Source organism: Pseudomonas sp. Ma2-10, from assembly GCF_054330215.1.
In genome coordinates, this window is sequence record NZ_JBTEYL010000006.1 from 1 (window position 1) to 115343 (window position 115343).

91 protein-coding genes, 4 tRNA genes, 2 pseudogenes and 1 riboswitch (1 of these 98 running past the window's edge) are annotated in these 115343 nt (G+C 59.0%); of the genes and pseudogenes, 70 read left to right on the plus strand and 27 right to left on the minus strand.

Annotated elements, in window-relative coordinates; translation table 11 throughout:
• Positions 1-74: 74 nt before the first annotated feature.
• Positions 75-386, plus strand: coding sequence for a hypothetical protein (locus ACXPVS_RS09925; RefSeq protein WP_458509947.1), 312 nt, complete (start codon positions 75-77; stop codon positions 384-386).
• Between the two features lie 67 nt (positions 387-453).
• Here ACXPVS_RS09925 and ACXPVS_RS09930 read toward each other — a convergent pair whose 3' ends face one another.
• The 3 genes from ACXPVS_RS09930 to ACXPVS_RS09940 are packed head-to-tail and all read right to left on the minus strand — an operon-like array spanning position 454 to position 2011.
• On the minus strand, positions 454-870 hold the full coding sequence (locus tag ACXPVS_RS09930; protein ID WP_458509767.1) for a T6SS amidase immunity protein Tai4 family protein: 417 nt from the start codon (positions 868-870) through the stop codon (positions 454-456).
• Positions 867-1439: a type VI secretion system amidase effector protein Tae4 gene (locus ACXPVS_RS09935; protein WP_458509768.1), complete on the minus strand. Its 573-nt coding sequence runs from the start codon at positions 1437-1439 to the stop codon at positions 867-869. Before ACXPVS_RS09935 ends, ACXPVS_RS09930 begins: the two co-directional genes overlap by 4 nt.
• The gene (locus tag ACXPVS_RS09940; RefSeq protein ID WP_458509769.1) at positions 1439-2011 is read right to left on the minus strand and encodes a PAAR domain-containing protein; all 573 of its coding nucleotides are present in this window, start codon (positions 2009-2011) and stop codon (positions 1439-1441) included. The genes ACXPVS_RS09935 and ACXPVS_RS09940 overlap by 1 nt, the downstream gene beginning before the upstream one ends.
• A gap of 261 nt (positions 2012-2272) precedes the next feature.
• Here ACXPVS_RS09940 and ACXPVS_RS09945 point away from each other — a divergent pair, with 261 nt between their 5' ends.
• On the plus strand, positions 2273-3112 hold the full coding sequence (locus tag ACXPVS_RS09945; RefSeq protein ID WP_458509770.1) for a 23S rRNA (adenine(2030)-N(6))-methyltransferase RlmJ: 840 nt from the start codon (positions 2273-2275) through the stop codon (positions 3110-3112).
• A 44-nt stretch (positions 3113-3156) separates the two neighbouring features.
• Here ACXPVS_RS09945 and msrA read toward each other — a convergent pair whose 3' ends face one another.
• The 5 genes from msrA to aceE form a co-directional block, all read right to left on the minus strand.
• A complete protein-coding gene (gene msrA, locus ACXPVS_RS09950; protein ID WP_458509771.1) occupies positions 3157-3804 on the minus strand; it encodes a peptide-methionine (S)-S-oxide reductase MsrA in 648 nt (215 codons plus the stop codon).
• A 69-nt stretch (positions 3805-3873) separates the two neighbouring features.
• Entirely contained in the window at positions 3874-6567 is a 2694-nt protein-coding gene (locus ACXPVS_RS09955; RefSeq protein ID WP_458509772.1) for a putative bifunctional diguanylate cyclase/phosphodiesterase, read from the minus strand.
• 193 nt (positions 6568-6760) lie between these two features.
• Positions 6761-8155, minus strand: a complete 1395-nt coding sequence (locus ACXPVS_RS09960) for an alkaline phosphatase D family protein (RefSeq protein ID WP_458509773.1) — start codon at positions 8153-8155, stop codon at positions 6761-6763.
• A gap of 281 nt (positions 8156-8436) precedes the next feature.
• Positions 8437-10407 (minus strand): dihydrolipoyllysine-residue acetyltransferase, encoded by a 1971-nt coding sequence (gene aceF, locus ACXPVS_RS09965; protein ID WP_458509774.1) that lies wholly within the window; start codon positions 10405-10407, stop codon positions 8437-8439.
• Between the two features lie 11 nt (positions 10408-10418).
• Positions 10419-13064 carry a pyruvate dehydrogenase (acetyl-transferring), homodimeric type gene (gene aceE / locus ACXPVS_RS09970; protein WP_458509775.1) on the minus strand — a complete coding sequence of 882 codons (2646 nt, stop codon included), beginning with the start codon at positions 13062-13064 and terminating at the stop codon, positions 10419-10421.
• Between the two features lie 383 nt (positions 13065-13447).
• Between aceE and glnE the strand changes: the two genes are divergently transcribed.
• The 17 genes and pseudogenes from glnE to ACXPVS_RS10055 all read left to right on the plus strand — a co-directional run bounded on the left by glnE (position 13448) and on the right by ACXPVS_RS10055 (position 32829).
• On the plus strand, positions 13448-16387 hold the full coding sequence (gene glnE / locus ACXPVS_RS09975; protein WP_458509776.1) for a bifunctional [glutamate--ammonia ligase]-adenylyl-L-tyrosine phosphorylase/[glutamate--ammonia-ligase] adenylyltransferase: 2940 nt from the start codon (positions 13448-13450) through the stop codon (positions 16385-16387).
• A 51-nt stretch (positions 16388-16438) separates the two neighbouring features.
• A complete protein-coding gene (waaF, locus tag ACXPVS_RS09980; RefSeq protein WP_458509777.1) occupies positions 16439-17473 on the plus strand; it encodes a lipopolysaccharide heptosyltransferase II in 1035 nt (344 codons plus the stop codon).
• 1 nt (position 17474) lies between these two features.
• Positions 17475-18536 (plus strand): lipopolysaccharide heptosyltransferase I, encoded by a 1062-nt coding sequence (gene waaC / locus ACXPVS_RS09985; RefSeq protein ID WP_458509778.1) that lies wholly within the window; start codon positions 17475-17477, stop codon positions 18534-18536.
• Positions 18536-19657 (plus strand): glycosyltransferase family 4 protein, encoded by a 1122-nt coding sequence (locus tag ACXPVS_RS09990; protein ID WP_458509779.1) that lies wholly within the window; start codon positions 18536-18538, stop codon positions 19655-19657. Before waaC ends, ACXPVS_RS09990 begins: the two co-directional genes overlap by 1 nt.
• Positions 19657-20463 carry a lipopolysaccharide core heptose(I) kinase RfaP gene (gene rfaP, locus ACXPVS_RS09995; RefSeq protein WP_458509780.1) on the plus strand — a complete coding sequence of 269 codons (807 nt, stop codon included), beginning with the start codon at positions 19657-19659 and terminating at the stop codon, positions 20461-20463. Before ACXPVS_RS09990 ends, rfaP begins: the two co-directional genes overlap by 1 nt.
• Positions 20463-21197 carry a lipopolysaccharide kinase InaA family protein gene (locus tag ACXPVS_RS10000; RefSeq protein WP_458509781.1) on the plus strand — a complete coding sequence of 245 codons (735 nt, stop codon included), beginning with the start codon at positions 20463-20465 and terminating at the stop codon, positions 21195-21197. Before rfaP ends, ACXPVS_RS10000 begins: the two co-directional genes overlap by 1 nt.
• Positions 21194-21946, plus strand: a complete 753-nt coding sequence (locus ACXPVS_RS10005; protein WP_458509782.1) for a lipopolysaccharide kinase InaA family protein — start codon at positions 21194-21196, stop codon at positions 21944-21946. The genes ACXPVS_RS10000 and ACXPVS_RS10005 overlap by 4 nt, the downstream gene beginning before the upstream one ends.
• Positions 21946-23397: a lipopolysaccharide kinase InaA family protein gene (locus ACXPVS_RS10010; protein ID WP_458509783.1), complete on the plus strand. Its 1452-nt coding sequence runs from the start codon at positions 21946-21948 to the stop codon at positions 23395-23397. Before ACXPVS_RS10005 ends, ACXPVS_RS10010 begins: the two co-directional genes overlap by 1 nt.
• Before the next feature lie 132 nt (positions 23398-23529).
• Complete coding sequence (locus tag ACXPVS_RS10015; protein WP_458509784.1) at positions 23530-23865, plus strand: YceK/YidQ family lipoprotein; 336 nt, start codon at positions 23530-23532, stop codon at positions 23863-23865.
• A gap of 173 nt (positions 23866-24038) precedes the next feature.
• Entirely contained in the window at positions 24039-25796 is a 1758-nt protein-coding gene (locus tag ACXPVS_RS10020) for a carbamoyltransferase family protein (protein WP_458509785.1), read from the plus strand.
• Positions 25780-26910, plus strand: a complete 1131-nt coding sequence (locus tag ACXPVS_RS10025) for a glycosyltransferase (RefSeq protein ID WP_458509786.1) — start codon at positions 25780-25782, stop codon at positions 26908-26910. Before ACXPVS_RS10020 ends, ACXPVS_RS10025 begins: the two co-directional genes overlap by 17 nt.
• A complete protein-coding gene (locus ACXPVS_RS10030) occupies positions 26910-27806 on the plus strand; it encodes an antimicrobial resistance protein Mig-14 (protein ID WP_458509787.1) in 897 nt (298 codons plus the stop codon). The genes ACXPVS_RS10025 and ACXPVS_RS10030 overlap by 1 nt, the downstream gene beginning before the upstream one ends.
• Positions 27807-27814: 8 nt before the next feature.
• A complete protein-coding gene (locus ACXPVS_RS10035; protein WP_458509948.1) occupies positions 27815-29248 on the plus strand; it encodes a PIG-L deacetylase family protein in 1434 nt (477 codons plus the stop codon).
• 54 nt (positions 29249-29302) lie between these two features.
• On the plus strand, positions 29303-30187 hold the full coding sequence (locus ACXPVS_RS10040; protein ID WP_458509788.1) for a DUF6625 family protein: 885 nt from the start codon (positions 29303-29305) through the stop codon (positions 30185-30187).
• Complete coding sequence (locus ACXPVS_RS10045) at positions 30184-31338, plus strand: glycosyltransferase (protein WP_458509789.1); 1155 nt, start codon at positions 30184-30186, stop codon at positions 31336-31338. The genes ACXPVS_RS10040 and ACXPVS_RS10045 overlap by 4 nt, the downstream gene beginning before the upstream one ends.
• Complete coding sequence (locus ACXPVS_RS10050) at positions 31335-32219, plus strand: glycosyltransferase (RefSeq protein ID WP_458509790.1); 885 nt, start codon at positions 31335-31337, stop codon at positions 32217-32219. The genes ACXPVS_RS10045 and ACXPVS_RS10050 overlap by 4 nt, the downstream gene beginning before the upstream one ends.
• A 3-nt stretch (positions 32220-32222) precedes the next feature.
• A pseudogene (locus ACXPVS_RS10055) lies at positions 32223-32829 on the plus strand (CatB-related O-acetyltransferase).
• A 38-nt stretch (positions 32830-32867) separates the two neighbouring features.
• On the opposite strand, the gene ACXPVS_RS10060 reads toward ACXPVS_RS10055, so the two are convergent.
• Entirely contained in the window at positions 32868-34733 is a 1866-nt protein-coding gene (locus ACXPVS_RS10060) for an O-antigen ligase family protein (RefSeq protein WP_458509791.1), read from the minus strand.
• Positions 34734-34888: 155 nt separating this feature from the next.
• Between ACXPVS_RS10060 and msbA the strand changes: the two genes are divergently transcribed.
• From msbA to ACXPVS_RS10085, 5 genes are all read left to right on the plus strand, one after another.
• Positions 34889-36691, plus strand: coding sequence for a lipid A export permease/ATP-binding protein MsbA (msbA, locus tag ACXPVS_RS10065; RefSeq protein WP_458509792.1), 1803 nt, complete (start codon positions 34889-34891; stop codon positions 36689-36691).
• Between the two features lie 172 nt (positions 36692-36863).
• Complete coding sequence (gene hldE, locus ACXPVS_RS10070; protein ID WP_458509793.1) at positions 36864-38285, plus strand: bifunctional D-glycero-beta-D-manno-heptose-7-phosphate kinase/D-glycero-beta-D-manno-heptose 1-phosphate adenylyltransferase HldE; 1422 nt, start codon at positions 36864-36866, stop codon at positions 38283-38285.
• 126 nt (positions 38286-38411) lie between these two features.
• Positions 38412-39386: a glycosyltransferase gene (locus ACXPVS_RS10075; protein ID WP_458509794.1), complete on the plus strand. Its 975-nt coding sequence runs from the start codon at positions 38412-38414 to the stop codon at positions 39384-39386.
• Between the two features lie 2 nt (positions 39387-39388).
• Complete coding sequence (locus ACXPVS_RS10080) at positions 39389-40093, plus strand: hypothetical protein (protein WP_458509795.1); 705 nt, start codon at positions 39389-39391, stop codon at positions 40091-40093.
• Between the two features lie 73 nt (positions 40094-40166).
• The gene (locus ACXPVS_RS10085; protein WP_458509796.1) at positions 40167-40973 is read left to right on the plus strand and encodes a hypothetical protein; all 807 of its coding nucleotides are present in this window, start codon (positions 40167-40169) and stop codon (positions 40971-40973) included.
• A 42-nt stretch (positions 40974-41015) separates the two neighbouring features.
• Here the strand turns inward: ACXPVS_RS10085 and ACXPVS_RS10090 are convergent, their stop codons facing one another.
• The 4 genes from ACXPVS_RS10090 to ACXPVS_RS10105 are packed head-to-tail and all read right to left on the minus strand — an operon-like array spanning position 41016 to position 44391.
• On the minus strand, positions 41016-41981 hold the full coding sequence (locus tag ACXPVS_RS10090; RefSeq protein ID WP_458509797.1) for a metal ABC transporter ATPase: 966 nt from the start codon (positions 41979-41981) through the stop codon (positions 41016-41018).
• A 32-nt stretch (positions 41982-42013) separates the two neighbouring features.
• Positions 42014-42826, minus strand: a complete 813-nt coding sequence (locus ACXPVS_RS10095) for an aldo/keto reductase (protein WP_458509798.1) — start codon at positions 42824-42826, stop codon at positions 42014-42016.
• Positions 42823-43998, minus strand: coding sequence for an NAD(P)/FAD-dependent oxidoreductase (locus ACXPVS_RS10100; RefSeq protein ID WP_458509799.1), 1176 nt, complete (start codon positions 43996-43998; stop codon positions 42823-42825). The genes ACXPVS_RS10095 and ACXPVS_RS10100 overlap by 4 nt, the downstream gene beginning before the upstream one ends.
• A 60-nt stretch (positions 43999-44058) precedes the next feature.
• Positions 44059-44391 carry a DMT family transporter gene (locus ACXPVS_RS10105; RefSeq protein ID WP_008027887.1) on the minus strand — a complete coding sequence of 111 codons (333 nt, stop codon included), beginning with the start codon at positions 44389-44391 and terminating at the stop codon, positions 44059-44061.
• Between the two features lie 103 nt (positions 44392-44494).
• Between ACXPVS_RS10105 and ACXPVS_RS10110 the strand changes: the two genes are divergently transcribed.
• Positions 44495-45397, plus strand: coding sequence for a LysR family transcriptional regulator (locus ACXPVS_RS10110; protein WP_458509800.1), 903 nt, complete (start codon positions 44495-44497; stop codon positions 45395-45397).
• Between the two features lie 11 nt (positions 45398-45408).
• Positions 45409-46686: a lipid IV(A) 3-deoxy-D-manno-octulosonic acid transferase gene (waaA, locus tag ACXPVS_RS10115; RefSeq protein ID WP_458509801.1), complete on the plus strand. Its 1278-nt coding sequence runs from the start codon at positions 45409-45411 to the stop codon at positions 46684-46686.
• A gap of 57 nt (positions 46687-46743) precedes the next feature.
• Here the strand turns inward: waaA and ACXPVS_RS10120 are convergent, their stop codons facing one another.
• A complete protein-coding gene (locus ACXPVS_RS10120; RefSeq protein ID WP_458509802.1) occupies positions 46744-48177 on the minus strand; it encodes a TolC family outer membrane protein in 1434 nt (477 codons plus the stop codon).
• 192 nt (positions 48178-48369) lie between these two features.
• Positions 48370-48475: riboswitch (TPP riboswitch) on the plus strand.
• A 162-nt stretch (positions 48476-48637) separates the two neighbouring features.
• Between ACXPVS_RS10120 and thiC the strand changes: the two genes are divergently transcribed.
• Both thiC and cytX read left to right on the plus strand, forming a co-directional pair.
• On the plus strand, positions 48638-50527 hold the full coding sequence (gene thiC / locus ACXPVS_RS10125) for a phosphomethylpyrimidine synthase ThiC (protein WP_458509803.1): 1890 nt from the start codon (positions 48638-48640) through the stop codon (positions 50525-50527).
• A 97-nt stretch (positions 50528-50624) separates the two neighbouring features.
• Positions 50625-51917 (plus strand): putative hydroxymethylpyrimidine transporter CytX, encoded by a 1293-nt coding sequence (gene cytX, locus ACXPVS_RS10130; protein WP_458509804.1) that lies wholly within the window; start codon positions 50625-50627, stop codon positions 51915-51917.
• Here cytX and ACXPVS_RS10135 read toward each other — a convergent pair.
• Positions 51886-52632, minus strand: a complete 747-nt coding sequence (locus ACXPVS_RS10135) for an RsiV family protein (RefSeq protein WP_458509805.1) — start codon at positions 52630-52632, stop codon at positions 51886-51888. The genes cytX and ACXPVS_RS10135 overlap by 32 nt on opposite strands.
• A 229-nt stretch (positions 52633-52861) precedes the next feature.
• Between ACXPVS_RS10135 and ACXPVS_RS10140 the strand changes: the two genes are divergently transcribed.
• The 9 genes from ACXPVS_RS10140 (at position 52862) to ACXPVS_RS10180 (ending at position 62171) form a co-directional block, all read left to right on the plus strand.
• Positions 52862-53479: an NUDIX domain-containing protein gene (locus tag ACXPVS_RS10140; RefSeq protein WP_458509806.1), complete on the plus strand. Its 618-nt coding sequence runs from the start codon at positions 52862-52864 to the stop codon at positions 53477-53479.
• Positions 53470-53922 (plus strand): DUF1249 domain-containing protein, encoded by a 453-nt coding sequence (locus ACXPVS_RS10145; protein ID WP_458509807.1) that lies wholly within the window; start codon positions 53470-53472, stop codon positions 53920-53922. Before ACXPVS_RS10140 ends, ACXPVS_RS10145 begins: the two co-directional genes overlap by 10 nt.
• A gap of 105 nt (positions 53923-54027) precedes the next feature.
• On the plus strand, positions 54028-54843 hold the full coding sequence (gene cpdA, locus ACXPVS_RS10150; RefSeq protein ID WP_458509808.1) for a 3',5'-cyclic-AMP phosphodiesterase: 816 nt from the start codon (positions 54028-54030) through the stop codon (positions 54841-54843).
• An 85-nt stretch (positions 54844-54928) separates the two neighbouring features.
• Positions 54929-55537 carry a YqiA/YcfP family alpha/beta fold hydrolase gene (locus ACXPVS_RS10155; RefSeq protein ID WP_458509809.1) on the plus strand — a complete coding sequence of 203 codons (609 nt, stop codon included), beginning with the start codon at positions 54929-54931 and terminating at the stop codon, positions 55535-55537.
• 54 nt (positions 55538-55591) lie between these two features.
• Complete coding sequence (gene parE / locus ACXPVS_RS10160; protein WP_458509810.1) at positions 55592-57496, plus strand: DNA topoisomerase IV subunit B; 1905 nt, start codon at positions 55592-55594, stop codon at positions 57494-57496.
• Entirely contained in the window at positions 57496-58485 is a 990-nt protein-coding gene (locus tag ACXPVS_RS10165; protein WP_458509811.1) for an esterase-like activity of phytase family protein, read from the plus strand. The genes parE and ACXPVS_RS10165 overlap by 1 nt, the downstream gene beginning before the upstream one ends.
• Positions 58482-59006 carry a retropepsin-like aspartic protease family protein gene (locus ACXPVS_RS10170; protein ID WP_458509812.1) on the plus strand — a complete coding sequence of 175 codons (525 nt, stop codon included), beginning with the start codon at positions 58482-58484 and terminating at the stop codon, positions 59004-59006. The genes ACXPVS_RS10165 and ACXPVS_RS10170 overlap by 4 nt, the downstream gene beginning before the upstream one ends.
• Positions 59007-59013: 7 nt before the next feature.
• Positions 59014-61281 carry a DNA topoisomerase IV subunit A gene (gene parC / locus ACXPVS_RS10175; protein WP_458509813.1) on the plus strand — a complete coding sequence of 756 codons (2268 nt, stop codon included), beginning with the start codon at positions 59014-59016 and terminating at the stop codon, positions 61279-61281.
• 176 nt (positions 61282-61457) lie between these two features.
• Positions 61458-62171: a PqiC family protein gene (locus ACXPVS_RS10180; RefSeq protein WP_458509814.1), complete on the plus strand. Its 714-nt coding sequence runs from the start codon at positions 61458-61460 to the stop codon at positions 62169-62171.
• Between the two features lie 59 nt (positions 62172-62230).
• On the opposite strand, the gene ACXPVS_RS10185 is transcribed toward ACXPVS_RS10180, so the two are convergent.
• Positions 62231-63763: an AhpA/YtjB family protein gene (locus tag ACXPVS_RS10185; RefSeq protein WP_458509815.1), complete on the minus strand. Its 1533-nt coding sequence runs from the start codon at positions 63761-63763 to the stop codon at positions 62231-62233.
• 135 nt (positions 63764-63898) lie between these two features.
• On the opposite strand from ACXPVS_RS10185, the gene serB reads away from it, so the two are divergent.
• Positions 63899-65113, plus strand: coding sequence for a phosphoserine phosphatase SerB (gene serB, locus ACXPVS_RS10190; protein ID WP_008153333.1), 1215 nt, complete (start codon positions 63899-63901; stop codon positions 65111-65113).
• A gap of 202 nt (positions 65114-65315) precedes the next feature.
• Here the strand turns inward: serB and asd are convergent, their stop codons facing one another.
• From asd to ACXPVS_RS10205, 3 genes are read right to left on the minus strand one after another with little or no spacing between them, the layout of a single operon-like run.
• Positions 65316-66176: an archaetidylserine decarboxylase gene (gene asd, locus ACXPVS_RS10195; protein ID WP_458509816.1), complete on the minus strand. Its 861-nt coding sequence runs from the start codon at positions 66174-66176 to the stop codon at positions 65316-65318.
• Positions 66177-66194: 18 nt separating this feature from the next.
• On the minus strand, positions 66195-67010 hold the full coding sequence (locus ACXPVS_RS10200; protein WP_458509817.1) for a rhodanese-like domain-containing protein: 816 nt from the start codon (positions 67008-67010) through the stop codon (positions 66195-66197).
• Positions 67011-67052: 42 nt separating this feature from the next.
• Entirely contained in the window at positions 67053-68591 is a 1539-nt protein-coding gene (locus ACXPVS_RS10205; protein WP_458509818.1) for an HDOD domain-containing protein, read from the minus strand.
• 166 nt (positions 68592-68757) lie between these two features.
• On the opposite strand from ACXPVS_RS10205, the gene motA reads away from it, so the two are divergent.
• From motA to ACXPVS_RS10245, 8 genes are all read left to right on the plus strand, one after another.
• Positions 68758-69609 carry a flagellar motor stator protein MotA gene (gene motA / locus ACXPVS_RS10210; RefSeq protein ID WP_458509819.1) on the plus strand — a complete coding sequence of 284 codons (852 nt, stop codon included), beginning with the start codon at positions 68758-68760 and terminating at the stop codon, positions 69607-69609.
• Positions 69610-69612: 3 nt separating this feature from the next.
• Entirely contained in the window at positions 69613-70647 is a 1035-nt protein-coding gene (gene motB / locus ACXPVS_RS10215) for a flagellar motor protein MotB (RefSeq protein ID WP_458509820.1), read from the plus strand.
• A 249-nt stretch (positions 70648-70896) separates the two neighbouring features.
• A complete protein-coding gene (tssI, locus tag ACXPVS_RS10220) occupies positions 70897-72990 on the plus strand; it encodes a type VI secretion system tip protein TssI/VgrG (RefSeq protein WP_458509821.1) in 2094 nt (697 codons plus the stop codon).
• Positions 72987-73553 (plus strand): DUF4123 domain-containing protein, encoded by a 567-nt coding sequence (locus ACXPVS_RS10225; RefSeq protein WP_458509822.1) that lies wholly within the window; start codon positions 72987-72989, stop codon positions 73551-73553. Before tssI ends, ACXPVS_RS10225 begins: the two co-directional genes overlap by 4 nt.
• Positions 73550-76243, plus strand: coding sequence for a toxin VasX (locus tag ACXPVS_RS10230; protein WP_458509823.1), 2694 nt, complete (start codon positions 73550-73552; stop codon positions 76241-76243). Before ACXPVS_RS10225 ends, ACXPVS_RS10230 begins: the two co-directional genes overlap by 4 nt.
• Positions 76240-77175, plus strand: a complete 936-nt coding sequence (locus ACXPVS_RS10235) for a hypothetical protein (RefSeq protein WP_458509824.1) — start codon at positions 76240-76242, stop codon at positions 77173-77175. The genes ACXPVS_RS10230 and ACXPVS_RS10235 overlap by 4 nt, the downstream gene beginning before the upstream one ends.
• An 87-nt stretch (positions 77176-77262) precedes the next feature.
• Positions 77263-77706, plus strand: a complete 444-nt coding sequence (locus tag ACXPVS_RS10240; RefSeq protein ID WP_458509825.1) for a hypothetical protein — start codon at positions 77263-77265, stop codon at positions 77704-77706.
• A 215-nt stretch (positions 77707-77921) separates the two neighbouring features.
• Complete coding sequence (locus tag ACXPVS_RS10245) at positions 77922-78191, plus strand: hypothetical protein (RefSeq protein WP_458509826.1); 270 nt, start codon at positions 77922-77924, stop codon at positions 78189-78191.
• Positions 78192-78284: 93 nt separating this feature from the next.
• On the opposite strand, the gene rsgA is transcribed toward ACXPVS_RS10245, so the two are convergent.
• Complete coding sequence (gene rsgA / locus ACXPVS_RS10250; protein WP_458509827.1) at positions 78285-79316, minus strand: small ribosomal subunit biogenesis GTPase RsgA; 1032 nt, start codon at positions 79314-79316, stop codon at positions 78285-78287.
• A 107-nt stretch (positions 79317-79423) separates the two neighbouring features.
• Between rsgA and orn the strand changes: the two genes are divergently transcribed.
• Positions 79424-79966 (plus strand): oligoribonuclease, encoded by a 543-nt coding sequence (gene orn, locus ACXPVS_RS10255; RefSeq protein ID WP_008035288.1) that lies wholly within the window; start codon positions 79424-79426, stop codon positions 79964-79966.
• Between the two features lie 92 nt (positions 79967-80058).
• Positions 80059-80670 (plus strand): trimeric intracellular cation channel family protein, encoded by a 612-nt coding sequence (locus ACXPVS_RS10260; RefSeq protein ID WP_008153267.1) that lies wholly within the window; start codon positions 80059-80061, stop codon positions 80668-80670.
• Here ACXPVS_RS10260 and queG read toward each other — a convergent pair.
• Positions 80652-81731, minus strand: a complete 1080-nt coding sequence (gene queG / locus ACXPVS_RS10265) for a tRNA epoxyqueuosine(34) reductase QueG (RefSeq protein ID WP_458509828.1) — start codon at positions 81729-81731, stop codon at positions 80652-80654. The two genes, ACXPVS_RS10260 and queG, sit on opposite strands and share 19 nt — an antisense overlap.
• Before the next feature lie 63 nt (positions 81732-81794).
• Here queG and ACXPVS_RS10270 point away from each other — a divergent pair, with 63 nt between their 5' ends.
• From ACXPVS_RS10270 to ACXPVS_RS10325, 12 genes are all read left to right on the plus strand, one after another.
• A complete protein-coding gene (locus ACXPVS_RS10270; RefSeq protein ID WP_458509829.1) occupies positions 81795-83294 on the plus strand; it encodes an NAD(P)H-hydrate dehydratase in 1500 nt (499 codons plus the stop codon).
• Positions 83282-83752, plus strand: a complete 471-nt coding sequence (tsaE, locus tag ACXPVS_RS10275) for a tRNA (adenosine(37)-N6)-threonylcarbamoyltransferase complex ATPase subunit type 1 TsaE (protein WP_458509830.1) — start codon at positions 83282-83284, stop codon at positions 83750-83752. The genes ACXPVS_RS10270 and tsaE overlap by 13 nt, the downstream gene beginning before the upstream one ends.
• Positions 83753-83800: 48 nt before the next feature.
• On the plus strand, positions 83801-85180 hold the full coding sequence (locus tag ACXPVS_RS10280; protein WP_458509949.1) for an N-acetylmuramoyl-L-alanine amidase: 1380 nt from the start codon (positions 83801-83803) through the stop codon (positions 85178-85180).
• Entirely contained in the window at positions 85177-87087 is a 1911-nt protein-coding gene (mutL, locus tag ACXPVS_RS10285) for a DNA mismatch repair endonuclease MutL (RefSeq protein WP_458509831.1), read from the plus strand. The genes ACXPVS_RS10280 and mutL overlap by 4 nt, the downstream gene beginning before the upstream one ends.
• Complete coding sequence (gene miaA / locus ACXPVS_RS10290) at positions 87087-88058, plus strand: tRNA (adenosine(37)-N6)-dimethylallyltransferase MiaA (protein ID WP_458509950.1); 972 nt, start codon at positions 87087-87089, stop codon at positions 88056-88058. Before mutL ends, miaA begins: the two co-directional genes overlap by 1 nt.
• Before the next feature lie 94 nt (positions 88059-88152).
• Complete coding sequence (gene hfq / locus ACXPVS_RS10295) at positions 88153-88413, plus strand: RNA chaperone Hfq (RefSeq protein WP_007902656.1); 261 nt, start codon at positions 88153-88155, stop codon at positions 88411-88413.
• Between the two features lie 12 nt (positions 88414-88425).
• Positions 88426-89727, plus strand: coding sequence for a ribosome rescue GTPase HflX (gene hflX, locus ACXPVS_RS10300; RefSeq protein WP_458509832.1), 1302 nt, complete (start codon positions 88426-88428; stop codon positions 89725-89727).
• A 96-nt stretch (positions 89728-89823) separates the two neighbouring features.
• On the plus strand, positions 89824-90993 hold the full coding sequence (hflK, locus tag ACXPVS_RS10305) for an FtsH protease activity modulator HflK (protein WP_458509833.1): 1170 nt from the start codon (positions 89824-89826) through the stop codon (positions 90991-90993).
• Positions 90993-91862: a protease modulator HflC gene (gene hflC / locus ACXPVS_RS10310; protein WP_458509834.1), complete on the plus strand. Its 870-nt coding sequence runs from the start codon at positions 90993-90995 to the stop codon at positions 91860-91862. Before hflK ends, hflC begins: the two co-directional genes overlap by 1 nt.
• A gap of 318 nt (positions 91863-92180) precedes the next feature.
• Positions 92181-93368 (plus strand): ATP phosphoribosyltransferase regulatory subunit, encoded by a 1188-nt coding sequence (locus tag ACXPVS_RS10315; protein ID WP_458509835.1) that lies wholly within the window; start codon positions 92181-92183, stop codon positions 93366-93368.
• A gap of 54 nt (positions 93369-93422) precedes the next feature.
• Positions 93423-94715, plus strand: a complete 1293-nt coding sequence (locus ACXPVS_RS10320; protein WP_458509836.1) for an adenylosuccinate synthase — start codon at positions 93423-93425, stop codon at positions 94713-94715.
• 139 nt (positions 94716-94854) lie between these two features.
• Positions 94855-96789: a methyl-accepting chemotaxis protein gene (locus ACXPVS_RS10325; RefSeq protein WP_458509837.1), complete on the plus strand. Its 1935-nt coding sequence runs from the start codon at positions 94855-94857 to the stop codon at positions 96787-96789.
• 52 nt (positions 96790-96841) lie between these two features.
• Here ACXPVS_RS10325 and ACXPVS_RS10330 read toward each other — a convergent pair whose 3' ends face one another.
• The 6 genes from ACXPVS_RS10330 to ACXPVS_RS10355 form a co-directional block, all read right to left on the minus strand.
• Positions 96842-98407: an ABC transporter permease gene (locus tag ACXPVS_RS10330; RefSeq protein ID WP_458509838.1), complete on the minus strand. Its 1566-nt coding sequence runs from the start codon at positions 98405-98407 to the stop codon at positions 96842-96844.
• Complete coding sequence (locus ACXPVS_RS10335; protein ID WP_458509839.1) at positions 98407-99417, minus strand: extracellular solute-binding protein; 1011 nt, start codon at positions 99415-99417, stop codon at positions 98407-98409. The genes ACXPVS_RS10330 and ACXPVS_RS10335 overlap by 1 nt, the downstream gene beginning before the upstream one ends.
• Before the next feature lie 247 nt (positions 99418-99664).
• A tRNA-Leu gene (locus tag ACXPVS_RS10340) sits at positions 99665-99751 on the minus strand.
• 166 nt (positions 99752-99917) lie between these two features.
• Positions 99918-100004: transfer RNA gene (locus tag ACXPVS_RS10345), tRNA-Leu, on the minus strand.
• A gap of 166 nt (positions 100005-100170) precedes the next feature.
• A tRNA-Leu gene (locus ACXPVS_RS10350) sits at positions 100171-100257 on the minus strand.
• A 166-nt stretch (positions 100258-100423) separates the two neighbouring features.
• Positions 100424-100510, minus strand: a tRNA-Leu gene (locus ACXPVS_RS10355).
• A gap of 226 nt (positions 100511-100736) precedes the next feature.
• On the opposite strand from ACXPVS_RS10355, the gene rnr reads away from it, so the two are divergent.
• From rnr to ACXPVS_RS10405, 10 genes and pseudogenes are all read left to right on the plus strand, one after another.
• On the plus strand, positions 100737-103367 hold the full coding sequence (gene rnr, locus ACXPVS_RS10360) for a ribonuclease R (protein ID WP_458509840.1): 2631 nt from the start codon (positions 100737-100739) through the stop codon (positions 103365-103367).
• The gene (rlmB, locus tag ACXPVS_RS10365; RefSeq protein WP_458509841.1) at positions 103364-104131 is read left to right on the plus strand and encodes a 23S rRNA (guanosine(2251)-2'-O)-methyltransferase RlmB; all 768 of its coding nucleotides are present in this window, start codon (positions 103364-103366) and stop codon (positions 104129-104131) included. Before rnr ends, rlmB begins: the two co-directional genes overlap by 4 nt.
• Before the next feature lie 250 nt (positions 104132-104381).
• Entirely contained in the window at positions 104382-104804 is a 423-nt protein-coding gene (gene rpsF, locus ACXPVS_RS10370; RefSeq protein ID WP_003217491.1) for a 30S ribosomal protein S6, read from the plus strand.
• Positions 104805-104832: 28 nt separating this feature from the next.
• Complete coding sequence (rpsR, locus tag ACXPVS_RS10375) at positions 104833-105063, plus strand: 30S ribosomal protein S18 (protein ID WP_002551829.1); 231 nt, start codon at positions 104833-104835, stop codon at positions 105061-105063.
• A 36-nt stretch (positions 105064-105099) separates the two neighbouring features.
• Positions 105100-105993 (plus strand): hypothetical protein, encoded by an 894-nt coding sequence (locus ACXPVS_RS10380; protein WP_458509842.1) that lies wholly within the window; start codon positions 105100-105102, stop codon positions 105991-105993.
• 19 nt (positions 105994-106012) lie between these two features.
• Positions 106013-106459 carry a 50S ribosomal protein L9 gene (gene rplI, locus ACXPVS_RS10385; protein ID WP_458509843.1) on the plus strand — a complete coding sequence of 149 codons (447 nt, stop codon included), beginning with the start codon at positions 106013-106015 and terminating at the stop codon, positions 106457-106459.
• A gap of 108 nt (positions 106460-106567) precedes the next feature.
• Entirely contained in the window at positions 106568-107962 is a 1395-nt protein-coding gene (gene dnaB, locus ACXPVS_RS10390) for a replicative DNA helicase (protein ID WP_458509844.1), read from the plus strand.
• Positions 107963-108063: 101 nt separating this feature from the next.
• On the plus strand, positions 108064-110367 hold the full coding sequence (locus ACXPVS_RS10395; RefSeq protein ID WP_458509845.1) for a YgiQ family radical SAM protein: 2304 nt from the start codon (positions 108064-108066) through the stop codon (positions 110365-110367).
• A gap of 219 nt (positions 110368-110586) precedes the next feature.
• Positions 110587-113862, plus strand: a pseudogene (locus ACXPVS_RS10400) (transglutaminase family protein).
• Between the two features lie 88 nt (positions 113863-113950).
• Positions 113951-115343: the 5' portion of a circularly permuted type 2 ATP-grasp protein gene (locus ACXPVS_RS10405; RefSeq protein ID WP_458509846.1), read on the plus strand. Its footprint extends 1094 nt past the window's final position; only the first 1393 of its 2487 coding nucleotides appear in the window; it begins with the start codon at positions 113951-113953; its stop codon lies beyond the right edge, outside the window.

The window sequence follows — 115343 nt, forward strand, 5'->3', positions numbered from 1 at the left end:
CGGGTCGCATCATGAGGTGCTGGCTCCAGAAAGAGTTCGGGAGCACAGCTTCGAGCATCAGATTTCGACTTGGAATGTGGGCTTCATGGAGCGCTTACGTAAAACCAACCCCCCACCTCCAAAGCCGTTTCATGGCGCTCACCAGCAATTGCGACGACATGCCAACCCTGTTCGTCGACACCCAAGCGCCGCTGGATGTTTTGTATGACGCTGCCAGCTACCGAATTCGCGCCGTCACCCAAGTGATGGAGAATTTGTCCATGCGCGGCTCGATCGAGTGCCAGTCCTTCATTCTTAGTGATTTTGCTTTGCTCTGCGCCATTCCGTTGCGGGATGGGTGTGATGTGCTGGATGTTCTTGGGCGGCGGTTGCGGGCTCGGCCGTAGCATCGGCATAAAGAGTGATCCTTCCTGCTTTGTTGTAGGAAGGATCGTCCTTATTAATTTTGCGGATCTACTTTGGCAAGTATTGATCCTGAGATTTAATGAATGCGGCGAATTCCTTGGAGTTGTAAACCTCCAAGCAACCATAAAAGACCATTTTTTTATCAGAATGCTTGCTGGCGGATGAAGTCTTTGTATAGGCATTGCTCATGTACTTCTCGGTTTCTGCATATGGGTCGTGTGTGACTTCGAGAGTGTCCTCGTTTTGAATGATGAGATGCTGACCTTTGCCCATAGACGAGTAGGCACCAATTGCAAGACCTATATCAGACTTTACTTCTGATTCGCCCTTGAATTGGCTGGAAATACAGTTGGCCAGCCCATAATTTTTAAGCATTTCTCGAGCCTTATCGATATCGATTTCAGCAGATATGGCTCGCCCAGAAATAAGTAGCAGGGCCAGAAAAATTAACCGCGAGCGTGTCATCCCTTCAACTCCCAAAAGTTTATTTTTTCAAGCTTTACCCGTGGATTGTCATAGGTATGGCTATCCTGCCTGTGGTAGTCACTGTCGTCGCCGGTCATGCTCCCGTTCCAAAGGGTTGCGTGGCCTGATGCGTCGCTCCATCCGGTGATCTCCATAACAATGACGCCCTTTTTGCCATTGATGAAGTCTGAATTATTTTGCGTCAGAGTATGATCGGGCTCGCCCCAGTTGTGTTTAAGGAAGGCAAGAAAATCTACTACTTTCATGATATAGGGAAGCTGGTCCGCTCCACTTAGCCGGTAAATGGGTTGGTTTTGTATGATTGTGCCTTTGGGGATTTTATACCCGCCGTAGTTGAATGCTCTGCTTATTCTCAAAGCGCAGGCATTCGCATAGGCATCAGGCTTTTCCACTCTTGCCGCTTCGACCCCGCCTCCGACAAGTCCATATACTTCAATTGAACCTTTATGGCCGACTTCTGCATAGGCGTTCCATAAGGTGCTGAAGCGAGGTCTTTTAACCGAGATGCTGGAGGATACACCGCCGGAATTGATGACAACTTGAGCCATTATGCTTCCCCTTCCATGTCAATGATTTCGCTTCCAAATGCGTTTGAAATGATGGCTACACCTTTGGTCCCTACAGTCCCAGTCAACGCTTTTTCGGTGGGGCCGCTGATGTTGACGGTAACCGTCTCGCCAGGCAAATAACCCGAGGTTTTCACATGAATATTCAAGTCGGTGTAAAACCGGGAAACTGACTCAACAGGCACCTGCGCATCACCATAAGATAAGGAAATGCCGGTGATGGTCTTCGGACGATCGAGGAGGGCGGTAATGCCTGAAAAATCTGCTTTGTTGTGTTCGGCTCCACCATATATAGATGACTGAGCGAACATTACGGTGTTGGATTGTGGAGGGCATCCGCAGGCGACGTAATCACCTTCCAGGGCAACCAATCCGGCAGGTAACGTAATGGTTCGGGGACCAACCGCGACAATGGGGCCTTGTCCTTTGCTGCAGGCAGGACAACTCGCCATGTGACCGATGGAAGATGTGCTCACCGCGCAATCGATGTTGATACCGACATTTCCCTCCAGTACGGAACCACCAGTCGACGTGGGTGCGCCGATACCAATCATTTTCCTTCCCATGTAAATCTCCATTTTACGGGCGTCAGGTCGGCTCGATCTTCGCACTCCTATGTACGCGCCACGATGGCTCGTCTTTGGCAAAATGTGACGTGATGTTGCTATCGCGAGAGCAAGATCAAAAGATCGCAGCCTTCGGCAGCTCCTATGGACGGTGGGGTTGCGATTGCAGCGCAAAATGTCCGCTCAGCCGTGAGGCCCTGACGTTCGCCGCCGTACAAGGTAAACTTCCCGCCCTTCGCAGGAGCAGCCATGAATTATCGTCACGCCTTCCATGCCGGCAATCACGCCGATGTGTTCAAACACCTGACTTTGACCCGCCTCATCGCTTTGATGTCGCGCAAAGAGCAGCCGTTTGCCTATCTCGACACTCACGCCGGCATTGGTCTGTACGACCTGCAGGGCGATCAGGCGAGCCGTACCGGTGAGTACCTGGAAGGTATTGCGCGTTTGTGGGATCAGCCGGATCTGCCGGCGTTGACCGCTGATTACATGAAGGTGCTGCACGACATGAACCCGGATGGCCAGTTGCGCTATTACCCGGGGTCGCCGGAGTTGGCGCGGCGTCTGACGCGGTCGCAGGATCGGGTGATGCTCAACGAGAAGCACCCGCAAGACGGTGTGTTGCTCAAGGACAATATGGCGGGCGACCGTCGGGTGAAGGTGCATCTGGGTGAAGGCTGGCATGTGCCGCGTGCGATGTTGCCGGTGCAGGAGAAGCGGGCGGTGATGTTGATTGATCCGCCGTTCGAGCAGCTGGATGAGATGCAGCGTTGTGCGGCGTCGCTGAAAGAGGCGATTGGCCGGATGCGGCAGACAGTGGTGGCGATCTGGTACCCGGTGAAGGACCCGCGCATGTTGCGTCGTTTTTATCAGGATTTGGCAGGCAGTGGCGCCCCGAAGTTGTTACGGGTCGAGTTGCTGGTGCATCCGCTGGATACGCCGAACAGTCTGAATGGCTCAGGGTTGGCGATTGCGAATCCGCCGTGGGGCCTGGAAGAGGAATTGCGTGAGTTGCTGCCGTGGCTGTCCACGAAGTTGGGGCAGACCCAAGCCGGCTGGCAGATGGATTGGTTGATTGCTGAAAGTTGACCGGTGATCGTTCCCACGCAGTGCTGGGAACGATCAGTTCGGTGTTAGATCGGGCAAGTCACGCCGGTACCGCCAATGCCGCAATACCCTTCAGGGTTCTTGGCCAGGTACTGCTGGTGATGAGCCTCGGCGAAGTAGACCGTCGGGGCTTCGTCGATTTCAGTGGTGATCGTGCCTTTGCCGGCCTTGGTCAACTCAGCCTGGAACACTTGCTCGCTGTGCTTGGCGGCCGCCAGTTGAGTTGGGTTGGTGGCGTAGATCACCGAGCGGTATTGGGTGCCGAGGTCGTTGCCCTGACGCATGCCTTGGGTCGGGTTGTGCAATTCCCAGAACATCTTCAGCAGTTCTTCGTAGCTGACTTTTGCCGGCTCATAGACTACCAGTACCACTTCGCTGTGGCCGGTCAGGCCCGAGCAGACTTCTTCATACGTCGGGTTCGGTGTAAAGCCGCCGGCGTAACCCACCGCCGTACTGACCACGCCTTCGCGCTGCCAGAACTTGCGTTCAGCGCCCCAGAAGCAGCCGAGGCCGAAGATCGCGAAATCCACGTCCATCGCGAACGGGCCCAGCAGCGGGGCGTCGTGGACGAAGTGTTTTTCCGGCAGGGTCATTGGGGTTTCACGGCCAGGCAGAGCTTGTTCTTTAGTTGGGAGCACGTTTTTGTTCACCAGGATTTCCGAGCGCAAGACCATGATCAGTCCCCTCAGTCAGGTTGAATGTAAATTGTCAGACACGCAGTTTGCCCGAGTGTTACACCGCTGTCAGGCGATCGGGCCACGCGGATAGCGCATGAGCTTCTCGATCAGCTCTACGCCGGGGATCGGACGGTCGAACAGGTAACCCTGGCCGACGTCGCAGCGATGACGGCGCAGGAAAGCCAACTGCTCGGCGGTTTCGATGCCTTCAGCCACGACCTTGAGTTTCAGGTTGTGGGCCATGGCGATCACCGCGGAGGTGATTTCCATGTCGTCCTGGTTGTCCGGGATTTCGTGGATGAAGCTTCGATCAATCTTAATGATGTCGATCGGGAATTTTTTCAAGTAACTGAGCGACGAGTAACCGGTGCCGAAGTCATCCATGGCCAGGGTCAGGCCCAGGCGCTTGAGCTGATCGAGCTGCAAGTGGGTGTCTTCGGTGGCTTCCAGCAGCAGGCCTTCGGTGAGTTCGAGTTCGAGCAGGTTTGCCGGCAGCGCTTCTTCTTTGAGAATGTTGGCGATGGACGACACCAGGTCCGGATCGGAGAACTGCTTGGGCGACAGGTTGATTGCCACCTGAAGATTGCCCAGGCCAGCGGCGGTCAGGTCTTTGCTCATGCGGCACGCCTGGCGGGCGATCCATTTGCCGATGGGGATGATCAAGCCGGTTTCTTCGGCGACGCTGATGAACTGGTCCGGGCGGATCATGCCTTTTTCCGGATGGTTCCAGCGCAGCAGAGCTTCCATCCCCAACAGGCGACCACTGCGCAGGCAGAGCTTGGGCTGATAGAAAACGTCCAGCTCGTTCTGGGTCAGCGCGCGACGCAGGTTGTTTTCGACGAACAGCTTGTAGCTGGCCTCGGCGTTCAGCGCTTCGGTGAACACTTGGACCTGATGTTTACCGTTGGCCTTGGCCTTGTGCAGTGCGAGGCCGGCGTTGCGCATCAGGGTTTGCGGGTCGCGACCGTGCAACGGCGCGCAGGCCAGGCCCACGGAGCCGGTGACGCTGATCAGCTGGTTGTCGACGAACATCGGCTTGTCGAGGGTCGCCAGCAATTGATTGGCGATCAGTTGGCCCGCACGCAGGTCGGTGTTGTCCAGTAACACGGCGAATTCGTTACTGGCGAACCGCGCCAGGCTGCCACTCGGGCTCAGGCTGTTGCGCAGGCGTCGGGCCAGGCTGATCAACAGTTTGTCGCCGGTCTGGTGGCCGAGGCTGTCGTTGATCCGCTTGAAGTTGTCGATGTCCACCAGCAACAAGCTGATCGGGGTATCGCTGTCTCGGGCGAAACGTTCATCAAGGTTGCGGATGAAGGCCGGGCGGTTGCCGAGGTTGGTCAGGTTGTCAGTGTAAGCCAGACGCTCGATGCGCTGCTGAGCGAGCTTGGTCTGGGTGATGTCTTCGTAGATGCCGATGTAATGCGTCAGCTCGCGGTTGTCGCCGTAAACCTTGGAAATCGACAACTGGCCCCAGTAGGGTTCGAGGTTTTTGCGGCGGCTTTTGAACTCACCTTGCCAGCTGTTGCTCATGGCCAGTGCCGAGGGCGCGTCGAACAGCAACTCGCTGAGGTTTTCCAGTGCCGGCAGTTCCGACAGGCGCTGGCCGTGGACTTCTTCGGTGGTGTACTGGGTGATCGCGGTGAAGCTCGGGTTGACGTACTCCACCACACCATCGCAATTAACCAGCAAAAAGGCGTTGGCGCTTTGCTCTACCGCACGCTGGAACAGGTGCAGGGCACTGGTGGCGGTGCGGCGGTTGTGGTTGTTGATGACTTGGGCAAACTGATCCGCCAATTCACCGGCGAAAGCAATTTCGTCCGATTGCCAGGCGCGGGTCGTACCGATCTGCTCCAGGCAGAGTACGCCGACCACTTGGCCATCGACGCGGATGCTGGCGTCGAGCATCGCATTCACATCGCGTGGGCGCAGGTGTTCGGCCATTTCCCGGGTGCGCGGGTCGCGCATGGCGTTGTGGGCGTCGATGGCGCGGCCGGTCTGCAAGGCTTCCACGTAGTCGGGAAAGATACTGACGTCGATCGGCTCCGGCAGCAGGTATTCCTGGCTGGCGCGGTGATAGGCCGAAATCGGCACGAGCAGTGAACCTTCAAGGTTCCACAGGCTGGCGCAGTTGATCTCGTAAATATCACAGGCACTGCGAGTGATCAGCTCGGCAGCTTCTTGCAGCGAGTTGTTGCTGCTGTAGCGCTGGCGGGTCAGCAGCAGGATCAAGTCTTGCTGGGCGCGCACTCGTTCCAGGTGCAGGAGCTGTTCCTGCTGGGCGCGCTGATTGAGCTCCAGGGCGATTTGCAGGCGAGAGTTCTGGGTTTCGAGGTCCAGGGCCGGCAGCAGTTGCTCGCCGTCGAAAAGGTCGTCGACCACCAGCAGATAGCCGCGCAGCAGGTGGCGATTGTGTTGTTTGTAGGCTTCGCCCAGCTCCAGCAGGTTCAAGGCGCCTGCGGTGGTGTGCAGGGTGTAGCGGATCAGGTAATGCGGGCTTTCGGTGAGTTGTTGCTGAATCGCGTCATGCAGCTGATAGCGCGCTTCGGGCTCCATCAGGCAGGCGTAGGGCGAGCCGACCAGAGCACAGAGCTCCACAGCCGGCATGCCGAACTGTCGCTCGCAATTGGGATCGAGAAACAGCAGCGCCCAACTCGCTTCATTCAGCCGTTCGAAACGAAGCATGCCGAGCCGCGAGGGCACAGGCAACTGCGTCACTACCTCGGCCACCATACGGCTGGCGGCATCGGGTTGGCTCTTCATATGGAGGGAAACTCGCTTCGAATAGGCTGATCGCGCCGGGCTCTCGCCCTCTTTACTGTTACCTGCGGCAAGGTTGCATCATTGCAACACTGACTGACAAGAGACATGAAGGCCAAGTGCTATAAGAATATGTCGGCAGGCGCGAAGAATTCTCCAGCTAACGACCGAAACTAATGCATTTGGCCCTTAAGGCTCAACGTAGCGGGAGGCTGGTCGAGTGCAAAAAGTTGCCGTCCCGGTCGTGATAACTGACTCGAACCTGTTCAGCATCGACGATCAGATGGGCAAAGTTGTCCTGGCTGACCACCTGACTGGTCAGTTCAGGCTGGTAGTCGCCGGCGACTGTTCGCGCCAATGGTTGATCGAGGATGAAGGTGGATGCCTTGGCGTAAGGCAGCAGTTTGCTGTTGCACAAGGGGGAGGAGACGATGGTGTGCACCTCGAAGTCCGGGTCCTCGTTGTGGGTCAGGCGACTGGTCAGGGAGCCATGGACATCACCGGAAACAAAGAAGACGTTCTTGATGCGGTGTGTACGGATCGTCTCCAGCAGCCGCAGACGTTGTTCGGGAAAGGCCTTCCACGCGTCGTCGCCATGGGCTTTGCGGTCGGGGTAGAACATCACGCTGGTGACCACGAACTTCACCCTGGCCGGGCTGTGAATCAGCCATTTGCACAAAGCTTGTTCCTGCTCTTCGTCGAGGATGCGCCGATCACTGGTCGACAAGTTGCGTCGGGTTCGACTGTCAGTGACAAACCATTCGATATCGCCTTCGACGAATTGATACCAATAGTGCTCCAGTTTTTTATTTATTTGCCCGTCAGCAAGAAGTTCATGCGCCGGGCTATGGCTGGCTTGATACAACTCATACGCCGCGATGGCGTTCTTGTATAAGTAGGCGTCGGCCTTGCTTTTGTTGGCGGGCCAATTATCTTCAATTTCGTGATCGTCGAGGATCATGTAAGTCGGCACGCTGGACATTAACTTGGCAATATTGGGTTGGGAAAAAGCCGTTCGGTACTTACTGAGTATCTCCTTGTACTCCCGGTCGGGCGCAATGACGTTCAGGTCATCGACATAGATTTGATCGCCAGTCATCAACATGGCGCTGATGGGCGGTTCGGCTTGCTGCGCCAGACGCGTGATCGAGGCGAAGATCCGATCCCCTGCATGCGGCGCAGACGGGACGCCAGCGGTCATGCGCAGGTAACGACATGACCCGACGATATAGGCCCGTGAAATCGTGGCTTCGCTGGACTGCGTGCGAAACCGGTAGAGCGCGCGCGGCCATTGCAGCGGCAGTTCCTGAACCGTGTCCACCGTGTGCACCGGGCTCATCGTGCTGAACCAGCCGGCCTGGTATTCGTACTCGGTATCGGGGGCAAGGTCGTTGAGCGCAATCACATCGGACATATCACGCAAGATCGTCAACTTTGCAAATACACTGTGGGACCATCGCTCTTCGCCGAGTCGGCGATAACGAACACCTGCAAATACCGGTGCATTGCTTTGACGTTCGCCGCGCAAGAAGATACGTGTGTGGTTAGTTTCAGTGTGGCCAATAATAGGGCCAACAGTCGGTTTGAACATGTTCGAATCCATTCGAAGTAATGCTAACTAAGCATAATAAGTTGATAAAGCTTCTGGTGCTAATTAGTTGAACTAAGCTTAGTTATTGGCTCGCGAAAAATATCGAGAAGAAGTGGACTTGAGTTGTGGGCGACGTAAGCCGCGAATGTAGGAAAGGGGTGTTGGGTGACTTTCTTGCTGGCAAAAAAAGCCCCGCCAAACTGGCGGGGTTGAGGTACGAGCGTGGCGCTCGGAAAACGTGGAGCGCGATGGGCCCTCCGGTGAAGGAGGGCCGATCGGTGTTACAGCAGGATGGTGCGGATGTCCGCCAGCAGGTCGCTCAGACGCTTGGTGAAGCGTGCAGCAGCGGCGCCGTTGATCACACGGTGATCGTAGGACAGCGACAGTGGCAGCATCAGTTTCGGCTGGAAGGCTTTGCCGTCCCAGACGGGCTGGATGGTTGCCTTGGAAACACCGAGGATCGCCACTTCCGGCGCGTTGACGATCGGCGTGAAGCCGGTGCCGCCAATGTGGCCGAGGCTGGAAATGGTGAAGCAAGCGCCTTGCATGTCGTCAGCGGTGAGCTTTTTGTCGCGGGCTTTGGCGGCCAGCAAAGCGGCTTCGGCTGCCAGTTGCAACAGGCTCTTCTGATCGACGTTCTTGATGACCGGTACCAGCAGGCCTTCAGGGGTGTCGACGGCGAAGCCGATGTTCACGTACTTCTTGCGGATGATCGCCTTGCCACTTGGTGCCAGCGAACTGTTGAAGTCCGGCAGTTCCTTGAGCAGGTGCGCGCAGGACTTGAGCAGCAGCGGCAGGATGGTCAGCTTGACGCCAGCCTTCTCTGCAACGGCTTTCTGAGCGATACGGAACGCTTCCAGATCGGTGATATCAGCCGAATCGAACTGAGTCACGTGCGGAATGTTCAGCCAGCTGCGATGCAGGCTCGACGCGCCGATTTGCATCAGGCGGGTCATCGGCACTTCTTCGGTTTCACCGAAGCGGCTGAAGTCCACGACCGGAATTGGCGGGATACCCGCGCCGCCGGTTGCGCCAGCAGCAGCGGCCGGTGCTTCCTTGGCCTTGTGCATCATGGCTTTGACGTAAACCTGCACGTCTTCTTTCAGGATGCGACCGTGCGGACCACTGGCGCCGACGGCGTTCAGCTCGACGCCGAATTCACGGGCCAGTTGGCGTACAGCCGGGCCAGCATGAACCTTGGCGCCCGGCTTGGCCGATGCCGCAGCAGGTGCGGCCGGAGCCGGGGCGGCGACTGCAGGAGTCGCTTCAGCCTTGGCCGCCGCAGGTGCTGATGCAGCCGCGGCCGGAGCCTTGGCAGCAGCAGACGCAACGCCTTTGACTTTCAGCTTCAGAATCAGGTCGCCGGTACCGACTTCGTCATCCAGCTTGATGGAAACGCTTTCCACCACGCCGGCGGCCGGCGATGGAATTTCCATGCTCGCCTTGTCGGATTCCAGGGTGATCAGCGACTGATCAGCTTCAACGGTATCGCCGGCCTTGACCAGGACTTCGATGATCTTGGCCTTGCCCGAAGAGCCAATGTCCGGGACATGAATGTCCTGAACGCTGTCAGCAACCGGTGCAGCCGGAGCTGCAGCGGCTGGCGCTGGAGCTGCGGCAGCAGGTGCCGCCGCCTGAGCTGGCGCGGCCGCAGCGGGTGCCGCGGCACCTGCCACTTTCAACGCCAGGATCAGGTCGCCAGTACCGACTTCGTCGTTGAGCTTGACGCTGATGCTTTCGACCACGCCAGCAGCAGGCGATGGGATTTCCATGCTGGCCTTGTCGGACTCCAGGGTGATCAGCGACTGATCAGCCTCGACGGTGTCGCCGACCTTGACCTGGATCTCGATGATCTGGGCCTTGCCCGACGAACCGATGTCCGGCACGTGCACTTGCTGAGTGGTGGCAGCAGCAGGCGCGGCAGCTGGAGCCGCAGCGGCAGGCGCCGCCGCCGGTTTCGCTTCGGCTTTGGCAGCCGGCGCAGCGGCAGCGGTTGCCGCAGGGGCCGCAGCAGCGGCACCTTCGACTTCCAGCTCCAGCAGTTCGTCGCCTTCTTTCAGGCGATCGCCCAGCTTCACTTTCAGGCTTTTGACGATGCCGGCCTTGGGCGCAGGAATTTCCATGCTCGCCTTGTCCGACTCAAGCGTCAGGATGCTCTGGTCGGCTTCGATGCGGTCGCCGACCTTCACAAATAGTTCGATTACTTCACCTTCACCGCTGCCGATGTCAGGTACGCGAATGAGTTCGCTCACAGAGTGTCTCCTCAGCAGTCCAGTGGGTTGCGTTTTTCCGGGTTGATCCCGAACTTGACGATGGCTTCAGCCACCACCTTAGGTTCGATATCACCACGGTCAGCCAAGGCTTCCAAGGCTGCCAACACCACGAAATGACGGTCGACTTCGAAGAAGTGACGCAGCTTTTTGCGGCTGTCACTGCGGCCGAAACCGTCGGTGCCCAGGACTTTGAATTCCTTGGACGGGACCCACTGACGAATTTGCTCAGCGAACAGCTTCATGTAGTCGGTAGACGCGATGACCGGACCTTGACGGCCGTTCAGGCACTCTTCGACATAGCTCAGTTTAGGCTTCTGGCCCGGGTGCAGACGGTTGCTGCGCTCTACGGCCAGGCCGTCGCGACGCAGTTCGTTGAAGCTGGTAACGCTCCACACGTCAGCGCCGACGTTGAACTGTTCACGCAGGATTTTCGCCGCTTCGCGAACTTCGCGCAGGATGGTGCCGGAGCCCATCAGTTGAACGTGGTGCGCCGCTTCGCGGGTGTCTTCCTCGAGCAGGTACATGCCCTTGATGATGCCTTCCTCGACACCGGCCGGCATGGCTGGCTGCTGATAGGACTCGTTCATCACGGTGATGTAGTAGAAAACGTCCTGTTGCTCTTCGGTCATCTTCTTCATGCCGTCCTGGATGATCACCGCCAGCTCGTAGCCGTAGGTTGGATCAAAGGTGCGGCAGTTCGGGATGGTGCCGGCCAGGATGTGGCTGTGACCATCTTCGTGTTGCAGGCCTTCGCCGTTCAGCGTGGTCCGGCCGGCGGTGCCGCCGATCAGGAAACCACGGGTACGGCTGTCGCCAGCGGCCCAGGCGAGGTCGCCGATACGCTGGAAGCCGAACATCGAGTAGAAGATGTAGAACGGCAGCATTGGCTGGTTGTGGCTGGAGTACGAAGTACCGGCAGCGATGAAGGAGCTCATGGCGCCCGCTTCGTTGATGCCTTCTTCGAGAATCTGGCCCTTCTTGTCTTCTTTGTAGAACATCACCTGGTCTTTATCGACTGGCTCATAGAGCTGGCCGACGGAGGAGTAGATGCCCAATTGACGGAACATGCCTTCCATACCGAAGGTACGGGCTTCGTCCGGGATGATCGGGACGATGCGCGAGCCGATTTCCTTGTCCTTGACCAGTTGCGCGAGGATCCGCACGAACGCCATGGTGGTGGAAATTTCACGGTCGCCCGAACCATCAAGAATGGCCTTGAGGGTATCGAGGGGCGGCGTCGGTATGCTGATGCTCTTCGCTCGACGCTGTGGCACGAAACCGCCCAGTGCAGTGCGGCGCTCGCTCAGGTAGCGGGCTTCGGCGCTGTTTGGTTCTGGCTTGAAGAACGGCAGGTTCTCCAGCTCTTCGTCTTTGACCGGAATGTCGAAACGATCGCGGAACAGCTTCAGGCTTTCAACATCAACTTTCTTGGTGTTGTGCGCGGTGTTCTTCGCTTCGCCGGCACCGGTGCCATAACCTTTGATGGTCTTGGCCAGGATGACGGTCGGTTGTTCTTTGTGGTTGACCGCTTCGTGGTACGCCGCGTAGACCTTGTACGGGTCGTGACCGCCACGGTTGAGTTTCCAGATTTCGTCGTCGGACAAGTCTTCAACCATCGCCTTGAGTTCTGGCGAGTTGAAAAAGTGTTCACGAACGAACGCGCCGTCTTTGGCTTTGTAGTTCTGGTACTCGCCGTCGATGACTTCGTCCATGCGGCGTTGCAGGATACCGTCGACGTCTTTGGCCAACAGTGGGTCCCAGAAACGGCCCCAGATGACTTTGGTCACGTTCCACTGAGCACCGCGGAACACGCCTTCGAGTTCCTGGATGATCTTGCCGTTGCCGCGAACCGGGCCATCAAGGCGCTGCAGGTTGCAGTTAATAACGAAGATCAGGTTGTCGAGCTTCTCGCGGCCAGCCAGCGAGATCGCGCCCAGGGATTCCGGCTCGTCGCACTCGCCATCGCCCAGGAAACACCAGACTTTTTGCTTGCCTTCGGGGATAAAGCCACGCGCTTCCAGGTACTTCATGAAGCGTGCCTGGTAGATCGCCTGGATCGGGCCCAGACCCATGGATACGGTCGGGAACTGCCAGAAATCAGGCATCAGCCAAGGGTGCGGGTAGGACGACAGGCCCTGACCGTCGACTTCCTGACGGAAGTTGTTCATTTGGTCTTCGGTGATGCGGCCTTCCATGAACGCACGGGCGTAAACGCCTGGCGAGGTGTGACCCTGGAAGTAGATCAGGTCGCCGCCGTGTTCGTCGGTCGGGGCCTGGAAGAAATAGTTGAAGCCGATGTCGTACAGGGTTGCGCTGGAGGCGAAGCTGGAGATGTGACCGCCCAGGTCAGAATCTTTCAGGTTCGTACGCATCACCATGGCCATCGCGTTCCAGCGTACCAACGAGCGAATGCGGCGTTCCATGAACAGGTCGCCAGGCATGCGTGCTTCGTGGGTAACAGGAATGGTGTTGCGGTATGGCGTGGTGATGGCGTAAGGCAATTGCGAACCGCTGCGGGTCGCCAATTCGCCCATACGGGTCATCAGATAGTGAGCGCGGTCTTCGCCTTCTTTGTCGAGAACCGATTCCAGGGCGTCCAGCCATTCCTGGGTTTCGACGGGATCGAGGTCTTGCATGGCTTGCTCCAGGGCGGAAAGGCTTCCAGAATCGGTTGCCTGAGTTTGCGACTGGCCTTGTGGGCAGACGATATAAATTCTTGGATTGCCGAGAGGTTGTTCCGGCGGCGTGTAGTTTTACTACAAATCATCGGGCATTTCAGCCTTTCGAATGTATATACGAGTAGTAAAACTACAGATGAGCGGCTTGTGGCCTCCCGCTGCGTTGTGAGAATAATCGTTAAGGTTGGTCTTTTGCCAACCAGAAAAGGTGAAAGCTTGATGCTGTCTGCCAAAAATAAAGAAATTTCAGCTATTTCTAACCTTTGTTCGACAGTCGGTCACGTAGTGCGTTCTCGCCAATCACTACATACAGCCCTCTACACGCCGATCAAGGATAGACCATGAGCCTCCCTTCGCTTGCAGAACTGCCTGGCATCCTCCTGCCGTTTGTCACCCGCGCCGAGCAGTCGTTCCGTGCGTCCGTCGCCGGGTTGGACGACGACCATGGCCTGGCCGGCTGGACGCCTGAGCGCTGGGCGCAATTCGCCCGCGTCACCGCTGCCAGCGACTTCGTGATTGAACAAAGTGTCCGTGACCCATTGATGTTGCTGGAGCTGGTGCAGTCCGGTGAGCTGGACCGAAGTTTTGCTCCCGGCGAGCTGTGCGCACAGATTGCAGCAGCGGTGACTTCAGCAGAAAACGAAGACGGGCTCGGTCGCGCGCTGCGTCGTCAACGTACCCGTCATCAAGTGCGGATCATCTGGCGCGACCTGACTCGTCAGTGTGATCTGATCCAGACCTGCCGCGACCTCTCGGACATGGCCGATGCCAGCATCGATCAGGCCTATCAGTGGTTGTATTCACGGCATTGCCAGCAGTTCGGCGTGCCGACTGGCCGGCGCAGCGGCGAGCCGCAGCAAATGGTCATTCTCGGCATGGGCAAGCTCGGCGCGGTGGAGCTCAACTTGTCGTCGGACATCGACCTGATCTTCGCCTATCCCGAGGGCGGCGAAACCGTTGGTGTAAAGCGCTCGCTGGATAACCAGGAATTCTTCATTCGTCTCGGCCAGCGCCTGATCAAGGCCCTGGACCCGATGACCGTCGACGGTTTTGTATTTCGCGTCGACATGCGCCTGCGGCCTTACGGTTCGGCCGGCGCATTGGTGCTGAGCTTCAACGCGCTGGAGCAGTATTACCAGGACCAGGGCCGTGACTGGGAACGCTACGCGATGATCAAGTCGCGGGTGGTGGCCGGTGATCAAGTGGCCGGTGCGCAATTGCAAGACATGCTGCGGCCGTTCGTTTACCGGCGTTACCTCGACTTCTCGGCCATCGAAGCGTTGCGCACCATGAAGCAACTGATCCAGCAGGAAGTCCGGCGCAAGGGCATGGCCGACAACATCAAACTCGGCTCCGGTGGCATTCGTGAAGTCGAATTTATCGCCCAGGCATTCCAGTTGATCCACGGTGGCCGCGACCTGAGCTTGCAGCAACGACCTCTATTAAAAGTACTGAGCACGCTGGAAGGTCAGGGTTACCTGCCGCCGGCGGTGATCAGCGAACTGCGCGAAGGCTACGAATTCCTGCGTTACACCGAGCACGCGATCCAGGCGATCGCCGACCGCCAGACTCAGATGCTGCCGGACGGCGCCCAGGATCAGGCGCGCATCGCCTTTATGTTGGGTTTCGACGACTGGACGGCGTTTCATGAGCAGTTGATGTATTGGCGCGGTCGAGTGGCGTGGCACTTCGGTCAGGTGATTGCCGACCCCGACGAAGAGGACGGCACCGAAAGCGAAGTGGTGGTCGGCGGCGAATGGCTGCCGCTGTGGGAAGAGGCTCAGGATGAAGAGGCCGCGTGCCGTCAGTTGGAAGAGGGCGGCTTTGTCGATGCCTCCAAGGCGTTGAAGGCCTTGGCTGGCTTGCGCAGCAGTCCGCAATTGCGCGCGATGCAGCGCTTGGGGCGTGAGCGACTTGATGCCTTTATTCCGCGGTTGCTGGCTCAGGCCGTGGAGCACGCCAATCCGGATCTGGTGCTGGAAAGAGTATTGCCGCTGGTGGAAGCCGTGGCCCGTCGTTCCGCGTATTTGGTGTTGCTGACCGAGAATCCCGGCGCGCTGCGACGTTTGTTGACCTTGTGCGCCGCGAGCCCGTGGATCGCCGAACAAATCACCCGCTTCCCGCTGCTGCTCGACGAATTGCTCAACGAAGGCCGGCTGTTCAAACCGCCACTGGCGCCGGAACTGGCCGCCGAGTTGCGCGAGCGTTTGACGCGGATCCCCGAAGACGACCTCGAGCAGCAAATGGAAGCCCTGCGACATTTCAAGCTGGCGCACCGCTTGCGCGTCGCCGCTTCGGAAATTGCCGGCAGCCTGCCGTTGATGAAGGTCAGTGACTACCTGACGTGGCTCGCCGAAGCGATCCTGGAACAAGTGCTGGCTCTGGCCTGGCGCCAGACCGTGGCCAAATACGGTACGCCGCTGCGTCCCGACGGCACCTTGTGTGATCCTGGCTTCATCATTGTCGGTTACGGCAAAGTCGGTGGTCTGGAGCTAGGGCATGGTTCGGACCTGGACCTGGTGTTCATCCACGATGGCGACCCGCAGGCGGAAACCGACGGGCCGAAGCCTATCGACGGCGCGCAATTCTTTACTCGGCTGGGCCAGCGGATCATTCACTTGCTCACGGCCCAGACCAACTCTGGTCAGCTGTATGAGGTGGACATGCGTCTGCGTCCGTCCGGCGCGTCGGGGTTGCTGGTGAGTTCGCTCGGTGCGTTTGCCCGGTATCAGGAAAATGAAGCCTGGACCTGGGAGCATCAGGCGCTGGTGCGGGCGCGGGTGCTGGTGGGCAGCCCGGACGTCGGCCAGGCGTTCGAGAAAGTCCGCGCAGCGGTATTGGGCACGCCGCGTGACCTGGCGACCTTGCGCCAGGAGGTCAGCGAGATGCGCGCTAAAATGCGCGATAACCTTGGCAGCAAGAGCACCGCGGCCGGCACCGGAGCAAATGCCTTTGAGGCCACGGCGCCGTTCGATCTCAAGCAGGACGCCGGAGGTATCGTCGATATTGAATTTATGGTGCAATACGCGGCCCTGGCGTGGTCCGAGTCACACCCGTCATTGCTGCGCTGGACTGACAATATCCGCATTCTGGAAGGGCTGGAGGAGGAAGGGCTGATGCCCGCCGAAGACGCCAGCCTGTTGCGCGAGGCCTATAAAGCCTACCGCTCCGCCGCTCACCGGCAGGCCTTGCAGAAGGACGCCGGGGTGATACCGGGCGACCAGTTCGTGGACGAACGACGGCAGGTAGTGCGGATCTGGCGCGAGCTGGGGCTAAGCTGATTCTCGAGACGGGGAGGCATAAAGCCTCCCCGGCTCGTTTATGGAAACCACATGAAAATTCTGATCGTTGGGCCCAGTTGGGTCGGTGACATGGTGATGGCGCAGACACTGTTTCAGTGTCTCAAGCAGCGCCACCCGCAATGCGAAATCGACGTGCTGGCCCCCGAGTGGAGCCGGCCGATTCTTGAGCGCATGCCCCAAGTGCGTCAGGCCTTGAGCTTTCCGCTCGGCCACGGCGCGCTCGAGTTGGCGACCCGTCGACGCATCGGCAAATCCCTGGCCGGCCAGTACGATCAGGCGATCCTGCTGCCCAATTCCCTGAAGTCGGCATTGGTGCCGTTCTTCGCCCGCATTGCGAAACGTACCGGCTGGCGTGGCGAGTTCCGCTACGGCCTGCTCAATGACGTGCGCACGCTGGATAAAGAACGTTACCCACTGATGATCGAACGCTTCATGGCCCTGGCCTACGAGCCGGGCGCCGAGCTGCCGACACCTTATCCACGGCCGAGTCTGCAAATCGACCCGGTCACTCGCGAGGCGGCAATGGCCAAGTTCGGCCTGGCCCTCGACCGCCCGGTGTTGGCGCTGTGCCCTGGTGCCGAGTTTGGCGAGTCCAAGCGCTGGCCGTCCGAGCACTATGCCAAGGTTGCCGAAGCGAAGATCCGTGAAGGCTGGCAAGTCTGGCTGTTCGGTTCGAAAAACGATCACGCCGTCGGCGAAGACATCCGCTCACGGCTGATTCCCGGTCTGCGTGAAGAGTCGGTGAACCTCAGTGGCGGCACCTCCCTGGCCGAAGCCATCGACCTGATGTCCTGCGCTGACGCGGTGGTGTCCAACGACTCCGGCCTGATGCACGTCGGCGCTGCGCTGAATCGCCCGTTGGTGGCAGTCTACGGCTCGACGTCGCCGGGTTTCACGCCGCCACTGGCCGAGCACGTCGAGATCGTGCGCCTGGGCATCGAATGCAGTCCCTGCTTCGATCGCACGTGCCGCTTCGGTCATTACAACTGCCTGCGCCAGCTCATGCCGCAATCGGTGAACGAAGCCTTGCAGCGTTTGCAGGGCACTGTGGTCGAGGTCAAATAGTTTGCGGGTACTGCTGATCAAGACTTCTTCGCTGGGCGACGTGATTCACGCGTTGCCGGCTCTGACCGACGCGGCACGGGCGATCCCCGGCATCCAGTTCGACTGGGTGGTGGAAGAGGGCTTCGCCGAAATTCCGACCTGGCACCCGAGCGTGGGCAAGGTCATTCCGGTGGCGATCCGTCGCTGGCGCAAAAACATCTGGCAGACCCTCAAAAGTGGCGAGTGGAAGCGCTTCAAGCAAAGCGTTCGCGCCAACAAATATGATTTGGTGATTGATGCCCAGGGCTTGCTGAAAAGTGCGTTGCTGACCCGGTACGCTAAAGCCCCGGTGGCCGGGCTGGATAAAAACTCGGCCCGCGAGCCGATTGCCGCACACTTCTATTCCCGGCGTCTGGCCGTGGCCCGTGGGCAGCACGCGGTGGAGCGAGTGCGTCAGCTATTTGCCGTGGCCCTGGGTTACGACCTGCCAAAAGGCTTGGGCGATTACGGCCTGAACGTCGAGCGACTGGTGGAGTTGCCGCGCAAGAATCCTTACGTGGTGTTCCTGCACGGCACCACGTGGGACACCAAACACTGGCCTGAAGCCTACTGGCGAGAGTTGGCCGAGCGCGTCGGTTATCTCGGTGTCGCGGTGAAGCTGCCGTGGGGTAACCCGGTCGAGAAAGCCCGGGCCGAGCGCATCGCCAAAGACATGAGGCACGTCGAAGTGCTGCCCAAGCTCAATCTGGCGGGTGTCGGCAAAGTGCTGGCCGGCGCGCAAGCCTGCGTGGCGGTGGACACCGGCCTCGGTCACCTCGCCGCGGCGCTGGACGTGCCGACATTGTCGCTGTTCGGCCCGACCAACCCGGGCCTGACCGGCGCCTACGGTAAAGCGCAGATTCACATCGCCAGCGACTTCCCCTGCGCGCCGTGCCTGCAAAAGAAATGTACGTATAAACCGACGGCCCAAGATGCCCGTCAGTTTGACCTTAAGCGCGAGTGGCCACTGTGCTTCACGCGTCTGAATCCCGAGCGTGTCGCCACCCGACTGAGCACGTTGTTACTGGCTGAGGAGCTGCGCTGATGCAATTGGCATTCGTCTTGTACAAGTACTTTCCATTCGGGGGGTTGCAGCGCGATTTCATGCGCATCGCCCTGGAATGTCAGCAACGCGGCCATCAGATTCGGGTCTACACGCTGATTTGGGAGGGCGACATTCCACCGGGTTTCGACGTGTTGGTGGCGCCGGTCAAGGCGTTCTTCAATCATCGGCGCAACGAGAAACTCAGCGAATGGATGGAAGCGGATCTGGCCAAACGTCCGGTGGACCGATTGATCGGCTTCAACAAAATGCCGGGTCTGGATGTCTACTACGCCGCCGACGGCTGCTTCGAAGACAAGGCGCAAAACCTGCGCAACTCCCTGTACCGTCGTTGGGGCCGCTACCGGCACTTCGCCGAGTACGAGCGGGCCGTGTTTGCCAAGAACGCCAAGACCGAAGTGCTGATGATTTCCGAAGTCCAGCAGCCGCTGTTCATCAAACATTACGACACGCCGCTTGCGCGCTTCCACTTGCTGCCGCCGGGTATCTCACAGGACCGTCGCGCGCCGGCCAACGCCGCCGAGATCCGTGCCGAATTCCGTCGCGAATTCAACCTCAAGGATGATGATCTGCTGCTGGTGCAAATCGGCTCCGGGTTCAAGACCAAGGGTGTGGATCGCAGCCTCAAGGCGCTAGCCTCATTGCCCGCCGATCTGAAGAAACGCACCCGGCTGTTTGTAATTGGCCAGGACGACCCCAAATTATTCCAGATGCAGAGCGCCACATTGGGGCTTGGCGACAACGTGACGTTCCTCAAGGGCCGCAGCGACATCCCGCGTTTTCTGCTTGGCGCCGATCTGTTGATTCACCCGGCGTACAACGAAAATACCGGGACTGTGTTGCTCGAAGCCCTGGTGGCCGGGTTGCCAGTGCTGGTGAGCGCAGTGTGTGGTTACGCCCATTACATCGCCGAGGCCGACGCCGGTCTGGTGCTGGACGAACCATTCGATCAGGCGCAGTTGACCCAGTTCCTGGCCGGCATGTTGAACGACGTTCAAGCACGGGCGGCCTGGAGCCGCAATGGTCTGGCCTTCGCGGAGACGGCCGACCTCTACAGCATGCCGCAGCACGCGGCCGATGTGATTCTGGCGGAGCACGCTTAATGAAGTTGATGCTGGCTGAACCGTTCAAGAGCCTCTGGGCCGGGCGCGACCCGTTCGCCGAAGTCGAGGCCCTCCAGGGCGAGGTATACCGCGAACTTGAAGCGCGCCGGACGCTGCGTACCGAAGTCAATGGCAATGGCTTTTTCGTGAAGATCCACCGTGGCATTGGTTGGGGCGAGATCTTCAAGAACCTGCTCACTGCCAAGTTGCCGGTGCTCGGTGCCGGCCAGGAATGGAAGGCCATTCAGCGCTTGCGAGAAGTCGGCGTGCCGACCATGACCGCCGTGGCTTATGGCGAGAAGGGCAGCAACCCGGCGGACCAGCGTTCGTTCATCGTTACCGAAGAGCTGGCGCCCACTGTCAGCCTCGAAGACTTCAGCATCGACTGGGTCAAGCGCCCGCCCGAGCCAACGCTCAAGCGCGCGCTGATCGCCGAAGTCGCACGCATGACCGGCATGATGCACCGCGCCGGCGTCAACCATCGCGACTGCTACATTTGCCACTTTCTGCTGCACACCGACAAACCGGTGACAGCCGACGATTTCAGGCTCTCGGTGATTGACCTGCACCGTGCCCAAACCCGTCCAACGATTACCCAACGCTGGCGCAACAAGGACCTGGCGGCGCTGTATTTTTCGGCACTGGACATTGGCCTGACCCGTCGCGACAAACTGCGTTTCCTCAAGGGTTATTTCCAGCAGCCCCTGCGCCAGGTTCTAGGTGAGGAAGCCGGGCTGCTTGCCTGGCTCGAAGGCAAGGCCAACAAACTTTACGACCGTAAACAGCGATACGGGGATGCGCTCTGATGGCGGGTTGGAAGCTGGAGCCGGCGTACAGCGATCTGGCAGAAGATTTCGGCAGTCTAGAGGCTGTGTTTTCGCTTCAGGGCGAGCGCTTGACCCGCGACCCGTTGTCCGAGGTCATTCGCGTCCAGCGCAATGGCGTCAACTATTACGTCAAGCGCTACGTGGGTGCCGGCAAAGGTCTGCGTCGCTATCTGGGTAAGCCCCGAGTGAAGGCCGAGTGGCAGAATCTCAAACGCTTCGCCAAATGGGACATTCCCACCGCTGAGGTGGTGGCTTGGGGGCTGGAGCGGCGCGGCGCGACGTACGATCGCGGGGCAATGATTACCCGTGAATTGCCCAATACCGAAGACCTGTCGGCCCTGGCCGAACGGCATGATCCGAAACTGGCGGATCGCGCCTGGGTCGACAACGTCAGCCGGCAGCTGGCGGGTTATACCCGGACCATGCACGACCACCGCTTCACGCATAACGATTTGAAGTGGCGCAACCTGCTGATCGACGATGAGCCCCGGCTGTTTTTGATCGACTGCCCCAATGGCGATTTCTGGCGCGGTTTTTGGCTCAAGTACCGGATCACCAAGGACCTGGCCTGCCTGGACAAGGTCGCCAAGTATCACTTGTCGGCTACCCAGCGTTTGCGCTTTTACCTGCAATATCGCCAGTGTGACCGGCTGAATGCCGCCGATAAAAAACGGATTCGTCACGTGTTGAAATTTTTCGAGGGGCGCGAATGACTGATTTTCTGGCCGCTGAAGACCGTGCGCTGCTTGAGCGTCACGGCCTTGGCACCTTCGACGCACTCTGGGCCAAGCAGCTCGACGCTGTGGACGAGCCCAACATCGCTCGCGGTGGCTGGAGCAGCGTGTTTCGGCTGGATCTGGAAGGTCATGGCTACTACCTCAAACGCCAGAGCAACTACCAGATGCGCACCTTGCATGCGCCCTTTGGCGAGCCGAGCTTTGCCCGTGAGTTTCGTAATATCAGTCGCTATGAAACGTTCGGTATTCCAGCGCTGAAGGCGGCGTTTTTCGGTGAGCGCAAAGTCGACGGCGAAGTCCGGGCGATTCTGCTGACCCGTGCCCTGGATGGTTGGGATGACCTGGACTCGCTGTTGCAGCGCTGGTCGGATCTGAGTTCGGCACAGCATTCGGCCATTCTGAAGGCCTGTGGGCAACTGGCCCGGCGCCTGCACGACGCGCGTCAGGTTCACGGATGCTTCTACCCCAAACACATTTTCCTCCAGGCCACCGGCGACGGTTACCAGGCCCAACTGATCGACCTGGAAAAAACCCGGCCGTTGCTGTTTGGTCTGCGTGATCGGGCCAAAGACCTGGAGCCGTTGCTGCGTCGGGCACCTCAATGGAGCGAAGCGCAGTTGCGCGAGCTGCTGGCCGTCTATCTGGATCAATCGCAAGACAGCTCGCTGATCGACAGCTGGCTTGCGCGACTGACCGCGCGGCGCAGTCATAAGGAGGCGCGCTGATGCGATTGTCCGAGCTGAAAAACGCTGGCCGTCGCCCGAGCCTGCCGCTGAACATTCCACTGGCCGATGCCGCCGGCCCTGCCGAGCTGCAGTTGCTGAGTCTGTTGCGGGTGTTGCCGGGGCAGCGTTATGTCGGTGCCGGCGTCTGGCGTGGGCGGCCGGTGTTGGCCAAGTTGTTTGTCGGCAGCAAGGCGACGCGGCATTTCCAGCGTGAGCTGGACGGCGTGCGGTTGCTGGCGGCTCAAGGGTTGACCACGCCGTTACTGCTGGCTGATGGCCTGAAGGACGGCGAGGGTGGTTGGCTACTGTTTGATTTCCTTGACCGCGCCGAAAGCCTTGGGGATGCCTGGAAACGAGTCGAGCATTTGCCGATGCTGGCGGATGAGCAATCGATGGTATTGGCCGATGCGCTGGGAGCGATTGGTCAAATGCATCGCAAGGGTCTGTGGCAGGAAGACCTGCACCTGGACAACCTGTTACGCCAGGCTGGTCGGCTGTATTTGATCGACGGTGCCGGAATCCGCACAGAGACGCCGGGCCAGCCGCTTTCGCGGCAGAAAGTCCTGGAAAACCTCGGGGTGTTTTTTGCCCAGTTGCCCAAGTCGCTAGAACCCTACACCGAAGAGTTGCTGGTGTATTACCTGCTGAGCAACGGCGAGCATGCCTTGCCCATGGAAGCGTTGCAGAAGCAGATCAGCAAGGTGCGAAGTTGGCGCCTGAAGGACTTCCTGATCAAGGTCGGTCGCGAATGTACGCTGTTCAGCGTTCAGCGCGGAGCGTTCGGCTTGCGGGCGATTCGCCGCGAGGAAGAGGCCGCGATGGCGCCGGTGCTGGCGCAGGCCGATGCGCTGCTCGATCAGGGACATCTGTACAAGACGGGTGGCGCGGCGAGCGTCGGCAAGGTTGAGATGGCAGGTCGCACGCTGGTGATCAAACGCTACAACATCAAAGGTTTTGCCCACTGGCTCAAACGCTTCTGGCGTCCGAGCCGTGCCTGGCACTCCTGGCGTGAAGGCAATCGCCTGGCGTTTCTCGGCATTGCCACCCCCAAGCCGTTGGCCTTGCTGGAGAAGCGTTTTCTTTGGTTGCGCAGTGGGGCTTATCTGGTGACCGAGTATTTGCCGGGGCCGGACATCATCGAGCGGTTTGCACCTTATGTTGAAAGTGGTGAGGCACCGGAAGTCGAATTGCTGGCACTGGATCATTTGTTTGCCGAGCTGATTGGCGAGCGAATCAGTCACGGGGATTTCAAGGGGCATAACCTGTTTTGGCACCACGATCGCTGGGCACTGATTGATCTCGATTCGATGTGTCAGCATGCCTCGCTCAGCAGCTTCGCCGCGGCCTATGCGCGGGATCGGGCAAGGTTCATGCGTAACTGGCCTGAGCGCAGTGCGCTTTATCAGATCATTGACCAGCGTCTCCCCAAAAATATCGCTAGCGCTGCCTGAATCGGCCAGAACAGCCACTTGAGATTAAGGGACAGGTTTTTATGAATCGTCCTACATGATCTACAGAACCCGTGAACTGTGTCCTGAATAGCCGCGATGCTAAGTTTGCCCGACGTTCACGGAGGGCAAACTTTGACGATAAAAATGACCGTGTTACTGAGCGCTTTTGCACTGGTTTTATCGGGCTGCGGGACTGCAGTTACGGTGCTGCAGGATGACGAAGACGCGGCTCGTAGCCTCAGAAAGCAAAAGACCTACTGTCAGTCCATCCCACGGATATACAGTGGTCTGGCGTTCGACTTTTGCGTATTGAACGCAGCGCCTGATCCCACGGGTTTTCTTTTGCCGTTCGTATTGGCGGATCTCACCCTGTCGGGTGTTTTCGACACTATCCTCCTGCCCTATACGGTTTACCGCCAAGCTACCGACGGCAATATCAGCATTTACTGGAGGTCGGGCCGCGGATGAGCCGTGCCGCCTGCTTTCGCCAGGATCATCTTTACGGGGGTAATATGCGCTGGGTCATTCCCGCCATGTTTAAGCTATAATCCCGCCCTTTAGCTGCCACTCGCCCTTTGCGAGGGCACATTAATCTTTGAGGCGCCTTGCGCCTGCATGCAGACTAAAGAGGCTAGACCCCTGTGGCATTGACGATTCTTGGCCTGTCCGGCGCCCTTAGCCATGATCCTTCCGCAGCTTTGTACATCGACGGCAAGCTGGTCGCGGCGGCTGAGGAAGAGCGCTTTGTGCGCGATAAACATGCAAAGAACCGCATGCCTTACGAGTCAGCTAAGTTCTGCCTCGAGCAGGCCGGTATCAAGCCTTCCGACGTTGATGTGGTAGCGATTCCGTTCGCGCCGATCAGCCTGTTCGGCAAAGCTCGCTGGCATTACGCCAAGCGTTACTGGTACGCCCCGGACCGCGCGCTCGATGCGATCCTGATGGGTAACCGTCGCTACAAGCGCTATCGCAACAAGATTGTCTGGTGCCTCGAGCAATTGGGATTCGATCCGAAGAAAATCAAGATCGAGCCGGTCGAGCATCACCTGGCTCACGCCTCCAGTGCTTATCACTGCTCCGGTTTCAAAGAGAAAACCGCGATCCTCGGGATTGACGGCAAGGGTGAGTACGCCACGACCTTTTTCGGTTACGGCGAAAACGGCAAGATCCACAAGATCAAGGAATTCTTCGATCCGGACTCCCTCGGCGGCCTGTACGGCGCGATCACCGAGTTCCTCGGTTTCGAGATGCTCGACGGCGAGTTCAAGGTCATGGGCATGGCGCCGTATGGCGATGCCAGCAAATACGATTTCTCGCGCCTGGCTTCGTTTGAAAACGGCGAACTGGTGATCAACACCGACTACGCCAACGTCATCGGCCTGCGTCGTTATAAAGAGAAGGGCAAAGGTTTCTACTTCTCGCCAAAGCTGATCGAGTGGCTGGGTCCCAAGCGCGAAGGCGACATCGCTGACGAGCCGTACATCCATTACGCCGCGAGCATGCAAGCACTGTTCGAAAAAATCTCGCTGCAGATGATCGACCATTACCTGGGCGACGTGCTCAAGGAAACCGGCAAACTGGCCTTCGCCGGTGGCTGTGCGTTGAACGTCAAGCTGAACCAGAAAATCATCGCCCGCGATGACGTTAAAGAACTGTTCGTGCAGCCTGCGTCCGGCGATGCTGGCACCGCGGTCGGCGCGGCGGCCTATGTGTCCCACGCTCGTGGTGTGCCGGTCGAGAAGATGGAACACGTCTACCTCGGTCCGTCGTACACCAACGAAGACGTCCTCGCTGCATGCGCCCGTCACCCGAGCAAGCCGGTAGGGCGCAAGCTTGAGAACATGCCGGAAAACATCGCCAAAATCATGGTCGACGGCAACCCGGTGGCCTGGTTCCAGGGCCGCATGGAATTTGGTCCGCGCGCCTTGGGCGGTCGTTCGATCATCGGTTGCCCGAGTGCGACTGGCGTGGCTGACCGCATCAACCACCAGATCAAGTTCCGCGAGCGCTGGAGGCCTTTCTGCCCGTCGATGCTCGACACCGTTGCACCGCAGATGATCAAGGTCGATCACCCTGCGCCGTTCATGACCTTCACCTTTGAAGTGGCGCAAGAGTGGAAGACCCGCGTGCCGGAAGTCGTCCATGAAGACGGTACGTCCCGGGCCCAGGTGCTCAAGCGCGAATACAACCCGCGCTACTACGACATGATGAAGGCGCTGGAAGTGCTGACCGGTAACGGCGTGTCGCTGAACACCTCGCTCAACCGTCGTGGCGAACCGATGATCTGCTCGCCGACGGACGCCCTGAACATGTTCTTCGGTTCCGATCTACAGTATCTGATCATGGAAGACATCCTGGTGGTCAAAGAAGGCGCGGACGCATATGACACGCTCGGCTGAACGCCATGTGCTGCAGTTCTGTCACGGCTATGACGGGCCGTTTCTGGACTGCGCCCGGCAGTATGCCAGCCTGTTCGCGGGGACCGGTTTTCGAGTGACCACGGTGTTTTTGACCGGGGCTGCCGATGCCGACGTCGCCGCGGGCTGTGCTTCCGATGAAGTGCTGTTCATGGAATACAGCTCCAAGGCCATTCGTGGCCTGAAGCTGGGCGCCATCAGCGATTTGCGCAAGATCGCCGCGTCGCGCAATTTCAGTTTTTGCATCGCTCACCGTTTCAAACCTATTTATATCGCCTTGCTCGGCACGTCGTTGCCGGTGATTGGCGTGCATCACGCGTTTGACGATTACAAGCGCGGCACGCGCAAACTCTTCGCCAATATTTTCCGTAAGCGCCTGAGTCTGCTCGGGGTTTCCGATGCCGTGCGCGACGACATGCGTCATTGCCTGCCGAAGTGGCCGCCGGTGCGGATTCAGACGCTCTATAACCGTATCGATGTGCAGACCTTGCAGGACAGCCAGGTGTCGGTTCGCGAGGCCAGGGAAACCCTCGGCCTGGCGCCGGATGCCTGGGTTGTCGGTAATGTCGGACGGCTGCATCCGGACAAGGATCAGACCACGCTGCTGCACGGTTTTGCTGCGGCGTTGCCGGGTTTGCCGGCCATCAGTCAATTGGTGATTCTCGGTGCCGGTCGGCTGGAACAGGACCTCAAGGCCCTGGCTCGTGAGTTGGGTATCGGCGACCGCGTGCTGTTCCTCGGTCAGGTGCCTGAAGCCCGACGTTATTTCCGAGCCTTCGATGTGTTTGCGTTGAGTTCCGATCACGAACCGTTTGGCATGGTGCTGCTGGAGGCCATGGCTGCCGGCGTACCCTTGCTCGCCACGGCGTGTGGCGGGGCGAAGGAAGTGGTCGAGGGTGTCGGTATTCTGTTCCCGCTGGGCGATGCCGAGCACTTGGCTCAAGGGCTGCAACATCTGGCCGCGATGGACGAGCAGCAACGTCACCAGTGTGCCGAGCTCATGCTCGATCGCTTGCGTGAGCGCTTCTCTGACCGCGCGGTGCGCGATGCTTTCTGGTGTTTGCCGCATGTTACCGAACTGGCGCCGAGGGGCTGATGCTCAACCGATTTCAAGGCTGGCGCGAACGTGGCTGGGCGGTAGTCGACGCCTCGACATATGCCGAGGCCTGGCAACGATATGGCGGCAGCGTCGCCACTCACCCCGTGGTGGTCGAGCGGCTGGCGCAGTTAGCCGGCATCCCTGTGCGCTACCTGGCCTGGGAGCAAAACGGTGAAGTCAAAGCTGCGATCCCGAGCTGGGGCCGCGACCTCGCCTTGTCCAAGGACGTGCTCAAGCGCTTCGGTAAAAAAGGTCTGTTCGACCTCGGTAATGCCGAGGTCATCCTGCCGGCCGCCGCCGATGCACAAGCGCCGCTGCGTCACCGTGGACGCTACCTGTCGGCGCTGAATGAAGGCCGCTTCACCGGCATCAAGTTGCAGGCTGAACAGCTGGCGATGGCCCGCACTCCCGAAGAACTGTCGAAGAAGTTTCGCTACAACCAGCGCCGTGAATTGCGATTGCTGGAGGAAGCGGGCGGAGTGGTCCGGCCGGTCGCGGAGTTTTCCAGCCGTGAACTGGCCGCGATCTATTGCGACTTGTTCCAGCGTCGCTGGGGCTTCCCGGCGACGGGGGCCGAGCGCATGGCTGAGGTCATCGAGTTGCTGCGTGATTTGCTGATCGGCTCGGTGATTTTTCTCAACGATGCGCCGATAGCGACTCAACTGGTCTACCGTGTTGAGGCACCGCAGTGGATCAGCGTCGAGTACATCAATGGCGGCGTCGATCCTGAAACCCGCGAATTCAGTCCGGGCAGTGTGCTGAGCTTTCTCAATACACAAAGCGCCTGGGAGCATGCCCGGGCGTTGGACAAACCGTTGCGCTTTTCTTTCGGTCGTGCCGACCGTGAATACAAGGATCGCTGGTGCAATCCGGTGCCGGTGTTCACCGTATGAACCTACCTGTGAACCGCAAACAGCAATTGCTCAAGCGCCATCGGCGCAACAAGCGCACCGGCCTGCTCATCGCGCTGGTGCTATTGATTGCCATGGGTGTGGTGGTGACCTGGTGGCTGCCGCCGGTGCTCGCGGTTCTGGGTTGGATTGCCCACGAGGCCTGGTTCGCCGACCACCTGTTTTATTCGCCCAAAGACGATTATCAATACAGCTTTCCACCGTATACCCAGCAGCCCAAGGTTTACCTTGACGGTGAACGTTTGCGCCTTGACGACGGCGTCATGCTGGTCGATGACGCCACTCTGATCCTGGCGCTGCGGATAAAAAGCACCTGGCTTGGACGCTTTATCGATCCCGTAGTCGAGTTGTCGGGGGGGGATAACCCGGACCGACAAACCTTCGAACGTGGTGTGGACGGTCTGCGTTACCTCAACCTCAGTGGCCAGGCGCAGGTTCTGTCGCAAGGTGAGTTACGCCTGCGTGGGCGTTTCTGCCGACTGCTGGGTGAACCGGTGCTCAGGGTGTTCGAGCATCCGGATTACAGCCGTCAGCGGGTGATGGTGATTGCTCCCCACGCCGACGATGCCGAGTTGGCCGCATTCGGTTTGTACAGTCAGGCCGACGAAGCCTGGATCGTCACCCTGACCGCCGGTGAAATCGAAGCTGAGCACTATCAGCAACTGGGATTGAACAAGGTTGAAGCGGCACGCCTCAAGGGGCGACTCCGGTCTTGGGACAGCATCGCAGTGCCGCGCTGGGCCGGGGTGCCCGAAAACCGTTGCGTGCAGTTGGGCTATTTCTGCCTGCAACTGTCGGCCATGCAAGCAACACCGGCCCGGCCGGTGGGATCGCGCGAAGCTGATATGGACGACACGCGACTGTTCCGTCAGTTGAATCCCTTTGCCTTGCCGGGTGACACCGACGGTGCGCCGACCTGGAACAATCTGTTGGCCGATCTGCGGGAGTTGCTGCTGCGGGCGCGGCCCGATGTCATCGTGATGCCGCACCCGACGCTCGACCCTCATCCGGACCACCTTTGCGCGCAGCAAGCGGTCATTGAGGCATTGCGTGGCCTCGAGTGGCAGCCAACCACTTTGCTCGGTTACGCCAACCATTTGCATGACAACGATCGTTGGCCGATGGGCGATGCAGGTCATGGCGTAGCACTGCCGCCGTGCTTCGATTCGTCCGTACCGATGCAGCCCTGCTGTATACCGATGTCGCCGGGGATTCAGCTCGACAAAGCCATGGCGCTCGGGATGATGCACGACCTGCAACCGTCGATGCCGTTCAAGCGGCGAACTCGGCGGTTGATACAGTGGCTCTTGGCCAGTAGAGTGCCGCCCATCTATGGCGAGAATGAGTTCTTTCGCAAGGCGGTCAGACGCCACGAACTGTTCTGGCTTTTGAAGCATGGTGAAACACCGGTGAAGCAGAACTGAAGTACAACATTGTCTGATATGGCCATGTTTCTAGCATTTACAGTGAGGTTTTCTGTGATCAACCCATGCCCGCGTATTTTGTTTCTGATGCCTTATTTCGGCCGCTGGCCCTTCTGGATGCCATTTTTTCTGGAGAGCTGCCGTCGCAATCCAGACATCGACTGGTTGTTTTTCAGTGACTGTGGGGTTCCGGAGAATCTGCCGCCCAATGTCACCATTGAAAGCATGATGTTCAGCGATTACTGCGGATTGGTGTCCGAGCGGCTGGGGATCGACTTTGCGCCGACCGAAGCTTACAAACTCTGCGATATCAGGCCAGCGTTCGGACTTATTCATGCCGACCACCTGCAAGGCTATGATTTCTGGGGGTTTGGCGATATTGATCTGGTGTATGGGGATTTGCGTAGTTATTTCACTGCGGATCGGCTCGCCTCCTACGATCTGTACTCCACCCACGAGCGAAGAGTGGCGGGGCATCTTTGTCTGATTCGTAACACTGCCCGTAAGCGTGAGTTGTTCAGGCAGATCAAGGACTGGAAATCGCGATTCACCGATCAGAAGCACCATGCACTGGACGAGGGCGCATTCAGTCGAATCTTTCTCTGGCGCAAGAATTTTCCCGAGCCGTTGTTCAAACTAGTGGGCAAGTTCAATCCATGGCGTCGACGCAGCGAGTTTACCGAAGCATTCAGTACGCCGGGTGGCTGTATCAAATGGCATGACGGCACAGAAAATTTCCCGCTTAAATGGAGTTGGCGCGACGGCAATTTGAGAAATGATCGCGATGGCGATCGCCGATTTCCGTACTTTCACTTCGTTTGCTGGAAGCGCAACGAGTGGTCACGGATGCCACAACCCGATCCGGCCGAGGTCAGGCGCGTCGCCGCTGAACCAGCGTGGGTCATCGATGCGACTGGTTTTCATCGGGGAGAGTTATGAGTCAGAGGTCAAAGGTTCTGCAGTTGCAGCCTGACTACAACGTCAAAGCGCATGACTTTGCCGACCTTGCGGAGCAAATCGTCAAGGCGCTGCCGAGTGATCGCTATGAAGTGACCGCCGCATTTCTGCGCGGCAAGCCTGGGCCGGGTGAGGCGGTGAGCCGTGCCGACCGTTCGGTGTATTTCGAGTTTTCCGACAAATCGCTCAAGGGAATGCGCCTGCTTGCCATGTGGCGGTTGTATCAGTTCTGCCGCAAAGAAAAATTCGATGTGGTGATTTGCAACCGTTTCAAGCCGGTGAACATGATGCTGGCACTCAACCGCTGGTTGAAAGTTTCGCTGTGCATCGGTATCTCCCACGGTTTTGGCGAATACGACCGGTTTTACCGGCGCCGCCAGGCCGAGCGCCTGATTGATAGCCACTGGCGTTTTGTCGGTGTGTCGCCGGCGGTCAAGCAGTATTTGCTGGACTGTGACAGCGGTTTCACCGACGAGAATACCTTCGCCATTACCAATGCCATCGACATCGAGCAGGCTGAAGGTTTGCAACACAGCCGTGAGCATGCCCGCGAGTTGCTGGGCATTGACTCGCAGGTGCGATTGATCGGTGCGCTGGGCCGGTTAGTGCCGGTCAAAGGACACACTTATCTGCTGCAAGCATTTGCGGCGCTCAAGGACAAGTATCCCTATACCCAGTTGGCCATCATCGGCGCCGGACGTGAAGAGTCACGCCTGGCCGCAGAGATCGAGCACCTTGGATTGAGCGGTCGTGCACATTTGTTGGGGTTCAAGGAAAACGCCTTGCAATACGTTCGTGCGTTCGACATCTGGACCATGCCGTCCTTGGCTGAAGGCCTGGGCTTGGCACTGCTCGAAGGCATGAGCGGCCACTTGCCGGTGATTGCCTCCAACGTACCGGCCATGCTGCCGCTGATTCAGGGTGCTGGTGGGTTGGCGGTTACGCCGGCCGATGTGCCAGCCTTGGTAGCAGCGCTGGATAATTACCTCGAACTATCTGACGGTGAACTCAAGGCCAAGGGCGAGCAGGCCTACCGTTATCTCCAGGAAAACCATGACATTGATGTGTTCCGTCAGGAATACCTGACCCTGATCGAATCCGGCCTGAACAAGGCCCGCAAGGAACAACCATGAGCGACGTACAACCACTCGTCACGGTCATCATCGCGTCGTACAACCACGGTCGCTACATTGAGGAAAGCATTCTCAGCGTCATCAACCAAACCTATTCGAACATTGAGTTGCTGGTGGTCGATGATGGCTCCAGCGACGACAGTGTGGAACGGATCAATGCCTTGCAGGCGCTCCACGGCTTCGATTTCCGTGTTCAGCAGAATCAAGGGCTGACCAATACTCTCAATGGTGCCATTGCCCGCTCCAAGGGAAGTCTGATCGTGCCGTTCGGTTCCGACGACATTATGATCGCAGAGCGAATCGCTACGCAGGTCGCGTATATGGATGGCAAGCCGGAGGTCGGAATCTGCGCCGGTAATATTGAACTCATCGATGCAGACGGCAATCTGTACCCCGAGGCGCGCCAGCGCCGCGATGTGCCGTTCCGCCGCTTGGACTTCGAAGACATGTTCCTTGAACGCAAGCCTTACCCGCCCGCGCCAACCCTGATGATTCGTCGCGAAGCGCTGGAAAAGGTCGGCGGTTTCGACCCCAACATTCGTCTCGAAGACCTGCTGATCGAACTGAAGGTGACGCGTGCCGGCTATTTCATCGATGGTTTGGGTGTGGTGATGGCGCGCTATCGCAAGCACTCCACCAACTCCTACAAGAATCACCGCTTTATGATCGACAATATTCTGCGTTCCTACGCGCTGTTCAGCGATCACCCGCTGTACGAGCACGTGCGCTACAAGTTCCTCAGTTCAATGTTTCTCAAGACCGCCAACCGGGACCGCAAGCTGGCTCGAGAGCTGCTGGCTCAGATCCCGTTTTGGGCCTGGAACAAGAAAACCTGGCGTGGCTTGGGGCGCTTGTATTTCTCATCTTTGGAAAAAGACTGAGTCATGGGCTGGGTTCAGCGCTATCGCGAAAAGCGTACCAGGCGGGCGATTCGAAAGCTGCCGAAGATCGAACGAGGAGTGGAACGTTTCAAGTTGCGATACCCGGATTAGGCCTTCGGTCGTGGCAGTTATGGTTTACCGCAGGTTCATGACTGGTAGGAAGGTTCGGCCCTGAGCATTGCTGCCTATTGTTCAATCGCTGAGGGCGTGCAGATTTTTCTCGGTGGCCATCACCGTGCCGACTGAGTCACCACCTTTGCGTTTCCGGCGAAGGTCAAACAGGCCTCGTCCATCAGCAGTTACAGCGGCACCAAACGGGGATGTGAACATCGGCAGCGACGTGTGGCTGTGTTCCAACTGCACAATACTTTCTGGTGTCACGGTGGGAGATGGTGCAATCGCGGCGGCGGGTGCACTGGTGACTCGCGATGTCGGTGGTAATCCGGCGAAATTCCTGCGCTGGCGCTTCCCTGAGGAGCAGTGCTTTCAGCTCCTGCAGAGTGCCTGGTGGAACTGGCCAGAGGCAGAGTCGCACGGTTTGGCCGATAAACTCTGCAACGATGACATCGAAGGCTTCCTTGCTTATGCCCGCCAGCGGCAGCCGCAGTGATTGCTCGGTATCGCTGAGCAATCACTGCAGTCCGTCGGTTATCCCTGAACTCGCGTCGTTTGGCGGGCGGCCAGCACTTGCCTGTGCAGGTTATCCACCGCAGATTTTGATGCCGTCACAGCGTAGCCTCGCAGCAGTGCCTGGAAATGATCTTCGAACAGCCAGCGACGGTCGACCGTGTATCGCTGCATGTGGCGCAAATTGCGCTGACGCAAGGAAAGGCTCAGTGAGGAAGGGTAGATGCGTAAGTCGGCCACATCGATCAGGCCGAACTCGCCATCCTCCAGTACCAGAACATTGCCCAGATGCAAGGAGCGGAAATACACCCCTTGCTCGTGCAGATGCGCCATGAATTTACCGAAGCGTTCCACCAGCGCCTCACGCATGTCCGGTGCAGTGAGGCCCTGCAGGACCTGGCGCAGAGTGTTGCCCGGCAGCGGCAAATAATGCACGGCGCTGCTGCCATCGTTGATGCGGTACAGGTCGAGGATCTGTGGCGTTGGAATGCCCATGCGGCGCAAGCTTTCGCTGTTGACGGTAAAGCGTTCCGAGTAGGGGTTGAAGCTGCCGGAGGTGTACCAGCGACGTTCGCGGAATAGCTTCAGGAAGCAGCCATCGATCAGGCGCAGGACTTTCGGCCCCAGACCATCTTCTTCGATCACGTGAGCGTTGGCAGTCAATTTCGCCAAGTCAGCCTGCGCCAATTTCTTGATGGGCATCGCCAGCAAGCGACCGGCACGCTGGTTGATGCTCAGCGCGGCGATCAGTGCCAGTGGAATCCATAGCAGAAACCAGTGCTCCTTGGGGCGCGAGATGATTCCGCCACCTTCGGTCAGGCCCGCACCGATGCCAAACACAAGCCAGGTCGAGGCAACAATGAACAGCGGTTGCAGCCGATTGCGCCAGCTGGCCAGCAGGCTCCAGACTTGGAAGAACACCCATGGAAGAAAGCCTAGAATACCGACGTAATAAAGAACGCCCAAGGCGAAACTGTGAGGTTCCGACAGCTCGTAGCCTACGCCAGGATCGACGGCAAGGGTGGCGGCGTAACCATGGCCGATCCAGGGATGTTCGGCAATTTTTTGCAGGACCATTTGCCAAATTTCGAAGCGATAGGAGTCGCCTCTTGCGCTGATCATGTTCGAAAACACCGCGAAAACTGCCGCTCCTCCGGCGAGCAGGATTCCCAGCAAAATAACCGAACGGCGGTTCCAGCAGATGAACCCCAGCCAAAGCGCGGCCAGGGACAGTGCCACCAGCGGTGTCCTGGAGCCGGTAGCGAGCACCGCAACGAACATGACCACCATCGCTGGAATGCTCAGAAAAAGTATCTTTGGGCGTTTGCATGTCATGCTCAAGCTGAGCCAATAGGCACAGAAGAAGCCGAACAGGTGCGAGCTTAGTAATGGATTGTCGAACGCGCCACCGCCAACCAGGCGCATTCCCGGTTGATAGATGTGGGCAAACATATACAGGTTATGGATCGAGGCGATCAGCCCCATCATGGCGGCAATAAACAGCAGGGGCTGAATGATGTCGCTGCGGTAGTGCACCAGCAGGTAGCAACCGACGAACAGCATCAGCGTGTGAATTGGCGGTTTTAGCTGGCCGCCTAAGCTTTCGTCTCCCGGGCTCCAGCACAGGCTCAGCAGCGCCCATCCGGCGAAGAGCAGCACGGCGATGAAAATCGGCTCGCGCAGCAATTCCTTGAGTGCTCGTGGGCGTAGGCAGAGCGCGGTCAACGCTGGAATGCTGAACAAGCCGTAGTAAAGCTTGTGCATCAGGCTGCGGTCCGGCAGGAAGAACAGCGCACACAGGAGCAAGAGGTAACCAAGTGGAAGAGTCCACAGGCAAATGAAATCGAAGACTCGATTGGACGTACTGTTGAGAACGCTGAGTTGCATGCTGGGAGATTCAATCCTGAAGTTGATCGGCCACTTGCCGTAATGGCCATATGATACTAATTGCGTTCTCTAACAATAACAGCCTTTAAGCGATTGCCGGTACCCGGAGGAAGCTGTGCTAAAGTCAGCGTCCTTTTCATCGACATCCGCGTGATATGACCGACTCCAGTCTCTCCGCAAGCCCTTCGAGCTTGAAAATCTACTTCCGTCTGCTTGGTTATGTCCGGCCGTACATCGGTCTGTTCCTGATCAGCATCGTCGGTTTTCTGATTTTTGCTTCGACGCAGCCGATGCTCGGCTACATCCTCAAGTATTTCGTCGACGGCCTGTCAAATCCCGAGGCTGTACTGTTTCCCAGCGTTCCGTACCTACGAGACTTGCAGCTTCTGCAAACGGTGCCATTGCTGATCATTCTGATCGCCGCGTGGCAGGGGTTGGGATCTTATCTGGGTAACTACTTTCTGGCCAAGGTTTCCCTCGGACTGGTCCATGACTTGCGGGTGCAGCTATTCAATAACCTGCTGGTTTTGCCCAACCGGTATTTCGATAAGCGTAACTCGGGGCATTTGATTTCGCGTATCACCTTCAACGTGACGATGGTCACGGGGGCGGCCACAGATGCGATCAAGGTCGTAATCCGTGAAGGCATGACGGTGATTTTCCTGTTCGCTTCGCTGCTGTTCATGAACTGGAAGCTGACGCTGGTCATGATCGCGATCCTGCCACTGATCGCCGTAATGGTGCGTACCGCGAGCAAGAAATTCCGCAAGCAGAGCAAGAAAATCCAAGCAGCCATGGGCGACGTGACACACGTGGCGTCGGAAACCATCCAGGGCTATCGCGTGGTCCGCAGTTTCGGCGGCGAAGTCTATGAAGAGAAACGCTTCTTCAATGCCAGCAAGAGCAACACCGACAAGCAACTGCGTATGACCCGTACCGGCGCTATCTACACGCCGCTGCTGCAATTGGTGATCTACAGCGCCATGGCCGTGCTGATGTTTCTGGTGCTATTCCTGCGTGGCGATGCGTCCGCCGGTGACATGGTTGCCTACATCACCCTGGCTGGCTTGCTGCCTAAACCGATCCGCCAATTGTCCGAAGTCAGTTCGACCATTCAGAAAGGGGTGGCGGGTGCCGAAAGTATTTTCGAGCAACTGGACGTTGAGCCGGAAATCGATACCGGTACCGTCGAGCACGATGCCGTTACCGGTAGACTAGATGTGCGACATCTAAGTTTTACCTACCCTGACACTGAACGTCAGGTGCTCGACGACATCAGTTTCTCGGTCGAACCGGGACAAATGGTGGCGCTGGTTGGGCGTTCGGGCAGCGGAAAGTCGACCTTGGCTAACCTGATTCCGCGCTTCTATCACCACGACAAGGGCGATATCTTGATTGATGGTGTTGAGGTTGAGCAGTACAAGCTGCTCAATCTGCGCAAGCACATCGCCCAAGTGACCCAGCACGTCACGCTGTTCAGCGATACTGTGGCCAACAACATTGCCTATGGCGATCTGGCCGGTGCGCCTCGCGAAGACATCGAAAAAGCCGCGAAAGACGCCTATGCCATGGACTTCATCGAGCAACTGCCCGAAGGCCTGGATACTCAAGTGGGAGAGAACGGCGTGCTGCTGTCCGGCGGTCAGCGCCAGCGTCTGGCGATTGCCCGGGCATTGCTCAAGAACGCGCCTTTACTGATTCTCGACGAGGCTACCTCGGCTCTTGATACCGAGTCGGAGCGGCATATTCAAGGCGCTTTAGATCAGGTGATGAAAGGCCGGACCACGCTGGTGATCGCTCACCGCTTGTCGACCATCGAGAAGGCTGACCTGATTCTGGTCATGGACCAGGGCCGGATTGTCGAGCGCGGCACGCATGCCGAACTGCTTGCACAGAATGGCCACTACGCTCGCCTGAACGCCATGGGCCTCGACGCCCCGGCGGAAGACATCGCCTGAGTGCGCGCTCCGTCACCTGCTGTGACGGTCCGAAGAAATCGCAGCCTGAGGTTTTCGAACTTGCAAGGGCTGCGATTTTTTGCTTTTGATGCCCCCGTTCATGCCATGCGCAAGCCCACGCCAACCCTGTGTTAATATCGCGGCCCTGTTCATTTTGTATGTGGGTTGCTCCATGAAGTTGTCCATGCCGCGATTCGATCAAGCCCCTGTCTTGGTGGTCGGCGATGTCATGCTCGACCGTTACTGGCATGGTGGTACCTCACGGATTTCCCCTGAGGCGCCGGTGCCGGTAGTCAAGGTCGAGCAAATCGAGGACCGCCCGGGCGGTGCCGCCAACGTTGCGTTGAACATTGCCGCCCTCGGCGCTCCGGCCTCATTGGTTGGCGTGACCGGCGACGATGAAGCCGCCGACAGCCTGGCCAATAGCCTCAAGGGCGCTGGCGTGCGGGCGTTGTTCCAGCGCATCGCGCACCAGCCGACCATCGTCAAGCTGCGAGTCATGAGCCGTCACCAGCAACTGCTGCGTATCGACTTCGAAGAACCTTTCGTCACCGACGCATTGGCGCTGGGCGAGCAAGTCGACGAATTGCTCGAAGGCATCAAAGTGCTGGTGCTGTCCGACTACGGCAAAGGCGCGCTGAAAAACCATCAGGTGCTGATCCAGGCGGCACGTGCCCGTGGCATTCCGGTGCTGGCCGATCCCAAGGGCAAGGATTTCTCGATCTATCGTGGTGCAAGCCTGATCACCCCGAACCTCAGCGAATTCGAAACCATCGTCGGCGGTTGCGCCGATGAGCACGAACTGGTGAGCAAGGGCGCGCAGTTGATGCACGACCTGGACCTCGGTGCCTTGCTGGTGACCCGTGGTGAACACGGCATGACCCTGTTGCGCCCGGATCATCCGGCGCTGCACTTACCCGCCCGTGCCCGCGAAGTGTTCGACGTGACCGGCGCTGGTGACACGGTGATTTCCACCTTGGCGGCGGCGATTGCCGCTGGCGAAGAACTGCCACACGCGGTGGCACTGGCTAACCTGGCGGCGGGCATCGTCGTTGGCAAGCTCGGTACAGCGGCCATCAGCGCGCCGGAACTGCGTCGCGCCATCCAGCGTGAAGAAGGTTCGGAGCGTGGCGTGCTGGGTCTTGAGCAGTTGCTGCTGGCGGTCGACGATGCGCGCGCGCACAAAGAGAAGATCGTTTTTACCAACGGCTGCTTCGACATTTTGCACGCCGGCCACGTGACGTACCTCGAACAGGCACGGGCCCAGGGCGATCGATTGATCGTTGCGGTCAACGACGATGCGTCAGTCAGCCGCCTGAAAGGGCCGGGTCGTCCGATCAATAGCGTCGACCGTCGCATGGCCGTACTGGCCGGTTTGGGTGCGGTGGATTGGGTGATCAGCTTCGCTGAAGGCACTCCGGAGAACTTGCTGCGCGAGGTCAAGCCGGATGTGCTGGTCAAGGGCGGGGACTACGGAATCGAGCAGGTCGTCGGTGCGGACATTGTGACCGCTTACGGCGGAACGGTGAAAGTGCTGGGGCTGGTGGAAAACAGCTCGACTACCGCGATTGTCGAGAAAATTCGCAGTAATTAACTAGATTAACGACTCCCGTTTCATACTGCGTATGAACGGGTTTTATCGTGAGGATACTACCATCCCAACAGTGCCTGGTATTTACCCAATTGCTCTTGCCTGCTGTCGTCTGGTGGTAAAAAATTTATGAAAGTCATGCTTCTGGTGATGGACGAGCAACGTGTCATTCTGGATCGCCTATATGAAATCGTGCAGCAGAACTGCGACGAGTGTGTCGTCTATCGCCTGAGCAAAACACAGCAGAAGAAACTGGGGCCATTTCTCGCTTCGGTCAACTACCAGGCATTCGATCGGGTCGTTATTTTCTCAAGAGTCAAACGTCTTGTCCCTCAACTAAGGGTTTTGAAGTGTATTCCAGGCCTGATTTTTCTGGAGCATGACGCTTATCAGAACTACATGGCCGAAAGTAAATACCTGAACGTCTACTCGCGTCTTTACAGCCGCCTGCCCAGCGCTCGCGTTCTGGTTTCCGGCGCTGTCGTTGCGCGTCGAATGAAGGCTGAAAATATTGATGCAATGTTCGTTTCAAAGGGATATGACGAACAAATGCTGCATAACACCGGAGGTGTTCGAGACATCCCGATAGGCTTTCTGGGCAGCCTTAAAAGTACCGAGTACGCACGGCGCAAGAAGCTTCTTGAGTCTCTTTCCCAGCGTACCGGCATGTTGGTGACTCGCACCCAATCAGGCGGCGAATACCTGGAAATGCTCAATCGCATCAAGATTTTCGTGAGTGCCGATATCGGCATGAATGAATTTATGATCAAAAACTTTGAAGCGATGGCGTGCGGTTGTGTGTTGCTGGCCTGGAGCCAGGGTGAAGAAGACGAACTGCTGGGTTTTCGGGATATGCACAACACGGTTTTCTATCGATCCGAAGATGAGGCCGTGGAAAAACTCAAGCTGCTGCAGGGTGACCCGTTGCTGATGGCTCGTATTGCCGATAATGGGCAGGCATTCGCGCAGAGCCGGTATTCTTTCGCGCGTGTGGGCAGCTCTCTCGCTTTCGAAATTCAGCGTGAAATGCGGCCTTGGCAACCCCCTTCAGCGCTCACACGCCTGTGGGTGAAAGTTCGTTACGGTATGCGGGTTCCGGGATAGATATGCTGAATCAGCCACCGCAAGCAGATGAGCCAATGGCGCTGGATGCATTGCCCGGCGGTGACCAGACTGTTCAGGACGGATTGCCGCAAGCGCTCAAGGAGTGTTTGCACGGGGCGGCTCGGGTTGTGCTTGTTGCCAATAATCCCGCCATTACCCGAGACGATTTCGATGCGTTGAATATCGGCACTAATGACGTCGTCGTCAGCTTCAACAAGTGTTCGCCGGCGGCGCTGCTTTGCGCTCATAGCGTCAATGTATTTGTGCATGGATTTAATGCGCCGGACGCTTTTTTTTTCGGGCTCCCCTACGGCCCTGATGCGCAGCGGCTTTTTCAACAGGCAGATGGACGTTGTTTCACGATGTTGGTGGGGTGCACGGGAGCCATGTGTCCGTTGCCGCGGGTGGCACTTTACTGGGAGCGCATTCCCTTGCCTGCGTTGTGGAACTATCCCGTCGATCGTCCGGGTGGTAAACGCTATGTCGGACCCACAACCGGTTTCAATGCGCTGGTGTTGTTCGACTGGTTGCGTCGGCATGCCGGTTATAACTATCAGCTCATGACGTTAGGTTTTTCCAATGAAGCGGGTAAGCGTTGGGGTGGGCATGCCTGGGACTATGAACGGGACTGGTTGCACAAATCAGAAGTAATCGTTATCCCTCTGCAGTGTCGCCGTTGGTGGCAGAAACTGTTTCGTCGCGAATGAATCATGACGTGCCGCCTGTTGCCTGCAGGGTGTAGAAAGTCAGGTTCAGTTAATTTTCAAGGGGTACTGTCGAGTGTTGAATATTGCGGTGGCTTTCTTTGGTATTCCGAGAAATTCGCAAATCTGCTTTCCTTCCATCCGAGAAAACGTCCTCGCACGGTTACCCTCGGACAGCAACGTAAAGTGCTTTTACCATTTGTATGAAGTCAGCGAGGTCCAGAACTTACGCTCAGGTGAGCAAGGTGAGTTGAAGGCTGAAAACTACGAGCCCTTCGAGGCCATGACAGGGCAGTTGACTTCAAACGAGGGGGTTCTGGAGCGCTGGAATTTTGAACAAGTCAAAGCGCTGGGCGATACTTGGGCTGACGATTATGCCTCACTCAGAAACCTGATCTACCAGCTTAATTCCCTGCACACCGTCACAACAATGATGGAGTCTTTTAGCCCCGATTTCGTCGTTTTTGTTCGGCCGGACACATTCTTCCACACCGCGCTTCCCGTTTACGTTTTCAATCATCCCGAAGCCCGGCGTCTCCACACCTACATTCCTGACTGGCAGTGGTGGGGCGGGCTGAATGATCGTTTTGCAATCTGTGGGCGTGACACTTTCGTCGCTTATGGCAAAAGGATCGAGCGCATCTTCGATTTTTCTAAATCGACAGGGAGGAAGTTGCACTCCGAGCGACTGCTCAAATTTTCCCTGCAGCAGACGGGAGCGAAGATCTGCACCATGGATACGAAGGCTTCGCGTGTTCGTATCACAGGAGCATTTGCTGAGGAATCGTTTTCGCCCAAGCGCGGCATGGGAAAGCGCGAGAATCGGTATTTCCATTTTTTTGCGCGGTTACGAACATTCATGGACCGGCAGCGAGCAGGCTAGATTGATCCTGCAGGTGATACGACTTCACGATGGGTTTCAGGCTCACTTGCGCAAACCACCTCGTACCAGTCGGACCAAGCGCAAGGCCTTGAGCTTCAGTTTTTTCAGCCCTGGTCGCGGAGCCTTTGGTACCTCTAACCCTTGTTGTGCAATCCAGTCCTTCCAGCGAATTCGTTCCTCACGGACGACCCAACCATCCTGCTGGGCAAAACTCTCTGCCAGGTACAACCCGCGAGTACTCGCCGGGTACAGCTGATCCTTTTTCAAGGTATAGAGCTCGGCCATCGGCTGGCCGTCCTGCAGCGGCATCAGATACAAATCGGGACGTTTTCGATCGAGCCGGGCCACCAGTTGATCGCCTTCCAGTCGTTCGTCGACATGGAACAGGCTCAGGGATTTGGCCTCCTTGGGCACGTCCAGGCGCAAGTCATAGATCAATTGCAGCGAGGCCGTCGGCAAATGCACATAAGCCCTTGGACGTTCGATCAACTGCATCTTGGCGCAACGCACCGGCAGCGCCGAACCGGACAACGGCGTCAGGCGAAACGGCAGGGCTTCGCGATAATGCAGCGCAGACGAGTAGGGCGCTGGCAGCCAAGTGTCGTTGAAACGCCCGCCGAGCCAGCCCTCCGGAGTTTCCAGGAGGCACTCTTCGGCAATTTCTTGAATCGCGGTGTGCAGTGGCAGGTTCAGTTCATGGGCGGGCACGTAACCGGAGATCAGCTTGAGCACCACGTCGCCGCGATCTTGCCGACGCTGACGCACCAACACCCAGTAATCGCGGTTCTGCCAATGGAGGGTCAGGCGCACCGAGACCCCGAGGTTGGCCAGCTCAAGCGAAAACCGCTGAGTGTCGGCGACCGTCACCGGGCGGCGACGTTGCAGCGTCTGGGAGAAATTGAGCGGCATCCCGACGCTTTTATAACTCAGGCCTTCGGGAGTTGCTTCGACACATAGCGGCAGGGTCTTGAAGTTGCTCGGGTTCTTTCTTATGAGCGTTCGCGGCATGTCGGCTCCTGCTTAAGGCCGCGTGGGCGGCATCAGTTTCTACGTAGGACTTGGGCAACGGTCGCGACGTTATGGGCGAGGTGCAGCGGATTAATGGTCCCGACAATAGCACTGGCAACGCCCGGATGCTCAAACAACAACTCGAAGCTGGCGCGAACAGGGTCCACGCCCGGGCTCAGGCACACATGACCGCTGGCGAGGGCTTTTTTGACCAGAATGGCTTTGCCGTGAGCAGCAGCATAGTCAATGACCGGCTGCTCGTTCTGCTCGTTCAGATTGTAGGTGATCATCGCGCAATCACCTTGTTCCAGAGCCCTCAAACCGCCTTCGACGGTTTTGCCGGAAAAGCCGAAGCCGCGAATTTTGCCTTCGCTCTTCAGCTCGGCGAGGGACGCATAGACTTCGCTGTCGTTGAGGATCGCCAGGTCGTTGCCGTCGGAATGCACCAGCACCAGGTCGATAAAATCCGTTTCCAGACGTTGCAGGCTGCGCTCTACCGAGAGTCGGGTATGAGCGGCGCTGAAGTCGTGGTAGGACTGGCCGTCGGAAAATTCTTCGCCGACCTTGCTGACGATCACCCAATCCTGGCGCTGCCCACGCAGCAATGGGCCGAGGCGTTCTTCGCTGCGGCCATAGGCCGGGGCCGTGTCGATCAGGTTGATGCCCAGGTCGCGCGCGAGTTTGAGCAGCATGCGCGCTTCGTCATCATCGGGAATCTGAAAACCGTTGGGGTATTTCACGCCTTGGTCACGGCCGAGTTTTACCGTGCCCAGGCCCAGTGGCGAAACCAGCAGGCCGGTGCTACCCAGCGGGCGATGCAGATCGTGCAAGGTCGGTTGGCTCATGGCAGCAGTTGCTCCCAGGCAGGGACGCCCATCGGCGGTTTTGGCAGGTCGGGCAGCGGCGTCGGATGGCTTGGCTGGATGCCGTCGCGCTGCAAGGACCCGATCACGCGATCAGCAAAGTCCGGAACCAGCGCCAGTTTGGTGGGCCAGCCGACCAGCAACCGACCTTCTTCGGCAAGAAATGCATTGTCAGGACGGGTCAGTCCCGATTGCAGTGGCTCGGCGCGATCCACTCGAAGAGTGGCCCATTGCGCTGTGCTAAGTTCGATCCATGGCAGCAACTGGCCGAGTTCTTTCTGCGCGGTGGCGATTTGTTCGGCGGGGGGGCGGGCAACGCCTTCGGCTTCAGCGATTTCGCCGCCCAGATACCAGACCCACTGACCATCGGCGGCCGGATGGGTGGTCACGGTAATGCGCGGCTTGGTGCCGCCGCCCAGGCAGTGGGCATACAGTGGTTTGAGGCCAGGACCTTTGGCGATGATCATGTGCAATGGCCGGCGTTGCATGGCGGGCTGACTCAACCCCAGGGCTTGGAGCAGCGCTGCCGTACCGGCACCGGCGCTCAAGACGATGCGCTGGGCCCGAATCTCGCGCTCGTCGACCTTCAGGCCGACCAGTTTTCCACCCTCCAGCAACGGTTCGATGTTCTGACCGGCGAGCAGGCCATCACCCGCCAGATCGGCCAAGCGCTGGATCAGGCTCGGCACGTCGATCACCAGTTCCGCCAGTCGATAAACCTTGCCCTTGAAGCGCTTGTCTTGCAGGGCGGGGGGCAATTGCTCGCCCTTGACCTGATCGACACGGCCGCGCACCGCTTTGCTGGCGAAGAAACTGGTGAGATTGCCGGCGATCGTGCCCGGGGACCAGAGGTAATGGGCTTCGGACAGCAGGCGCACGCCGCTCAGGTCCAGTTCGCCGTCCCCCGCCAAGGCTTCGCGCCAGCGCCGAGGCATGTCGGCGATGGCTTCCGAGGCACCGGTCAGGGCGCCATGCAATGCGTACTTGGCGCCGCCATGGATGATGCCCTGGGATTTCACGCTTTGCCCGCCACCGAGGCTGGCGCTTTCCACCAGCACGGTCGAAAAACCCTGGCGGCGCAGGCGCGCATTCAGCCAGAGGCCGGCGACACCAGCGCCGACAATCAGAACGTCGGTGGAAATAACGGATGGCATGCAGCGACCTCAGTGTTCAAGACGAGGGCGCAGTATACAGAGCTCGGGTGATCTTTTTCTTCAATGCCCCGCGGTCTTGGAGAACAGCTGAATCACCACAACGCCCAGCACAATCAACGCCATCCCCAGCATCGCCGGCACATCCAGTTTCTGCCCGTAGATAAACAGCGCCGCGACGCTGACCATCACAATCCCCATGCCGGCCCACACCGCGTATGCCACGCCCACCGGAACGCTGCGCACCACCAGCGTGAGCATCCAGAAAGCAATGCCGTAGCCGACAATAACCAGAATCAGCGGCAGTGGTGTGCTGAAGCCTTTGACCGCTTTCATCGAAACGGTGGCGATCACTTCGGCGCAGATGGCAATGGCCAGGTAGTAGTAAGCGGTCATAGGTGCATCCTCGTGTGAAGTGTTGCTTTCTGAGGTAGGCATTTTAGAGATTATCCAGATGCGGTAAAGTCATTACCTATCTGTTATGACGATGGGTTGAGCCATGAGTACGCAATGGAATCTGGAGCAGCTGCGGCTGTTTGTCAGCGTAGCGGAGCAGCGTTCGTTTTCGGCGGTGGCGCGGGATCAGCGCAAGGCGCAGTCGGCGGTCAGCAGTTCGATTGCGCTGCTGGAGGAGGACCTGGGCGTCAGTCTGTTCGACCGCAGCAGCGGCCGCCAGCCGAAACTCACCGAGGCCGGTAACGCATTGCTGGACGAGGCGCGGGAGGTGCTGCGCCAATGCGAACGCCTTAACGGTCGGGCGCTGGCCATGATGCGCGGCCAGGAGGCCCGTTTGCGTGTGGCCCAGGATGAGGCAATGCCCTATCAGCCGATCATTGAAAGCTTCGAAGCCCTGGCTCAACAGTTTCCCAGCCTTGAAGTGCAGCTGACCAGTGCCGCCCAAGGTGATGTCGCGCGCAAACTGGTGGAGCGTCGAGCTGATCTGGGGCTGTTGTTTTATCACGACCAGATTCCCGAAGCGCTCGAACGGCGGGTGTTGGGTCGCGTCGAAATGGTTACGGTGTGCGGCGTCAGCCACCCTCTGGCGAAACAGGCTCAGGTCGATTGCCAGCAACTGGCGCAGCATCGACAGTTGCTGATGTCCACACAGTCCAGTGTTTATCCCGGTAGCGAGCCGGCCAGCCCGCAAGTCTGGCGGGCCGACAGTTTCTACGTGATGGCTGAATGGCTGGTGCGCGGCCTCGGCTGGGCCTGGCTACCGTGTCACGTGGTGCAGTACCCGGCGTATCAGGATCTGATGGTCGAACTGGTCAGCGAATGGACCCCGCCAGCGCTGGTGGTGGAGCTGGTCTGGCGCCGCGATGAGCCTCTGGGACCGGCGGCCCGTTGGCTGGCGGAACGTTTTGCCGTGCACTTGCAGGCGATCGGCGACAAAAGCCGATAAACTCCGCCGCCATGAATAGAACTCTCTACACCGCGCTGTTTTACCTGGGGCTGCCACTGGTAGCGATTCGGCTTTGGCTGCGGGCGCGCAAGGCGCCGGCGTACGCCAAGCGCATCGGCGAACGTTTTTCCCTTGGGCTGCCGGCGATGAAAACGGGCGGCATCTGGGTGCACGCGGTGTCGGTGGGCGAAAGTATTGCCGCGGCGCCGATGATTCGCGCCTTGCTGCAACGTTATCCACAGTTGCCCATTACCGTGACCTGCATGACCCCGACCGGTTCGGAGCGCATCCACGCGCTGTTCGCCAATGAGCCGCGCATCCAGCACTGCTATTTGCCTTATGACTTGCCTTGCGCAGCGAAGCGATTCCTTGATCGGGTTCAGCCGAAACTGGCGGTGATCATGGAAACCGAGCTCTGGCCGAACCATATCCATCAGTGCGCCAGGCGCGGGATTCCCGTGGCGCTCGCCAACGCGCGACTCTCCGAGCGTTCGGCCAAGGGGTATGGCCGTTTCAGCAAACTGACCCAGCCGATGCTCGTCGAGATGAGCCTGTTCGCGGTGCAGACCGAGGCCGAAGCCCAGCGCTTTCGCGAATTGGGCGCCCGCCCGGAAACGGTCGAAGTGACCGGTTCGATCAAGTTCGACCTGACCATCGACCCGGCACTGCTTCAGCGTGCCGCCGAGTTGCGTGCGCAATGGCAGGCGCAGGAGCGTCCGGTGTGGATCGCCGCGAGTACTCACGAAGGTGAAGACGAAGTGGTACTGGCGGCTCATCGTCAGTTGCTCGCCAGTCATCCCGATACGTTGCTGATTCTGGTGCCGCGTCATCCTGAGCGATTCAATTCGGTGTTCGAGTTGTGTAGGCAGCAGGGTTTCGCCACGGTCCGTCGTTCCAAAGGCGAACCCGTCACCGCCGGTACGTCGGTGCTGCTGGGCGATACCATGGGTGAGTTGCTGTTTCTGTATGCCTTGGCCGACAGCGCTTTTGTTGGCGGCAGTCTGGTGCCGAACGGCGGGCACAACCTGCTGGAGCCTGCGGCTCTGGCCAAACCGGTGTTGAGCGGACCGCACCTGTTCAATTTCCTCGAAATCGCCGCGCAACTGCGCAGTGCCGGGGCGTTGCAGGAAGTGGAAGATGCCGAAGGTCTGGCGCTGGCGGTGCAGCGGCTGTTCGAGTTGCCACGGGATGCGCAGCGGATGGCGGAGGCGGGACTGAACGTGATGCGCACCAATCAGGGTGCATTGCAGCGGTTGCTGGATGGGTTGGGGCGGTTGATCGGTCGTTAGGTCGGGGCGCCTGTCACGAAAAAATCGCAGCCTGCCACAGGCTGCGATTCTTTGCTGTTAAGGCCGGGCTTTGAGCTGCTCCGCCGCAGCCTTCGCCAGGTCCGGCGGCAGGAAGTCTTTATCCGGGTTGTAATCAGCCTTGAGGTAACGCGCCAGGTCCTGCAAATCCCCCGGATTCAAGGTGCCCGCGGCCTGCTTCAAGCGCAGGTTGTCGAGGATGTAGTCGTAACGCGTGTTGTTGTAGTCGCGCACCGAGGTGTACAGCTGACGCTGGGCATCCAGTACGTCGACGATATTCCGCGTGCCCACTTGATAACCGATTTCGGTCGCTTCCACCGCGCTCTGGTTGGAGATGATCGACTGCTTGCGCGCCTGCACTTGCTCGACGTCGGTGTTCACTGCGCGATGCAGGTTGCGGGTGCTTTCCACCACTTGCCGGCGCAGGGATTCGCGTTGCTGCTCGGACTGATCCAGTTGTGCATACGACTGGCGCACCTGGGAGTTGATCAGGCCGCCGCTGTAGATCGGGATATTCAGTTGCAGCCCCACCGTTGTTTGCTCGACGTTGCCACCGTAAGGCTGGCCGAAGGCGTTCGGGTTGCTGAAGCCCAGCGCGTCGTTGTCCCCTTTCTCGTACTTCGCCACGGCGTCGATGGTCGGCGCATGGCCGGCCTTGCGCTGCTTGAGGGTTTCTTCGGCGGCGCTGACGGCGTAGTTGCTTGCCAGCAAATTGAGGTTTTGTCTGGCGGCCGTATCGACCCAGGCCTTGGCGTCGTTCGGTGTGGGCGGCAGGATCGGCAAGGTATGGGAAATGCCCCAGATCGAGTTGTACTGACGGTTGGTCAGGGTAATCAAGGCCTCGAAGGCATCATCCACCTGGCGCTGCGCGACGATGCGGTTGGCGCGTGCGGTGTCGTAACTGGCTTGCGATTGCAGCACGTCGGTCTTGTCCGACAGGCCGACGTCAAAGCGTTCGTTGGACTGGTCGAGCTGGCGTTTGAACGCGGCTTCTTCGGCCTTGGTTGACGCCAGGTTGTCCTGGGTCCGCAAGACATTGAAGTAGCTAGTGGCGGTTTGCAGAATCAGGTTCTGCTCGGTCGCCGAGAGTTGCAGCGCGGCCTGCTCGTTGATGTCCTTGGCGGCCTGGAACTGGAACCAGCGATCGGCGCGGAACAGTGGTTGCGCCAAAGTCGCTTGATACGAATGAGCATTACGGTTGGCAGTGGCCGAAGGCTGGTCGAGCGCCGTGCGCACGTTGGCCAGCTCGGCGCCGCCCGACAGATTAGGCAGCAGCCCGGCGCGAGCCTGGGGTACGATTTCTTTCTGCGCGCCATATTGGGCGACGGCGGCGGCGAGGTCAGCGTTGTTGTCCTTGGCTTCCTGGTACACGCTGACCAGGTCGTTGTTGGTCGATAAGGGCGCTTCTGCTGCCCAGGCCATTCCGTTGGACGCACAAGACACGGCAAGGGCCAGTGAGAGTTTGCGCAGCATGAGGCCATCCCTAAAAAATTACGCTGATAATTTGAGCGCCAAGGCTACGGCGCGGCTCATACAGCGTCAAGGCGCGGTATGGCGTAGCGAGTGTAGTTGTGCGCTACGACCGCAACAATCCTGTATTTGCGCCATTCATCATGGTGTTTACTGCGGTGTTGGCGTTCTTTGGCAGTTGTGTCTAGACTGGCCGGGTTCTTGTCGGGGTGCCTTGCTATGAGGCTGAGATCGAATAATTTCGGATCCCGTTGAACCTGATCAGGTTAGCGCCTGCGTAGGGAACAAGATTTCTCGTCACCCGGCGAGTCCTCTTGTGCTTCGTCCGGGATGTTGTTCGACAATCGAACACCCTCGAGCACCGAGCACAGCACTGCTGGTTTTCCCAGCGCCCGTGCGTCCATTCGTTTACAGGTTCGCTCCGACAAAAATCCACTGCCTGGATGTGTTTGGAGAGCCCGTGATGACGATAAAACTAAAAAATACGACGAACCTGAGTGATTCGGCCCAAGTCGATCAGCAATCGGTTCAGCCGTTTACCCGCTCGCAAAAAATCTATGTTCAGGGCTCTCGCCCGGACATCCTCGTGCCGATGCGCGAAATCAGCCTTGATGTGACCCCGACCGACTTCGGCGGCGAGATCAACGCGCCTGTCGTTGTGTACGACACTTCGGGCCCGTACACCGACCCCAACGTCATCATCGACGTGCGCAAAGGCCTGGGCGATGTGCGTTCGCCGTGGATCGAGTCCCGTGGCGACACCGAGCGTCTGCCGGGTCTGAGTTCCAATTTCGGCCAGGAGCGCCTCGCCGATGCGGAGCTGACCAAGCTGCGTTTCGCTCACGTGAATAACCCGCGCCGGGCCAAGGCCGGTGCCAACGTCAGCCAGATGCACTACGCCCGCAAAGGCATCATCACCGCCGAGATGGAATACGTCGCCATCCGCGAAAACATGAAGCTTGAAGTGGCGCGCGCCGCCGGCCTGCTGGACCAGCAACACGCCGGTTATAGCTTCGGTGCCAGCGTGCCAAAAATCATCACCCCCGAATTCGTCCGTGAGGAGATCGCCCGCGGTCGCGCGATCATTCCGGCCAACATCAACCACACCGAACTGGAACCGATGATCATCGGCCGTAACTTCCTGGTGAAGATCAACGGCAACATTGGCAACAGCGCTTTGGGTTCGTCCATCGAAGAAGAAGTGGCGAAACTGACCTGGGGTATTCGCTGGGGTTCGGACACGGTCATGGACCTGTCCACCGGCAAACATATTCACGAAACCCGTGAGTGGATCATCCGTAATTCGCCGGTGCCGATCGGTACGGTGCCGATTTATCAGGCCTTGGAAAAAGTCGACGGCGCTGCCGAAGACCTGACCTGGGAGCTGTTCCGCGACACGCTGATCGAACAGGCCGAGCAGGGCGTCGATTACTTCACCATCCACGCTGGCGTGTTGCTGCGCTACGTACCGCTGACCGCCAAGCGCGTGACCGGTATTGTGTCCCGTGGCGGTTCGATCATGGCCAAGTGGTGCCTGGCGCACCACAAAGAGAACTTCCTCTACACCCATTTCGAAGACATCTGCGAAATCATGAAGGCCTACGACGTCAGCTTCTCGCTGGGTGATGGCCTGCGTCCGGGCTCGATTGCCGACGCTAACGACGCGGCACAATTCGGTGAGCTGGAAACCCTCGGAGAACTGACCAAGATCGCGTGGAAGCACGACGTGCAGTGCATGATCGAAGGCCCGGGCCATGTGCCGATGCAGTTGATCAAAGAGAACATGGACAAGCAGCTTGAGTGCTGCGATGAGGCGCCGTTCTACACCCTCGGTCCGCTGACCACTGACATCGCGCCAGGGTACGACCACATCACCTCCGGTATTGGTGCGGCGATGATCGGCTGGTTCGGGTGCGCCATGCTCTGCTACGTGACGCCGAAGGAACACTTGGGTCTGCCGAACAAGGATGACGTGAAGACCGGGATCATCACCTACAAGATCGCCGCGCATGCCGCCGATCTGGCAAAAGGGCATCCGGGCGCGCAGATTCGCGACAATGCCTTGAGCAAGGCGCGCTTCGAATTCCGTTGGGAGGACCAGTTCAACCTGGGCCTTGATCCGGACACTGCTCGTTCGTATCACGATGAGACCCTGCCGAAGGACTCGGCCAAGGTCGCGCACTTCTGCTCCATGTGCGGGCCGAAATTCTGTTCGATGAAGATCACTCAGGAAGTCCGCGAATACGCGGCCAACCAGCGCATCGAAACTGTCGACGCCGAAGTCGCCCAAGGATTGGCGGAACAGGCCGAGCGGTTCAAACAGGAAGGCAGTCAGCTGTACAAGAAGGTTTGATCTGACCTGAGGTCGGCGGTGCCTGCACCGCCGCCTTCGCGAGCCTGTTCGCGAAGGCGATCAACACAACAACAAATGTTCCTCTGAGATAACACCCTTGAGCATTCAACCCAGCACGTATTCCCCTGATATCGCGGTGCCCACAGACAAACGTGTCTTCGGCGGCCGCGATCTGTTTTCCCTGTGGTTCTCCCTCGGCATCGGCCTGATGGTCCTGCAGACCGGTGCATTGCTCGCACCCGGTCTAGGCTTGTCCGGCTCGTTGCTGGCCATCTTCCTCGGCACGCTGGTCGGCGTTCTGCTGCTGGCCGCGGTCGGCGTGATCGGCAGTGACACCGGCCTGTCATCGATGGCCGCGCTCAAACTCAGTCTCGGTGCAAAAGGCGCGAGCCTGCCGGCGGTGCTCAACCTGCTGCAATTGATCGGATGGGGCTCGTTCGAAATCATCGTCATGCGCGATGCCGCCAGCCTGTTGGGTGCGCGGGCGTTCAGCGAAGGCAGTCTGTTGTCCAATCCGCTGCTGTGGACCGTGTTCTTTGGTGGTTTGGCAACCTTGCTGGCCGTCAGCGGTCCGCTGACATTCGTCCGACAGATCCTGCGCAAGTGGGGCATCTGGTTGCTGCTGGCCGCGTGTATCTGGCTGACCTGGAACCTGTTCGCCAAAGCCGATTTGGCGGCGTTGTGGGCACAGGCCGGTGATGGTTCGATGCCGTTCGCCGTGGGCTTCGACATTGCTATCGCCATGCCGCTGTCCTGGTTGCCGCTGATTGCCGACTACTCGCGTTTCGGCAAACGAGCGAAAAACGTGTTCGGCGGCACGGCGCTGGGCTTCTTTATCGGTAACTTCTGGCTGATGAGCCTCGGCGTGGCCTACACCCTGGCGTTCGCGCCGAGCGGAGAAGTGAATGCCTTGCTATTGGCATTGGCCGGTGCCGGTTTGGGGATTCCGCTGCTGCTGATTTTGCTGGATGAGTCGGAAAACGCTTTTGCCGATATTCATTCGGCGGCGGTTTCCAGTGGGATTTTACTGCGCTTGAAGGTGGAGCATCTGGCGCTGGCGATTGGCGTGATCTGCACACTGATCGCGTGCCTGGCGCCGTTGGCCCAGTATCAGAACTTCCTGCTGCTGATCGGTTCGGTGTTTGCGCCGCTGTTCGGCGTGGTGCTGGTGGATCACTTCATCCTGCGCAAGCGCGGTATTCGCGTGGCGTCAGCCGCATTGCGCTGGCCGGCGCTGCTCGCCTGGTTGGGCGGGGTGAGCACCTATCATTTGCTGGCTAATCTGTATCCGGACATCGGCGCAACCCTGCCGTCACTGATTGTGGCAGGGCTGCTGCAATTCGTGCTGGGTCGGGCCTTCAGTTACGGCCAGGAAACAGCTCGGGCTTGATAATGCCGTTCAGGCGGGGGTAAGGGATCTTCAGTTCGACGTGACCCAACGCGTAAGGCGCGAGGGTGCTCACTTCGTACTTGAGGATCACTCCGCCGTACGTCAGCGCCACGTTCTGGGTTTTCACGAAGGGCCAGCTCTTCACGAACTCTGGTTCCTGATCGAGCTTGGTGCTGATCAGCCAGCTGTTGTGCGCTACTTGCGCGGCTTTCCAGAACGCTTCTTCCTGCCCGGGCACCAACATGTCCGACAGCGTCAGCACTTGGTGTTGCTGGCGTGAATAGTTGATGAAGCTGCGGCCCGGCGTGCCATGGGCGCCGCCGGTGTCCAGGTAGCTGGAGAATTCGACGATCACCAAGCCGTCATGCTGCTCACGTACCTTGGCTTGCAGATAACTGCTGTAGCGCGGGCCGGCACTGCTCAAAAACTGCTCGCGATACGCTGCCAGCGTCGGCGCTACCGGGGCATCGGGCGAGGTGCGGGTCATTTGCAGCAGGCGTTTTTCGATAATACCGTCCAACTGCGGCTCGGCAGGGAAGTGCAGCGTATCGATGTTCACCAGCGGGCAGTCAGGTGTTGTGCAACCCGGTTTCAGCTGTTCGGAAGCGTCGCGGGTGGTTTCCAGCGGCGTCCGGTAGTTGGGTTGGAACAAACTCTGGCAGGCACCCAGGGTCAGGGCGATTGCGGCCACGGAGGCGATTTTAAAAAGCGACATGGGCGTCCTTCATAAAACAGGGAAAGGCAAAAAGTTATCCGCTTCGACTATCAACGAAGCAGTCAGTTCGCCACTAAGCTAATTAGAGTTGGTTTCACCCTCACCGTCTATCCCGATGACGGTAAAGGGGCTGCATCAAAGGTCACGGGCGCGTTAGGATGGCGCGAAGTCGAGGTTGCAAGTCACAAATAAGGCGCCTCGGATCGGATTTGCAGTAAAGAGGATTGTCATGACTGATTTTGCCAACGCCATTCCGACCGCCGTTGATATCGTCCGGCGTGAAAAGTGCTACGAGGGCTTCTACAAGCTCGATCGTGTGCACTTGCGTCACGAATTGTTCGCCGGTGGCATGAGTCGCGAGATCAATCGTGAAGTGTTCGTTCGCCACGATGCGGTGTGCGTACTGCCTTACGATCCGCAGCGTGACGAAGTGGTGTTGATCGAGCAGTTTCGCGTCGGCGCCATGGGCAAGACTGACAATCCTTGGCTGATCGAACTGGTCGCGGGTCTGATCGACAAGGATGAGGCGCCGGAAGAAGTTGCTCACCGCGAAGCGCAGGAGGAAGCTGGGCTTGTGTTCGGGGCGCTCTGGCCGATGACCAAGTACTTTCCATCTCCGGGCGGCAGCAATGAATTTGTGCACTTGTACCTGGGGCGTTGCGACAGCGCCGGCGTCGGCGGCCTGCACGGGCTGGAGGAAGAAGCAGAAGATATCCGCGTCACGGTCTGGGCGTTCGAAGATGCCCTACAGGCCGTACGCGACGGACGAATTGCCAACGCGGCCAGCATCATTGCCTTGCAATGGTTAGCTTTGAACCGCGCTGAAGTGAGGGGGTTATGGTCGTAAACAAACTGCGCGATCGCTATAGGGTTGACCTCGTGGGGCTGCAAGCCTCCTGCGAGGCCAACTACGCGCGCCTGATGCGACTGCTGCCGGACATGCGCAACGAGCCGCAGGCGCGGCGCATTGCCGTGACCCACGGCGACCAGATGCTCGGCGTGCTGGCCCTTGAGGTCCTTCAAGTCTGCCCGTACACCACAACCTTGCAAGTGCGCCAGGAACACAGCCTGCCGTGGCTGCCGGTTCCGCAACTGGAAGTTCAGGTCTATCACGACGCGTGCATGGCCGAAGTCATCAGCGCCGAACATGCACGACGCTTTCGCGGCATCTATCCTTACCCGAATGCCTCAATGCATCAGCCGGACGAAAAGGCCCAGCTGAATATGTTTCTGGGCGAATGGCTGAGCCATTGCCTGGCCTGCGGACACGAGTACGCGGTTGTGCGGTAGCGGTAGATGTGAACTGCGTCAGGTTCACAGGTTTCCCCTTTTGATCATCCCCCAGCATAATTGCGGCACTCATCCAATCCCGTGATTCAGCCTTGGGAGAACGCCTTGCCGAGCGTATCCATTTTGACCACCGCCGATTCGGCGTTGCTGGTGCAACTTTCCGACAGTCATCTGTTTGCCGAGACGGACGGGACGTTGTTGGGCATGAATACGCGCAACAGTTTGCAAGAAGTCATCGAGCTGGTGCGGCTTCAGCAGCCACGGATCGACCTGATTATTGCCAGTGGCGATCTTTCTCAGGACGGGACGCTGGAGTCTTATCAACAGTTTCGTGACCTGACGCGACCGCTCGATGCGCCTGTGCGCTGGATTCCCGGCAATCATGATGAGCCGCGGGTCATGGCGGAGGCCGCCGTGCAGAGTGCGTTGCTGGAGCCGGTGGTGGATGTCGGTAACTGGCGCGTCACATTGCTTGATTCGGCAGTGCCAGGGTCGGTGCCGGGCTTTTTGCAGGATGCGCAGTTGCAGTTGCTGGCGCGTTCGTTGAGTGAGGCGCCGGAACGGCATCATCTGGTGTGCTTCCATCATCATCCGGTGTCGATCGGGTGTGCGTGGATGGAGCCCATTGGATTGCGCAATCCAGACGCTTTGTTTGCCGTGCTCGATCGTTTTCCGCAGGTGCGCGCGGTGTTGTGGGGGCATGTGCATCAAGAGATCGATTGTGTTCGCAACGGCGTGCGTCTGATCGCTTCGCCGTCGACCTGTATTCAGTTCGAACCGGGCAGTGATGATTTCAAGGTCAGTGACCAGGCACCGGGGTATCGCTGGTTGCGGCTGTTGCCTGATGGGCAACTGGAAACCGGTGTTGAACGCGTTACCGGCTTCGACTTTCAGGTCGATTACGGCTCCAACGGCTACTGACACGCCCCCTGTAGGAGCTGTCTCGTTGCACTCGACAGCTCCTACAGTAAACTGCGCCTCTTTACCCGACGCACAGGGAGCTCAAATGTCTGGTTCGATCCTTTATATCCACGGTTTCAACAGCGCGCCTTCGTCTAAAAAGGCCACGCAGTTGGTACATGTAATGGAACGTCTGGGCTTGAGCGATCAGTTGTGCATCCCAGCCTTGCATCACCATCCGCGCGAGGCCATCGGTCAGCTCAACAAGGCGATTGAGGCGCTTGGGCGGCCACTGCTGGTCGGCAGCTCACTCGGCGGCTACTATGCGACTCACTTGGCCGAGCGCCATGGCCTCAAGGCCCTGCTGATCAACCCCGCCGTCAGTCCGCACCGGATGTTCGACGGGTATCTGGGGACGCAGAAAAACCTGTATACCGATGAGGCCTGGGAGTTGACCCACGACCACGTGACGGCCCTGGCCGAGCTGGAAGTGCCGGCACCCCAGGACCCGCAGCGGTATCAAGTGTGGTTGCAGACTGGCGATGAAACGCTGGACTACCGCCTCGCCCAGCAGTATTACCGGGCCTGTGCCTTGCGCATCCAGGCCGGCGGCGACCATAGCTTCCAGTGTTTTGCAGAGCAGTTGCCGGCAATGCTGAGTTTTGCCGGCATCGGCGCAGATTTGTATCAGTCGATTGATTTCACAGCACTGTGAGTCGTCGCCTCTTTTTCACAGAACACTCTTTTTACAGGTGGACGACGAGACCCCATGGCCACTCCCAGCGCTAGCTCTTATAACGCAGACGCCATCGAAGTCCTCTCGGGCCTCGACCCGGTGCGCAAACGCCCCGGCATGTACACCGACACCAGTCGGCCGAACCACCTCGCCCAGGAAGTCATCGACAACAGCGTCGACGAAGCCTTGGCCGGGCATGCGACCTCGGTGCAGGTCATCCTGCACGCCGATCACTCCGTGGAAGTCAGCGATGACGGCCGCGGCATGCCGGTGGATATCCACGCCGAAGAAGGCGTATCGGGCGTCGAGCTGATTCTCACCAAGCTCCACGCAGGCGGCAAGTTTTCCAACAAGAACTACCAGTTCTCCGGCGGTCTGCACGGGGTGGGTATTTCCGTGGTCAACGCCTTGTCCAACGAAGTCCGGGTGCGCGTCAAGCGTGACGGCAATGAATACCAGATGACCTTCGCCGACGGTTACAAGAAAACCGAGCTGGAAATCATTGGTACCGTCGGCAAGCGCAACACGGGTACCAGCGTATTCTTCGCGCCGGACCCGAAATACTTCGATTCGCCGAAATTCTCCATCAGCCGCCTCAAACACGTGCTCAAGGCCAAGGCCGTTCTGTGCCCGGGGCTGCTGGTCAGTTTTGAAGACAAGGCCACCGGCGAGAAAGTCGAGTGGCATTACGAAGACGGCCTGCGTTCCTACCTGGTGGACGCGGTCAGCGGATTCGAGCGTCTGCCGGACGAGCCGTTCTGCGGCAGCCTGGCCGGTAACAAAGAAGCCGTCGATTGGGCCCTGCTGTGGTTGCCGGAAGGTGGCGACAGCGTTCAGGAAAGCTACGTCAACCTGATTCCGACGGCGCAGGGTGGTACCCACGTCAACGGTCTGCGTCAGGGCTTGCTCGACGCGATGCGCGAATTCTGCGAATTCCGCAGCCTGCTGCCTCGTGGTGTGAAACTGGCGCCGGAAGACGTCTGGGAGCGCATCGCTTTCGTGCTGTCGATGAAGATGCAAGAGCCGCAATTTTCCGGACAGACCAAAGAGCGCCTGTCGTCCCGCGAAGCCGCCGCGTTCGTTTCCGGTGTGGTCAAAGATGCCTTCAGCCTGTGGCTCAATGCCAACCCGGAAACCGGCATGCTGCTGGCGGAACTGGCGATCAACAATGCCGGCCGTCGTCTGAAGGCCAGCAAGAAGGTCGAGCGCAAGCGCATCACCGCGGGGCCGGCACTGCCGGGCAAACTCGCCGACTGCGCCGGGCAGGACCCGATGCGTTCCGAGCTGTTTCTGGTGGAAGGTGATTCCGCCGGTGGTTCGGCCAAGCAGGCGCGGGATAAAGAATTTCAAGCGATCCTGCCATTGCGCGGCAAGATTCTGAACACCTGGGAAGTGGATGGCAGCGAAGTGCTGGCCAGCCAGGAGGTGCACAACATTGCCGTGGCCATCGGAGTCGATCCGGGCTCGGCGGACATCGCTCAGCTGCGCTACGGCAAGATCTGCATCCTCGCCGACGCCGACTCCGACGGTCTGCACATCGCCACGTTGCTATGCGCGTTGTTCGTCCAGCATTTCCGCCCGTTGGTGGATGCCGGTCATGTCTACGTCGCGATGCCGCCGTTGTACCGTATCGACCTGGGTAAAGAGATTTACTACGCCCTGGACGAAGCCGAACGCGATGGCATCCTTGATCGCCTGGTGGCCGAGAAGAAACGCGGCAAGCCGCAGGTCACGCGATTCAAAGGTCTGGGTGAAATGAACCCGCCACAGCTGCGCGAAACCACCATGGACCCGAACACTCGGCGTCTGGTGCAGCTGACGCTGGACGATTTCGAAGCGACCTCGGAAATGATGGACATGCTGCTGGCGAAGAAACGCGCCGGTGACCGAAAATCCTGGCTGGAATCCAAAGGCAACCTGGCCGAGGTTCTTGGCTGATGCGGGTTGGCTTTGTCCTGGCGTGTGCGTTACTTCTGACCTCGGTTTCGGTGTTTGCCGAACCGATGCCGGAACTGCGCCTGTTGTCCGAGCACCCCGTTGACGGTATGCGCGGCGGCAACCTGTCCGGGCTGGCCCAGTGCGGCAAGGATATGTGGACGGTGTCGGATCGCGACGACGATCAGATTTACCGGCTCGATACCCGCGACAGGGTATGGCAAGCCGAAGCCGTGGGCGTCGACGTGCCACCGGTGCCAGACAGCGGTTTGCCCTGGGGTTTGCGTTCGCGGGCCTGGGTGGCCTCGTTTGTCCGTGGCGGAGATCTGGATTTTGAAGGCATCACCTGCGACAGCGCCGGTAATCGCTACATCGTCAGTGAATCCCATGCGGCGATTCTGCAAGTGCCACCCGTTGGGCCATCGTCCTGGCTGAAAATTTCGCCGATTCTGATTCGCGAAGCCCGGGCCAGCGGCATGCTGCTGCACTTCAATGCGTTGTTCGAGGGCCTGGCGATCAATCCGGCGGGTGATCAATTGTGGCTCGCCGCCGAGCGTCAAAGCCGTGGATTGCTGCTGATCAAGCGCAAACAAACGGTATGGGATTGCGATGGTGGCTGTGTGTTATTGGGCGAAGCCGGGAAAGAAATGCAGCCGGCGCAGTTCCCCCGAGCCAAAGCAGTGTCCCGAGACTTTGCCGACCTGTCGCTGTTCAACGGCAAGCTGTTTACCCTTGAACGCAGCGCTTACCAGATCTGCCGCCGTGATGTGGTGACGGCCAAGGTTGAGCGCTGCTGGTCGTTTGCCGATGAAGCCTTGCAGGCGCCTCGCCGTTATTCAGATCCCTACGGCTTGGCCGAAGCGTTGATTATTGACGCCGAGGGCGCGTGGATTGGCACCGATAACAACAACGATGCCCGCGCCGATGGCGAGGAACGTCCGATCGTCTGGCGCTTTGCCGCGCCTGAAGGCGGCTGGAGCGCCAAGCCGTGAGCCCGCAAACGCCGGGAAAACGCGCCGGTCGGGTACTTATGGTGCTGGCCTGGTGCGCGGCGCTGTTTCTGGCGACGCGGTTTTTCGGCCAGTGGGAGGCGCGTCAGCAGAACCCCAATACCGTCGTCAGCTCTGAGCAGGGCCAAGGGTTTATCGAAGTGAAACTGGCCAGCAACACACAGGGTCACTTTGTCGCCAGCGGCCAGATCAACGGTCAGTCGGTGGATTTCATGCTCGATACCGGGGCGACCGATGTGGCGATCCCGGCGGAAATGGCCGAACGGCTAAAGCTGGAAAAAGGCTTCGGGGTGACCCTGAGCACGGCCAACGGTCGCACCCAGGGTTACCGAACCCGCATCGACCGGCTGCAACTGGGTGACATTGTGCTGCGCGATGTGCGCGCCCTCGTCGTGCCAGGCCTGGATGGCAAGCAAGTGCTGCTCGGAATGAGCGCGCTGAACAAACTTGAATTTACCCAGCGCGGTGGCACCATGCTGCTGCGCCAGACAACGAACCGATGAGGCCCGCATGAGCGACTCCCTTGATCTCAGCCTGGACGGTGTAGAGCGCCGGTCACTGGCTGACTTCACCGAAAATGCCTACCTCAACTACTCCATGTACGTGATCATGGACCGTGCCTTGCCGCATATCGGCGACGGCCTGAAACCAGTCCAGCGGCGCATTATCTATGCGATGAGCGAGTTGGGGCTGGACGCCGACTCCAAGCACAAGAAATCGGCGCGTACCGTCGGTGACGTGCTCGGTAAGTTCCACCCGCACGGCGACTCGGCCTGCTACGAAGCCATGGTCCTGATGGCCCAGCCGTTCAGCTACCGCTACACGCTGGTCGACGGCCAGGGTAACTGGGGTGCGCCGGATGATCCCAAGTCCTTCGCCGCCATGCGTTACACCGAGGCGCGGCTGTCGCGTTATTCCGAAGTGCTGCTCAGCGAACTGGGCCAGGGCACCGCGGACTGGGGACCGAACTTCGACGGCACCCTCGACGAGCCACTGGTGTTGCCGGCACGTTTGCCGAACATTCTGCTCAACGGCACCACCGGCATCGCCGTGGGCATGGCCACCGACGTACCGCCGCACAACCTGCGCGAAGTCGCGACAGCGTGCGTGCGTTTGCTCGATGAACCGAAAGCCACGGTCGAGCAGCTCTGCGAACACATCCAGGGCCCGGATTACCCGACCGAAGCGGAAATCATCACCCCCCGCGCCGACCTGCTGAAAATCTACGAAACCGGCAAGGGCTCGGTGCGCATGCGCGCTGTTTACCACATCGAAGACGGCGACATCATCGTCACCGCGCTGCCGCATCAGGTGTCTGGCGCCAAGGTACTGGAACAGATCGCGGCCATGATGCAGGCCAAGCCGTCGAAAGCCCCGCAGATCGCTGACTTGCGAGACGAATCCGACCACGAAAACCCGTGCCGGATTGTGATTATTCCAGGCGCACGCAAAAACTTTGACCATGACGCGCTGATGCAGCACCTGTTCGCCAGCACCGAGTTGGAGTCGAGCTACCGGGTCAACATCAACATCATCGGCCTCGACGGCAAGCCGCAGCTGAAAAACCTGCGTGCGCTGCTGGTGGAATGGCTGGAGTTTCGCGTCAACACCGTGCGTCGTCGCCTGCAGTTCCGCCTGGACAAGGTCGAGCGTCGTCTGCACTTGTTGGACGGGTTGTTGATCGCCTACCTCAACCTGGATGAAGTGATTCACATCATCCGCACCGAGGAGCACCCGAAAGCTGCGTTGATCGAGCGTTTCGCCCTGAGCGAAATACAGGCCGACTACATCCTCGACACCCGTTTGCGTCAGTTGGCGCGACTGGAAGAAATGAAGTTGCGTGCCGAGCAGGATGAACTGCTCAAGGAGCAGGCCAAGCTGCAAGCCCTGCTGGGCAGTGAAGCCAAACTGAAAAAACTGGTACGCACCGAGCTGATCAAGGACGCCGAAACTTACGGCGACGACCGTCGCTCGCCAATCGTTGAGCGTGCCGAATCCAAGGCCCTGACCGAGCACGATCTGCTACCGAACGAGAAAGTGACCGTCGTCCTGTCGGAAAAAGGCTGGGTTCGTTCTGCGAAGGGGCACGAAATCGACGCCACCGGGCTTTCCTACAAAGCCGGGGATGGTTTCAAGGCTCTGGCGCCCGGCCGCTCCAACCAGTTTGCGGTGTTTATCGATTCCACCGGGCGCAGCTATTCGGTGGCCGCGCACACGCTGCCATCGGCCCGTGGCCAGGGCGAGCCGCTGACCGGTCGTCTGACGCCACCGCCAGGGGCGAGCTTCGAGTGCGTGCTGATGCCGGAAGACGATTCGCTGTACGTGATTGCTTCTGACGCCGGTTACGGTTTTGTGGTCAAGGGTGAAGACCTGCAAGCCAAAAACAAGGCCGGCAAGGCGCTGTTGAGTCTGCCGAACAACGCCAAGGTGATTCTGCCGCGGCCAGTGGCTGATCGTGAGCAAAACTGGCTGGCCTCGGTGACCACCGAAGGTCGCCTGCTGATCTTCAAAATCAGCGATCTGCCACAATTAGGTAAGGGCAAGGGCAACAAGATCATCGGGATCTCCGGTGAGCGTGTCGCCAGTCGCGAAGAATATGTCACGGACATCGCCGTATTGCCGGATGGCGCCACGTTGGTGTTGCAGGCCGGAAAACGTACCTTGTCATTGAAAGCCGACGACCTCGAACACTACAAAGGTGAGCGTGGACGTCGTGGTAACAAATTGCCACGTGGCTTTCAGAGGGTAGATGCGCTGCTCGTCGAAAACCTCAATTAAGCGCCCTAGAGCACTCGATCTACGATTTAACGCGTAGATCGACGCTTTGGCGCTGGAGTCGGAACGCATATTCACGGATGATATGGCCTTTCAAGCGCCGGCGTGGCCGAGCGTTCTTCATATTTATTGAGTATTTTCACTGTGGTTAGCCTTGTGGCAACCACCTGGATGGGACGATGACTGCTCTGCGCCTTCCTTTTATTTTGATGCTCGCTGGCGTTCTTGGCCTGGCGGGTTGCAGCGTTCACCAGGCGGTGTCGCTGTATCAGCTGGACAGCGGAAATCCGCCTCAGCCTGCGCAAAGCGCTGGCATGGCTGTATTGCTGGGTCCGGTAACGGTCGCCGATTATCTGCAACGCGAAACGTTGTTGCAGCGACAGCCGGATGGCAGCCTGCAAGCTTCGACTGATGGTCGTTGGGCGGGTAGCCTGTCGTCGGATGTCGATCAGCTGCTGCTGCGTCAGGTCGCCGGTCATCTGGACAGCCAGCGCGTGGTGCTGGCGCCAGCGACAGTGGGCTTCACGCCGGATGTGCAGGTTCTTCTGACGATTACTCGCCTGGACTCGGGTGAGGCGCAACCGGCGATCCTTGATGCCCAATGGCGTCTGATCGATCGTCGTGGCCGGGTTCGTGATAACCGCATCGTTCACCTGCAGGAACAGCATGCCGGTGGCACGGCGGCTCAGGTTCAGGCTCAGGGTGTATTGCTGCAGCGTCTGGCCGAGCAACTGTCGACGGCGCTCAAGCCGCTGGCTAATCAGCCGCCGATTGCCGAAGCGCCGCGTAAACCGGCGCCTAAGCCTGTGGCGCCTGCTGCCGAGCAGGACAAGCAGCCGAAGATCCCGATGGCTTCGCCGATCCGGACCGATATGGAAGTATTCAGGTTCTAAGTCTGGATTGATCCAAGAAAAAGCCCGCAGTGATGCGGGCTTTTTCATAACGAGGCTATTTACGCCCGACGCTCATGCATCCGCGCCAGTTGCCGCTCAAGCATCGACGGATAAGGCTCCATCAGTCGCTCTACACAACAAGCGCCTTCCGGGCTTGCGATCGGTCGTATCCGTGCGCGCTGGCGGATCAGTGCGTCGTCACCGATCTTGCGCTCTACCAACAGCAGGTTACGGCTGTGTTGCGAAAGGGCTAGCGCATCCTGAGCGGTTTCGGTCAGCAGCAGATCAATCTGGCTCAGGCCGAAAAGCTCGTCGCCCAGTGTCAGGCCCAGTTGCAATTGCAAGGTGATGCCGCTGTCGGCGACTTCGATCTGCAACTGATGGCCCAGAGCCCGCAACAACTCACCGCAGCATATGGCGTTGGTCAGGTAGTCGTCGCCGCTGTCTTCGGCGTGGAACAGCATCAGCGTGCTGCCATCGTTCAGGGTGTGCAGCTCGCTCTGGTAGAGCGAGGCGGCCTGATCGAGGCAGTCGCGATAGCGTTTGAGCAATTCTTCGAGTCGTGTGCGGGGCAGGCGACGCAGTTGATCCTGAGCGCCCAGTTGCACGGCCAGCACCGCGCTGTGCTGCGGCACGTTCGATATTTGCAGTTTGGCTACCGGCTTCGGCGCGGTCGAAGCTGACTCATCACGCAGGTCGGCAAATGCATCGTCGTCGTCATCGTCTTCAACGGTGCTGACAATGCGCCGTGGCGCCGGTTTGAGGCCGGCCACAGGCTTGGATTCATCGAAACTGGGGTCACGCAAATTGCGCACTTCGAAGGTTGGCTCGTTGTCGTCCGCGTCTTCGTAGTCGCTGTCGTCGTATTCAGGCTCGGGAGCGGGTTCCGGCTCGGCGGGCTCCGGCGCGAAGTCGGCGTGCAACTGGCGAGCCAGATCGCCGATCTCATCCTGACGCTCGGTGGCCGGGGTGTCTTCGTCGATATGGCGCAGCCACACCCGCAATTGCAGCAGCGGCGTGGAGATGTGCCGACCCAGTCGCAGGCTCAAGGCCAGGGACAGCGCCAGCAGAATCGCGCTCAAAATGCCCATGCTTTGCAGGCTGATGGTCATCGGTTGCTGGAACTGATCCATGTCCAGGCTGATGCGCAGTTGCCCGGCGGTCACGTCCTGGAAAGTGATCTTGCTCTGGTACATGCCTTCGGCTTCGCCCAGCAGGCTATGCTTGGGGCGCTGACCGGCTTCGGCGAGGATGCGGTTATCCACGCTGTAGATGGCAGCGTGAGCCACCAGATTGTTTTTGGTCAGGTTGTTGAGCAGGACGTTGAGGCTGAGGATGTCGTTGGACACCAACAGTTCCGTGGCGGACGTGGCAGTCTGGGTGGTCAGGCTTTCGCCCAGGGCATCCGCCTGCTCGTGCATGGCCTGCTTGAACTGCAAACCCATCACACCGGCATAGATCACCAGGGCCAGAGCGACCAGGATCACGTTATGGCTGGCGATGCGCAATGCAATCGGTACACGGCGGTGGCGCAGTGCACGGAAGATCAGCAGAAAGAAGTTATCGGTTTTTACTGGCGTGGGCCGGTTCACTTGAGCTCGGCTCTTTTGTCCGTGAAGTTGACGCGCAGTATAGCGATAGGCCCTAGACCGTCAAAGCGCTCACGGTGCCCGATGGTCACTGAAAGTGGGTAGAATGCGGTTTTTTTCCACCTGCGGGGGTGCGCCTTGCGCGAAATCGTCCTGATAAACATCACGGGAGTCGACCGTCCGGGTCTGACTGCAGCCATTACCGGCGTTCTGGCCCAGGGTGGTGTGAACATTCTCGACATCGGTCAGGCGGTGATCCACGACACGTTGTCGTTCGGCATCCTGGTTGAAATTCCTGACACCGAGCAAGGCAAGTCGGTGCTCAAGGACATCCTGTTCACCGCGTACAAGCTCGACCAACAGGTGCGTTTCACGCCGGTGTCCGAAGAGGATTACCAGCAGTGGGTTGGCAATCAGGGCAAGAAACGCCACATCGTGACCCTGTTGACCCGCAAAGTGACCGCCGGGCAATTGCAGGCCGTGAGTTCGATCACCGCCAAGTATGGCCTGAACATCGACCACATCGATCGTCTGTCCGGGCGCATGCCGCTGGACACGCCGGCCGATCAGGGCAAGGGCTGCATCGAGTTTTCCGTTCGTGGTGAAGCGGCTGATCCGCAAGCGCTGCGGGCCGAATTCCTCAGCGTCGCGCAGGAACTGAACGTTGACATCGCCTTCCAGGAAGATTCGCTGTTCCGTCGTAACCGTCGCCTGGCGGTGTTCGACATGGACTCAACGCTGATCGAAGCCGAAGTCATCGACGAACTGGCTAAGGCTGCCGGCGTGGGCGATCAGGTGTCTGCGATCACTGAACGGGCGATGGCCGGCGAATTGGACTTCCGCGCCAGCTTCAAGGAGCGCCTGGCCTTGTTGAAAGGGTTGGATGTCAGCGTGCTGGACTCCATCGGCGCCTCACTGCGTCTGACCGAGGGGGCCGAAACCCTGTTCGCCGAACTCAAGCGTCTGGGCTACAAGACCGCCATCCTGTCGGGCGGGTTTACCTACTTCGCCAAGCAATTGCAGGCCAAGTTGGGTATCGACTATGTGTTCGCCAACGAACTGGAAGTGGTCGACGGCAAGGTCACCGGTGTTGCGGTCGAACCGATTGTCGATGCGCAGCGCAAGGCGGATCTGTTGAAGGAACTGGCGCACAAGGAAGGTTTGCGTCTGGAGCAGACCATTGCGGTCGGCGACGGTGCCAACGATTTGCCGATGCTGGCGATTGCCGGGCTGGGCGTGGCGTTCCGCGCCAAACCGCTGGTCAAGCAGTCGGCGAAGCAGGCGATTTCTACCCTTGGGCTGGATGGCGTGCTGTATCTGCTGGGTTTTAGGGATCGCGACGGGCAGCTCTGAGGTATTTGCCGTCTCGAATCAAAGTCTTCCTCGGCGCCGCTCACTGCGGCGTTGTCGTTTTTGGCTACCTCCAGTGGCCGGCTGGTCGATGGCACCAATACCTACGCCAACGAAGGGCCTGTCGGCTTCCGTCGCCAGGTAGAGTAACGACGCCACCGAAATGTCCGGCCCCGCAAAGAAGTTCGCGGGGTCGGATCAGTGATCAGGCTTTTGCCATGCCGATGCCCCGGCCCATCTGCACGGGTGAACCGGCCGCCAGTTCTTCAGCCCACTTCACTTGATCAGGCCCGAACAGCACGACAGCGGTCGAACCCAGTTTGAAGCGACCCAGTTCTGCACCTTTCTCCAAATGGATCGGCGCGCGGGCAGCTTCGTCGTAGCGGAAGGTTTTCAGCTCGCGTTTTGGCGGCGTGACCAGCCCGGCCCAGACGGTTTCGATCGACGCCACAATCATCGCGCCCACCAACACCACGGCCATCGGCCCGCGCTCGGTGTCGAAAATGCACGCTACACGCTCATTGCGGGCGAACAGTTCCGGAACGTTTTCGGCGGTGGTCTGGTTGACCGAGAAGATCCGGCCCGGGATGTAGACCATCTCGCGCAGGGTGCCGGCCAGCGGCATGTGCACGCGGTGGTAGTCCTTCGGCGACAGATAAATAGTCGCGAAATCACCGCCCATGAACGGCGCTGCGTTGGCGGCATCGCCGCCCAGCAATTCCAGCACGCTGAAACTGTGGCCCTTGGCCTGGAACACACGACCGTGTTCGATCGGGCCGAGTTGGCTGACCGCACCGTCGGCGGGGCTGAGGATCGCGCCTGGCGTCTCGTCCAGCGGGCGAGCGCCGTCCTTCAAGGCGCGAGTGAAGAACGCATTGAAATGCTCATAGGCGGTCAGGTCTTCGACCAGCGCCTGCGACATATCCACCTGATAACGCTTGGCGAACCAGGCGGTGAAGGCGTTCTTGAACCAGTGCACGCGGCATTCGGCAATGCAGCCGGCCAGTCGCGACAGCAGGTGATGGGGCAGCAGGTATTGGCTGAGGATAAACAAACGCTTATTCATTAACTGTCCTTAAAAACCTTAAATCTCTACGGGCGTATCGGGGTGGTTGCCCCATTCGCCCCAGGAACCGGCGTAGCCTTTGACCCGCGGATAACCGAGGGATTTGGCCACCAGATAGGTGAAGCCAGAACGATGGTGAGTCTGGCAGTGGGTAATCACTTCTTTGTCTTTGCTGATCCCGAGTTTTTCCAGGATCTGCGGCATGTCGGTGCGGATGCGCAGGTTACGCGCCTGATCCATGCCCGCGGTCCATTCGAAATTGACCGCGCCGGGAATGTGCCCGGCCTTGGCCGCCAGCACTTTCTCGCCGGAATACTCCAGCGGCCCGCGCGCGTCCCAGATCGCCAGGTCGGCGGCACCGAGTCGGCTTTGCAAGTATTCGCGGGTGGCGGTGGGTTCATCGTGCAGGGTCAGCGCAACCGGGCTGCCGACTGCGGCCGGGATCTGGATCGACATGGGCAAGCCTTCTGCCAGCCAGGCCTTCAGGCCGCCGTCGACATAGTGGTACTTGCTGTGGCCGATGACATCCAGCAGCCAGATAAAGCGCCCGGCCCAACCGCCGCCTTCATCGTCATAGACGACATAGACCGCATCAGGGTTGTGCCCCAACTCGCCGAACAACGCTTCGAGGGCCGCTTGCGGCGGCATCAGTCCCGGCGCGGGTGCGTGACCGAGTTGGGTGCGTTTCGGATCGACAAAACGCGCACCGGGGATATGCCCTTCGGCATAGCGGGCGCTGCTGGTCAGGTCCACCAGAATCAGTTCGCGGGAGTCGAGGCGAGGGAGCAAGTCGCTCGGCTCGATCACCAGCGGCAAGCCAGAGAAGTCAGGCATGTGAGGTCTCCAGAGCACAAAAGGGACGATTGTATAGCAGCGTCATTGGCCGCGGTGACTAAAGCTGTGCAGTGCCTTTTCGATGCACTGCGCGGTTTTGCCGAATGCTTGCACGGTGATTTCCGAGAACGGCCCGCCGCCCTGGTCCGCCACCACAATCATGATCACTCGGCCATTATTGACCAATGACCGCAACAGCAAGTGTTCGCCGCCGAACTGTGAGCGCAGGCTGGCCGGCAACAGGGCGCAAAATTGTGCGTTGTTGGTCGGCGTCAGGCGTATCTGGGCCTGCTGCGAGAGCAGGCGTTGCAGCACGGCGCTTTGGCTGACGACAAGGTTCAGACCGGCCGCTTCTTTTGGCAGCCCGGCCGTCTGGTGCACTCGCAGATTGTCATGGGTGCGGTCGGCCATCAGGATCATCACTCGACGCATGCCGCACGCGACCAGCGCGTCCCGGGCTGACGTGGTCAAGTGCATGGCATTGGTGAAGCGACTCGGCTCAACCAGCAGCTCGGCACATTGTCTGCGCCATTTCGCCAGGTCTTCGGCAGTCGGTGCCGGGGCCGGCAACAATCCAGCGTGAACGCGGTTCATACCCCACGGCCAGATCAGTGAAACGGCCGGGTGCCAAAGGTCTGGCATGGCGTGATGGCGGGCGCTGTTGGCGGCCTGTTGGTGCAACTGCTGCTGCACTTCGTCCATCGGCATTTGCAGGTAAAGGCTGGTCAGGTACTGCCAGCGTTTACTGTGCGGACTGTCCCAGGCCTGTTGCGCCGACAGCGCCAGGCCGTTGGCCAGCAGCACCGTATTGGCCGGTTGATTGAGCCAGCGGCGCAGGGTTGGATCGTTATCGAGGCGGTTCTGCTGGCGTAATGGGTGCTCACTGTCGCGCGCGATGCGCAGCACTTTCACCAGCTCACGCTGCTCGTTGAGCAGCAGCCGGTAACCCTGATGCACCCAGATAGGCAGGCGCCAGATGTCCACGAGCGCCAGGCAGATTTCCAGCAGGCGCGCGCCGAACAATTGCTTTTCGACTTTGCGCGCCGATTCGCCTTTGTGGATGACCCGCAGCTCCCACTCTTCGAGCAACTGCGGATGGGTCAACGCCATGGGCCACAGCGGCGAGAGAAACAGCAGGCTGCCCCAGTGGATGTCCTGCCACAGCCGCGCCAGGCGACTGGCGAAAAAACCGTTGGCCTGTTGGGTCGCGTGCTGGCTGATCAGTTGCAGCTGACGCAGGGCCAGCGGAATGTCTGACTCAGGTTCGGCGGGCAGGCGGGCGAGCAGTTCTTCGGTGCGCGTCAAACCGAGGCGATTGATCGCCACCTCAAGATTTTCCGCAGGCTCGGTCATGCTGCCATGGGTATGGCGATTGGCTTCGCGAATCACGCTCAAGGCCAGCGCCGGGCTGTCCTGTATCAGTTCGGCGATATCGCGCAGGGAGCTGCGACTGTTGGCGATGGCCTTGCAGACACGGTCGTGACTGGCTTGCGGAACCGGCAGGCGCACGCCATCGAGAAGCTTGACCCAGCCTTCGAGAGTGGTTGGTTTTGGCGTTGGTACGTTCGTTTCGTTAGCCATGGTTGGACGCGATCATCGTCTGCATTACCTATGCCCGGAGCGGGCCAAATTGGCTTTTCGCCTGAACTGGCTATAGTCTGGCGCAGTTTTGCCGATAAGTAGAAGAAGAGATTTTTCAACTTCCGAATATGACCTTGAACCCGACTCAGTAAGTGCTCTCCTACCTATGGCTAAAATAATCGGCATCATTGTCGTATTCGCGAGTGTACTCGGCGGATACGTGCTCTCCCACGGCAAAATTGCCGCCCTGATTCAGCCCTTCGAGGTGCTGATTATTGGTGGTGCGGCACTCGGTGCATTTTTGCAGGCCAACCCCAGTTACATGACCATGCACGTGCTCAAGAAATCCTTGGGCATGTTCACTTCGCGTTTCAACCACACGTTCTATCTGGAAGTGTTGGGCCTGATCTACGAGATCCTCAACAAGAGCCGCCGCGAAGGCATGATGGCTATCGAGGGCGACATCGAAGACGCCGCCGCGAGCCCGATCTTCGCCAAGTATCCGGCGGTGCTTAAAGATGACCGCATGACCGCGTTCATCTGTGATTACCTGCGCATCATGTCCTCCGGCAACATGGCTCCCCATGAGCTGGAAGGCCTGTTCGACATGGAACTCTACAGCCTCAAGGAAGACCTGGAACACCCTGCCCACGCGGTGAACGGCATTGCCGACGCCATGCCAGGTTTCGGTATCGTTGCGGCGGTACTGGGTATCGTGGTGACCATGGCGTCCCTTGGCGAAGGCGACCAGAAATCCATCGGTCTGCACGTGGGTGCAGCCCTGGTCGGTACCTTCTTCGGTATTCTCGCGGCATACGGCTTCTTCGGCCCATTGGCCACTTCCCTGGGCCACGATGCCAAGGAAGAGCTGAACGTCTACGAAGCCATCAAGGCCTCGTTGGTGGCTTCCGCTTCGGGCATGCCGCCGTCGCTGGCGGTAGAGTTCGGCCGCAAGGTTCTGTACCCGGCGCACCGTCCTAGCTTTGCTGAGCTGGAACAAGCGGTTCGCGGTCGCTAAGCCATGGAAAATAACCAGCCGATAATCATCAAGCGCGTCAAGCGCATCGCCGGCGGGCATCACGGGGGCGCCTGGAAAATCGCCTTCGCGGACTTTGCGACGGCGATGATGGCGTTCTTCCTGGTGTTGTGGCTGCTGTCCACTGCAACACCTGAACAGAAGATCGCCATCGCCGGTTACTTCAAGGACCCGGTCGGCTTTTCCGAAAGTGGCACGCCGTACATCATCGACCTGGGCGGCACGCCGACCCTGGCGCCGGAGAGCACCCTCAACCCCGAGGTGAAATCTCAACCGCAGCCGGACAAGGTAACCATCGACACCGAACAGGTTGAAGGCATGGCCGAGCAGGTTGAGAAGGAACGTCTCGAACTGTTGCTGCAAGAACTGCAGAACAAGGTCGAAGAGAATCCGCAACTCAAAAAATTCAAAGACCAGATCCTGTTCGAAATCACGCCGGACGGTTTGCGCATCCAGATCGTGGACGCCGAAAACCGGCCGATGTTCGACTCGGGCAGTGCACGTCTGAAGCCGTACTTCGAAGACATCCTGCTGGCCATGGCCGACACCATCAAAGCGGTGCCGAACAAGATCAGCATCAGCGGCCATACCGATGCCAAGCCGTATTCGAGCACGGGTGATTTCGGTAACTGGGAGCTCTCGTCCAGCCGTGCAAACGCGGCACGTCGTGCGCTGATCGCTGGCAGCTATCCGGATGCACAGGTGGCGCGGGTCGTCGGTTATGCCTCGTCAGCACTGTTTGATCGCGAGGATCCGTTCAATCCGGTCAACCGCCGTATCGACATCGTGGTGCTGACCAAGAAAGCCCAGCGTGCCATCGAAGGTTCGCAAGGAACGGAACCGGCTCCAGAACCAGCGCCGATGCAAGGGCAGGGCGGCCCGGGTGAAGTACCCGCGACGCCAGCCGACCCGAATGCGTTGCCGGCGGATAAAGAGCCGTTGCCGGCGCATGAGCTTCGTGAGCGCTTGAATCTGTTCGAGGATCCGGCGCCGAAACCGGGTGAGCCGCCGAAGCAGTGACCCACGAAAAAGCCGACAGCGATGTCGGCTTTTTTGTGCCTGCTGTCTCGGGGGTGGGATCCTACTAATCGGTATTTTGCCGTTCATTGAGAGGCTGATTCTCAATAGAGAAGATTCCCTCTGGGTTCAAAGACCAGTCCTACATCTATCCTTTTCCTGTCTTGGTAGGGTGCCCGCCAATTTCGCGTGCACAGACCATGGGTGGTTTGGACATCGTGCTTCATTTCCTCTCTGCTTAAGGAAAAGCGTATGTTCCGGTCGGCCAATACGGCGCACTTCGCGCTGCACATCCCCGCTGTTCGTAACGATTTCAAAGTGCTCGCCTTTGACGGTGTTGAGGCCATCAGCGCCTTGTACGCGATCCACGTTGAACTGGTCAGCGAACACCCGGATTTTGATCTCGAAAGTCTGCTCAGCCAGCCCGCGTTTCTCCAGTTCGGTCTTAACGGCGAAGGCCTTCATGGCCGGATCGAAGACGTATTCGTCGGTGAGGCAGGCAAGCGTCTGACCCGTTATCACCTGACCCTGGTGCCGGCGCTGCACTATTTGCAGTTCAGCCACAATCAACGGATTTTCCAACGCCTGACGGTGCCGCAAATCATCGCTCAGGTGCTCAAAGGCCACGGCATTCAGGCCGATGCGTTTACCTTCCATGTCAGCACCAGCCCCGAGCGCGAATACTGCACGCAATATGGGGAAAGCGATTTCGAGCTAGTCCAGCGTCTGTGTGCCGAGGACGGCATCGCCTGGCATCACCAGCATTCGCCAGACGGTCATCTGCTGGTGTTCAGCGACGACCAGACCTGGTTCCCCAAACTGGGCGAAACCCCTTATCAGCAAGACTCCGGCATGGTGGCGGAGCACCCGGTGGTCAGCCAGTTTTCCATGCGTTTTCGCACTCGGACCAGCACGGTTACGCGCCGGGACTATGACTTGAAGCGGCCCAGCCTGTTGCTGGAAAGCCGCTTCACCGCCGAGTTCAGCCCAGAGCTCGAAGACTATCGTTACCCGGTGTTCATCGAGAACGAAAAACGCGGCAAACAACTCGCGCGCCAGGCGTTGGAGCGGCACCGCACCGATTACCAGTTGGCCGAGGGCAGCAGCGATCAACCGACGCTGCGCGGTGGTCACTTGTTCGACCTGATCGACCACCCACGTAAAGCCTGCAACGATTTGTGGTTGTTGCTCAGCGTTACCCACGTTGGCAAGCAACCTCAGTCACTGGAAGAGGCCATCACCAGCGACGTCAAACCCGAAGACGGCTTTACCCAAGGCTATCGCAACAGCTTCAGCGCCATTCCCTGGGATGTGTTCTACCGTCCGCCGTTGCGCCCGCGCAACACCGTGCTGGTCAGCCAGACCGCCCGCGTCACCGGGCCGGTCGGCGAAGAGATATATTGCGACGAATTTGGTCGTGTGAAGGTCGAGCTGCCATGGGATCGGGCCGAACTCAACAGTGAAAAAAGCAGCTGCTGGCTGCGGGTTTCCTCCAGTTGGGCGGGCGAAAACTTTGGCGCGGTGACCATTCCGCGTATCGGTATGGAAGTGGTGGTGACCTATCTGGAAGGCGATCCCGACCAACCGTTGATCACCGGGTGTGTGGTCAACAACGTCAACTCCGCAGCGCATTCCTTACCGGAGCACAAAACCAAAACTGTCTTGCGTAGCCACAGCTCCCCGCACACCGGGGGTTACAACGAGCTGTCGCTTGAAGACCGCGCCGGGCAGGAACAAATCTACTTGCGTGCCCAGCGCGACCTCGAGCAACTGATCCTCAATGACAGCGACACCAAAATCGGTAACGACCGTCGCGAACAGATCACCCGCGACAGCCACAGCCTGATCAGCAACGACCGTTTCGAACAGGTCGACCACCACAGCGCCAGCCTGATCAAGGGCGACGAGTTGCACACCACCCAAGGCGTGCGCAACACGGTGATCGGCGGCAACGAACTGATCACCATCTCCGGCAACAGCAGCACGACGGCAGGCGGCACGCTGGTGATTCAGGCCGGTTCGCAAGCCCACGTCACCGCTGCCAACGTGGTGATCGATGCGGGGATGAGCTTGACGCTCACGGCGGGTGGTCACCACATCGTGATCAACGCCGGCGGGATTTTCAGCAGCGTGGCCATTGTCGAGGGTGGTTCACCGGTCGCGGGCCTGCCCGGGCAGGCGGCACTGTCAGTAGTTCCCCAAGCTGCCGAGGCAGTGGTTATCGACACCCTCCCCATGGAAGCCCTGCTCAAACAGAACATCGTCTTTCGTGAGGCTGATTCTGGCATTTGCCCGGTATGCGATGCCGCCCCGGAACATCAGTTAACAGGGAGGGCTAAAGCATGACCCCGATCACCCCGAACAAAGGCCTGCTCCTGCTTGACGGTTCCCAGTATGAGGACGCTATCGATTGGCTTCACCAGCACTACGGCGCGGACGCTCCTCAATCGCTTTTCAAGGGGACCGCCTACGAGCGGATTGGCGCAGCGGGGCCATTTCTGCTCAATGCCTCACTGGGTAGCGCTGCCTACGCCGCATGGTGGGGTGGCTCTGACTTGCAACACGGTGTTTGGCTGGCTTCTTCACAAAGTGCCCAACAATGGCTACCGATCCTGCAACGTCGGTTGCGCATTTTTGATGAATACCAGCGAGAGCTATGGCTGCGTCTGGCGGATGGCTCGGCTCTACGACGCGCTTGGTTGGCCGGGGCGCAATGGCCAGCAGGTTTTTGGTTTGGTGTGGAAAGCGTCTGGCTACGCCATGGCAACGCGCCGGTGTGCGCTTGGGAAAACGAAGCACCGGAATTCGACTCAGCACCGGCCAATAAAGGTCTGGCCGCGCAAATCAACCTGCCTGATCTGCTTCTGCATGCTCTGAGCCTTCCCGCCAACCCGGAGAGAAAACCATGAGTGCCCAGAATAAAATCCGCGTTGGAACCTGCCCGCTGTTCGCTGCGGTTTTGCCTCTGCGATACGCTCTCGGCCCAACCGTCGCTGTCGATACCGAGGCCTACGACTTGCCAGCGTTGAGCGGCTCGTTTCCCGAGTTGGGGCCTCGAAATCCTGACTTGACCGGTCATGCGCTCAATTACACCTCGCGTTTGTTGCGCGACGGTTGGCTCTACGTCTGGGAGAGCAGTCCACCCAAGTTGGTGGAGTATCAGGTCGAAAAAGCTCAGCTCACCCAAACCCCGCGTGCGGGCAGGGTGATCGACACCCGGGTCAAACCGCATCTGGTGTTAAGAGCGGGCGACCCTGCCGGATTGGTCTGGTCGCCCGTCCGTTGGAGAGAGGCGCAGTACCAGGCCGCCAGAAAAGACCCCGCCGTGCGTCAGCGCATCATGCGCAGTTTTGTGCCGGGTGTTGCGCCGTTCAGTGGCAAGGTCGACGCCGTCGCCAAGCAGATTGGCGAATATAACGATGCGACGAGCTACGGCTGGAGCGCGGAGCCCGAGACGGAGCACGCACCCGACTGGTTGAAAGTGCTCAAACAGATGGGGCGTTGCGAACAGCAGACCTACGCCGTCATTGATGATGCATGGGGCGTGCTACTCGACCTTGCCGCGCTGATGCGTGTGCGTAAAGAAGCGTTCGACAGTTACCAGGAACATCACGCTGAAACGTGGGCGATGGCCAGTGTCATCAAGTCACTGAGTGAAGGCGACCGCCAACTGAAGGCACAGTTGCCGTCCATCACTCGCTATGACGAACTTCAGCGGGCGTGGAAAGATCAAGAAACCCAGAACGACCGGTATACCGCCGACACGCGGCGTCTGGCCCAACTCTGGGTGGCGTGGTTCAACACCCTGCAATTGGCTGGACCGTCGAGCATGGACACGGCTTGCGGCCATTTTGACATTACCCAGTCGATGGCCCGTGAGGCGCTGGAATTGCATTTCGCAGCGGCTTGCATGGGGCCGGCCAGTACCAGCGTTGGGGCCGAGGCCATTACCCTCAGTCTGGAGGGTGGCAAGGCCGGAAAGCCATGGCTACTTTGGGCATTGCTTGGGTTGCCGTCACGGCTGGGTGTAGGCGAAATCAAATACCTAGTGGACGTCAGTGATGTGGCCCGCGACAACACCGCGTCCCTGCAAGAGGGCGCCAGCAAACTCGCCAGAGCCTTTGGTTATGCCGATGCGTTGAACAAGACCGCCGACAAACTGAAGCAACACAAGCCGGCCTCAAGCATTGAGGCCCTATTTCTGTCCATCGCCCCGGTGGCTGGGCTGCAATTGCATCAGGGTGAAAGGGCCACCGGCACAGCCGGGTATTTGTACATGGCGGCGGCGCTGGCACGCAGCGATCAGCGCATCCAGACCTCGGGCGTCACATCGCGTCAGTTAGGCGAGTGGTACAGCGATTTGATGGGGACTCGCCAGTCAATGCCTGCTCAATTAAATGTCGCACCACTGGCCAGCGGGGTGGCTGACGGTATCCCGTTCATGCATTTGGTCCCGGCCAGCGCCAAGCTGCCACCGTTGCCGGTGAATCTGGCTGCAGGGGTTGAGCTGAGCGGAGTGTTTGATTTGAAAGGCGTGCTGAGTAAAGCGCCGATCAAGTCGATTGTGACGCTGGTGGCGGGAGTGAATTTTGTTTGGGCGACGGGGCAGCTTGCTGAGAATCAAACCACCAAAAGCAGACTTGGTGCGGCCGGGGCTGCGTTTGGCGTTGCAGCAGCAGGCGCCGCAGTATGGCAGCGAGTCGGCGAAGTTAATTGGGAAACGGCTGTCCGCCAAAGTGGGCGGTTTTCAGTTTCGTCATGGCTATTGCTAATTAAAACCTTGGGGCGTGCAGCTATTACTGCGGGGGCCCAAGTCGCCGTGCTGGCCTTCGACGTTGTTTTATATGGGATAGAAGCCTTTGAGGCGTACCAAAAGGGCGATTTCGACACCATGGCGACAAATTTGACTATCGTCAGCGCCGAAGTGGCCGGCATCGTGCTCTATGTAAAACTTTTCCGCGCTTACCGTACCGCACAAGTCGCCGTGATGGTCGGTGAGGCTGCGGCCATTGCAGGGGGGATGAATGTTGCACCACATGTGGCCATAAAAATACTTGGCCTTACCTTGGTGATTGTCACGGGGGTTATTGCCCGACTCTATACAGCAGACACGCCTCTGGAGCAGTGGGTAAAAAACAGTCGTTTTGGGATCCGTCCAGACGACACCTGGTCGAACAGCTACACCCTGTCCATGGATATGCTGTACCCCATTTTGTTTCCCATCGCTTTTGATGCTCACCGATTGGCGGAAATACATCCTTACCAAGGACAGGTCACCTCTACCTACCTGATGCTGAAACTGCCGGGTGAAAACGTACCGCTGACCGACGCCATGATTCACTTCAAGGGCATCGAAGTGTGGGGTGATACGCTCGGCTATCACTCTGAGCAAATTAAAAAGGTCGAATGGACGGGCAAAGACTTTGCTCTACATAGTGGCAGTCGCATTCCTGTGCCCGTTGGCATCACTCCTTATCGCCGTGTGTACCATGAGAATGGAGTGCGGGACTTGAAGCGTATCGAGGGCGAGTTGATCTATTCCCCGCAAGAAGGGTTGACGCTGCCAGCAGTAAAAATCATGGAACGAGCATGGATATGAATATGCCAGAAGAACCACGTTACAGTTCTACGCCCACCGTCGCGCTTGAATCGAACAAGCCCACTGGCGAACAGCCGATGGAGCTGTTTATTACCGATGAACACACCGAGCATTATTTGGCATTGCAATCAGGAGGTGATTCGTCTCGAGGGTTGTGGACGGGTGTATTTGGCGGAATAGGTGGCTGCGCATCGATAGGGTTTACCCTAACGCTGATGATGCAAGGTGTCTTTGATTACATGATGCTTGTTCTCGGTTTTACTTTGTTTCTGGTGCCCTTCCTTTGGGAGATCTCGCGTCCGTTGCCCCTCCCCATTCTTTTTAACCGTCGCACCCGCGAAGTTTACTTCGATCACGACGGCGAACTGTTCCACACCCCGTGGGAAGGCATCTCTGCCGTAGCCAATGAGTTTCAGCTAGTCGCCCCCCACATGGGTGGCATGCAAAGCGCATCGCTGGAAATTCGGGTGCACAGCTTCGAAAAACCGGAAACGGCGTTGATGGTCAGCCTCGGTGCGCCCTTTGGTAAATCACTAGCGATGCAGAAAGGCTTTTGGGAGTACATCCGTTCCTATATGAACAATGGTCCCTATTTCGATGAACACGGTAATCACAGTGAGTCAGACGCATTTGTACAAAGTCAGTTATCCGTGCGGCCCAGAATGAGCGACAGCTTCAAGCAAACACTGGAGCGGATAAAACAGACCAAGCAAGAGAGCGGAGGTAAAAACTATCTGCGTGGTATCGACGTTCTGAGCTTGGTGCTTGATCTCTGCTTTTATCCCACCTGTCGCATTCAAGAACTCACCTACAGCATCGCCAAGCGCCGCTCCCGCAACCTGTGGCCCAAAGTTGTAACCGAACGCTTAAAAGCTAACGGCCCTACGACAAGGCTTGTTGATCTCGAATGCATGCAGAAAGCCAGTGCCTGAATACCGATGGCTGGTGCGTGTACTAGGGTCACGCAATATTTTCTAAACTAAAATCGCTTTAAACCATTGATGCGAAAAGGAGTAGTAATGAAAGCTGTATGGAATGCAAAAGTTGGCTTTGGCATTATGTCCTGGGCTGTTGTGAGTTACGCCGTGACTACGGCGATGTTCACGCTTATATTTTTCCCATTTCTTCCGCTAGTAAGCTATCTCGCGGGTTGGCCATTTGGTTTGTCAGTGTTAATAAGCATAATGTTTTTCGTTATCTGCAATTTCGCAAAACGCGACCACAAAGTCAGCATCTCAATCGTCCCGGAAGGACTTAGTTTCCGTGACGAGGCTGCTGGTTATGAACGTCAAGACCTCATTCGATACGAAGATATCCAGTCAATTCGAGTTCGGCGCAATCCGTTTTTCAGGTCGCTTGTGATAAATCTGAAAGAAAGAAACCAACGGTTCTCTTTGAGTAACGTGCTTTTGCCTGAGAATTTTCTTGCCGGTATGCACGCTCACATTGATGTTAAGAGCTGAGGGTGGAACCTGCTGCTGCGTCGTCATGCCGTGTCGGCGCTTTCGAGGGGGTCGCGTTTGCTCAATAGCTGTAGGAATGATCTGAAATTTCACGCCTGGGTTCTCAGTCGCGCAAGCATCTGCCTATAGTTCCACTGTTGCTGCCAACGTGGCGACCGATCTTAGCCGGTCTACATACAGATGAAATCTCTCGAACGTATCCGGAGTTTTTAACCATGGCTAAGTACCACCCGCTCCAAGGCAACTTCAGTGTCGGCCCGACGCTGTACATCGACACCGAAGCGCGCGCTTCCGATCTTCTTGAAACCGCCGTCCACCGACTCAAAGCCGCACGTAACCTGCTCAACAGCGTCACCTGCCTGTGCGTCAAAGACGCCGAAGGTCACGACCTGGAGCATTTCGCCAACGTTGCACACATGTTGATTCAGGATGGCTGTGACGCCTTGGACGCTCTGGGCTGGAAGCTGGAAAAAGCAGGATCCTGAAACCAAAAAAAGCCGCGAGATGATCGCGGCTTTTTTATTTCTGCTAGATGCTGCTGATCATTTCCGTGGTACCACGAAAATGATCAAGGCTACTTAATAGCTGGTTTCCGGCAGGCTAGCAATGATCGACCGATAACTGTTCATCCGTTGCTGCTGCACGCGGCCCTCTTCCAGAGCCTTGAGCAGGGCGCAACCCGGTTCGCGGTCGTGCTTGCAGTCGCGAAAGCGGCAGGTGCCGATCAGGTCGTTGAATTCGATGAAGCCGGCTTCGACGTCGGCACGGCTGACGTGGCCCAGGCCGAATTCGCGAATACCCGGAGAGTCGATCAACTCACCGCCACCGGGGAAGTGGAACAACCGCGCGGTAGTGGTGGTGTGAGTGCCCTGGCCGGACAGCTCGGACAGCGGGCCGACACGGGCTTCGACTTCAGGCAACAGGCTGTTGACCAACGAGGATTTGCCGACGCCGGACTGGCCGACGAACACACTGATGCGTCCGTCCAATTGTTTTTGAAGTTGTTCCATGCCGTTGCCGTGGTGCGCCGAAACCTCCTGCACCGGGTAACCCAGCGTGCGGTAAACCGCCAGCAAGGCATTTAACGCCGGGGCGTTTTGCTCGTCGATCAAGTCGAACTTGTTGAGCAACAGCAGTGGCCGAATGCCGGCGTGCTCTGCAGCAACCAAATAACGGTCGATCAAGTTGGCGTGAGGCTCGGGCAGCGGCGCGAAGACGATGACGATCATGTCGACGTTGGCGGCTACAGGCTTGAGCTGACCACGGCTGTCCGGGCGGCAGAGTTCGGTTTTACGCGGCAGTTGCGCCACGATCACCCCGATGCCCTGGTTGCCGGCACGCCAGACCACCTGATCGCCGGTCACCAGCGCCGGCAGGTTGGCGCGCAAGTGACAGCGGAACACCTGGCCGGCCAAATCGCCATCTAGGGCTTCGACTTCGACCTGTACACCGAAGTGCGCGATCACCAGGCCGGTTTGTTCCGGACCCAGATCGCCACCCTCAAGTGCCTCGACAGCCGAGGACTCGCGTTTGGCGGCGCGGGCAGCGCGTTCGCCCTGAATCTTTTCGATGCGCCAGTTTTGACGACGATTGAGTTGGCGTTTGGCCATGGGTGTTCCGTATCAAGAATGCAGCGATTAGGTAAAACGGCCGCGAGTTTAGCACGCCCGGCCGCCGCCCTAGGCTAAACTGCGCAGCATTGCCTAGGAGCCGACACATGCAAAACCCACAGAATCTGATCTGGATCGACCTGGAAATGACCGGTCTGAACCCTGATACCGACGTCATCATCGAGATGGCCACCATCGTCACCGACAGTGACCTGAACACCTTGGCCGAAGGTCCGGTGATCGCTATTCACCACAGCGACGAAATCCTCGCTGGCATGGACGAGTGGAACACCCGTCAACACGGCGGCTCCGGGCTGACCCAGCGGGTGCGCGACAGCCGTATCAGCATGGCCGAAGCCGAAGCCGAAACCATCGCCTTCCTGGAAAAGTGGGTGCCGAAAGGCAAGTCGCCGATCTGCGGCAATAGCATCTGCCAGGACCGTCGTTTCCTCTATACCCACATGAAATCCCTGGAAAGCTTTTTCCACTACCGCAACCTCGACGTCTCGACTCTGAAAGAGTTGGCCGCGCGCTGGGCGCCGGACGTGCGCGACAGCTTCAAAAAGGGCAGCACTCACCTGGCCCTCGACGACATCCGTGAATCGATCGCCGAGCTGCAGCATTACCGCAAGCATTTCATCAAGTTCTGATGGAATTGAGGGCTGCACGGAATGTGCAGCGCCCTCTTTTGGTGCCGTCCCTAAATGGCTAGACTGCGCGCCTTCCTGCAAGGACCGCCACTATGTTGCTGATGCTTTACCTGATCGCCATTACCGCCGAAGCCATGACCGGTGCCCTGTCGGCCGGCCGTCGCGGGATGGATTGGTTTGGCGTGGTGCTGATTGCGTGCGTCACGGCTTTGGGTGGCGGGTCGGTGCGTGACGTGCTGCTCGGTCACTACCCGTTGACGTGGGTCAAGCACCCGGAATACCTGGTGCTGACCTCGGTGGCGGCGATGTTCACGGTGTTCGCTGCACGCTGGATGCGCCACCTGCGCTCACTGTTTCTGGTGCTCGACGCCGTGGGCCTGGTGGCGTTCACCCTGATCGGCTGCATGACCGCGCTGGAAATGGGCCACGGCATGCTCGTAGCGTCTGTCAGCGGTGTGATTACCGGGGTTTTCGGCGGCATCCTGCGCGACATTTTCTGCAACGACATCCCGCTGATCTTCCGCCGCGAGCTCTACGCCAGCGTCTCGTTCGCGGCGGCGTGGTGCTACATGCTCTGCATTTACCTGCAATTGCCGGGTGAACAGGCGATTCTCATCACCTTGTTTGGCGGCTTCCTGCTGCGGTTACTGGCGATCCGTTTTCACTGGGAAATGCCGAAGTTCGTTTATAACGACGAAGCCTGACGTGTGGCATGTTGCTTGAGCGCCCACTCGACATGCTCTCGCACCAACTCCGACGGGTAATCCTTGCGAGCCTTCAGTGCTTCCAGGACAGGAATGCTCGACGGCGCGTTCCCCAGGCCTACCGCCAGGTTTCGCAGCCAGCGCTCATAACCTGCTCGGCGTAACGGCGAACCTTCGGTACTGCTGAGAAACGTGTCCTCATCCCACATGAACAGTTCGGCCAATTCAGCGTTGTCCAGATTGTGCCGTGGCTTGAAGTCGCTTTCGCCGGAAGGACGGGCGAAACGGTTCCACGGGCAGACGATCTGGCAGTCATCACAACCAAATACCCGATTGCCGATCAGCGGCCGCAAATCTTCCGGGATCGCGCTTTTCAGTTCAATGGTCAGATAGGAAATACAGCGTCGGGCATCCAGCACGTACGGGCCAACGAAAGCGTTGGTTGGGCAGATGTCGAGGCACGCCGTGCAGCGGCCGCAATGTTCAGTGGCGTGAGGCGGATCGACGGGCAGCGGCAGGTCGACGAACAGCTCGCTGAGAAAGAAGTAACTGCCGGCCTTGCGATTCAAGACCAGGGTGTTTTTGCCTATCCATCCAAGACCGGCCTGTTCCGCGATGGCTTTTTCCAACACCGGGGCGCTGTCGACGAAAGCGCGGAAACCAAACGGGCCGATCTCGGCCTGAATTTTATCTGCCAGTTGTTGCACGCGTTTACGGATCAATTTGTGGTAATCGCGGCCTAAGGCATAACGCGAGACGTAGGCTTTTTCCGGTTGTGCCAAGCGTTTGGCCATTTCGGTGTCGCCCGGCAGGTAGTCCATGCGCAGGGAAACCACCCGAAGCGTGCCGGGCACCAGCTCTTCCGGGTGTGAGCGTTTACTGCCGTGGGCGCCCATGTAGTCCATTTCGCCGTGGTAGCCGGCCGCGAGCCAACGCTCCAGGTGCTGTTCATGCTCGGCCAGGTCGAGGCCGCTGATGCCGACTTGCTGAAAGCCCAGCTCACGACCCCAGTCCTTGATGGATTGGGCGAGGGCGGGCAGGTCTGTGGTAATTGCAGGCATGAGGCGAGAGAAACCGGAGCTGAGGTGCGTATAATTCTGCCAGACATCGGAGCCCGAAGACGCATGCCGCACACTAAAGATGATTTACCCGACGCGCTGTATAACGCCGCACAAGTGCGCGCCCTCGATGCAAGCCTGATCGCGGCTGGCACATCGGGCTTCGAATTGATGCAGCGCGCGGCGCGGGCGACCTGGCGTGCGCTGGTCCGTCATTGGCCATCGGCGAATGAATTGAGTGTCGTGGCCGGTCACGGCAATAACGCCGGCGACGGTTATCTGGTGGCCGTGCTGGCCCAGCGTGCCGGCTGGCATGTGCGGGTGTTGGCGGTCGGTGATCCCCAGCGTTTACAAGGTGATGCGGCATTGGCCCATGCGGAGGCCGTGTCCGAAGGTGTCGCGGTTCAAGCCTTCAGTGCGCAGTCAGCGTTGCGCGGTGTTGTACTGGATGCCTTGCTCGGCACTGGTTTGACGGGAGAGGTGCGAGAACCCTACGCGGGGGCCATCGCGGCGATCAACGGCAGCGGGCTGCCGGTTGCGGCGGTGGATATCCCTTCGGGGCTGTGCGCTGATACCGGCCGAATACTCGGTGCCGCGGTGCGGGCTGACCTGACGGTGACGTTCATCGGCCTGAAACTGGGTCTGTTCACCGGCGATGCTGCAGACGTGGTCGGCGAGTTGGTGTTCAACGATCTGCAGGCCTCCCCCGCGTCGTTTAACGGAGTCGCCATCAGTGCGCGTCGCCTGACGGCCAGTTCCTTGCCGCGTCTGATGGGCCGGGCTCCAACCTCCCATAAAGGCAAATACGGCCATGTCCTGCTGATCGGCGGTGATCGCGGCTTTGGTGGCGCCATTCTGCTGAGCGCGCAAAGTACCCTGCGCAGCGGTGCGGGCAGGGTGTCCGTGGCGACGCGCAGTGAACATGTTTCGGCCGCGCTGGCGAGAATTCCTGAAGCCATGGTGTTGGGCACTTCGTCGGCCAATCAACTGATGGGACTGCTTCAAAAGGTTTCCGTGCTGGTTGTCGGCCCGGGCTTGGGTCAGGCTTCCTGGGGGCGCAGCCTTTTGTCGGCAGCTGCCAACGCGCCGCTGCCGCAAGTCTGGGACGCCGATGCATTGAATCTGCTGGCTTCAAAGCACGTGAGCTTGCCCAGGGACTGTGTGATCACGCCGCACCCGGGCGAGGCGGCGCGACTGCTGGGAATTTCGACTGCCGAAGTTCAGGCTGACCGCCCCGCTGCCGCTCGCGCATTGAGCAAAAAACATACAGCTGTCGTGGTGCTGAAAGGCGCCGGCAGCCTGATCGCCGGCCCCGATGGGCGCTTGGCATTGTGTCATCAGGGCCACCCGGCCATGGCCACCGCCGGTTTGGGTGATGTGCTGGCCGGTCTGGTCGGCGCGTTGCTGGCTCAAGGCATGGAGGCGTTCGACGCCGCCTGCCTGGCCGTTTGGCTGCACGCCAATGCCGGCGCGCAAGAAGGTAAATCGGGCCGCGGGCTGGCGGCCAGTGATCTGATTCCAGCCATTCGTCAGTTGTTGGAGGAGCAAGCACCGTGTCTGAAGTAATCCTGTACCTGGCTGATGAAGAGGCGATGACTGCATTTGGCGCACGCATCGCACAAACCACTGAAGGGCACGGTCTGATTTTTCTCGAGGGCGATCTGGGCGCGGGGAAAACTACGTTGTCGCGGGGCATTATCAGGGGGCTGGGGCATAAAGGGTCGGTAAAAAGCCCTACGTTTACCTTGGTCGAACCCTACGAGATTGGTGACGTTCGGGCCTTCCATTTCGACCTCTATCGCTTGGTCGATCCTGAAGAATTGGAGTACCTCGGTATCCGCGACTACTTTCAAGACGACGCGTTGTGCCTGATCGAATGGCCTCAGAAGGGTGAAGGCTTTTTGCCAAAGCCCGACCTGACCATTACCATTAGCCCGCAAGACAGTGGCCGTTCGCTGAAAATTTTATCCCAGGGCTCGCGCGGCGAGTCGTGGTGTGCCGCTTTGGCATTGGAATCCAATTAAATGATGGGGTCAGGTATGCGCTTTCGCGCGATGGTAGCTGCCGTAGGGATGTTGTTTTTGGCGGTGACCGTCGACGCTGTGGCTGAGACAAAGGTCAACAGCATTCGTCTGTGGCGGGCACCGGACAACACCCGGCTGGTGTTTGACCTGACTGGGCCCGTCCAGCACAGCGTGTTCACCTTGACCTCCCCTGATCGGCTGGTGATCGACATCAACGGCGCGTCCCTCGCTACGCCGCTGAATGTGGCTACCGCCAACACCCCGATTACCGCCATACGTTCGGCCCAGCGCACGCCGACCGACCTGCGGGTGGTCATCGACCTGAAAAAAGCCGTCACGCCGAAAAGTTTTACCCTGACGCCAAACGGCCAGTACGGCAATCGTCTGGTGGTCGACCTGTTCGATAACGCCGCCGACGCCGCGCCAATACTGACGCCGACCAATGTCGCGAAGGTGGTCCCGGTGCCGGTCACGCCGGTAGAACCCGCAGTGAAGCTGCCACCTGCGCCTGCCGGCAAGCGCGACATCATTGTGGTGATCGACGCCGGCCACGGTGGCGAAGACCCGGGCGCCTCGGGCTCTCGCGGTCAGCGTGAAAAAGACGTGGTACTGGCCATCGCCCGCGAACTGCAACGTCAGGTCAATGGCATGAAAGGCTTTCGCGCCGATCTGACCCGCACCGGCGACTATTTCATCCCACTGCGCGGCCGGACAGAAATCGCTCGCAAGAAGGGCGCCGACCTCTTTGTTTCGATCCACGCCGACGCCGCGCCTTCGGCGGCTGCATTCGGTGCGTCGGTGTTTGCGCTGTCTGATCGGGGGGCCACCTCTGAAACCGCCCGCTGGCTGGCCGACAGCGAAAACCGTTCCGACTTGATCGGTGGCGCCGGCAACGTCAGCCTCGACGACAAGGACCGCATGCTCGCGGGCGTGTTGCTCGACCTGTCGATGACTGCCTCCCTGACCTCCAGCCTGAACGTCGGCCAGAAGGTTCTGAGCAACATCGGCCGCGTCACGCCATTGCACAAACAGCGTGTGGAACAAGCCGGGTTCATGGTGTTGAAATCGCCGGACATCCCGTCGATTCTGGTGGAAACCGGGTTCATCTCCAACGCCAAGGAAGCGTCGAAGCTCGCGGCGGCCAGCCACCAGCAAGCGCTGGCACGTTCGATCAGCAGCGGCGTGCGCCAGTTCTTCCAGCAGAATCCGCCACCAGGCAGTTACATAGCCTGGCTGCGTGACTCCGGCAAAATCGCCCCAGGGCCGCGGGATCACCGGGTCAATCCGGGTGAAACCCTGGCAATGATCTCCGTGCGTTATCAGGTATCCCCGGCCACCTTGCGCAGTGTCAACAACCTGAAAAGTGACGCGCTGAAAATCGGTCAGACCCTGACCATTCCAGGCACCGAGCTGGCGTCCAAGCAATGAATCAGGCCGTGATCAACAGCGCTCGCATCGAGCTGCTGAGCCCGCGATTGGCGAACCAGATTGCCGCTGGCGAGGTGGTCGAGCGCCCGGCTTCGGTGATCAAGGAGCTGCTGGAAAACAGCCTCGACTCCGGCGCCAAGCGTATCGATGTCGACGTAGAGCAGGGCGGTGTCAAGTTGCTGCGGGTGCGCGACGATGGCAACGGTATTTCTGCCGATGACCTGCCGTTGGCCCTGGCGCGACACGCCACTAGCAAGATCCGCAACCTGGAAGATCTCGAACAGGTCATGAGCCTTGGGTTTCGCGGGGAAGCACTCGCCTCGATCAGCTCCGTGGCGCGTCTGACCCTCACCTCTCGCACTAAAGAGGCTGATCAGGCCTGGCAAGTCGAAACCGAAGGCCGGGACATGGCGCCTCGCGTGCAGCCGGCGGCCCACCCGGTGGGCACATCGGTGGAAGTGCGCGACTTGTTCTTCAACACCCCGGCGCGACGCAAGTTTCTCAAAACCGAAAAAACCGAATTCGATCACCTGCAAGAAGTGATCAAGCGTCTGGCGTTGGCGCGTTTCGACGTAGCGTTCCATCTGCGCCACAACGGCAAGACCATCCTCAGCCTGCATGAAGCCCATGACGACGCGGCTCGTGCCCGGCGTGTGGCGGCGATTTGCGGTTCGGGTTTCCTCGAGCAGGCGCTGCCGATCGAGATCGAACGCAATGGCCTGCATTTGTGGGGCTGGGTCGGCTTGCCGACGTTCAACCGCAGCCAGGCAGACTTGCAGTATTTCTTTGTGAACGGCCGTGCCGTACGCGACAAACTGGTGGCCCACGCGGTACGTCAGGCCTACCGCGACGTGCTGTTCAACGGCCGGCACCCGACGTTCGTGCTGTTTTTCGAAGTCGATCCGGCAGGCGTTGACGTCAACGTGCACCCGACCAAGCACGAAGTGCGCTTCCGTGACGGGCGCATGGTTCACGATTTCCTCTATGGCACCCTGCACCGCGCCTTGGGTGATGTGCGGCCGGAAGACCATCTGACCGCGCCTCTCGCGACGGACATCGTTCGCCCCACCGGTATTGATGCTGGCGAGTTCGGTCCACAGGGCGAAATGCGTCTGGCGGCCAATGCCTTGCTGGAACAGCCTCAGGCTCAGCCGTCGTTCAATGCGCCGGCAGGCTCGGGCGCTGGTGCCGGTTATCAATACCAGTACTCGCCGCGGCCTCAGTCCGGCGTGCCGGTTGCTGAGGCTCAGGCAGCTTATCGCGAGTTTTTTGCACCATTGGCAGAAGCCAACGCGGTAGCACTGCCGGCCGGACAGGACGATGTTCCGCCGCTGGGTTATGCACTGGCGCAGCTCAAAGGCATCTACATTCTTTCGGAAAACGCCCAGGGCCTGGTGTTGGTGGACATGCATGCGGCTCACGAGCGGATCATGTACGAACGCCTGAAAATCGCCATGGCCAGCGAAGGCCTGAGCGGTCAGCCGCTGCTGGTGCCGGAGTCCCTAGCGGTTAGTCAGCGTGAAGCCGATTGCGCCGAAGAGCACATCGCCTGGTTCCAGCGCCTGGGCTTTGAGTTGCAGCGTTTGGGCCCGGAATCCCTGGCTATCCGGCAGATTCCGGCCTTGCTCAAGCAAGCTGAAGCCAATCGATTGGTCAGTGACGTTCTGGCGGATCTGATGGACTACGGCACCAGCGACCGGATCCAGGCGCACCTGAACGAATTGCTCGGCACCATGGCCTGCCATGGCGCGATTCGTGCGAATCGGCGTCTGGCCCTGCCGGAAATGAACGGTCTGCTGCGGGATATGGAAAATACGGAACGCAGCGGTCAATGCAACCATGGCCGACCGACCTGGACCCAACTGGGCCTGGACGATCTGGACAAACTGTTCTTGCGCGGTCGTTGATGAGTCAGCTCCCTCCTGCGATTTTTCTGATGGGGCCGACCGCCGCCGGCAAGACCGACCTGGCCATCGAACTCACCAAAGTCTTGCCTTGCGAGCTGATTAGCGTCGATTCGGCGCTGGTCTACCGTGGCATGGACATCGGCACCGCCAAGCCTTCAAAAGAGCTTTTGGCTGAGTTTCCGCACCGTTTGATCGATATTCTCGACCCGGCAGAGAGCTATTCGGCCGCAGATTTCCGTCGTGATGCCCTCGACGCCATGGCCGAGATCACCGCGCGGGGCAAAATTCCGCTGCTGGTGGGCGGCACAATGCTCTATTACAAGGCTTTGGTTGAAGGTCTGGCAGACATGCCTGCGGCAGATCCGGACGTCCGCGCACAGATCGAAGCAGAGGCCGCACGCCTTGGCTGGCAAGCCCTGCACGATCAATTGGCGGTCATCGATCCGAAATCCGCGGCCCGTATTCATCCGAACGATCCGCAGCGACTCAGTCGAGCGCTGGAAGTTTATCGCGTCAGTGGTCAGAGCATGACTGCGCTAAGGTTGCAACAATCTGCGCAAAGTACTGAAGCAGCCGCTTCGGGACTGCAACAATTGCCCTATACTGTCGCGAACTTGGCTATTGCTCCGGCAAATCGTCAGGTATTGCACGAGCGAATTAAACAAAGATTCACAAATATGTTGGAACAGGGATTCATTGACGAGGTCGTAGCCCTGCGTAAGCGAAGTGACCTGCATGCCGGGTTGCCGTCTATACGTGCAGTAGGCTATCGACAAGTCTGGGACTACCTGGATGGCAAGCTGACGCAAGCCGAGATGCAGGAGCGTGGAATCATTGCCACGCGCCAATTGGCGAAGCGCCAGTTCACCTGGCTGCGCAGTTGGGCTGATTTACACTGGTTGGACAGCCTGGATTGCGACAATCTGCCGCGCGCCTTGAAATACCTGGGGACCATCTCCATATTGAGCTGAGTCCTTGCAATTGCCGTCTATCCTTGGGGGTGTGACGGCCACAAGCCATCTGTTTACCTATTTTTTATATTGAATCCTTAAAGGAGTGCGGCACATGTCAAAAGGGCATTCGCTACAAGACCCTTACTTGAATACTTTACGTAAAGAGAAAGTGGGGGTTTCCATCTACCTGGTCAACGGGATCAAATTGCAAGGTACGATCGAGTCTTTCGACCAGTTCGTTATCCTGCTGAAAAACACCGTCAGCCAGATGGTCTACAAACACGCTATCTCTACAGTGGTGCCGGTTCGTCCAATTCGTCTGCCTAGCGCAACCGAATCCGAAGCAGGTGACGCTGAGCCAGGTAACGCCTGATAGGAGTCTCCTTTGTTCTTTGAGCGCCACGGTGGTGGTGAGCGGGCAATTCTCGTTCACTTGGATGGTCAGGACCCTGAGGCGCGCGAAGATCCGCAGGAGTTTCAGGAGTTGGCAATTTCGGCTGGCGCCGAGACCGTCGCGTTTTTTAACGTGCCGCGTCATCGGCCAACCGCCAAATACCTGATTGGCAGCGGCAAGGTCGAAGAGTTGCGCGACCTGGTCAAAGCCGAGCAGGTAGATCTGGTAATTTTCAATCACATCCTCACGCCCAGTCAGGAGCGTAACCTCGAACGTGTTTTCGAGTGTCGCGTGATCGACCGCACGGGTCTGATTCTCGATATCTTCGCCCAACGCGCCCGCACCCATGAAGGCAAGCTCCAGGTCGAACTGGCCCAGCTTGAGCACATGAGTACGCGGCTGGTTCGTGGCTGGACTCACCTTGAGCGGCAGAAGGGCGGTATCGGTCTGCGGGGGCCGGGTGAAACCCAGCTCGAAACTGACCGGCGCCTGTTGCGGGTTCGCCTGCGGCAGATCAAGGGACGTCTGGAAAAGGTCCGTACCCAGCGTGAGCAGTCTCGTCGCGGGCGCAAGCGGGCTGACATTCCGACGGTTTCACTGGTGGGTTATACCAACGCCGGCAAATCGACGCTGTTCAACTCGGTGACCGACTCAGACGTCTTCGCCGCTGACCAACTCTTCGCCACCCTCGACCCGACCCTGCGCCGGCTCGAGCTCAATGACCTCGGGCCGATCGTGCTGGCCGACACCGTGGGCTTCATTCGCCACCTGCCGCACAAGCTGGTCGAGGCATTTCGGGCTACGCTTGAAGAGTCGAGCAACTCCGATCTGCTGCTGCACGTCATCGATGCCCATGAGCCTGAGCGTATGGCTCAGATTGAACAGGTCATGGTGGTGCTCGGGGAGATCGGGGCGCAAGACTTGCCGATCCTTGAGGTATACAACAAAATCGATTTGCTTGAGGGTGTAGAGCCGCAGATCCAGCGCGATGCCGATGGCAAGCCGCAGCGGGTCTGGTTGTCGGCCAAGGACGGTACGGGTCTGGACCTGCTCAAGCAGGCGGTGGCCGAACTGCTCGGCGATGATTTGTTTGTTGGCACCTTGCGCTTGCCGCAACGTTTTGCTCGACTGCGTGCGCAGTTTTTCGAACTCGGTGCGGTGCAGAAAGAAGAACACGACGAAGAAGGCATCAGCCTGCTGGCCGTTCGTTTGCCACGGGTTGAGTTGAATCGACTGGTGAGTCGCGAAGGACTGCAACCGATGGAATTCATCGAACAACACACTTTGCAATAAAAGCCTGAAAAAGCGGTTGTGCCGCGGTGACAGGCATTCTGTAGCATTGGTCGGCGCGCCGTGGGTGCGTCTTTGCTTTATCAGATGGAGAGCGCTATGGCTTGGAATGAGCCGGGTGGCAACTCGAATAATCAGGATCCTTGGGGTGGCAAGCGCCGCAATAACGGCGACCGCAAGGGGCCACCGGATCTCGACGAGGCCTTCCGAAAGCTGCAGGAAAGCCTGAACGGGTTGTTCGGTGGAGGTAAAAAACGTGGTGATGACGGCGGAGGTTCGGGCAGGAGTGGCGGCTTTGGCGGTCTGCTCGGCATCGGCTTGGTCGTGTTGGCGGCCGTGTGGCTGTATAGCGCGGTCTATGTAGTCGACGAGCAGGAGCAAGCCGTGGTATTGCGCTTCGGCAAGTACTACGAAACGGTAGGCCCGGGTCTGAACATCTACTTCCCGCCGATCGATAAAAAGTACATGGAGAACGTCACGCGTGAGCGTGCCTACACCAAGCAGGGCCAAATGTTGACTGAAGACGAAAATATCGTCGAAGTCCCACTGACCGTGCAGTACAAGATCAGCAACCTGCAGGACTTCGTGTTGAACGTCGATCAGCCGGAAATCAGCCTGCAGCACGCAACTGAAAGTGCCTTGCGCCACGTGGTGGGTTCCACCGCAATGGATCAAGTGCTCACTGAAGGGCGTGAGTTGATGGCGAGCGAGATCAAAGAACGTCTACAGCGCTTTCTCGATACGTATCGCACCGGCATCAATGTCACTCAGGTTAACGTCCAGAACGCTGCGGCACCGCGTGAAGTGCAAGAAGCCTTCGATGACGTGATCCGCGCCCGTGAGGACGAGCAGCGTTCGCGTAACCAGGCTGAAACCTACGCCAACGGTGTTGTGCCGGAAGCACGAGGCCAGGCGCAGCGAATCCTAGAGGATGCCAACGGTTATCGTGATGAAACCGTCTCGCGGGCTAAGGGTGAGGCTGACCGCTTTACCAAGCTGGTGGCGGAATATCGCAAGGCCCCCGAGGTTACCCGCGAGCGTCTGTACCTGGACACCATGCAGGAAGTGTTCTCCAACACCAGTAAGGTTCTCGTGACCGGCAACAAGAATGGCCAGAGCAATCTGCTCTACTTGCCGCTGGACAAGATGATCGACAGTGGTCGCAGCCCCAATGCACCGGTAACCGGCGCGGCAGCCTCCAGCAATGAAGCGAATGCGCGTGCGGCAGCCGATCTGCAGCAGCAAACACGCACCAGGGAGAGTCGCTGATGAGCAATAAATCACTGATCGCCCTTATTGTTGGCGTTGTGGTAGCGATCGCTGCCTGGAACTGCTTCTACATTGTGGCTCAGACCGAGCGTGCGGTAATGCTGCAGTTCGGGCGAGTGGTCGAGTCTGATGTGCAGCCAGGTTTGCATGTGAAAGTGCCCTACGTTAACCAGGTGCGTAAGTTCGACGCACGCCTGATGACGCTAGATGCTCCGACACAGCGCTTCCTGACGCTGGAAAAGAAAGCTGTCATGGTTGATGCCTATGCCAAGTGGCGCGTGAAAGATGCCGAGCGCTTCTATACCGCGACGTCTGGCCTCAAGCAGATTGCTGACGAGCGTCTTTCCCGTCGTCTGGAATCGGGCCTGCGTGACCAGTTCGGTAAGCGCACGCTGCACGAAGTGGTTTCCGGTGAGCGTGACGGGCTGATGGCAGACATCACCGCTTCGCTGAATACGATGGCGGAAAAAGAGCTGGGCATCGAAGTAGTTGATGTGCGGGTCAAGGCCATCGACCTGCCGAAAGAAGTCAACCGCAGTGTGTTCGAGCGTATGAGCTCCGAGCGTGAGCGTGAAGCTCGCGAGCACCGCGCCAAGGGTAACGAGTTGGCAGAAGGCATTCGTGCCGACGCCGATCGTCAACGCCGCGTGTTGCTGGCTGAAGCCTATCGTGAATCTGAAGAGGTTCGCGGTGACGGTGATGCCCAGGCGGCGTCGATCTACTCCAAGGCCTACGGTCAGGATCAGGAGTTCTACGCTTTCTACCGTAGCCTGCGTGCTTACCGTGAAAGCTTCGCGAACAAATCCGACGTCATGGTCCTGGACCCAGGCAGCGACTTCTTCCGTTATTTGGAAAAAGCCAAGCCTTGATACAACGTTGACCCAAATTATCCCCCCGCCTGGCGGCTAACGCCTCGGGCGGGGTGATCCTTTGGGAAAACGTGTGTATGATGCGGCAGCCGGGAAATCCCCGGCTTTTTTGCGTCTGCACGTTTGATTGCTGTTTTTATGCAAGCGTCCGAGTTGAATGACTCGACAGGTTTTTCGAGGAAAGTGGTTGGCGAAGCCGATTTCAGGCTTTTCGCCCCGTTGTTCATGCGCGTGGTTTGTGCGCATGAGCCGATCATTTTCTGCTTCACTCAAGGCTCGCCCAAAGGCTTGCCGCCCGGATCATAGGGGAATGGCGTAATGGCAACGGTAGACCGCTGGCTGCTGCCAGATGGCATCGAAGAAGTACTGCCACCAGAAGCGGCGCGCATTGAAGTCGCGCGTCGTCAGGTGTTGGATCTGTTCCAGAGCTGGGGTTACGAGTTTGTCGTGACTCCCCATATCGAGTACCTGGAATCCCTGCTGACCGGCGCGGGCCAGGACCTCGATCTGCGTACCTTCAAGGTCATCGACCCGCAATCGGGCCGGCAAATGGGGTTCCGTGCCGACATCACGCCGCAAGTGGCGCGCATCGATGCGCACACCCTGCGCCGTGAAGGCCCGAGCCGTCTGTGCTATGCCGGTAGCGTGCTGCATGCTCAGCCGCGCGCGTTGTCGTCCTCGCGCAGCCCGATCCAGCTGGGTGCCGAGTTGTACGGCGATGCCAGCCCGAGCAGCGACGTTGAAGTCATCAGCCTGATGTTGGCTATGCTGCAACTGGCCGATGTGCCGGATGTGCACATGGACCTTGGCCATGTCGGTATCTACCGTGGCCTGGCCCGCGCCGCCGATTTGTCCGGTGAAGTTGAACAACAATTGTTCGATGCGTTGCAACGTAAGGCCATCGACGAAGTCATTACCTTGACCGAAGACTTGCCTGCCGATCTGTCGGGCATGTTGCGGGCGCTGGTCGACCTCTGTGGCGGCCGTGAAGTATTGAGCGCTGCCCGCGAGCGTCTGGCAAGTGCGCCGGCGCCGGTTCTGGCTGCTTTGGATGACTTGCTGGCGATTGCCGAGCGTCTGTCCACGCGTTTCCCTGAGTTGCCGTTGTATTTCGACCTGGGCGAGTTGCGCGGTTACCACTACCACACCGGTGTGGTGTTCGCGGTATTCGTACCGGGTGTTGGCCAGTCCATTGCTCAGGGCGGTCGTTATGACGACATCGGTGCCGACTTCGGTCGTGCCCGTCCGGCAACCGGCTTCTCTACCGATTTGAAAACCCTGGTGACCCTGGGGCGTGCTGAGATCGAGCTACCGTCTGGCGGTATCTGGATGCCTGACAGTACGGATGCGGCACTCTGGCGGCAGGTTTGCCAATTGCGCAGTGAGGGTCAGCGTGTCGTTCAGGCTTTGCCTGGGCAACCTTTGGCCGCCGCCCGTGAAGCGGACTGCGACCGGCAATTGATTCAGCAGAACGGGCTTTGGCAACTATCGCCACTGGCTTCTTGAGTTTTCCTGCCGGCCGTGGCCGGCACCAAGTTTGCGCGAATGAGGACAAGTGTTATGGGTAAGAATGTCGTAGTCCTGGGCACTCAATGGGGTGATGAGGGCAAAGGCAAGATCGTTGATCTGCTGACCGAACATGCTGCCGCCGTAGTGCGTTACCAGGGTGGCCACAACGCGGGTCACACTCTGGTGATCGATGGTGAAAAAACCATCTTGCACCTGATCCCGTCGGGCGTGCTGCGCGAAGGCGTGCAGTGCCTCATCGGTAACGGCGTGGTGGTTGCGCCCGACGCTCTGCTACGGGAAATCATCAAGCTGGAAGAGAAAGGCGTACCGGTGCGTGAGCGCCTGCGTATCAGCCCGTCCTGCCCCCTGATCCTGTCCTACCACGTAGCGCTGGACCAGGCTCGTGAAAAGGCCCGTGGCGAGCTGAAGATCGGTACTACCGGTCGCGGCATCGGCCCAGCGTACGAAGACAAGGTTGCACGCCGAGGCCTGCGCATCGGTGACCTGTTCCACCGTGAGCGTTTCGCCGCCAAGCTGGGCGAGTTGCTGGATTACCACAACTTCGTTCTGGTCAACTACTACAAAGAGCCTGCGATCGACTTCCAGAAAACACTCGACGAGTGCATGGAATACGCCGAGCTGCTGAAGCCGATGATGCTCGACGTCACCGCTGAGCTGCACGAGCTGCGTCGCGCTGGCAAAGACATCATGTTCGAAGGCGCCCAAGGCTCCCTTCTGGACATCGACCACGGTACCTACCCGTACGTCACCAGCTCCAACACCACCGCGGGCGGCATTGCCACCGGTTCGGGTTTTGGTCCGATGTACCTGGATTACATCCTGGGCATCACCAAGGCTTACACCACTCGTGTTGGTTCGGGTCCGTTCCCGACTGAGCTGTTCGACGACGTGGGTGCTTTCCTGGCCAAGCGTGGCCACGAGTTCGGCGCTACCACGGGACGTGCCCGTCGTTGCGGCTGGTTCGATGCCGTCATCCTGCGTCGCGCTATCGACGTCAACAGCATCTCGGGCCTGTGCCTGACCAAGCTGGACGTGCTGGACGGTCTGGAAACCATCAACATCTGCGTTGGCTACAAGAACCAGGATGGTGCGGTGATCGACGCACCGACTGACGCCGACAGCTACATCGGCCTGGAGCCGGTGTACGAAGAGATGCCAGGCTGGACCGAATCCACCGTCGGTGCCAAGACCCTGGAAGCGCTGCCACAGGCTGCCCGCAACTACATCAAGCGCGTCGAAGAGTTGGTCGGTGCGCCGATTGACATTATTTCGACGGGCCCGGACCGCAACGAAACCATCGTTTTGCGTCATCCGTTCGCTTAATAAGTCGTTGATGTAAAACACAAAGGGTCCTTAATTGGACCCTTTGTCGTTTATGCCTGTTGGACGGCACGACCCTTGCTTTGATTATCGCTTCTGGTGTGCCATCAATTTAATGGCGTCAAAGCAGAGGGATAACCCCGTGTCAGCCATTCTCTCACTGTTACAAAGCCGTCTTCTGCGGCCGGTATTCGTTACCCTTGGTATCGCCCTTTTGGTGCAAGTGCTTGTAGCTGTCGCCCTGACTCGGAGCACAGTGACCGCGCTGGAAGCAGATTTAGGTGTTCGCCTGGGTGCCGACAGTCAAAAACTTTCTGGCGAGCTGGAGCAAGCGGGACGTGAAGTCACGTCAAGCCTCGACAGCCTGTCCACCAATACCCGTCAGCGACTCACTGCCGGCCTGTCCTCGCGTCTGAAGGACGAGCAGGCGCAGTTGCGTACGACGCTGGAAAAAGACCTGAAGGACTCCGCCAATGATATGGCGCAGCTTCTGGCCTCTGTCGCACCTCGCGCCATGTGGGATAGCGACGTTCCAACCTTGTCCGAATTCGCCCGTCGGGCCCAGCGCAATCCGAACGTATTGTTCGTGGTCTACGACGATGCCACTGGCCAGCACCTGACGCGCTATTTGAACAGGGAGAACCCGATCAACAAGGCGCTGCTGGAGAAAGGCGAGGGCGAGCGCGCGCTGGACAGGGTGCTGAATGCAGCGAAGAACGATCCGTCGGTCTACTACCTTGAAGCCTCGATCAATCCCAATGGTGTGGAAATCGGCAAGGTCTTGATGGGGGTCTCCACGGCTTCGGTGGAAGTCGATCTGGCGGCCCTCGACAAACGCTTTTCGGCGCTGATCGCTAGCAGTGATCAGTTGGTGGGCGATAGCCTCAAAGGCGCAGCGGCGGATAGCGCAGCGGCGATGGGCGCGCGCCTGAAGTCGGCGCAATCCACGGCCTCTGAAATGCAAGCCAACACCTCCGGCACTGTTCAGGAAGCGGCAGGTACTTTGCGCTGGCGCATCGGCATGGGTCTGGCGGTGGTGGGTTTCGGTGTGCTGCTGTTGCTCGCGGTGGTGCTGGGTCGACGGGTGGTCAATCGCTTGAAATTGCTCATCGCTGCCATGGACGACCTCGCTGCGGGAGAGGGCGACCTGACCAAACGAGTGCAGATCAACAGTAAGGACGAAATTGGCGACATGGCCTCAGCGGTCAATCGCTTTGTGGATAAGTTGCAGCCGATCGTGCGCGAGGCGGGCGATGTGGCTCAGCGCACGGGTGTGGAAATCGGTGCCATGACTTTACGCAATGCCGGGGCCGATAAAGCGGCGGGCATGCAGCGCGATGAGGTGGCCGAGAGCCTGCGTGCATTGTCGCAAATGGCTGACGAGGCCCAGTCTGAAAGCCATGCCATGCAGGCGGCCTTGCAGCAAGTGGTGGATATTCGTTCGGCCACGGATGAAAACACGCGCACTTCGGCAAAAGTCGGCAGCCTCATCGAGGCGTTGGCCGGGCAGGTCGATACCGGGGCGAAAGTCATCGAGCGGCTGGCGCAGCAGAGTGAGCAGATTGAAGTGGTGCTGACGGTGATTCACGGGATTGCCGAGCAGACCAACCTGCTGGCGCTGAATGCGGCCATCGAAGCGGCGCGTGCGGGCGAGACCGGACGCGGGTTTGCCGTGGTGGCCGATGAAGTGCGGGCGCTGGCGAGCAAGACGCAAAGTTCTACCGGCGACATTCAGGCGCACATCGTTGCCTTGCAGCAAGGTGCGCGTGAGGCGGTGGCCGCGATCGGTCAGGCCGGGCGTCAGGCCAGCGAAGGTTTGCTGGTGTTGCGCGACAGTGCGCGGTTGCAACAATCGGTGCAGGCGTCGGTCGAGCAGGTTCATGCGGCGATTGGTCTGGCAACGCAGGCGGCGGCGCATCAGGCGCAAGGCGCGCAAGCGGTGCGCGGTCGGGTTGAAACCATTCATGCACAGGCTGAGAAAGCGGCTCAAGCGGTGGTGGAAACCACGGCCAGCGGCAAGGTGCTGGATGGATTGGCGGCGCAGTTGAAGGCGAGTCTGGGGCAGTTCAGGGCATAAGATTGGTATTGGTCGGTCTGTTGTCATCGCGAGCCAGCTCGCGATGACAATATCAGCGGCTCAGATACATCCGGGTCGTAAGTAAATAGACCGGCAGCCCCGACACCAAAATCAACAACGCCGCATAAGGCGCCGCCGCCGCAAACTCCACATTCGCGGTATGCGCCCAGACTTCCGTCGCCAGCGTGTTGAGTCCGGTCGGACTCAACAGCAGCGTCGCCGTCAGCTCTTTCATCGCATCCAGAAACACCAGCGCAAACGCGGCGCCCAATGCCGGGAAGATGATCGGCAGCGTCACCCGGCAAAACGCGCTAAAGGACGATGCCCCCAGCGTGCGTGCAGCCTCTTCCAGTTGCGGCGCAGCCTTGTTCAGCGCCGTGCGAATCGGTGCCTGCGCCAGTGGCAGAAACAACAGCGCATAAGCAATCAGCAGCAGCGCGGAAGTCTGATACAGCACCGGCACATAATGCAGGGCGAAATACACCAGCGTCAGTGCTATCACCAGTCCCGGCAGTGCGTGCAACAGATACGGCAAGCGATCGGCCCAGATCGCCAATTGGCCCTTGTGGCGCACCACCAGTAATCCCACCGGCACGGCCAGCACCAGGCACAGCGCCGCGCCGCCCAGTGACAGCGCCAGAGAGGAGAGCAGCGCCTCGCTGATCGCCGCCACCGGGAATGCTGCCGACGAACCCACTGCCAGCCAATACGCCAGCATCCCGAGCGGAATACCGCTGCCGATGATCGCCAGCGCCAGGCAATAAAGTTGTCCGGCAGCAGCCCAGGGCCCCAGCCTAACCTGTTCCGCATGCCGAGCCGCGCCCTGACCAGTACGCACGTGTCGGCCCTTGCCGCGTACGCGCAGTTCCAGCCAAAGCAGCATCAGGCACAGTGCTAGCAACACGGCGGAAAGCATCGCAGCATTTGCGTTACTGAATTCCAGTTCGAACTGTTGATAGATCGCGGTGGTGAACGTCTGCAAGCCGATGATCGACAACGCCCCGAATTCCACCAGCATGTGCAGTGCGATCAGCAGCGAGCCGGCGAGCAGTGACGGCCAGAGCAGCGGCAGAGTGATTCTGAAAAACACGCCCCATCGATTCTGCCCCAGAGTGCGGGCGGACTCTTCGAGGGAGGGATCGAGATTACGCAGGGTCGCCGCGACCGGCAGAAAAATCAGCGGATATTTGGACAGAGTCATCACCAGGATCGCCCCGCCCAAGCCTTCGAAATGAGCGCTCAGCGAGACCCAGGTGAAGCTGCTGACAAATGCCGGCACCGCGAACGGCAGGCACAAAATCACACCCCACAAGCGCCGTCCGGGCAAGTTGCTGCGCTCAAGCAGCCAGGCCAGCGACAGGCCGATCACGCCACAGGCGAGCGTCACACCGACCATCAGCGCCACTGTGTTGCGCAGCAGGCCAAACACATAAGGACGCCACAACAAATGCACCGCCTCAGCCCAGCCGGCCTGCCAGGTCTTGAGCCCGACATACGCCAGAGGCAACACGCTGAGCATCACCAGCAGCAAAACCGGTAGCAGCAGCCAGATCGATGGCCGCTTGCGCCGTGGCACATAACCCCCGCGCGCGACGGGGGCGGATAACGATGCGCTCATCAGTTCAAGCCAACGTCACGTTCCAGGTCGAGGGCTTCTTCGGCATTGCCGAGATCGGCTGGGGTGACTTTCGGTGCTTCCAGCTCGCTGAACGGTTTGAGCCCACGATCCGATTCCATGCCTTTGTGCAGCGGGTATTCGGCGGTGGTCTGGGTGATCACGCGCTGACCTTCTTCGCTGACCATGTAGGCGAGAAATTGCTGGGCTTCTTCGGGGTGCTTGCTGGATTTCAGCACGGCCGCGCTGGAAACAGTGATCAGTCCGCCGACGTCCGCGCCGGTGAAATAATGCAGTTTCGAATCGAGCTGGCCTTTTTCACGCTGCAAGGCGAACCAGTAATAGTTGTTCACCAGCACGGTAGCGACTTCGCCGTTCTCCACTGCCTTCAGCGCCACCATGTTGTTGCTGTAGGTTTTTCCGAAAGCCCGCAAGCCAGTCAGCCAATCTTCGGCTGCGTCCATTCCGTGCACTTTGATTATTGCCACGGCCTGTTCCTGGAATGCGCCGCTGGTAGGCACGAAGCCGACCTTGCCTTGCCATTTCGGATCGGAGAACTCCATGATCGATGTGGGCAGGTCTTTTTCGTCAATCAGTTTCGGGTTGAAGGCGACCACGCGGACCCGTGCGGTGACACCGATCCAGGTGCCGTTGCTGGCGACATAGTCTTTCGGCAGAACGGCTAGGGTGGCGGCGTCGGTCTGTGCCAGCAGGCCTTGTTCGCCGAGTTTGTTCAGTGGGGGCGACTCTTCGGTATAGATCACGTCGGCAGGGGATCGATCGCCTTCTTCGGCGACCTGGCTGGCGAGCTGATTGCTGCTGCCTTTGCGCACATTGACGTGAATTCCGGTCTTGGCTTCGAAGGCTTCGGCGATGGCATCGCCGACTTCTTTGTGTTGACCGTTATAGAGTGTCAGGGAAACCGGTTCGGCGGCTTGGGTGAGGGGAGTGGTGAGTGTCAGGCCGAGCAGGGTTAGGGTCAGGCCACGGCGCAGGGTATTTCGAAGCATCATTCGCAAGGTTCCTCACTGTCGCATTGCAAAAACTTGAAACAATGATAAACGATATTGTTTCTCAAGTGCGCCTTGCAGGGTTGGGAAGTCATTGCTGGAGCGGTTGTCGCAGATCTTGTATCCGTCGGGCGCAGGTTGCTACAGGGTCGTGTGGCTTTGCGCCGTTCTGGTTTTTCGAACGCCAGAAACGCAAAAACCCGCTTTCGCGGGTTTTTGTGAAATTTCAGATCGACTCTGAAATTTGAATTGGTGCCCAGAAGAAGACTCGAACTTCCACGACCTTGCGGTCACCAGCACCTGAAGCTGGCGTGTCTACCAATTTCACCATCTGGGCATAATCTTCAGCGTTGCCGCTGTTGATGTGGCGCACTATACGGAGCGCTTTTTGATCTGTAAACCCCTGATTTAGTTTTAATAAATCAGCGGCTTAGAATGCAAAAAACCCGCTTTCGCGGGTTTTTGTGTGAGCCTTGAAATTGATCTAATCTCAAGCTCGAAATTGGTGCCCAGAAGAAGACTCGAACTTCCACGACCTTGCGGTCACCAGCACCTGAAGCTGGCGTGTCTACCAATTTCACCATCTGGGCATAATCAACAGCGTTGCCGCTGTTGATGTGGCGCACTATACGGAGCGCTTTTTGATCTGTAAACCCCTGATTTAGTTTTAATAAATCAGCGGCTTAGAATGCAAAAAACCCGCTTTCGCGGGTTTTTGTGTGAGCCTTGAAATTGATCTAATCTCAAGCTCGAAATTGGTGCCCAGAAGAAGACTCGAACTTCCACGACCTTGCGGTCACCAGCACCTGAAGCTGGCGTGTCTACCAATTTCACCATCTGGGCATAATCTTCAGCGTTGCCGCTGTTGATGTGGCGCACTATACGGAGCGCTTTTTGATCTGTAAACCCCTGATTTAGTTTTAATAAATCAGCGGCTTAGAATGCAAAAAACCCGCTTTCGCGGGTTTTTGTGTGAGCCTTGAAATTGATCTAATCTCAAGCTCGAAATTGGTGCCCAGAAGAAGACTCGAACTTCCACGACCTTGCGGTCACCAGCACCTGAAGCTGGCGTGTCTACCAATTTCACCATCTGGGCATAATCAACAATGCGTCTGCGTCGTCGATGGCGCGCACTATACGGAGCGTCTTTTTAACTGTAAACCCCTGAGGTCGAAAAAACCTGGAAAATTTTACCAGCGGCATTTAATTCAGCTTCGCGCTGTCGATAAAAGGCTTTAGATGGGCTGTCATAGCCTGAAATTTCCCGTTTCATTACGCCTATGCCAAACTAACCCGCATATAGACAAGGTGAAAACTCTCTAATGGCCGATTGGCAGTCCCTCGATCCCGAGGCCGCTCGTGAAGCGGAAAAATATGAAAACCCTATTCCTAGCCGCGAACTGATCCTTCAGCACCTTGCTGATCGGGGTTCGCCTGCTAACCGTGAGCAACTGGTCGAAGAGTTTGGTCTGACTACAGAAGACCAGATCGAAGCCCTGCGCCGCCGCCTGCGCGCCATGGAGCGCGACGCTCAACTCATCTATACCCGTCGCGGTACCTATGCGCCGGTTGACAAGCTCGATCTGATCCTGGGCCGCATCAGCGGTCACCGAGACGGCTTCGGCTTTCTGGTCCCGGACGACGGCAGTGACGACCTGTTCATGAGCCCTGCGCAAATGCGTCTGGTGTTCGATGGCGATCGTGCTCTGGCCCGTGTTTCCGGTCTGGACCGTCGCGGCCGCCGCGAAGGCATGATCGTCGAAGTGGTGTCCCGTGCCCATGAGACCATCGTTGGCCGTTACTTCGAAGAGGGCGGTATTGGTTTCGTCGTCGCGGACAATCCGAAGATCCAGCAAGAAGTACTGGTCACGCCGGGCCGTAACGCCCGCGCTCAGATCGGTCAGTTCGTCGAAGTGAAGATCACTCACTGGCCGACGCCACGCTTCCAGCCGCAAGGCGACGTGGTTGAAGTGGTGGGTAACTACATGGCGCCGGGCATGGAAATCGACGTTGCCCTGCGCACCTACGACATTCCTCACGTCTGGCCTGAGGCTGTGCTGAAAGAAGCCGCCAAGCTCAAGCCGGAAGTCGAAGAGAAAGACAAAGAGAAGCGCATCGACCTGCGCCATCTGCCGTTCGTGACCATCGATGGTGAGGATGCGCGCGACTTCGATGATGCGGTCTACTGCGAAGCCAAGCCGGGCAAGCTGCGCCTGTTCTCCGGCGGCTGGAAGTTGTACGTGGCGATCGCCGACGTTTCCAGCTACGTGAAAATTGGTTCGGCGCTGGACAATGAGTCCCAGGTTCGCGGCAACTCGGTGTATTTCCCCGAGCGCGTCGTGCCGATGCTGCCTGAGCAGCTGTCCAACGGCCTGTGCTCGCTGAATCCGCACGTCGATCGTCTGGCCATGGTTTGCGAGATGACCATCTCCAAATCCGGCGAGATGACCGACTACTGCTTCTACGAAGCGGTGATTCACTCCCACGCTCGCCTGACCTACAACAAAGTCAGTGCCATGCTGGAAACGCCGAAACTCACCGAGGCGCGCCAGCTTCGTGGTGAGTACAACGACGTTCTGCCGCACCTCAAGCAGCTTTACGCGCTGTACAAGGTGCTGCTGGCTGCTCGTCACGTGCGTGGCGCGATCGATTTCGAAACGCAGGAAACCCGAATCATCTTCGGGACCGAGCGCAAAATTGCCGAAATCCGCCCGACCGTTCGTAACGATGCGCACAAGTTGATTGAGGAGTGCATGCTGGCGGCCAACGTGGCCACCGCCGAGTTCCTGAAAAAGCACGAAATCCCTGCGCTGTACCGCGTCCACGATGGTCCGCCGCCGGAGCGTCTGGAAAAACTGCGCGCTTTCCTTGGCGAGCTCGGCCTGTCCCTGCACAAAGGCAAGGACGGCCCGTCGCCGAAGGATTACCAGGCCTTGCTGGCGAGCATCAAGGACCGTCCGGATTTCCACCTGATCCAGACCGTTATGCTGCGTTCGTTGAGTCAGGCGGTGTACAGCGCCGATAACCAGGGCCACTTCGGCCTGAATTACGAAGCCTATACCCACTTTACCTCGCCGATCCGCCGCTACCCGGACTTGCTCACGCACCGGGCGATTCGCAGTGTCATCCATTCGAAAATGGACACCCCGCACGTTCGTCGCGCAGGCGCGATGAGCATTCCGAAAGCGCGCATCTATCCATACGACGAAGCGATTCTGGAGCAGCTCGGCGAGCAGTGTTCGATGAGCGAGCGCCGTGCCGACGAAGCGACCCGCGACGTCGTGAACTGGCTCAAGTGCGAGTTCATGAAAGATCGCGTGGGCGAGTCGTTCCCGGGTGTGATCACTGCCGTGACCGGTTTTGGTCTGTTCGTCGAACTGACCGATATCTACGTCGAAGGCCTGGTGCACGTCACCGCGCTGCCGGGCGATTACTACCACTTCGATCCTGTGCACCACCGCCTGGCCGGTGAGCGTACCGGTCGCAGCTTCCGTCTTGGCGATACCGTTGAAGTGCGCGTCATGCGCGTTGACCTCGACGAGCGCAAGATTGACTTCGAGATGGCTGAAAAGACCATCAGTGCGCCGATCGGTCGCAAGAAGCGTGGGGCTGAAACCGCTGCGCCAGCTGCCAAAACGGCTGCAGAGCCGGCCCCGGCGAAAACCGGTCGTCGTCCTGCCAAGGAAAAAGCCGTAGAAGCCTATCGCCCGAGCGATGCCGCGGCGAAAAATGCCGAATTGCGCAAAAGCCGCGAAATAAAGCAGACGCTACTGTCTGAAGCGAAGAGCGGCGGTAAAGCGGCGTCTGGGGGAAAGACCGGGCGGTCGGCGCCTGACAAGGCTCCCGGCGGCAAACCAGCCAAACCGAGCAAACACCGTAAAGGCCCGCCCAAAGCGGGTTCTGCTCCAGCCGCCAAAAGCGGCGGGGCGCGTAAACCGAAGGCCAAGCCATGAGTCAGTTGGAAAAGATCTACGGCGTGCACGCTGTAGAAGCGTTGCTGCGTCACCACCCAAAACGCGTCAAGCAGATCTGGCTGGCCGAAGGCCGTAGTGATCCGCGCATTCAGACGCTGATCGAGCTGGCTAAAGAAAGTCGCGTGGCCGTCGGCAACGCCGAGCGCCGTGAGCTGGATGCCTGGGTTGAGGGCGTGCACCAGGGCGTGGTGGCGGACGTGAGCCCAAGCCAGGTCTGGGGCGAGGCGATGCTCGACGAGTTGCTCGATCGCACCGAAGGCGCGCCGCTGTTGCTGGTGCTCGACGGCGTGACCGATCCGCACAACCTTGGTGCTTGTCTGCGCTCGGCTGATGCGGCCGGCGCATTGGCAGTGATCGTTCCGAAAGACAAGTCAGCCACCCTGACCCCGACGGTACGAAAAGTTGCTTGTGGTGCGGCGGAAGTGATTCCGCTGGTGGCCGTAACCAACCTGGCGCGCACCCTGGAAAAACTCAAGCAGCGTGGCTTGTGGGTCGTCGGTACGGCGGGCGAGGCTGAGCAGGACCTGTATCAGCAAGACCTGACCGGCCCGACCATCCTGATCATGGGTGCGGAAGGCAGTGGCATGCGTCGCCTGACTCGCGATCTTTGCGACTACCTGGTACGCCTGCCGATGGCTGGCAGTGTCAGCAGTCTCAACGTATCCGTGGCGACCGGCGTGTGCCTGTTCGAGGCCCTGCGCCAGCGCGGCGTCAAAGCCGCTGGAACCGCCAAGAAGTCCTGATCTGCTGCAAACCCCCTGCGGGAGCAAGCTCGCTTTCGCAGGGGGGTGTGGTGAAGCAAAAAATTGGTGGGCGAACGAACTGTTCAAATAATCACCAATTGCCTTGCACCTCTTCTATCCCTTCTCTACAATTGCGCCCCTTGCTGTGACGGCAGGCACGCATGTGTCTATCGCAAGCAAGTCCATAAGTGTCATTCACTCCTTGTCTGACCGCTTTTTAGCGGCAGGCTACAACCCGTAAGGAGCATTCATGCGTCATTACGAAATCATCTTTTTGGTCCACCCGGATCAAAGCGAGCAAGTCGGCGGCATGGTTGAGCGTTACACCAAGCTGATCGAAGAAGACGGCGGCAAAATCCACCGTCTGGAAGATTGGGGCCGTCGTCAACTGGCCTACGCAATCAACAATGTTCACAAGGCTCACTACGTGATGCTGAACGTTGAGTGCACTGGCAAGGCCCTGGCCGAGCTGGAAGACAACTTCCGCTACAACGATGCAGTGATCCGTAACCTGGTCATCCGTCGCGAAGAAGCCGTTACCGGCCAATCCGAGATGCTCAAGGCTGAAGAAAACCGCAGTGAGCGCCGTGAGCGTCGCGACCGTCCTGAGCACGAAGGCGCTGAAAGCGCTGATAGTGATGACAGCGACAACAGCGATAACGCTGACGAGTAATCCACGGACCTTTTGAGGAGCCTATTACATGGCACGTTTCTTCCGTCGTCGTAAATTTTGCCGCTTCACCGCTGAAGACGTGAAAGAGATCGATTACAAAGATCTCAACACTCTGAAAGCTTATGTATCCGAGACCGGCAAAATCGTTCCAAGCCGCATCACCGGTACCAAAGCACGTTATCAGCGTCAGCTGGCCACCGCTATCAAGCGCGCCCGCTTCCTGGCCCTGCTGGCCTACACCGACAGCCACGGCCGCTGAGACCGGGCAGTCGACACGTAGCAAAGGATTGAAAGCATGCGTGCCATAGCTGAGTTCATCATGCGCGGCCGTATGCAGGCCACTCTCGTAGTGGCCGGATGCGCAATATTGCCGTTGTTGTATTGGTTGGGTGCTGCCGCTGGTTGCCTTGTGCTCCTGCGGCGCGGATTGAAGGACGCCCTGGGCGTTCTTGCTCTGGGGCTGCTGCCAGCGTTGGTCTGGTGGCTTTACTCCGATGACCCACGGGCACTTCTGGTGCTGTTGGGGTCTTGGAGCCTTGCGTTGGTTTTGCGCGCAAGCGAGTCCTGGAACCGCGTGCTGCTGGTCAGCATAGCGATAGGAGTGGTGTTTTCAGTGGTGCTGGGGACGGTTTTTGGTCCTCAAATCGAGATGCTGGCGCAGGCTTTGATAAAAGTCATGCCGTCGCTACTCGGTGAGGTCTACCAGAAGTTGTCGGTAGACGAGCAAGCGCATTTTGCGTCCCTGATCGCACCGGTCCTGACCGGCCTGATTGCGGCCTTGTTGCAAATCGTCAGTGTGCTGAGCCTGCTTGTCGGGCGCTACTGGCAGGCGTTGTTGTACAACCCGGGTGGTTTTGGTCGCGAGTTTCGCGCCATCAGACTCCCGCTGGGGCTGGCGATGTTACTGCTGGCGTTCATGCTTCTGGGGCCGAACATCGGTCCGCAGATGGCCATGTTGACGCCGTTGTGCAGTGTACCGCTGGTGTTCGCCGGGCTGGCCCTGATTCACGGGCTGGTGGCGCAAAAGCGACTGGCCAGGTTTTGGTTGGTGGGGTTGTACGTCACGCTGTTGCTGTTCATGCAGCTGATCTATCCGTTGCTGGTGGTCTTGGCCATCGTCGACAGCCTGATTGATTTTCGCGGTCGTTCGACGCCGAAAGACGTCGATAGCGCGAACGGTGAAGGTTAAAAGTTAAGAGGATTTTCACATGCAACTGATCCTTCTGGAAAAAGTCACCAATCTGGGCAACCTGGGTGACAAAGTGAACGTTAAGGCTGGTTACGGTCGTAACTACCTGCTGCCTTACGGCAAAGCTACCGCTGCGACCGCTGCCAACCTGGCTGCGTTCGAAGAGCGTCGCGCTGATCTGGAAAAAGCCGCAGTAGACCGTAAAACTTCGGCTGAAAGCCGTGCCGCCCAACTGGCTGAGCTGGAAGTGACTATCACTGCCACCGCCGGTGACGAAGGCAAGCTGTTCGGCTCGATCGGCACCCACGACATCGCTGATGCACTGACCGCCTCTGGCGTTGAAGTTGCAAAAAGCGAAGTTCGTCTGCCGAACGGCACTATCCGCAACGTAGGCGAATTCGACGTAGCCGTGCACCTGCACGCCGAAGTTGAAGCCACCGTACGCGTTGTCGTGGTAGCAGCTTAAGCAGCACTTGTCGGCTGGTACCTTCGGGTGCTTGCCGGTAACATCGGGCACGATCCTGTTTACAGGTCGTGCCCTTTGTCTTTCTGAAACCTCCAATTCCAAGTGGCCATGAACGATATTTCCGCACCCGAGCAATACGATCTGCAAACCGCTGCCCTGAAGGTGCCGCCGCATTCCATCGAGGCCGAACAGGCCGTGCTCGGTGGTTTGATGCTGGACAACAACGCCTGGGAACGCGTGCTTGATCAGGTGTCGGACGGCGACTTCTATCGACATGACCACCGCTTGATCTTCCGTGCGATCGCCAAGCTCGCCGACCAGAACTCGCCGATCGACGTCGTGACCCTTGCCGAGCAATTGGACAAGGAAGGTCAGACCTCGCAAGTCGGCGGCCTCGGATACCTTGGCGAACTGGCAAAAAACACGCCGTCCGTCGCCAATATTAAGGCTTATGCCCAGATTGTCCGCGCGCGGGCGACCTTGCGCCAACTGATCGGCATTGCCTCCGAGATTGCTGACAGCGCCTTCAACCCGGAAGGCCGCTCGGCTGAAGAGATTCTCGACGAAGCCGAACGGCAGATTTTCCAGATCGCCGAGGCCCGGCCAAAAACCGGCGGCCCGGTGAGCGTGAATGACTTGTTGACCAAGGCCATCGACCGCATCGACACCTTGTTCAACACTGACAACGCCATTACCGGCCTGTCCACCGGTTATACCGACCTCGACGGCATGACCAGCGGCCTGCAACCGTCTGACCTGATCATCGTCGCCGGCCGTCCATCCATGGGTAAAACCACCTTTGCGATGAACCTGGTGGAAAACGCCGTGCTGCGCAGCGACAAGTGCGTATTGGTTTATTCGCTGGAGATGCCAGGCGAATCGCTGATCATGCGTATGTTGTCGTCCCTCGGCCGGATCGATCAGACCAAGGTTCGTGCCGGTCGCCTGGAAGACGACGATTGGCCGCGCCTGACATCGGCGGTCAACTTGCTCAACGATCGCAAGCTGTTCATCGACGATACGGCGGGTATCAGCCCCTCGGAGATGCGAGCGCGGACTCGGCGACTGGTGCGTGAGCACGGCGATGTCGGCCTGATCATGATCGACTACCTGCAATTGATGCAGATCCCGGGTTCGAGTGGCGACAACCGGACCAACGAGATTTCTGAGATCTCCCGATCCTTGAAGGCCCTGGCCAAAGAGTTCAACTGCCCGGTGGTGGCGCTGTCCCAGCTCAACCGCTCCCTGGAGCAACGACCGAACAAACGTCCGATCAACTCCGACTTGCGCGAATCCGGAGCGATCGAGCAGGATGCCGACGTGATCATGTTCGTGTACCGGGACGAGGTGTACCACCCGGAAACGGAGCACAAAGGCATCGCCGAGATCATCATCGGCAAGCAGCGGAACGGCCCGATCGGTACCTCTCGACTGGCGTTCATTGGTAAGTACACCCGCTTCGAAAACCTGGCGCCGGGCAGCTACAACTTCGACGACGAGTAAGTTGCCGAGGGTTTTAATTTCCGACCATAGCGGTCGGAATTGGTTATTTTTTGTGCTATATTCCGCGCCCGCGATTTTTCATCTCAACACCGGTCATCGTCATGCAAACAGCCAAGCCGTTATTTGACTATCCCAAGTACTGGGCCGAATGTTTCGGTCCAGCGCCATTCCTGCCGATGAGCAGGGAGGAGATGGATCAGCTTGGCTGGGATTCATGCGACATCATCATCGTCACCGGTGATGCGTACGTTGACCATCCCTCGTTCGGCATGGCGATCATCGGCCGGCTGCTGGAGTCGCAAGGCTTCCGCGTCGGGATCATTGCCCAGCCAAACTGGCAGTCCAAAGACGACTTCATGAAACTCGGGGAGCCGAACCTGTTCTTCGGCGTCGCGGCCGGCAACATGGACTCGATGATCAACCGCTACACCGCCGATAAAAAAATCCGCTCAGATGACGCCTACACCCCGGGTGGCTTGGCGGGCAAACGTCCGGACCGCGCGAGCCTGGTTTACAGCCAGCGTTGCAAGGAAGCCTACAAGAACGTGCCGATCGTTCTCGGTGGCATCGAAGCGTCCCTGCGCCGCATCGCCCACTACGACTACTGGCAGGACCGGGTTCGCAACTCGATCCTGATCGACGCCTGCGCCGACATCCTGCTTTACGGCAACGCCGAGCGTGCGATCGTTGAAGTCGCGCAGCGTCTGTCTTACGGGCACAAGATCGAAGACATCACTGATGTGCGCGGTACCGCGTTCATCCGTCGCGACACGCCAAAAGACTGGTACGAAGTCGATTCCACGCGCATCGACCGTCCGGGCAAGATCGACAAGATCATTAACCCGTACGTGAACACCCAGGACACCCAGGCTTGCGCCATTGAGCAGGAAAAGGGCCCGGTTGAAGACCCGAGCGAAGCCAAGGTCGTGCAGATTCTGGCGAGCCCGAAAATGACTCGCGACAAGACCGTGATTCGCCTGCCATCGGTCGAGAAAGTCCGCGCTGATGCGGTTCTTTATGCTCACGCCAACCGCGTGCTTCACCTGGAAACCAACCCGGGCAACGCCCGTGCGCTGGTGCAGAAGCACGGCGAAGTCGACGTCTGGTTCAATGCGCCTCCAATTCCGATGACCACCGAAGAAATGGACTACGTGTTCGGCATGCCCTATGCGCGCATTCCGCACCCGGCGTACGGCAAGGAAAAGATCCCTGCCTACGACATGATCCGCTTCTCGGTGAACATCATGCGTGGCTGCTTCGGCGGCTGCACCTTCTGCTCGATCACCGAGCACGAAGGCCGGATCATCCAGAACCGTTCCGAAGAGTCGATCATTCGCGAAATCGAAGAGATCCGCGACAAGGTTCCAGGTTTCACCGGCGTCATATCCGACCTCGGCGGCCCGACCGCGAACATGTACCGCATCGCCTGCAAGACCCCGGAAATCGAATCTGCGTGCCGTAAGCCGTCGTGCGTGTTCCCGGGCATTTGCCCGAACCTGAACACCGATCACTCGTCGCTGATTCAGCTGTATCGCAGCGCCCGCGCCTTGCCGGGTGTGAAGAAGATCCTGATCGCTTCCGGTCTGCGCTACGACCTCGCGGTCGAGTCGCCGGAATACGTCAAAGAGCTGGTGACCCACCACGTCGGTGGTTACCTGAAGATCGCCCCGGAACACACCGAGGAAGGTCCGCTCAACCAGATGATGAAACCGGGCATCGGCAGCTATGACAAGTTCAAGCGCATGTTCGAGAAGTACTCCAAGGAAGCCGGGAAAGAGCAGTACCTGATTCCGTACTTCATCGCCGCTCACCCGGGCACCACCGACGAAGACATGATGAACCTGGCCCTGTGGCTCAAGGGCAACGGCTTCCGTGCCGACCAGGTGCAAGCGTTCTATCCGTCGCCGATGGCCACGGCCACCGCGATGTACCACTCGGGCAAGAACCCGCTGCGCAAAGTCACTTACAAGAGTGACGCCGTGACCATCGTCAAGAGCGAAGAGCAGCGTCGTCTGCACAAAGCGTTCTTGCGTTATCACGACCCGAAAGGCTGGCCGATGCTGCGTGAGGCGCTGACCCGCATGGGACGCGCCGACCTGATCGGGCCGGGCAAGAACCAGTTGATCCCGCTGCATCAGCCGGCGACCGACAGCTACCAGAGCGCCCGTCGCAAGAACTCGACACCGGCCGGCAGCCATAAAGTGGCAGGGGAAAAGACCACCAAGATCCTGACCCAGCACACGGGCTTGCCACCGCGCGCCAGCGACGGCGGTAATCCGTGGGACAAGCGTGAACAGGCCAAGGCAGCGGCGTTCGCCCGCAACCAGCAGGCGGCCAAGGAGCGTAAGGACGCGGCCAAAGGCAAGGGGCCGAAGCCTGCTCGTAAGCCGGTTGTACCGCGCTAAACCTCGCTAGCGCTGAGCAGAACGCCAACCTTCGGGTTGGCGTGATCGTTCCAAACCCTCCCTCCGCAACATTTCCGTGCAACTCCTCCTGACCAAATCCCCGCATCGCCCGATTTTGGTGCTGTACTGCCTCAAGCAACCGCAGAAAGCGCCAGCGCTGCTGGATGGCATAAGTCTTGCGCGCTTTCGAAAACGCTTAAGGCTCGCAGGAGGCACGCCGTGTCGATTCATGTCGCATTGCACCACGTCACGCATTACCGCTACGACCGCGCCGTCGAACTCGGTCCGCAGATCGTTCGCCTGCGCCCGGCCGCCCACAGTCGCACGCGGATACTCTCCTACGCGCTGAAAGTGTCGCCCGAGCAGCACTTCATCAACTGGCAGCAGGATCCCCAGGGCAATTACCTGGCGCGGTTGGTGTTCCCGGAGAAAACCGATGAGCTGCGGATCGAAGTCGATCTGCTGGCAGAGATGGCGGTCTTCAATCCGTTCGACTTCTTCCTTGAACCCTACGCCGAAAAAATCCCGTTCGCCTACGCTGCGGATGAGCGCAAAGAGCTGGCGCCGTACCTGGAAACCTTGCCCCTGACGTCAACGTTCAAGGCTTACCTGGATGGCATCGACCGCACGCCACTGCCCAGCGTTGATTTCCTCGTTGCGCTCAATCAGCGCCTGAACGAAGACGTCGGCTACCTGATCCGCATGGAGCCAGGCGTACAAACACCCGAACACACACTCGAGCAGGCTTGCGGTTCCTGCCGCGATTCGGCATGGCTCTTGGTGCAACTGCTGCGTAACCTCGGTCTGGCGGCGCGTTTCGTCTCCGGGTACCTGATCCAGCTCACCGCTGACGTTAAAAGCCTCGACGGCCCGTCAGGCACTGACGTGGATTTCACCGACCTGCACGCCTGGTGCGAGGTCTATTTGCCGGGTGCTGGCTGGATTGGCCTGGACGCGACCTCAGGGCTGTTTGCCGGTGAAGGACACATTCCGCTGGCCTGCAGTCCCGATCCGGGCTCTGCGGCACCGATCAGTGGCTTGGTTGAACCATGCGAGTGCGAATTCACCCACGAAATGTCGGTGGAGCGGATTTGGGAAGCACCACGGGTAACAAAGCCCTACAACGAAGAGCAATGGCTGGCGATCCAGGCCTTGGGTCAGCAGATCGACGCCGACCTGCTGGAGGGTGATGTACGACTGACCATGGGTGGCGAGCCGACGTTTGTGTCCATCGATGATCCGGACGGTGCCGAGTGGAACACTGCCGCACTTGGGCCAGACAAACGGCGCCTGTCCGCCCAACTGTTCCAGCGCATGCGCAACCACTATGCCCCTAAAGGCCTGGTGCATTTCGGTCAGGGTAAGTGGTACCCCGGCGAGCAGTTGCCACGCTGGTCGCTGAACTGCTACTGGCGCCGCGACGATGTGCCGATCTGGCACAACAGCGCGTTGATTGCCGATGAGCAGCAAGACTACGGTGCCGATGGCGAGCTGGCCGGTCGTTTTCTGGCCAGCGTCGCCGAACGCCTGAAAATTCCGACACGCTTTGTGTTTCCGGCCTACGAAGACAATTTCTATTACCTCTGGCGCGAAGGCACTTTGCCGCAGAACGTCAGCGCGGAAGACTCACGTCTTGAAGAGCCTCTGGAGCGTGCGCGCCTGCGCAAAGTCTTCAGTCAGGGGCTGGACAAAGTCATCGGTCAGGTCCTGCCGCTGGCACGTACCGCCAAGGGCGATCAGTGGCAAAGTGGCCGCTGGTATCTACGCGATGAGCATTGCCGACTGGTGCCGGGGGATTCGCCGCTGGGCTATCGCTTGCCGCTCGGCTCGCAGCCTTGGGTGAAAGCGGCGGAGTATCCGTTTATTCATCCTGTGGACCCGAATCAGGATTTCCCTGCATTGCCCGACACTGAGCAACTTCAGAGCCAAGGCGAGTCAGCGGTTGCTGATGAGCGCGCACCCACGATCGATGAATCCGCCGACTGGCTGACCCGCACCGCGTTCTGTGCGCAGGCGCGAGAAGGGCGGTTGTACCTGTTCATGCCGCCGCTGGAGCGGGTCGAGGATTATCTGGAACTGGTCAGTGCCATCGAAGCCACCGCCGAGGAGTTGCACTGCCCAGTGTTGCTGGAAGGCTATGAGCCGCCCGGCGATCCGCGCCTGAGCAACTTCCGAATCACGCCCGACCCGGGTGTGATCGAGGTCAACGTGCAACCGTCCGCGACGTGGGATGAGCTGGTCGAACGCACCGAATTTCTTTACGAAGAAGCGCGCCAGACCCGACTGACCACCGAAAAATTCATGATCGATGGCCGGCACACTGGCACCGGCGGCGGTAACCATTTCGTGCTGGGTGGCGCGACCCCGGCTGACTCACCGTTTCTGCGTCGTCCGGATTTGCTGCGCAGCCTGATCAGCTACTGGCATAACCATCCTTCCTTGTCCTACCTGTTTTCCGGATTGTTCATTGGCCCGACGTCGCAGGCGCCACGGGTCGATGAAGCGCGCAACGATGCGTTGTATGAACTGGAAATTGCTTTCGCTCAGATGCCTGAGCCGGGTGAGAAGTGCGCGCCGTGGCGGGTGGATCGGCTGCTGCGCAACTTGCTGATCGACGTGACCGGCAACACCCACCGTGCCGAGTTTTGCATCGACAAACTGTATTCACCGGACGGTGCTACCGGTCGCCTTGGATTGCTCGAACTGCGCGCGTTTGAAATGCCGCCCCATGCGCGCATGAGCCTGGCTCAGCAGTTGTTGCTGCGGGCACTGGTGGCTCGGTTCTGGCGCGAGCCTTATGCGCCGCCGAAACTGGCGCGCTGGGGCACTGAGCTGCACGATCGTTTTCTGTTGCCGCACTTCATCGAACAGGATTTCGCCGACGTTATCGTCGACCTCAATACCGCCGGTTATCCCGTGCGCGCCGAGTGGTTTGCGGCGCATCTGGAGTTTCGTTTCCCCAAGGTTGGCGATTAGGCGGTCAGCGGCATTGAGTTGCAATTGCGCCAGGCGCTGGAGCCTTGGCATGTGCTGGGAGAGGAGGGCGCGGTTGGCGGCACGGTGCGTTACGTGGATTCGTCGCTGGAACGCTTGCAGGTCAAACTCACGGGCTTGGCGCCGCAGCGTTATCTTCTGACCTGCAACGGCATCCCGGTGCCATTGCAACCCACCGGACGGGTTGGCGAATTTGTCGCTGGCGTGCGTTTCCGCGCCTGGCAACCAACCAACTGCCTGCAACCGACCATCCCGGTCCATGCGCCGTTGGTGTTCGACCTGCTCGACACCTGGATGCAGCGCTCGCTGGGTGGTTGTCAGTACCACGTTGCCCATCCGGGCGGGCGTAACTACGACAGCTTGCCGGTGAACGCCAATGAGGCGGAGAGCCGTCGAATGGCGCGTTTCTTCCGCATCGGACATACACCGGGGAAACTTCCTATACCCAATATGGAAATTAACGACGAGCTGCCGATGACGCTCGATTTACGACGTTTCTAAACCGTACGCGATGCTCGGACTTTTCGTATGTCCGGCCGTCATGAGCTTGCGTTAGTCTGACCGTTCTTTGCTGTCTGCCGAGCTTTCCATGCCTGACCTGCTTGACCGCTACCCGCTGACGGCGGGCACTTATCACGAACTGCTCGACGCCAGTGGCGTCGTGCGCCCGCACTGGCGTCGGTTGTTCGATCAATTGCAACGCAGCACGCCAACGCAATTGGTGCAGCGTCAGGCGCTGCTGACCCGGCAGATTCAGGAAAACGGCGTGACCTACAACGTCTACGCCGACCCCAAGGGTGCCGATCGTCCGTGGGAACTTGATCTGTTGCCGCACGTCATTGCTGCGGATGAATGGCAGCAGTTATCGGCCGGGATCGCCCAGCGAGCACGCTTGCTCAATGCTGTGCTGGCGGATCTGTACGGCCCGCAACGGTTGATCGCTGAGGGTCTGCTGCCTGCTGAACTGGTCTTCGGCCACAACAACTTCCTCTGGCCTTGTCAGGGCATTACGCCACCCGACGGGGCTTTTCTGCATCTGTACGCCGTGGATCTGGCGCGTACGCCCGACGGTCGCTGGTGGGTCACGGCGGACCGGACGCAAGCGCCATCCGGTGCCGGTTACGCCCTGGAAAACCGCACCATCGTGTCCCGGGCCTTTCCCGAGCTGTACCGCGATTTGAAAGTGCAGCACCTGGCCGGGTTCTTCCGCACGCTTCAGGAAACCCTGGCCCGTCAGGCGCCGAGTGATGACCAAGTGCCGCTGATCGTGCTGCTCACACCGGGGCGTTTCAACGAAAGCTATTTCGAACACCTCTATCTGGCGCGCCAGCTCGGCTATCCGCTGGTAGAGGGCGGCGACCTGACCGTGCGGGATGCCTCGGTCTACCTGAAAACCTTGAGCGGACTGCGTCGGGTCCACGCGATCATGCGGCGGCTCGACGATGACTTCTGTGATCCGCTGGAGCTGCGCACCGACTCGGCCCTTGGCGTGCCGGGATTGCTGGAAGCGGTACGCCAAGGGCGAGTGCTGGTGGCCAATGCCCTCGGCAGCGGCGTGCTGGAGTCGCCGGGGTTGTTGGGCTTCCTGCCGAAGATCAATCAATTGCTGTTCGGCGAAGAACTGATTCTGCCCTCCATCGCGACCTGGTGGTGCGGTGAAGCACCAGTGCTGGCTCAGGCCCTAGAAAAATTGCCGCAGTTGTTGATCAAACCGGCTTTCCCGTCACAGAGCTTCGCTCCGGTGTTTGGCCGTGATTTGAGCGAAAAGCAGCGTCAGGAGCTGGCCGAGCGCATGCAGGCCAGGCCTTACGCCTATGTTGCGCAAGAATTGGCTCAGCTCTCTCAAGCCCCGATCTGGCAGGCTGAAGAGGGGCATCTGCAACCTCGGGCCATTGGCATGCGCGTGTACGCTGTGGCCAGTCGCGAGGGTTATCGGGTTCTGCCCGGCGGCCTCACCCGGGTTGCCGCCGAGGCTGACGCCG

Bases quoted from the DNA above. Each gene is read 5' to 3' on its own strand.
- ACXPVS_RS09925 (WP_458509947.1), top strand. From the start codon at position 75: ATGTGGGCTTCATGGAGCGCTTACGTAAAACCAACCCCCCACCTCCAA.
- ACXPVS_RS09930 (WP_458509767.1), bottom strand. From the start codon at position 870: ATGACACGCTCGCGGTTAATTTTTCTGGCCCTGCTACTTATTTCTGGG.
- ACXPVS_RS09935 (WP_458509768.1), bottom strand. From the start codon at position 1,439: ATGGCTCAAGTTGTCATCAATTCCGGCGGTGTATCCTCCAGCATCTCG.
- ACXPVS_RS09940 (WP_458509769.1), bottom strand. From the start codon at position 2,011: ATGATTGGTATCGGCGCACCCACGTCGACTGGTGGTTCCGTACTGGAG.
- ACXPVS_RS09945 (WP_458509770.1), top strand. From the start codon at position 2,273: ATGAATTATCGTCACGCCTTCCATGCCGGCAATCACGCCGATGTGTTC.
- msrA (WP_458509771.1), bottom strand. From the start codon at position 3,804: ATGGTCTTGCGCTCGGAAATCCTGGTGAACAAAAACGTGCTCCCAACT.
- ACXPVS_RS09955 (WP_458509772.1), bottom strand. From the start codon at position 6,567: ATGAAGAGCCAACCCGATGCCGCCAGCCGTATGGTGGCCGAGGTAGTG.
- ACXPVS_RS09960 (WP_458509773.1), bottom strand. From the start codon at position 8,155: ATGTTCAAACCGACTGTTGGCCCTATTATTGGCCACACTGAAACTAAC.
- aceE (WP_458509775.1), bottom strand. From the start codon at position 13,064: ATGCAAGACCTCGATCCCGTCGAAACCCAGGAATGGCTGGACGCCCTG.
- glnE (WP_458509776.1), top strand. From the start codon at position 13,448: ATGAGCCTCCCTTCGCTTGCAGAACTGCCTGGCATCCTCCTGCCGTTT.
- waaF (WP_458509777.1), top strand. From the start codon at position 16,439: ATGAAAATTCTGATCGTTGGGCCCAGTTGGGTCGGTGACATGGTGATG.
- ACXPVS_RS09990 (WP_458509779.1), top strand. From the start codon at position 18,536: ATGCAATTGGCATTCGTCTTGTACAAGTACTTTCCATTCGGGGGGTTG.
- rfaP (WP_458509780.1), top strand. From the start codon at position 19,657: ATGAAGTTGATGCTGGCTGAACCGTTCAAGAGCCTCTGGGCCGGGCGC.
- ACXPVS_RS10000 (WP_458509781.1), top strand. From the start codon at position 20,463: ATGGCGGGTTGGAAGCTGGAGCCGGCGTACAGCGATCTGGCAGAAGAT.
- ACXPVS_RS10005 (WP_458509782.1), top strand. From the start codon at position 21,194: ATGACTGATTTTCTGGCCGCTGAAGACCGTGCGCTGCTTGAGCGTCAC.
- ACXPVS_RS10010 (WP_458509783.1), top strand. From the start codon at position 21,946: ATGCGATTGTCCGAGCTGAAAAACGCTGGCCGTCGCCCGAGCCTGCCG.
- ACXPVS_RS10025 (WP_458509786.1), top strand. From the start codon at position 25,780: ATGACACGCTCGGCTGAACGCCATGTGCTGCAGTTCTGTCACGGCTAT.
- ACXPVS_RS10030 (WP_458509787.1), top strand. From the start codon at position 26,910: ATGCTCAACCGATTTCAAGGCTGGCGCGAACGTGGCTGGGCGGTAGTC.
- ACXPVS_RS10045 (WP_458509789.1), top strand. From the start codon at position 30,184: ATGAGTCAGAGGTCAAAGGTTCTGCAGTTGCAGCCTGACTACAACGTC.
- ACXPVS_RS10050 (WP_458509790.1), top strand. From the start codon at position 31,335: ATGAGCGACGTACAACCACTCGTCACGGTCATCATCGCGTCGTACAAC.
- ACXPVS_RS10060 (WP_458509791.1), bottom strand. From the start codon at position 34,733: ATGCAACTCAGCGTTCTCAACAGTACGTCCAATCGAGTCTTCGATTTC.
- msbA (WP_458509792.1), top strand. From the start codon at position 34,889: ATGACCGACTCCAGTCTCTCCGCAAGCCCTTCGAGCTTGAAAATCTAC.
- hldE (WP_458509793.1), top strand. From the start codon at position 36,864: ATGAAGTTGTCCATGCCGCGATTCGATCAAGCCCCTGTCTTGGTGGTC.
- ACXPVS_RS10075 (WP_458509794.1), top strand. From the start codon at position 38,412: ATGAAAGTCATGCTTCTGGTGATGGACGAGCAACGTGTCATTCTGGAT.
- ACXPVS_RS10080 (WP_458509795.1), top strand. From the start codon at position 39,389: ATGCTGAATCAGCCACCGCAAGCAGATGAGCCAATGGCGCTGGATGCA.
- ACXPVS_RS10090 (WP_458509797.1), bottom strand. From the start codon at position 41,981: ATGCCGCGAACGCTCATAAGAAAGAACCCGAGCAACTTCAAGACCCTG.
- ACXPVS_RS10095 (WP_458509798.1), bottom strand. From the start codon at position 42,826: ATGAGCCAACCGACCTTGCACGATCTGCATCGCCCGCTGGGTAGCACC.
- ACXPVS_RS10100 (WP_458509799.1), bottom strand. From the start codon at position 43,998: ATGCCATCCGTTATTTCCACCGACGTTCTGATTGTCGGCGCTGGTGTC.
- ACXPVS_RS10105 (WP_008027887.1), bottom strand. From the start codon at position 44,391: ATGACCGCTTACTACTACCTGGCCATTGCCATCTGCGCCGAAGTGATC.
- ACXPVS_RS10110 (WP_458509800.1), top strand. From the start codon at position 44,495: ATGAGTACGCAATGGAATCTGGAGCAGCTGCGGCTGTTTGTCAGCGTA.
- waaA (WP_458509801.1), top strand. From the start codon at position 45,409: ATGAATAGAACTCTCTACACCGCGCTGTTTTACCTGGGGCTGCCACTG.
- ACXPVS_RS10120 (WP_458509802.1), bottom strand. From the start codon at position 48,177: ATGCTGCGCAAACTCTCACTGGCCCTTGCCGTGTCTTGTGCGTCCAAC.
- thiC (WP_458509803.1), top strand. From the start codon at position 48,638: ATGACGATAAAACTAAAAAATACGACGAACCTGAGTGATTCGGCCCAA.
- ACXPVS_RS10135 (WP_458509805.1), bottom strand. From the start codon at position 52,632: ATGTCGCTTTTTAAAATCGCCTCCGTGGCCGCAATCGCCCTGACCCTG.
- ACXPVS_RS10140 (WP_458509806.1), top strand. From the start codon at position 52,862: ATGACTGATTTTGCCAACGCCATTCCGACCGCCGTTGATATCGTCCGG.
- ACXPVS_RS10145 (WP_458509807.1), top strand. From the start codon at position 53,470: ATGGTCGTAAACAAACTGCGCGATCGCTATAGGGTTGACCTCGTGGGG.
- ACXPVS_RS10155 (WP_458509809.1), top strand. From the start codon at position 54,929: ATGTCTGGTTCGATCCTTTATATCCACGGTTTCAACAGCGCGCCTTCG.
- parE (WP_458509810.1), top strand. From the start codon at position 55,592: ATGGCCACTCCCAGCGCTAGCTCTTATAACGCAGACGCCATCGAAGTC.
- ACXPVS_RS10165 (WP_458509811.1), top strand. From the start codon at position 57,496: ATGCGGGTTGGCTTTGTCCTGGCGTGTGCGTTACTTCTGACCTCGGTT.
- parC (WP_458509813.1), top strand. From the start codon at position 59,014: ATGAGCGACTCCCTTGATCTCAGCCTGGACGGTGTAGAGCGCCGGTCA.
- ACXPVS_RS10180 (WP_458509814.1), top strand. From the start codon at position 61,458: ATGACTGCTCTGCGCCTTCCTTTTATTTTGATGCTCGCTGGCGTTCTT.
- asd (WP_458509816.1), bottom strand. From the start codon at position 66,176: ATGAATAAGCGTTTGTTTATCCTCAGCCAATACCTGCTGCCCCATCAC.
- ACXPVS_RS10200 (WP_458509817.1), bottom strand. From the start codon at position 67,010: ATGCCTGACTTCTCTGGCTTGCCGCTGGTGATCGAGCCGAGCGACTTG.
- ACXPVS_RS10205 (WP_458509818.1), bottom strand. From the start codon at position 68,591: ATGGCTAACGAAACGAACGTACCAACGCCAAAACCAACCACTCTCGAA.
- motA (WP_458509819.1), top strand. From the start codon at position 68,758: ATGGCTAAAATAATCGGCATCATTGTCGTATTCGCGAGTGTACTCGGC.
- motB (WP_458509820.1), top strand. From the start codon at position 69,613: ATGGAAAATAACCAGCCGATAATCATCAAGCGCGTCAAGCGCATCGCC.
- tssI (WP_458509821.1), top strand. From the start codon at position 70,897: ATGTTCCGGTCGGCCAATACGGCGCACTTCGCGCTGCACATCCCCGCT.
- ACXPVS_RS10225 (WP_458509822.1), top strand. From the start codon at position 72,987: ATGACCCCGATCACCCCGAACAAAGGCCTGCTCCTGCTTGACGGTTCC.
- ACXPVS_RS10230 (WP_458509823.1), top strand. From the start codon at position 73,550: ATGAGTGCCCAGAATAAAATCCGCGTTGGAACCTGCCCGCTGTTCGCT.
- ACXPVS_RS10235 (WP_458509824.1), top strand. From the start codon at position 76,240: ATGAATATGCCAGAAGAACCACGTTACAGTTCTACGCCCACCGTCGCG.
- ACXPVS_RS10240 (WP_458509825.1), top strand. From the start codon at position 77,263: ATGAAAGCTGTATGGAATGCAAAAGTTGGCTTTGGCATTATGTCCTGG.
- ACXPVS_RS10245 (WP_458509826.1), top strand. From the start codon at position 77,922: ATGGCTAAGTACCACCCGCTCCAAGGCAACTTCAGTGTCGGCCCGACG.
- rsgA (WP_458509827.1), bottom strand. From the start codon at position 79,316: ATGGCCAAACGCCAACTCAATCGTCGTCAAAACTGGCGCATCGAAAAG.
- orn (WP_008035288.1), top strand. From the start codon at position 79,424: ATGCAAAACCCACAGAATCTGATCTGGATCGACCTGGAAATGACCGGT.
- ACXPVS_RS10260 (WP_008153267.1), top strand. From the start codon at position 80,059: ATGTTGCTGATGCTTTACCTGATCGCCATTACCGCCGAAGCCATGACC.
- queG (WP_458509828.1), bottom strand. From the start codon at position 81,731: ATGCCTGCAATTACCACAGACCTGCCCGCCCTCGCCCAATCCATCAAG.
- ACXPVS_RS10270 (WP_458509829.1), top strand. From the start codon at position 81,795: ATGCCGCACACTAAAGATGATTTACCCGACGCGCTGTATAACGCCGCA.
- ACXPVS_RS10280 (WP_458509949.1), top strand. From the start codon at position 83,801: ATGTTGTTTTTGGCGGTGACCGTCGACGCTGTGGCTGAGACAAAGGTC.
- mutL (WP_458509831.1), top strand. From the start codon at position 85,177: ATGAATCAGGCCGTGATCAACAGCGCTCGCATCGAGCTGCTGAGCCCG.
- miaA (WP_458509950.1), top strand. From the start codon at position 87,087: ATGAGTCAGCTCCCTCCTGCGATTTTTCTGATGGGGCCGACCGCCGCC.
- hfq (WP_007902656.1), top strand. From the start codon at position 88,153: ATGTCAAAAGGGCATTCGCTACAAGACCCTTACTTGAATACTTTACGT.
- hflK (WP_458509833.1), top strand. From the start codon at position 89,824: ATGGCTTGGAATGAGCCGGGTGGCAACTCGAATAATCAGGATCCTTGG.
- hflC (WP_458509834.1), top strand. From the start codon at position 90,993: ATGAGCAATAAATCACTGATCGCCCTTATTGTTGGCGTTGTGGTAGCG.
- ACXPVS_RS10315 (WP_458509835.1), top strand. From the start codon at position 92,181: ATGGCAACGGTAGACCGCTGGCTGCTGCCAGATGGCATCGAAGAAGTA.
- ACXPVS_RS10320 (WP_458509836.1), top strand. From the start codon at position 93,423: ATGGGTAAGAATGTCGTAGTCCTGGGCACTCAATGGGGTGATGAGGGC.
- ACXPVS_RS10330 (WP_458509838.1), bottom strand. From the start codon at position 98,407: ATGAGCGCATCGTTATCCGCCCCCGTCGCGCGCGGGGGTTATGTGCCA.
- ACXPVS_RS10335 (WP_458509839.1), bottom strand. From the start codon at position 99,417: ATGATGCTTCGAAATACCCTGCGCCGTGGCCTGACCCTAACCCTGCTC.
- rnr (WP_458509840.1), top strand. From the start codon at position 100,737: ATGGCCGATTGGCAGTCCCTCGATCCCGAGGCCGCTCGTGAAGCGGAA.
- rlmB (WP_458509841.1), top strand. From the start codon at position 103,364: ATGAGTCAGTTGGAAAAGATCTACGGCGTGCACGCTGTAGAAGCGTTG.
- rpsF (WP_003217491.1), top strand. From the start codon at position 104,382: ATGCGTCATTACGAAATCATCTTTTTGGTCCACCCGGATCAAAGCGAG.
- rpsR (WP_002551829.1), top strand. From the start codon at position 104,833: ATGGCACGTTTCTTCCGTCGTCGTAAATTTTGCCGCTTCACCGCTGAA.
- ACXPVS_RS10380 (WP_458509842.1), top strand. From the start codon at position 105,100: ATGCGTGCCATAGCTGAGTTCATCATGCGCGGCCGTATGCAGGCCACT.
- rplI (WP_458509843.1), top strand. From the start codon at position 106,013: ATGCAACTGATCCTTCTGGAAAAAGTCACCAATCTGGGCAACCTGGGT.
- dnaB (WP_458509844.1), top strand. From the start codon at position 106,568: ATGAACGATATTTCCGCACCCGAGCAATACGATCTGCAAACCGCTGCC.
- ACXPVS_RS10395 (WP_458509845.1), top strand. From the start codon at position 108,064: ATGCAAACAGCCAAGCCGTTATTTGACTATCCCAAGTACTGGGCCGAA.